The sequence below is a fragment of the Bifidobacterium hominis genome (genome assembly GCF_040095915.1).
Taxonomy (GTDB): Bacteria; Actinomycetota; Actinomycetes; order Actinomycetales; family Bifidobacteriaceae; genus Bifidobacterium; species Bifidobacterium hominis.
Window position 1 is genome coordinate 1 of sequence record NZ_JBBMFR010000004.1, and the last position, 115,343, is coordinate 115,343.

A 115,343-nucleotide genomic window follows, 5' to 3' on the forward strand; every position below is an offset into this window, starting at 1 on the left:
GGAGTTCCGGAGCATGTCCCTCGCGGTCTAGGGCTGTATCCTAATTAACAACGTCCAACAAACGGGGCGCAGTTCAGCCTTGCTTATTGTGTTCACGCTTGGAACGTTGATGATCCAAGCATTCAATCTGGTGTTCCAAAATATTGGCGATTCGTTGGGCATGTCCGCCAGCGCGTCGCTGATCAGCACGCTTCCGGGCATTGTACTCGGCGTCGTCTGCATGCTGTACGGCACGCTGTGCGATTTCATCTCACCTAAGCGTATGACGTTGTTTGGCGTGAGCGCTTTGGTAATCGGCAGTCTGCTCGGTTTCTTTTGTTCGTTCAATTTCTGGATTGTGCTTATCGCTCGCATGATTCAGGTTGCCGGCGCACAGGTCGCCGGTTCAGTGTTCCTTGTGATGACGGTGAAATACCTGAACGATAAGGAGAAGGCCATCTATATCGGCATTTACAATGCGGTCTACTATTTGGCTGCCGCGATCGGCGTGTTCGCAGGTGGTTTCATCGCTTCTTTCGACTGGAAGTATTTGTTCCTCGTTCCGGCCATTTCCATGTTCTTCATTCCGCTGTTGATTAAGAACACGCCGGACATCAGCGCCAAGGGTGAGCGCATCGACGGTTTTGGCATTGCGCTGTTCGCGGTGTTCGCGGGACTCATCGCCATCTACTTCTCGTTCCCGAGCGCGTGGCTGCTGGTAGCCATTGTACTGCTCGGCATCGCCTTTTTCGCTTGGATTCTCAAGGGCAGCAAGCCATTCCTGAGCAGGTCTTTCGTTACCAATAAGGCGTACATGTCAATCCTGCTGCTGCAGTTTGTGTTCTACTTCTTCAACTTCGCTTGCGTGCCGATTTACAACGTTATCGGCGAGCAGTTGTATAACATGCCGTTGACCACGATCTCGCTGTGTCTCACGCTGGTGTATGTGGTCGCCACGATTGTCGGCTGCGTTTCCGGTCCGGCCGTTAACAAGCTTGGCCGTATGAAGACGCTGCTCGTCGCATCGGTGCTTATGGTTGTCGGTTTTGCCGGATCCGCCATTTTCATCGAGAAGGGATTCTGGATTCTTACCGTGCTGGCCTGCGTGTTCATTGCCGGAGTCACCGTGGTGTACACCCCGATTTACGATGCCGCTTCCGACGCGTTGCCTGTTGAGGAGAATGGTCGTGGCGTCGGCATCCTGGATTTGATGATGAATACTTCCGCATCAATCGGCATGGCCGTGTATTCCAGTCTGATCGCCAATCCTTCGCTCGCCAAGAGCGGACTGTTCGGCATTGGCAGTGGAGCCGCCGCGCAAACATCCAATGTGTTCTGGATTATGTGCGCAGCGTCCGTACTTGCCTTGATTCTCGTACTGACGTTCCGCAAGAGCTTCAGCACGAAACGCGCCGAATAGCGGAAGACACTACTGAAACGTCGGTTTCCGGCAGATAGCAGATAGTTCGCGTGGATTGCACTTGCGATTGTTGGATTGAAGTAATTCAGATTCAACAATCGCAAGTGCGTTTTCATTATGCCCGCAAGCGCAAGCCCCCTCTGCACAACTTAAATCCAGAGATGATTCTCGACTTGTACAGACATGCGATCACATTCACGATCGTCAAATCTGAATTTCTTCAGTCCAGAAATCGAGATGCAATTCAGAAAATGACATATTTCGCTTACGTCTCACTTATATATGGCAGATTTCACGTCTCGACATGAGACATCTCGCTTATATATGGCACATCCCCTGCGAAAACAGCCACTTCGGGGGTACGTTTCTGAGGGTTTCGCCACATGTGTCTGCCATATATAAGCGAGATACTCACCCAATCAGCTGCGAAGGAGGATTTCCTCTAGGGCGCTGATCACCGAATCGGGCATGCCGGAGGTGCCGAACAGCTCGTTGCTGAAACGGGGCGCGGTATCGAAGGTGCGCAGAGCCCCGAGCGCACGCACTCCTTGCTCACGAATCGTCTGCATCGCATGCTCTTTGGAAATGTACGGCATTTGCGCATGCAAGAGCACGTCAAGCACGTCCTGTTCGACTGAATTCTCGGCAATCTGCAGTCCGTCTGAAATCGTAACGTTCAAGCATGCAGCAGATGGCACGTCGCGCACAACGACCGACAGACTCAACGTCTGCTGATCGTATGTAATTTCTGCAGTATCGCAAGCTTTACCGTCAATTTCGATACGAACGTTCTGCATGTCTGGCTGCGCAACCCCACGGAACACAACCTCCCAGTTACGCTGTGCCGGAATGGCAACAGCACAGCCTTCCACCGGACTGACGGTGAACTGCGTGGCATTGTCCGTATTCTTCCAGTCGAAGCTCATGCGCGTATCGGCAACATGGGTTTGATCTTCGCCTGACTCCGCAGAGCCGTCGTCTTCCTTGAGTGTGAACGAACCGTTCGCACCGGGGAACACCAGCACCTGCAGGGACTCCGGATTGCCCAGATCATTCACCTTATTACCCTCGCCAAGCTGCTGTAACGGCACGATACCGCCAGCCTTGGCAAACACCGGCATACGGTCGATCGCACGCCACACTTCCAGACGGCGTCCGGACTCCCCTGCCGAAACGTAACGGCGCCCGTCGAAGAAGTCATACCATTCGCCTTGCGGCAGCCAAGCTTCCGTACTACCCAGCTGCGCCGACTCATCATTGTCGGAAACGATGGGTGCAACCAGCAGCTCAGTGCCGAAACGGAATTCGTCCGGCACCTCGTACGCCTGCGGATTGTTCGGATCCGCCCAATACATCGGCTCCACCAATGGCATGCCTTCGAACGCGGCACGATAGTTCATGGTGTATAGGTATGGCAGCATCATGTGACGCAAACGAAGCGAGCTCACCATAGAATCGCGCACTTCCGCGGAAAAATTCCACGGTTCCTTACCCATGAACTGCGAATTGCTGGAATGCAGTCGGTTGATCGGACTGAACGCGCCAAGCTGGTACCAGCGGGCTTCCAAATGTTCGTTGCGGTATCCACACATGTGACCGCCGATATCGTGACTCCACCATCCGTAGCCGATATTCGAAGCGGTAGCAGTGAAATACGGCTGGAATTGCAAGGATTCCCACGTAACAATGGTGTCTCCCGAGAAGCCGACCGGATAGCGGTGCGAGCCCGGTCCCGCATACCGCGAGAAGGTAAGCGCCCAATTCCCGTCACGCCCGGAATCCAGGTAGTGCAAGTGGTTGAGCACCCACAGCGGGTCGAGTCCCGGCTGACGGGTCACACCGCCCTGCTGCCAGTCGAGCCACCAGAAGTCAACGCCTTCGGCTTCCATACGATGATGCATGTCGAAGTAGGCGCTTACGAAATCCGGATTCGTCAGGTCGAATTCCACCGCCTCTTCGGTTGCGGGATCGATGCCGACGCGCTTGGCCACTGCCTCATAATCGTCTTCGAACGCGCGAACGCCATCTCGCGGATGCACGTTCAATGTGGCTTTCAGGCCGCGCTCATGCAGGTCGTGCAAAAACGCCTTATGGTCCGGGAACAGCTGCTTGTTCCACGAATAGCCGGTCCAACCGGAACCGTATTTCGGGTCGATATCGTCCACGCGATGCCAGTCCATGTCGATCACGGATGTGGTGAATGGAATGCCTTCACGCTTGAACCGGTCCATGAGCTGCACGTACTCGTCTTGCGTGTAGCGGTAGTAGCGGCTCCACCAGTTGCCGAGTGTGAAGCGCGGCAGCAGCGGTGTCGGTCCGGCCAGCTTGTAGAAGTCTTGCACCGCTTCGGTGTAGCGGCGGCCGTAGCCGAAGAAGTAGAAGTCGGTTTCCTTGTGATCGCGCGGCATAACCCAAGCCCCCAGCGGATTCGACTTGCCGTTCACTTCGTGGGCTTCCACGATCACGTTCGCGGCGGAATCGTCGAGCACCGCCCATCCGTCTCGCGAAATCACACCATCGTCCAGAGGAATTTCGCCGTTCGCCTCGTCGAGCGTGCGCGCGGTGCCTTTGAGATTATGCTTCGGCTCGTCGCCGTAATACCACGTATTGAACTGGGTGTCGGACATGCCCTTGACGACTACGCTCAAGCCTTCTTTGCTGAACGGCTTGCCATCATACGTAATATGCAATGCGGGAGTGTCAACAATGAGCAATCCATCACGGTGCGTCACCGTGAACTGCGGGTCGGCGCCAAAATCGCGGTTGACCACCATCTGCGTGAGATTGTCTTCGAATTTGCCGGAGTCAGACCATTCGAAGCGGATCAGCGATTCCGTTAGAATGCCGATTCTCCAATGCTCCCCCTGCAGGGTCGATGCTTCGCGCATATTCGGCCGCGCCTTGCGCACATAGTCGGAGAACACCGTACTGGTTGCGTTATCTGATGCGTTGTTTGTCATACCGCTCCTACCTTACTTACCACTGCCAGTCGCAATGCCCGCAATGAACTGCTTCTGGAAAATCATATACACAATGATCACCGGAACAATTGCCAACGAAGTTGCTGCGAACAATCCGCCGTAATCGGTGCCGTATTGGCCGTTGAATGCCTTCAGACCGACAGCGAGCAGCTGCTTTTTTTCGTCGGTAATCATCAAGAATGGCCACAGGTAGTCTTCCCAATTCCACAGGAAGGTGAAGATGGCGAGCGCCGCGATAGTATTGTGGCTCATTGGCAGAATGATGCTATGGAAGATTCTAGTTTCGGATGCGCCATCGAGTTTTGCCGCTTCAATGAGTTCGTCGGAAATTCCCGAGATGGATTGACGGAACAGAAAGATGCCGAATGCGCTGATCATGCCAGGAAGCACGAGCGAGGTGTAGGTGTCTTGCAGACCCCAGTTGGTGAACATTTCGTATTGCGGAATGATGGTCACTGCCCAAGGAATCATCATGGTGCTCATAACGATGCCGAAAAGCAGGTTGCGACCACGGAATCGCATTTTAGAGAACACGTAACCAAGCACCGCACTTGTGTAGATTGCAATACCGGTTTTCAGTACTGCTACGATTAGCGAGTTTGCGAACAATCGCAAGAAATTGAACTTTTCTTGGATGCTCACATAGTTGTCAATCGTGGATGGCTTAGGGAATAATCCTCCGGTCACTTTGACGATTTCGCTATTTGGCGCGAATGATGAAATGAACATCCAAACAAATGGAACAATGGTGATGATGGCGGCGATGAAGAGCAGAATCGTAAGAATGATGCCGCCAATTTTACGTGATTTCATGCCAGTTCCTCCGAATCTCCAGAAACCTTGAACATGATGAGGGTGAGCACACCAGTGAACAGGAAGAGCACAACTGCCTGAGCTGACGCGACGCCGAAGTTGTATTTCTGGAATGCCTGATCAAAGATGAGATAGCTGATGGTGTAGGTTGACGTGCCCGGACCGCCTTCGGTCATGACGAGAATCTGCACGTATGCCTGCAGATAGCTGATCAGTGACGTGATGACAATGAACAAGGTGGTTGATTTAAGCAGCGGCAGGGTGATTTTGAAGAAAATCTGCACTGAGTTGGCACCGTCGATGGCGGCCGCCTCGTACACGTCTCGAGGAAGATTCATGAGACCGGCCAAATATAGAACGGTCGCGTAGCCGAAATCCTTCCAAATGGTCATGATGATGACTGCCGGCATGGCCCATTTGGTGTCGTGCAGCCAGTTGATGTCGAGTCCTGTGATTTTGTCTACCATGCCGAACTGCGGGTCGAACATCCACATCCACACGAAAGAGACTGCCACGAGCGGAGTGATAGTCGGCATGTAGAACAGACCTCGGAGGGTGTCTTTGCATTTGACGAGTTTGGCGCTGAGCAGCAGGGCCAAGCCGAGACCAAGCACAATGCGGAAGAGTGTGGAAACACCTGCGAATACCGCCGTGTTCCCCATGGAAGTCCAGAAGAGTTTGTCAGTGAGGATCTGTTTGAAGTTGTCGAGTCCGACCCAATCATAAGTGCCAATCAGAGGATTCCAGTTATGCAAACTGCCCGCGAAGGCTTTAAAAATTGGGTAGGCCAGGAAAATGGCGAAATAGACCACCAAGAAGGCAACGGCCATGTTGCGTAGGGTGAAAATTCTCGATACCAGAGATTCACCATTTTTGTTTTTCATTGAATCTCGCCTCTCTGTGAGCCGATTCGACCGTTTTGTTACGCAATACAGAATGTCAGATCGAATCGAATAAGAAGATTGAACGTATCTCGTAGATAAAAGGCAGCCGCGGCGCGGAAGAAGAATCGTACCGCGACTGCCCGGATTGGAAAAGGGATTGGATATATCGGTATTACTTATGTTCGTCGAAGTAAGCGTACTTGCTTTCCATTGACGTGAAGTCAGAGCTCTTCATGTCGGTATCCATCTGACCCTGGGCCTCCTTGAGAGCCTTATCGATGGACATGCCGTTCTGGAAGACGTTCTGGAAAGCAGTGGTGCCGCTGGATTCAACGGTGGACGGTGCCGGTCCCGGCCAGATCAGTCGGTCTACGCGCGGCTGGATGGCGGCCATGACCGGCTTGGAGAGAATGTCCTTGTCGTTCTGCAGCGAGGTCTTGGCTGGGAAGGAATTCAGTTCGGATACCGCTTCACGAATATAATCATCGTTGGCAAGCAGGTACTTGATGAAGTCCTGAGCAACGGCCTGCTGCTCCTTGCTCTGGTTCTTGTTGACGCCCGGAGTGGATTCGCCGTTGTAACGGTCGTATGCAAACGGAGTGTCTTTGGAGAAGGTTGGGGTGGCAAACACGCCGTAGTCAATATCTGGATACTTTTCTTTCAGCGTGCCTTCCATGTGGCCCCAAGCGTAGATCATCGCAGACTGGCCGTTACCGAAGCTTTGGGTGTAATCGTTACCGAAGTCAACGGATCCGACCTTGTACTTGTCATACAAATCCTTGAGGAACTGCATGTTTTCTTTGGTCACGTCGTTGTTGTAGTTGGCTTTCTTGCCATCTTCGCTGAAGAGCAGTTCACCCTTCTGATAGTTCAGACCTTGGTAGATGGCGCTGTAGGCGTCGCCGTTGAAGTTGAAGCCGGCCTGCGTCATCTTGCTGCCGTCGGTCTTGGTGAGCTTTTGGGCGACCTGGATGAATTCGTCCCAGGTGGTCGGAATGTCGGCATCGGTGAGGCCCGCTTCGCTCCACAATGTCTTGTTGTAGTAGATGTTGCCGGTGTTAATCACGGAGTCGATATACTTGACTTTACCGTTTTCATCTTCATGTACGGATGCGGTGGAGTAGTCGGATTCCAGAGACTTGGTGTCGATATCGTAATCCGCTGCGTATGGACGAATCAACGCATCGTAAGAGTTGTGGATGTTGAAAACGGCAGGACCGTTTTTGCCTTTCAGAGCCAACGGCAGCTTGGTCCAATAATCATCCCATGAAACATTCACCGTTTTGATGGTGACGTTCGGATACGTCTTCGTGTAGGACTCAATCATCTTGTAGACCGGATCCGTGCCCTTGCTGCCCCAGCTCCAGTACTCGAGCTGGATTGGCTTGCCGTCGTTAACGAGATGGTTAGGGTCGTAGGTGATGTTATTGCCGATAACGTCAAGCCCTTTGTCGGCTTTCGTATCGGTTGTGCCGGAAGCGGTATTGCTGTTCCCGCACGCAGCCAAGCCGACGATGCTCAGGGCCGCCACTGCCGCTGCGATACCTTTGTTGATTTTCATATCTCTCCTTACGTCCTCGTAAGCCTTCATCCGCCCCTTGCGGACAAGCAATATCATACGACAAGGGTTTCATATTGGCAATTCAAGGTTTTTTGAAATGTAACCGGTTTCATTTGAAACCCGTTTCATCTCACCACTGTGAGCGTGCACACATTGTTTTTCATACGGCGTGTCATATCGCAACCCTTTTCATTCATCTTTCAACTTTGCAGCCATGGGGACGGCAACGATGGTAGGCTGAAACAAACAGTGAAAAACTTTCGGAGGCACCATGAAAGCAAGCATCGGAGATGTGGCACTCAAGGCAGGCGTATCGAACGCTACAGTCTCACGCACTTTCGCACACCCTGAACAGGTGTCGGAAGCAACACGGTTGAAAGTGCAGGCCGCAGCCGATGCGTTGAATTTCAGCGTTTCCAGATCGGCAGGAATTCTTAAATCCGGTAGAACCTATCGCATAGCATTATTGGTTGGCAGCGGCATCATCGAATGGTTCACCGCTGAAATCATTGCCGGACTTAACGATGTTCTGCGTGACGCCGGGTACGATCTGGTCATCTACCCCATCGAGGGGTCGGAAGCGCGTGACGCATTCTTCGAGGAACTTCCCGTACGCAGCAATGCGGATGCCGTATTCGTTTCCTCATTTGGCATCAGCCCCGACGAGGTCAAACGTCTCGGAACCGCAAAAATTCCGATTATCGGCATCAATACCACCAGCGAAGGATTCGATGCAACTGTCGGTATCAACGACAAAGAAGGCATCAAACTCATCGTTCGACATCTCGCCAAGCTGGGACATCGTAACCTGCTGTATTTATATGAAAGCTTTTCCTCCACATTGGGATTCAGCTCATTTAACCGTATTTCCGGATTCCAAGAAGCCTGCGATGCAGTTGACGGACTGACCGCCCGCACACTGGCAGTGCAAAAAGGCGACAGCATTCTGGATGCGGCAATTTCCGAAATCATGGCGCAAGACAACCCACCCACCGCATTGTGTTTCCATCAGGACTCACAGGCAATTCCATTGTTCTTCCGCCTTCAACGCAGCGGCCTTTCCGTGCCTGGAGATATTTCCGTAACCGGATTTGACGACAGCACCTTCGCCAAGGAGGCTGAGCTAACCACCGTTCGACAGCGCCCATACGACATGGCCGTCGATGCGGCACAAAAGGCTCTGGCACTAATCGAAGGACAACCCATCGAGGAACCATTCGAGACGTTCCCCGTGCAGCTGCAAGTACGCGGATCAACTGCCAAGCCACGCGCCACCCCTCTGCTGTAGGCTGCAGCGTGCAATCGCGCGAGATCACTTCGCGCAATATCCCACGCCAACCGGTCTATCTGCGTTATGTATGGCAGATTTTGCTTTTCGTACGGAAACATCTCGCTTATATATGGCATGTCGCCTGCGAAAACAGCCACTTCGGGGGTACATTTTTGAGGTTTTCGCCGCATGTGTCTGCCATATGTAAGTGAGATGTCTCCGGTCAGGCCTCCGAATCTGCCATATATAAGCGAAATATGAGCAAAATGCAGGCGAGGCACGCTCCATAACAAAACAACGCATGCAAAGACGAACGAGGCTCAATTATTAATTGCTGATTGGTTTTGCAGTAAATCAATCTTTTCATTAAGTTTTTCTACAGAAGAAAAGGCCACGGTATATTTGGTAAATCCATCTTTTTCCTGAGGATTTCTCCATATGTCTTCTGGGGTAATACCACTTCGTTTAGCGTATTGATTCAGTTTTGCAATCAACGAGACAAAGTTTTCATCGTCAGTATTCAAGGTACGATTTTTATCATTGAATAACTGTCTATAGGGCACATCGAGATGCTGGATGATCTCTCGAGCCACGCCAATATTGGCATCGTCAATACCTTGTTCGTCAAACGCTCGATTAATCATTCTTACGCATAGATTCGATTCGAGTCCGAGTTCCCACAATTCCTTTACTCCATGTAGTCGTTCATCCTTGGTGGCCAGCTCGTCGAACAATTCGGTTCTATCCTTGTCTACAGTTTTGCCGGAATGACTCATCCACTCCTTTGCCGCTTCCAAAAGATAATCGAAATCTGCATCTTGAATATAAACAGACATATCCTCGACTATCTTCTGCAGCACAGGTTCAAGACGAGTATCTTCATCGGCGATGATCCTACATGCCTCATTCGGTCCAAGAAGATTCGGCGATAAGTAAGTAATAAATTTTGCAGATCGCAGCATCCACGTTCGACGTGCTTCCCAACAAATATTAGGAATCATTCCAAAGGCGGTTTCAGTGTCGCCAATAATCGATTTATCATCCAACAATCGCGCATAGACATCGGGCTCACGTTTAAGATCGAATACTCTGGAATCACCCACTTTAATATTGGAAACCTGCTCATCCGAAAGTGGTGATTCGAGCTGCAACGAGCGAACCAGCGATTCCTTTTTCTTCGCATTGCAAACATCAAGAGGCAGGTTCAACAGTTTGACCGCAAGATTTCCCCTGTCAAATTCTGGGTCTTCCTTGGTTGATTCAAAGGAAGAATGCAGCTTTAGCCACTCACCACACGCATCCGCCTCCTCGACATCCCCAACAGACTCCAACACGGTCTGCAGATTCATCGGAGTAAACCAAATCGCATCATTCCGCAGTAACTCATTGACATAAGAAACGCTGATTCGTTTCCGTGTTTCATCGTCAATTCCCGAAGAAAGTCTGTTCTTTAATTCGTCCGACTCAAAATGAAGCATTCGAGCAGTATGTGAATGCTTCTTGATTATTCCGCTAACAACTTGCTCAAGCTCCACCCATTTATCTTCTGATTTGCGAGTGTCAAATATCGAGTGGACGGAGTCGCCCAACACTGCAACAATATCTGAATCGACATCCGAGGCAACAGTCCCATCAACGAAGTCGAGCGCATATTCAGATTCCTTCAGGAAGTCAAGATACTTGTCGACATTCTTAATGACGTATTGGTAGACGGGGGTGGAAATGCTTCTGATCTGGTTCAGAGCGAGCATTTCATGCTTTGCAAACGTGCCTTGCAAATCGTTAATCGCACAAAGAAGATTGCTTCTGGTGAAATCATACCCATCATGTTCAACGAGGAGTCTGCGCAATGGTTCACTCAAACAAGACAGATCTGGAGCGGAGTAGTGAGAGTCAAGCAGCACCTTGTCGAGTTGCTTTGCCACTTCTTCATCTAAAGAATCATCGCTGAATACGGGAATGAATTCCCAATGTTGTTGAATGAAATTATTGAAGGCATCGGAAACTTCGTATTGAACATTTTTATTCAAATGACGCAGTACAACGTCTAGGAAATCACACAAAGTTGTAGTGTCAGCTAACGTAGCAACATCGTCCGCCAAGAACTCCAGTATCTCCGAGCATGTGTCCGCCGCAAGCAGTTCAAGAACTTCAGCTGTTTTGTTTTCCTCATCGCTGAGAAACGCAAGCAAGAAATCCTTTGCCACACCCTTCAAGTTGGATAGATACGAGATAACCATGCGTAGCGTCTTTTTATCTTCATCTGCTTTTGACTTCACCAGGTAGTTGAGAATACTGATATTTAGCATCCACGCTTGTCCGAAGAGAGAATTATCTCGATGTCGCACGCGTTTCAGCACATTCTGTACATCCGCATCGTTGAGATGGAAAGAGAAATCAGATTTGTTCTCGTTAATATTGTGTATTACAAAATTTAGGGCATTCCTCGACATGCCTTCATCTGAATAAATCGTGGAATACAGCTTGTAATCTTGAGCGATCCAACCACCGGCAATCAAACTTGATAGCAACGTACCCTGTTCATGCAGATCGTCTTGGATAAACTGAGACAATGTCTGGCGGTCTGAATCATCGAACATGTCGGGACCCTCGAAATCTATCTCGCAGGCTTTATCATTCAGAAGATATTTCCAATCACCTGTCCTCAGATTTTCAATGCGGTTTTCAATTTTACAGATCCTCTGATTGACAGCATTCAATGTCAGCTGACTAATATCAATTGTCGTGTCAAGGTATTTTTCAAAAGTTTGTTTTGAAGGTGTGATTTCAATCGGACGCCAACCAGATTCGCCATAGAAAGAAGCGGTAATCTTAATTGTAGAATCCTTTCGCTTTGCTGAAAGCTCTTCCCAGGTGTGTGCTTCGCTCAATTTAGAGCCGCTATATCCAGAGATATTAATGTCATCATCATCGACTTTTCCGCCGCTGAGTTCCGCAATCCACGCTTTCGTCCGCTGCGCCAACTGGGAGGCAATTCTATCCGCCTCCATAGAGTCTAAAGCCATTTCCAAATCTTCTTGCGCGCTTTTGCGCCGTTGGGATAGCCTATAAATGCTATCTGTGGAAATGCTCCGTGCAGTCGAATATATTTTGTCGATCTTGCTGTTGCCTTCTCTCATCTTTTCCGCATCCGCAAGGTAACAGTTTTTATAAATCAAAAATGCGAGAAGATGCGCGGCGGATAGTCCAAGAGTATTCTCCTCATCTTTCTTATCATCTAGGTTAACATGCAGTCTTCTGCTGTACATGATGAAATCGTTGCGGATCGTTATCCAAGTACGCTGGTCTGGAATAAAACCGGCGACGTCTTCAAGTAGATCTCCGACTTTGTCTATTCGAGTGATTTCATCGCCTAGAGCGTTTCGTGCCGTTTGGTGGGAATTATTTGAACTGACAAACGGAACTACTGAAATAATAAGATCGAAGAATTTCGCACGAGAGAAAGCTCCTATTCGCCTTTCTTCACTTAATGTTTCTTCCGAGGCCTTGATACATTGATCATCAAACACGGCGTCACTTATTGCATAAATAAAACGGATAGTTCTTCCATCTCGACGAGATCTTTCCCCAGTAATAACTGGATCGTCATTCAGAATCTGATTTAATTCACGTAATGAATCGAAGATTTCAGGGCTTTCAAATCGGTCGAGATCTTCGAAAATCACGGTTTCGATCTTTGATTTTTCGAATAGGTATACAATTTCGTCAAGATACTGGTCAAAGTATGAGTCAACTCCCTGATCCAATTTCAACGAGGCACCACTCACATTAACTTGCCCGATTTTCAGATTGCTTTTTAGAAGATAAGAACAGATCATCCATGACGCCGCGAAAAGAAGCACTAGCAAGACTACATAGCCTAGCAAAAACTTCCCTGATGGACTTATCGCCCATTTATCGATAAACGGCAAAGAAGACAACAATGATTGCCCGAATTTACCTAAATCATCACCGAAAAATGCCCCCAACAACATCGTCAGGAATACACTCGTCATCAAGGAAAACCCTATCTTCTCCCATTTGCCCTTCTCATGAATCCGATGAAATCTAGAGAGCGGGACATCTTTCGGATCGACACCGTACAACAGTTGCTTCACAATCTCCCGCTGAATCCGATTCGTCGGAGTGTCTGTCGAAAAATCATCTGTAGGGCCCTTAGAGCCATGCCTATTTTCATTATTATCAGATCGCCGTTCAGCATTACCGCAACAGGATGCCAGCGGAGCAAGCGAAATGTTCTTTGTGCTACACGGTTTTACCCCTTCAAAGTCTTCGACCACTTTCTCGAGGATGCTGCTCTTTCCCGAACCATACGTTCCAGATATCGCTATATTTCTTAGCTTGCCCTTCTTATCACTTCCTATGGCACTTTTGAGAGCATCGACATATTCACTATGATGTTCCGCCTGATATTCCGGATACAGCGGATTCAGTTCAAGAGCGTCCTGCTGTTCTGAGACATTCTTCACTTCTTGAGAATCCGTCATATCAGTGACACCTCTAACTTCGCACTCCTCCATGACCGACCCCTCTTTCTCCAAACCAGCCTCATTGCTCCGCTCGACATTCCGCGACAAATCATACACCCTGGATTGGCAACGGTGTGTTGGACGGGTCCTTAGAGGACGAGTCCCTGTTCGGTGAATTCCTTCGGACTCCGGTATCCGAGGGCGGAGTGGAGCCGCTGGTCGTCGGACCACCACACGCAGTCGTCGGGGTCATGCCTCGGCTGCTCGATCGTGGTGTAGTGGTTCCGGTACACGAGCTCCTTCTTCAGCAGCCTGTCCGCCGACGCGGACATAGGTAAGATCGCTCGCCAGATGCGCGTGCGGGGCGTAGCCGTCGAACTCGCGGTCCAGCAGGTTCGCGAGCTTCGCCTCGTTGGCCCGTATCACGCCTGCCTTCGTGTGAATACCGGCGCCGCTTGTTCTGAAACGTCCGCCTCCATCTCCAACCGCCGGTCGCGGATGTCTTGGACCCAGCGCCGCAGGGTCGATCGCGCGATGTCGTACTCGGCCCCGATCTCCCGGGATGGCTTGCCGATCTCGCACGACTGCACGATCTGCCGTTTAACGCCCCGTCGTAGTGGCGGGGATGTTTCAGGCCAGCCATCATCGGCCTCCAATCCCACGTCATTCGTCCCTCATTGGACTGTCTAACACATTGTAGCCAATCCACGCACGACGTGATGCACCTCGACGGCATCCACCTGCACCGCGACACGGTTGTGCTCATCGCGGTCTCCGGCGGCCACGTAATCGGATGGCACGTGGCGAGGAGTGAGACGTGCTCGGCCTGGTCGTCGCTGTTGTCTAGGATCGCGCCACCACATCGTCGCGCGTCTCGGACGTCAGAACGGCCGCCGAGTGGATGGCGTCGTACAACCAGTGAGAGCGGAACTTCGCCGGATTCCTCGACCAGAAGAGCCGTTGGGAGGACGACATCATCGCGGACCAGCACATGCGCCTGGCCAAGACCCGCCGGATGGTGCACGGACGGATCAGGGATGGGCAGCCATTCACGTTCCTCGACCCGCCGGACGGGTGCGCGGAGCCGATCCCGTCCTCGAGCAAACTCATCGAGTCGTGGAGCGCGCGCATCCGAGACATGCTGCGCCACCACCGCGGCCTGTCCCTAGCGCGGCGGATCAAGGCGATCTGCTAGTGGTGCCACCAGCGCATTGAGGATCCGGAGACGGACATGCAAGCAAGATTCCTTCACTACGTCCGATCAGAACTAAATATCGAGATCGCCAGCGTCTCCCCGCTTCATTTGTTCTTGAGCTATGTTATCATTTTTCTGATTTAGTCGACAGTATTGTCCCAGCAGCTCGAAAGGACGTCGCATTCTCCAATGTCTCATATGTCGCCACATCTAGTTATCCTTAACTAAGTAAGGAGGAACCATGGAAACCAAGCCTGAAGCTCCCATCGCCAAATCTGAGATGTCTTCGACGGAAGCCGCTGAATTTTTGCATGTGACTCGCCGCAGTGTCGCACGTTTTGCCACGGAAGGGAAACTCGCATCACAAAAAAAAGGTAATAAGCTTTTCTTCAAAAGGAGTGATGTGGAAGATTTTGCTCTCAAGCGCGGAATAATTCAACCGCTTGAGACTGAGCCACAGTCTCGCATACTTACAGTTGCTCAGTTAATCTCGACAGTCAAAGAAGAAGTCGACACTTTAAAAGAGGAAATCAACGCCAAGCAACAGCTTCTGGCGGAGAGAGAAAAATTCCTGTCAGACCTTCAGTACGCAGAACGACGCTAACGGACTGACAAAATAAAACAAGATGCCAACGTCAACGTTCTAAATCATCGCTGGCATCTTCTTTATCGAAAGGAGGAGCAATAATGAAGGATCTGATCGTTATCATGATTCTCACAATTGTGATTATCTCTACCCTTTAAAAGGTAGTATAACACCTATTTTTTCCTTATTTGTAAAAGATAGGTAACAGCATGTGATTCGCATATCCTGATTTTAAGCTTAGTGTCGGATATGCGAATCGCATGCTATGCATAACACAACTAAGGAAAAGTATGCCCATTACAGAGTTAAGCAAGTTCGGAACAAGTCAGTCTTAACCACCAGCACATTTTTTCTCGTTATACTACTGGTAGTCGCTATTGATGCGCAAGGAATATCGCAGCGACCATTCGACGGAAAAACATAGTCCCACTAGAACACAGGCAGACGGGCACACTGATTTCAGCTGGGTAGTGCCCAAAAGCGTGCAAGTCCGTGGTGATCGGACATATGCAAACTCAGACGTGAACCATAAAATTAACAAAACAATCGGTAGTGTTTGTGGTTATAGGTCAGAGTCCTCCAGAAAAATTTGTCCTTTCCGCTTCCGTTTAATGCATCAAATCGGGAGGATGATACAATCTTTCTTCTTACGCAGCTATTTCGACCACAGCACCGCCCACCTGAATTCGTCTGGGACATTCATGACGCATTCGCGTGACCTTCATGTAGTTTTCGCGTCTACACAACCTACCGCAACGCCGCTTTTCCGGACTTGTGCAGACAGCAAAACTGAATGTACTTTTTTATGCGGTTACATGTACTTTTATTCACGATAAAGTTGGGCAGTGTCCAGTTTGCGGAGGTCGTTCTTCTTTACAGAAAGACGACCTTCGTGCTTTATTGAAACCCTCACGAGTAAACAGACACAACACGATGGACTTCTATCACATTCGAAAAACAAATCACGCTTCTCAATTCACGCTTTTACGAGCATCCTCAAGAAATGGAAGGTAAACCTCAGTAAATTGGGAAACAGTCATTATTTTAACCCAACTATAACGAGACTCGGAGGCGCTGATTCCTTTATGCAATTTAAATTCACGAACTGAATCTTGTATATGCATAAGCAAAGGATTTGGTCCAACAGAAACCATACAATCCTTCTGGCGTTGCACCCTTTCATCCCGGACAACGACGATCACGCCAAAATGTCGACCAAGAACTTCGGCACTTATCACCCCATCGCACTCCAGCATATAAGCAGAATCATTCAGTTTTCTTTCTATTTCCTGAGCCGGCTTCTGTTTAATTGTATAAACGCCAGTTTTTTGATCATAAGCAACGATATTACCGTTTTTATATTCAACAAAACAGAAAAAATTATCACTGATATTTGATTTGCTTAGACCGTCACATGATGAGGGCCGTAGTATTTCATGCTGTTCACCGTCAACTGATTCGTTCTGTCCATCACACGATGGAGAAGACGACACAGTATGGTTTTCACGGAATGTCTCCGCATATAAGTCGAAGTTGATTTGCCGTACATCTTTCTCTACAAGCGATTCTCCCCTGCTCACGTCGAAGGACAACCGAGCAATCGTTTCAACGGGATCGCCAAATTCATCTTGCTTATCTGGATCAGTCTCCAAGAACCTATCCATCTGCATCTTCAGGAAAGAAAGACATTCATCTGGCGTCAGCATTTTGCTTCACCCTTTCATATCCTTCTCAGCGACCGCTTTCTGAAGCGTCAAGAATGGACGAGCCATTCTATCAAAAGTATCAGCAATACCTGCATCGTCAAGTTGAACAAATGTCGAAGAGCCATCATCCTGCGACTCAGCAGTGTAAACCGACGTCTGATCCAAATAGTCGAGAATGTACGCATAGTCCACCAAGGCTTGCAAGAAGTACGGGCTGTGCGTAGTAATGAGCATTTTCACATTCAGTGTTTTGGCCGTAAGCACCAATGCGTGCGCGTACGTGACCTGCCATTCAGGATGCAAGTGGATTTCCGGTTCATCCAGAACGAGTATGTCATCATCTGAAACGATTCCATTCTCGATAAGGAAACGGATAATAGCAAATGCTTTCACCCCCATAGAAGCATTGCCGGCCTGAATCGGATTTTTTACTTTCTCGTCAGTATTGATTACCAAGCCAGACGGAGATGGCGCGAGAACAGCGTGAAACGCATTATCGAACACCGACAATACTTCCTGCATTTTTTCTTGCGCGACTACCGACCCAGCCAAATCGTCATATATATCCGACCGAAGATCTTCCATTCGATTAAGCATCGCCTCGATAAGTTCATCTCTGTATTTAGGTCCCCATGACGAGGATGGTCTTCTTCTGTGCGCAACTGAGATGTTATCGATCAGAGAAGGATCATCAAGGATGTAGATATTTCGTCTTTCGTTCGTTGCAGGGAGACTTGAAACGCATCTATTGTCAATGAATTTGACTTCTCTTCTGTTCTGATCATCTGAAAATACGATCTCGGACTCATCACCTGAAGAAGGAAACAGTCCCTTAATCTGTTCCCCAAATTGGGTTTCAAATGTTCTTTGCGTAATTATTTGAGCATTCTGTTCATCCGAGACGCTGAGCAATTCTGCAATACGCTGACGAATGACAATATATTTCTCATCCTCGCCAAAATGCTTAGCGGCAGAGCTAATTGTCTCTAAATCATCCCATCTAAGCCATCTCTCTTGCGAAAGTGATTCTTTTTTGCACTCGCCATCATCTTGTGTAGCAATGTTTAAGAAACCCGCAGAAACGTCCTCTTCGCTCCTTTCCGAACCATATTGAACCTCTTGAACTATTTTTTCGGCAAGCACCCTCATAGTTCGGCTACTCACCGTTTCCTCCAAAAACACACCGGTAGAGGAACGTGAATCTTTTATCGCAATAGGAGCCATCTGAGACATCGCCCGAAAAACGGACCGCACTAGCCTATCGCGCACATTGGAATCATAATTATGGAACGGTGACAGCAGGGAATATAACGCTTTCCCCAAAGTGCTCTTGCCGGTATTATTGGCAGCTGCAATCACTGTTATTCCATCAATGGCAATGTCGGCATGCCGAACCTTACCTATGTTCCGGATTTCAAGTCGCATATTGCCTCCACTTATAATTACACTTTTCTACTCATGATAGTGCACACTTCTGCTACACAAAGACTTCATTTTTATGCCACTCACGACGAATCTAAATCTAATTTCTCCAGTTCTAACTCGTCTACCTCAGAACTACGATTGCTAGAATGCGATAATGTCCAGATTCTTACGTACTTTGAGGATAACGTCCGAATTCTTGCGCACTTTGGGTTTCAGGCCTGACGTGAAAGGTATGGCCCCGCGTCCTGTGCACGATTTCTTCATTCGCCAAAACGAAAAACCGCGATTGGAAACCAGGAGACGGAACCATGCCCGAGAACATCATACGGATCGACCGGCACATGCCCGGGGCCAGGCTTGACCGGCTCGTCACTCAGAAGGTCACCGAGATACTCAACGCGATACCCGACGCTTCAGGCCGACGAGATCGCCAGGACCGTCCATGTACGAGCGTTCCGGCGGATGGAAGGCGTACCGCGCGGGCGTTACGGGCTCGGGCTCACCACCAAAGCCGAGCGGGTCGCCCGTGGAGATGGAGGGGCGGAGGCTCGGGGCGGCCGCCAGGTGCCTGCGCGAGGGCATAGGCGAGGCCACGACCTACCTCCTGCCCGAGTTCCCCGCCGAGCACCGCAGGAGGATCCGCACGAACGACATGATCGAACGGCTCAACCGCGAGATCAGGAGGCGCACGCGCGTGGCCGGCGGCTTCCCCGACGGGAACAGCGCGCTCATGCTCGTCTGCGCGTGCATCAGGTACGCCGCCGCGAACGAATGGTCCAACCGGCGTTACCTCGACATGCCCCGGCTTGGCGGCACGCCGGAGGAAGCGAACTGATCATCGTGCCATGGACGGCCATGACCCAAAGTACGCAATCTTTCGGGCACTACCACGCGGTCCAGGAAGCGTCATCTAGAATGTGAAAACCCGCGCAAGGGGCTTCAGAGACATGGGCTATTTCAGCACGATGATCTACCTGACCTGCGGCAAACACGACCTACGAACCATCATACCTGACAGAATTCACCCACACCAAACAGCGAAAGGCTAGATTATTTATTAGAATTGACGTGCTTCTAATCAGGGATGGACAATGAAACGATTCATGCAAATCTGTGGGCTCCTTTTTGGTTTCTTGTTGTCGTTTATTGTAATCTTCGAAATCTGTATGGCATATGGCTCCTGCCATGGAATGCAAGCGGGAGATGCCGTCGCGCTTTTCCAGTCGACGATCGAAGCTTTTGCATGCTTCGTAGCCATTTTGGGCGCATTCATCGCTTGGGAGGAATACCGTAACGCTCATAGGCCAATTTTACTGGTCCGAATAAAGAAGGAATATCACTACAGTAAGAGTGAGTTTCGTTCTGAATCGATATCTTATGTTTTGGTCAATGAGGGGACCATGCCTGCGCAGGATGTCATAGTTAACATCCATCCAGGTATTCCTTGGCCAATGGCTTCTCATCCAGCTGGAGATCCTCAACAAGAATTACGTGAGCGTAAGGTAACATACTTAAGTCCCAAAGCAGAAGTCACTCTGCTGTTTACGGGTCGCGGTGAGTATGAAGAGATGCTCTCATCAACTCATTGCGGTTCGCAGAGCGTTAGCATTGAGTATTCTCGTCCAGAACATAGAAAAAGGGAAACGGTTAAATTCCATCTCGATCCAACAGATATAGCTTATTTAGCAGCTAATGCTGTGGCGGATCCTCTTTAGATAAAGCGCGTTGTAGCATTCTTGGTGGCACAGTTGCGGCTTTTTTAATTCGTGGTCTAATCGCAATTAGACCACGATTGCCATTGATATGAACTGATTTTTGTTCCGTATTTCCTCTAACTCGATGGGAGATGATGGAACCATGGCAAAAGGCACGAAATACACGCCGGAGTTCAAGGCGAAGGCTGTCAGGCTGTTGGCGGAGTATGGAACGTCGTATTTCGTCGGAGACGAATGTGATCGCCGCGATGGCGAAAGATCTGGGGATCACTCCGGAAACATTGGGGCGCTGACGCAACCAGTCGGACGCGACGGTCGCGGTGGAGTCGAAGCGGTCGGCCGAGGACGCGATGGACGAGTTCATCGGCATGCTCGACGACCACATGGTCCGGTACCGAGACAAGCGCATCAAGATGGAGTCTGACATGAGCATCATGGGCCAACGCCGAAGGCTCGGTCTTACGGCATGATTGGTGGTGATGGAATCAACGACGAGTCTAGCAGAACGGCACCACCCCCGCTGACCACCTTTATTTGATCACATACAGCTTTTCGGACAACGCGGCCGCGGAGGGCTTCTTCGGGTGTATGAAGATGGAATCCGTCTATCCCGAACATTAAGAGGAGCATACCCGCGACGAGGCACCCGCTCTTGTCGACGGGTACACCCACTGGTGCAACCACGAGCGCATCAAGCAATCGCTTGGTTGGATAAGCCCGGTACAATACCGTCAGAGCCAGGGAATGGCTGCGTGATTAACTCCAAGAAAACGTCCGCATCCCCTACCCGGGTTTATGGGCGTTTTTTGCCTATGGCCCACCACATCCAGCGTTGTACGAAAAGGTTCGCGAGGGTCAGCAGCACGAGCGCAAGGGCGGTGGCCGCGAGGCCCGCGAGAAGCTGTGAAAACCACGGTGTGGACGCCACGTCAATGCCGATGACGTGGAAAAGCCCGATCTTCACGATGTTGAGTGTCAATGCGTTCAGCGCGTAATAGACGAGGCTGTAGCGGCCGATATGGGCCAGCATCCGGCATGACCCCACCGCGATGCACAGCCAGATGACGGCGAACGTGCCAAGGAATGCCGCCGCGACCGATACGGTCAGCAGCGCCGGACCATCCGGTACGATTCCGGCCACGGCCGGTACCGCCAACGTCAGGAACACTACGGCTGCGCAAGCTGACGATACGCCCGCTCTCCCGCGCGGAATGGCTTTGAGCCATTCCTTCAGCACGTATCCGACGCACATGTAGCCAGCTGCCTTGACCCCGGCCACAATCTGGAAGGGTAGTGCAGGCCATCCGGTCTGGGACGAGACGAATGTCGACAGGATGACGAACGCCATTCCAATAGCGGCAAGCACGCTCCCGTCATCAGTCAGGCTGGTCAGCCCGTACATCAGGCATTCGCCCACGAAGAATGCCATGAGGAACCACAGTCCGTTACCCATGACGAGCACGTCGAGGAACTGGTGCGCAATACCGTAGTCGTGGCTCGTCTGGAAGGCCGCGCGCATGGATGGTATGAGCAGTATCGCAAACGGTTTCGCGAGGAAGTACAGGGAGAACACGTAATACGGCACCAGCAACGTCTTGGCCTTGCGCGCCAGGAACGCCTTGAACCCGCCCCTCCTACTGAACGTGAGCCCCCCCAGTAGGAAGAACAGGGGCATGTGGAACAGGTATATCGCGTCGATGGGCGCGTCTAATGCGGGCAGCCACACGCTTTCGCCGTCACCGTTCCTGAGGTGGCCGAAACTGACCAGTACGATGCCGACACCCTTGGCCACGTCGATCCACTCGATACGCTTGGAATCACTCATTTCACATCCTGTTCCGCTAAGTTCCTGAATTTCCTGAATGCGCCGAAGCGTACGATGAAGGCCGTGATGTTGGTGCTGGAGAACACCACGCATACCGTCAGCGGTGTGATGTTCCCGGTCAGCCACAGAACCGCGCAGGCCGTAAGATTCACGATTGCGCTGACCATGATCGCCGCGTTCGCCCAAGTCGCCTTCCCGATCGGCGAGAGCGCTGGATAGCCGAACATGAAACTGAAATATCCGAAGAACACGCCGACCATCAGTATCCGCAGGAACTCGCCAGCGCTGGCGTACTGTCCGCCGAGGATTAGCACGCACAACGGCGTTGCCAGCACTTCCACCAGCCCGCACGCGAGGAACCAAAGGATGCCGCCCCGCAACACTATGCGGTAGAACAGCCTGTAGTCCTTCTTGTTGACCATCGACGGGTAGAGTGCGTCGCCGAGCGGCGGAATCATCTGCTCTCCGGCGGACGACAGCTTGGTCGCGCCGGAGTACAGGCCCATCTCCACGGATTCGGGGCTGTAGCGCATGCCAAGGAAGATGGATCCCAATGATCCGTTGATGCTCACGGATATGCGGGATATGAAGAACCAGAAGCTGTCTTTCAACGCTTCCAGCATTTCCCTCATGGTGGTGCCGGTCGCCTTCAAACCGTCGCGTTTGAGCAGGGAGAACGCCCACAGGAGCGCGATGATATCGAATACGATCATCGAGACGGGATAGATGATCAGGGTGTCGTCGCCCCTCACGAACAACAGCGTCGCCACTAAGATTCCGGATTTTGCGGACACCGCGCGGATGGTAATGTCCTTCATGCGTTCGATGCCCCTGAAGTAGGCGTCTGGAAGCAGCGCCTTGGCTATCGAGTCCACGAAGAACAGCAGGATGATCACGAAATGGCCGCGGAGCATGTCCACGAACATCGCGCATGCCAGGAACACGGCCGAGGCTCCGCACGCCAGCAGCAGCTTAGTGTACGTCATCGTCGAGATGGTTCGGGACATTTTTGCCTTGTCGTTGCGATGCACGGAGATGGTCGCGGTGGTCGACAGCTGGAAACCGTACTCCACCACCATCTGGAACACCAGGCAGAACGACGTCGCGAATCCGATCACGCCGAACTTCTCCACGCTGAGCACGCGTGACAGGTACGGCAGGAGTAATAGTCCGATCAGATAGTTTGAAAACGTGAGCGCGTATAGGAACAACGCATTCTTAAAAATACGCGAATGTGATTTGTTATTCGTAGCCTTCATTGTCTTTCGGTTAACTCATCTAGCTAATGTTTTAGATTCGTGCATAAGAAATCAGCAGTTCCTATTTGATGACTGTCGTGATTTGATTTCCTGTATAACGAACAGATGCGCATGTGCGAGTTTCCTCAAGGAAGTTGCCGACCTCAATGTACATGACTGGCACTTCGTTATCAGGGAGATTCAGAAGTTTGCGGGTATCCTTATCTGCTTTTGCCGTGAACATGGTGTTCAGAGGGCAGGAAGCAAGTCCTAAGGATTCAAGCGACAAAAGAAGGGACATACCAAAAAGTCCGCCGTCAGTGAACCCCTCATTCCGTTCATAGGATGTGATGAACGATCGCAGGTCGGAAGTAATGAGAATAAGGGCAGGGGGTGCCGCATATCCTCCCACTCCTCCTTGGATAGTCAAAGCCTTAGTGATGGTTCCAGGGTTTAGGATCAGATGAACTCGAGTTGGTTGTCTGTTGCAGACGGACGGTGTCCTCATAGCCATGTCAATGGCTTGCTCGATGAGATTAGCATCTACTGGCTCATCGGAAAACTCTCGTACCGAATGACGGTGTTCATTAAGTTGAACGTAAGGTAGGAGCGAGTTGTTAGCTTTTGTTGACCGTCGGATGACGATGCTTCCTCCGCGTGATGGATCTGCGGACTTAATATGATTCCATTGCTCGTTGGTGAAAAGACTTTTTTGCCATGAGATATCCTTGCCCGCGCGAATATGGCGTTCCATGTACTCGTGTAGTGCTGACATCGACTCTTGAAATACGGTGTTTTCCTCATAGTTGCTGTCGGCTAGCTCTAAGCTCTTGAGCATGGCTGGAAGTTCGAGAAACACTTTGCGTCCAAAGCCATATCGAAAATCGCTATGGCTGAGTCCTTTTTCTATCTGATGGCTCAGGAACATGATTCGTGTTTCCAACTGTGTGAGATCGGTAGAGGCAACACGGGAGTAGTTTCGGTTATATCGATGTGCCTGAAGAATGGAGTCTTTGTAAAGATGAAGCGTTTGCCGTAGATTTCGTATTGCTGACGCTATAGGACGCGGGACGCACGCGTGAAACACTGCCCTGAGCTTCTCACTCATTTGAATCCTCCAATTAAGTGTGAGTGATGAATAATCATTGTTTGTTTGCGAGTACTGCTTGCTGCATGTTGGCGAGGTATTCGTCGACCCTCGTGCGCTCTGCGTCGAGTATTCGTTCGACCTCGGCGAAGTCCACATGCCGATTAATCACGTCGAAGTCGCCATATCCGTCTACATGGCGCTGCTCGGAGTCCACGAGCTTCAGGAACTCGGAAAGCCTTCCGGAATACTGGCCCGGGTAGATGCAGATTGGCTCGGTTCCCATGTTCATGGAGAATGCGGTCGCGTGAAATGAGTCAGTCAGCACGTATTTCGCGTTGTCTACAAGGGAAACGAAATCGAGGATTTCAGGCACTACGAGGCTTTTACCGTTTCGGAATACTTGGTCCACGCGGGTGCAGAATCGGTAGATAGGCAGGCCTGTTCTGCGTGACAGTTCATCCGCATATCCGTCGAACTCTTTGCTGCGGTTCAGGTTGTAGATAAGGATGTAGTCGCCTTTAACCTGCGGTTTCGTGGCGATGGAACGCCAGAACGATGCCGGCATCGCCAGCGTGGGGTCGACGATTTGCACAGCGTTGTGGTATCCGTACTGATGGTTCAGAATATCAACGCCGCTCTGCTCTCGTACGGAGATCATGTCGAAACGATCAATGTACTTCTTCGACTGGTTGACTTCGTTCTCGTCGAGATGGCTTCGGCCGAAGCTGGACGCATACGCGTACTTGGGTTTTCCGTCAGGGACAAAGTCCAGATAGAAGCATGGAATGACTCCCTTGTTCCATCCGGAATTCCACACTTGGTCACTGCCGGAAACGTACACGTCAGCGAAATCGTTGAAGTTTTTGAAATCCGATTCGCTGAGATACGTCTTTTCCGTGAGGTTCAGATATTCGCTGCGGAAGCCGTCGAACACTTTCTTCCATAGCAAGTAGGTTGGCAGGAACGCCAGGGCCTTTACCGGATTGCTTTTGGCGAAGGATTCGACCAGGCCTTTGCCATACGTATCGGGACGTCGATAGTCTATGAGAACGACGTTGTCGAAATACTGCTTCAGCTTCTCCTGCGTGGCGTATGCCTGAAGCTGTGTGCCGTAGTTGTCGACTTGATGGAGCGTGATCACCGCCGCTGTTGTCATGATTGTTCCTTTCCTGTCGTGTCGGGTGTTCCGGTCGGGCCGGCCACGGTCCTGTTTCGTTTGGCCTCGTAGTAGCGACTCCAGATGGCGCGATAGCACCAGAAGCCGGGAAGCAGGGCGAGAATGCCGAGCTTGTCGCGTTTCGACGCCCTGCGATCGCGCAGCACGGTTGGTGCAACCGAGAGGACCTCCCGCCGCAGTCTTCGGGCGAGGTCCTTGTCTTGATGACCAGTGTTGACCATCTGGGAAAGCGTGGAGAGGCGCACGTACGCCCGCTTCTCAGCTGCGGCCGTTTTAAGGTCGGGATAGTGTTCGCACACCCATGCGGCCATCCGGTCGCCGGCGAGCACGAGGTCCAGCTTGCTGTCCTTCCAGGTGGTGCCGTTCGCGATGGACGTGTAGCGCTGCGTGTAGTGGTATTGGGGTGTCATGTCCACCGCGACCCTGTCGTATTCCTGCGTGATCAGGTATGTAGTGGCGGTGTCCTCATACAAGAGCCCCTCCGGATACCGTATCTGTCTGAACAGGTCGAGCCGGTACAGCTTGTTCCATGCGGTCACGTCCCACAGGCCGTTGCGACACAGGCTCTCAACTGCTTGCGCACGATCGAGCGTCGCGCGCGTGTGGGCGGGGTCCTTGTCGTCCTCGTTGTCCGGCGCGTAGGAGACGAAATGTCCGCACTGCGCCGCGTCCGCGCCGTACGCCTCCAGCGTCTCGAGCATGGACTCGACGTATCCGGGCTCGACCCAGTCATCGGAGTCCACGAACGCTATGTATCGTCCGCGCGAGGGTTCTTCGATTGAGAACACGTGGTCGATTCCCGTGTTACGGGCAGCTGAGAGCCCGCCATTCGTCCTGTGGAGACTGGTGATGCGCGGGTCTTGTTCTGCATATCGGTCGCATATTGCGGGGCAGTCGTCTGTGGACCCGTCGTCGACCAGGACGATGCGTACGTCCTCGTATGTCTGTGCGAGCAGTGAGTCGACGCATCGGGACAGCAGGTCAGCGACGTTGTAGACCGGCACCACGATGTTGACGGGTGATTTATCTTTCATCATGATTCCTCTTTTATCTCTTTTTTCCCAAGGAGAATCGCAATTCCAAAAATAAAAAGACTTACGAAGAATTTTGTATTTCCAAGCTGGAAAATTATGAAAGAGCCTACAATGGTTTGTAATATGAGCAGATAGAACATGAACCATATGTCGTTGGTTCTAGTTCTTTGTTTTTTATATACATATCCTGACATGAAGCCATAAAGCAATGAAAAAAGAACTATTCCAACAATTCGAAAATCGAGATAAAAGAAATAAAACAAGGAGCAGAAAGCATTGTAGGATCCTGTTGGGAATAAGGTTGACGTCCAGGTTTCTTGTGGTAATCCGACATAATAGATTAAATTATCCAAAAACGACGTTTTGGCTCCAAAAAAGCTGGCAACAGACGCAAGAACGTAGAATAGGGGGTAAAATGTCGCCGCGCCAAAAGATTCAAAATTATTTACATCAACAATTGAAGTGTAATATGAAAAAAGACCTACAGGTAATGTAAAATAGGTATATATCGCCTGCAAGAAATTCTGACTTGTCCTAAGTGATGTTAGGACAAATAGCATTACAATTCCTATAATTGTAGCATTTTTTATGATTTTCTTTGTTTTGCTGGAAATAGTTTTTCTATAATAGAAAAAAGCCGCTATCAGTTGTGAAACTATGTATATTATTTGAATACGACCACCACTGGAAATAACATCTGAAAGAGCGCACAAAAAAACAATGAGGTTAAATTTTTTGTGCTGTTTTTTGAAAAGGAAGACGATTGCAATAGGTATGAGCACTGTCATTGCTGGACCACAAAAGTAAGTGACAAACAATCCAACGATTGGATTCGAAAATGCCTGTTCGTCATTGTATCCTAAACGACTGCCACGCACTTCCATGTAGGAAGCGCCGCTTCTGAATGCGTTTAGTGAGTAAAAGAGAGATAGCGCACTACCTACGCAAGCTAGCGCTAATATCATTTCAAGAAATGTAAAGCATAGCTGCTGTTGATTGCCGTCGCTCGTTTGAAGATTTTTTCCGCGCAAGTGGGCATACCGTGTTTGCTTGGTAGTCTGTTTGTTTACAAGTGTCGAAGAAAAGGCACCCAAAGAAAAAGCCACGCTGCCGCAGGTAATATAGCCAATTGTTTTTTCTGAATAACCTGTAAATCCATAGAGTCGCAATGATGCGAGGGTGCATATGAACAGCCATAAAGAGGTGAAAACGATCACAGGACTTGATATATCTTTGTGGGCAGAATAGTCCAAATATATAGTGAAGACTGAAATAATAAAAAACAAAATGAACAAGGATCTTTGATTCCTTTCTGATTTGCCGATATAAATCAGAAGCTCTTCGCGTATTTCCTGCCGGCGAACTTGGCCATGAAGAAGCCCTTGCCCTTTTCCCACCAATCAGTCGGTTCCGGACTGGTAAGGGGCAATTCGGCGACATCCTGTCCGTTTGTTTTGAGCCACACGTCCAGCAGGAGCTCGCTGATCCTGCCAGGATAACGTTTCTCGAATGGGGTGTATGTCGAATCGTCGATCTGGGAGGTCAATTCGTCGATCAGAGGGAAGAGCCACGCGCAGTACGCGTCGAACAGGTCGGCGCGCATGACGAGCATGTTGAACATGTGACCGCCGGTCGAGGCCATGCACCTGTCGAATATGGGAACGTATTCGGGAGCCTTCGACATGAGGATGTCCCTCATAACGTCCAGATGGGATCCATCGAGCGTGTGCGCATAGTGCGAGCGCATCGTCTCGATATAGTAGTTCCGCCTACGGGGTACGACTGCGCCGGTCTTTTTCAGCGCTTCCCTAATCTCCTTGCTGGATGCGATTCGGACGAACCGGTCTTTTCGCAGTCGGTTCGCGAGACTGGGGGACGCAAACAGCCTGCGGTAGTGGACGAGGCCTTTGTAGTCGGCGTCGCAGTTCTTCCACATCCAGTACAGGGCCGTCAGTTCGGAATAGCTTGCGTTGAGGCGCGAGATGTTATCTCCCTCGTCGTCTCCCTGGATGCCGGGCAGCACGTCCGGATGCAGGGCCGTGCCGACGTGGAGCGGCAGGTACGCCGGGTCGTCGGGCGTGCGGTACGGCTTGTGCATTGCGACTGCTATGCGGATCGACTCGCTCAAATCCCACGGACCTCCGTAACGGTCTCGGAAAGCGGAGTACGGACGGCGTTCCCGCCAAAACCGACATAACGGCCGTTATCGGCTCTTTCTGCAATCGATCGACCTGTGGTCGGCATGCGAGTCCCGTCCTTTCCCTCCAAATGAACCCCGAATTGGTGTCTTCAAGCGCAGCGCGAACTGTGCAGGAACTGCCAAACCCCGTTCATTATCTGACAGCACTGATTTTTGCATCCCCCTTAGACACGCCCAGTCCCGCCACATACCTCAGAGATGCTCTTCACGGGTTTCCATGAACACTTTGCTTGTTCGTGACTTGAAGGCCTTGCTCAAAACCTGATTTTGACATCTTTCTTATGGTTTTGAAATAGACAAAGAGCCGATAACGGCCGTTACGTCGGTTTGATTCCGGTTCGGGGACGGTAATCCAGTGCCGATTCGTGTAGCCCAAGTCATGGGGAAAATGCTTGGCGGTGGTGTCGAATCCGTAGTGATGAACTACTATCGCCATATCGACCGCAACAAAGTGCAGTTCGATTTTTTAGTGGATGCCGATTCGACTCGCGTTCCGGAAGAGGAAATCAAAGCGCTGGGCGGCCGCGTTTTCCGCATCCCTCCATACCAGCATCCCCTTCGCTATCGCAAGGAATTGGTCAGGCTTTTCCGTGAGGAACACTGGCCGATCGTGCACAGCCATATCAACACGCTCAGCGTATTCCCATTGTCTGCGGCCAAAAAGGCCGGAGTGCCGGTCCGTATCGCCCACTCACATTCCACGATGGGCAAGGGCGAGTTTGCCAAGAACCTGATGAAGCTCGCGCTACGTCCGCTCTCGAACCTTTACCCTACAGAACGTTTCGCATGCAGTGAGTACGCCGGAAAATGGCTGTTCGGCAGAAACGCCGACTTCACGGTGATTCCCAACGCCATTGAACTGGAGAAGTTCCATTTCGACCCAGTCATTCGCCAGGAAACCCGCAGGGAACTCGGCATAGCCGATGGCATGTTCCTGATTGGCCATGTGGGTCGTTTCATGCCGCAGAAGAATCAGGCTTTCCTTGTCGACGTTCTCGCCGAGCTCCTTCCCCAGAAGCCGGACACGATACTCGCGTTCGTTGGTGACGGTCCAGACAGGCCAGACGTACAGCAGCACGCCCAAGAACTCGGCATTGGTGACCACATTCTGTTCTTGGGACAGCGCACGGACGTCAACCACCTTTACCAGGCGTTCGATGCTTTCTGTCTGCCGAGCCGTTATGAAGGTCTCGGCATGGTCGCCATCGAAGCCCAGGTCGCCGGATGCCCCTGTGTTCTCAGCGATCAGGTTCCGCACGAAGCTGATATTTCCGGAAAAACATCTTTCATAAGCTTGGAAAATAAATCTTCTTGGATTTCAACTGTACTCAGCATTTCCTCGCAAACAGCGAATCGGCAGATCGAAACATCAAATATATGCGCTGAAAAATATGACATTTCAGCTAGCGCGAATCGTCTGACTTTCTTGTACGTAAGCAGTGCGGAAAGCGCGAATGGGTGGGAGGAAACACTGTGAATCCTCATGTTGCTGTAATCACTTCAGGTTATTTGCCAGTGCCTAACGTTCTCGGCGGAGCTGTCGAAGCGCTGGACATGATGATGGTTCAAGAGAATGAGAAAACTCCTAATTTTGATTTCACTGTTTTTTCTTCTTGGGCACCCGGCGTAGATCAGATAACGCGTGAAGGTAATTTCAAGTATACTAATTTCTGCTTTATCAAGACACCATTGCTGGTTCGCGCAGTGGATCACTGCATTTATTGGACAGCCAAGCATGTGCTTCACAAGAAGAAGCTCATGAGCTATCGATATATTGCGCAACGCCTGTGGTATATCAACAAGGTTTCCAAGAAACTCGCACAGCCCACAAAGAATGGCAGTCCGGCTTTCGACAAGGTAATGATCGAAAACCATGCCACGCTGTTCATGACCATGCAGAAGCACGGCAATTCCGAACGATATGCGGGAAAAGTGTATTACCATCTGCATAACGAAGTTCTTAATGATTTCGGCTGCATTAAAGAGATTTCCAAAGTCAAAAAAGTACTTGGAGTTTCCAAATATATTGTTGACACGCTTGACACGTACTTAAAAGAGCATGGTGAGCCTGGTCTGCGCGAAGATCAGAAAGCTGTATGGCGTAATGGCGTCGACACAAGCCGGTTTGGCTCGGAAGAGGCTAATAGCAAGGCGATTGAATTTCGAAAGAAATTCAATATAGCCGAAAATGATATTGTTTTCCTGTTTTCCGGGCGCCTTACTCCGGAAAAAGGCGCCGAAGAACTATTGAAAGCGTTTACTGAAGTAGCGCAAAAAGTTCCCAATGCCAAGCTAGTTGTTGCCGGAGCTTTCTTCTTTGATTCGAATATCGTGAGTCCCTTTGAACAGAAACTTCGTGATCTGGCGTCGAATCCAACTGTAAAGAATCGAATTATCTTTACTGGTTTCGTGAATTATGAGGATATGCCCGCCATTTACGCCATGTCTGATATTTGCGTGCTGCCGTCAATTTGGGACGATCCAGCACCCCTCGCGGTAATCGAAAGTTTGGTTTCTGGTAAGCCGCTCATCACCACTCGTTCCGGAGGCATCCCCGAATACGCCGATGCGCAGTCAGCCATCATCCTTGAACGTAGCGATCAACTTGTTGACCAGCTTGCTAATGCTATGACAAAGATTGCTCAAGGCTCCGACGAACGTGATGCCATGGGCGCACGTAAAACAGCATTACGCTCCGAATTCAATAAAGAAACATACATGGCACAATTAGCCAGTATCCTGAGGTGACTACGTGGGTAAGTACAAGAATCTACTAGTCAATGTCGGCATCTTCGGACTCAGCGCAGTAGCCACTAAACTGATGGCATTCATACTGATGCCGTTATATACCCTGTACCTGTCTACAGAGGAATACGGCATCATGGACATGGCTACCATCATGGTAACCACATTATTCCCTGTACTAACTTTGCTCATCAGCGAAGGCATGCTCCGTTTTACGCTCGATGATAAGTCAAAAGCCGCGTTTTATATTACCGAAACCATGCTGGTTATGTTGGCAAGCTGTGTGCTTTTGGCAATTATTCTGCCAGTATTTGATTTGCCTATTTTTGGTGGGCTAGGTAGATATAAAATTTGGTTCCTGTTGTCCTATGCGGCGTTGTGTTTTCCCTCTGTGATGGGTACTGTCGCTAGGGCCATGGATCAGATGAAACTCATTGCTTACGCCTCAATATTGTCTGCGCTTATTATGGGCGTGCTTGCTTATGTGTTGATTGCCGGAATGAATCTCGGTCTTATGGGGTATTTCTACTCTTATATCGTAGGCAATGGTTCAGCGATCCTGGTATATCTTTTCGCCGGTAAGCAGTATCAGTTTATCGATTTTACAGTATGGCGAAATAACGCGTCTCTTCGTAGGCAGCTTTGGCGCTACTCGCTGCCATTGGCTCCGAATTCATTGTGCAACCAGATTCAGACGACAGTTAGTCGTTTCATTATTACAGGTGTACTGGGTATTTCCGCTTCTGGTTTGTATGCTGCAGCTTCAAAGATTCCTAATTTGCTTAATGTGCTTCAACAGATTGTTCAACAGGCTTGGCAACTTTCCACGTTCCAAGAGTTTAAAAGCTCCGGGCTCAAGCATTTCTATGATGTAATCTGGCGTGTGTATCAAGCCCTGATGTCGGTAGGAAGCGCATTAGTAATCACACTCTCTCCGTTCATCGCTAGGGTGCTTATGCAGCGCCAGTTTTACTCGGCATGGCCTCTTATATCCATTCTTGTGCTTGCCTTTTATCTTAGTGCTATCAACAACTTTCTTGGCACAATTTATCAGGCTTATATGCGTACAAAGCCGTTACTTGTGGCTACAGTTGTGGGAGCTGCAGCATGCCTCGCATTTACCGCTATCCTCGTACATGACTGGGGTATTTCAGCTGCTGCATTCGGCGTGTTTGTCGGTAGCTTGGTGATTTTCGTGGTTCGTGTGATTGATGTGCGTCGTCTGATGGCCATCAATATGAGGCCGATTCCTACGGCCATTACCATGATGCTGCTTACTGTCCAGTCCTTGGTAACCTCGAATCAATGCAGCCATTATCTATTCTGGTCATCGATTTGTCTGCTGCTTATTGCATTCGTGCAATGTTATGAACTTAAGCCTCTTATTACTCTGATATTCACAAGGAGGAAGTACACAGCATGAGTACTAATCCATCTGCCATGCCTGAGAAAACCCGAACTGAAGATCTCCCCTTGATTTCAGTGATTGTTCCTGTGTACAAGGTTGAACGTTATCTTGACCGTTGTATACAGTCAATTGTCGACCAGACGTATCGAAATTTGGAAATCATTCTGGTCGATGATGGCTCTCCGGACGCTTGCCCTGATATGTGTGATGCTTGGGCGGCAAGAGATTGCAGGATCCGTGTCATTCATCAGGAGAACCGAGGGCAAGCAAACGCTAGAAACAATGGCATTGAATCCAGCAGGGGCATACTTATCGGATTCGTCGACTCTGACGATTGGCTGGAACCGACCATGTATGAAGTTTTGCAACGGGCGCTTGAAGAACATGACGCAGACATCTCTATGACCGGCAGCATCATGGAATACTCTGATGGACATCAGGTTTATCTTTGCCAACCTAATGTCCATTTAATAATGAGTACTTCAGAATCTTTCAAATACGTCAATTTGCCGGGATACCAGACGATAGCACCTTGGAGCAAACTCATTAGACGTTCCGTACTCGAAAATATTCGTTTCCCTGAAAGTCAAAGAGTCGGGGAAGATTATCAATTCACTTATGATGTACTTGCTGCCAGCAAGCGAACTACTTACGATTCGACACCGCTATACCATTATCGACAAATAGAGGGCAGTGTATCTAATACACCGTCTGAAGTTACCCCTAGTAGTTACAAAGCTATCAGGAACATGGTGGAGCTGGTACGTCAAAAATTCCCTGAACAGCTTCCTTTCGCGCTATACGGACAGATGAGAAGCATGGTAAGCCTTTATGATCAGGCTCTTGTCACAGGGCACGCCAAAGAACGGCAATGGCGAGATTTCGCGAGAGATACTCGTGCTTTCATCAGGCAAAACATAAAAGCTATTACTGAATCCGTAACGCTCCCTCATGGGCGTCGCTTACAGCTCAAACTCATGGCCATCTCCACAACGCTTTACGGCGTGTTTTTCCTACTTTATAAGCGCATTCATCCGGAACGGAGTAAGTGAAGAATATGAGCATTAAACAACTTGCGATGCGGTTAGTTTATGGACACAAGGCTTCCTCGGAACAATACGTATCATGGCTCCGAAGCCAGGGGATGCACGTGGGGCAACATGTGCATCTATACACGCCATGGTCTATCAGAATCGATACTCAGAGACCTTGGATGATTGAAATCGGCGATAACGTACATATCACCGCAGACTGCTCTATTTTGCAACATGACTATAGCTGGGCAGTAATACAACGCCTTACGGGTGAGGTGCTGGGATCATGCGGAACTGTTCGTATTGGCAATAATGTTTTTGTCGGTCAGAAGTCGTTGATTCTCAAAGGAGCTGAGATCGGAGACAACACCATCATCGGAGCTGGCAGCGTGGTGACAGGCCGTTTGGATGGGAACGCTGTATATGCCGGTGCTCCGGCAAAGAAAATCTCTTCCTTGGAAGCGTATATCGACAAACGCCGCAAACTTCAATTAAATGAAGCCGTGTTATTAGTACGTGAGTACGAGCAGGCATATGGAAAGCGGCCGCCAAAAAAGCTACTTCGGGAATTCTTCTGGCTGTTTGAGCCTAGGAACACTCAGCTGGATGAGGTATTCCAAAAGGTTTTCCAGCTTGATAACAATACCGAACGTTCACAGCAAGCGTTTGTTCAAAGCGAACCTATGTTTAGCAGCTATGAGGCATTCCTCAAATACGTTGAATCAAATTCTTAACAGCCAGCACAGAGAAAGAGGCTTCTATGAAAGACTCAATTACTTCTTACACCATTACCTGCAGCAGACCAACTAATTATGGCGCTGTTCTGCAAACTTACAGCTTGAACACCGCTCTACGCAAGATGGGTGTGGACGCCAAGGTGCTGGATTACAACCCCAAATACTACTACACGTCTACGCGGCCGCTGCCTATTCGCATGCTTCGCGCCATCGTACGCTTCCCTGATTTGGTCAAGGGGCGCAAAGTGTTCGGCAAATTCCTTGAGGACTACATACCTATGAGCGCCAAAACTTACCGTACGCTTGCCGAGATTGAGGCTGACACCCCCCAATCCGACGTCTATATTTGTGGCAGCGACCAAATTTGGAACTGTAAGAACAAGCTTAATGGTAAAGATGATGCGTTCTTCCTGTCATTTGCGCCTGCGGGCGCTCGCAAAGTAGCGTATGCTGCCAGCATTGCCATGCCTGAAATTCCTGACGATCAGAAGGATCGTTATCGTAGACTGATTTCCGATTTCGATGCCGTGTCTGTGCGCGAACCGTCGTCGGTGCCCATGCTTGAAGATCTCGGCATTAGTAATGTTCAATCCGTCATTGACCCAGTATTTCTGCTTGAGAAGGATGATTGGAACGTAATCGCCGATGCCAGCGATTTCACTCCTACTGAAGATTACGTACTGGTGTATGGCTATAACCGCCAGAAAGATGTATACGCTTATGCACGTCGGCTTGCCAAGAAGCTAGGCGTGAAAGTCTATACCATCGGTACTGCCATCGAAGATTACACACTTGATCAGGACCGTTATTTTTGGAATGCTTCCCCTAACACTTTTGTGAACCTGATTCGCAATGCGAAAGCCGTGGTGACAAATTCATTCCATGGCACTGTGTTCTCTATTGTGTACAACAAACCATTCCACTTCTTTACAGTTAAGCAGACCACAAACTCACGCATGCTCGACCTGCTGGATTCGCTGGCGTTAAAAGACAGACATGTTACCAGTGGCGACCTGCTGAGCAACCACATCGACTATACGCAGCCGAATACTCTACTCGCTTCATTACGTAAACAGTCATTAGCTTATTTACACAGCAGCGTATCGGAACCACTAAATCAGCATTAATCAAGAGTCCAAAGGAATGTCATTATGAATTGGAAGAGCACTGTAGAACAGTGGATGCCAAAACCGCTTATCGCTCCTCTCAAGAATCTGCGTCAAAGCATTCATCTATATCAAGATTCGTGGGCACAAGCCAAGCGGTTTAATCGTAGCTACTCTCGCATTATGCCCCATGAACGAGTAAGAATCGAGACACGAGTGATGTTTCTCAGCCATCAAATTGAAAAGGGTCTGAGCCATCACAATTTTCGCTATGGGTTTGGGAAAAAAGTTTTTAACGAGCTTCCGACCCTGCTTACACGTCTGGAACAAGCAGATCTGAATTTCGCTAATAACACTGTGTACAAAGAAAGTCTTGCTGCGCTTCATGAGTACATGCAGCGTCATCTCGATGCGGAGAAAGATATTTCTTGGCAGCAATCGTTATTCACTACAGATCAGTGGCAACGAATTATGAATGCCGAATCAAACGATGGTGGAAGCATATCTATCCGTAAAAGTGACAAGCTCAATAACAAAGATCTTTCCTTTGCTGCGTTAAGTGAAAATAGACATTCAGTTCGTGAATTTGCTGATGAGCCGGTGTCCCTAGACGAACTTAACCAGGCAATTCAGATGTCCATGCGCACTCCATCAGTGTGTAACAGGCAACCCACTAGAGTGCATGTCATTCTCGACAAGGAAGTTATCGCAAAGGCTTTGCACATTCAAGGTGGTGTTAATGGATATCCAGCCCCTCCCGCATTGCTGATGATTACTTCTGACTTGCGCGCGTTTATGACATCTTATGAGCGCAATGAGGGATATACCGACGGTGGCCTGTTCGGAATGTCACTACTATTATCTTTGGAATCTTTGGGAATTGGAGCTTGTCCGCTCAATACCATGTTTACGGCAACTGCAGAAAAGAAAACCCGCAAACTTTTGCATTTGCCTGATAACGAAGTACCCGTCATGTATATCGAAGTTGGACATTTCTTGGACGAAACACGTACCTGTCGGTCCACTCGATTCCAAGGCTCAGATATTACCTCGGTCTTGAAGTAACCACAGACTGATATTCCCGTTCGCGTACTTGCATCTGCGTGATCAGATAGTCGTACAATCAGCAAGGAGTCTTCCATGGATGCACTCTCTGTTTTCGTCACTACATCATTGCTCAAAGCTGGAGCGCAAGTTGCCGGATTGCCATTGACGCTGAATTTGCTACTTACTGCATATGTAATTCTTCGTCATCCAAACCGAACTTTATTGATGATGAAGAGGTTTCGCGGATTGGCCGTGGCTTACGGAGCTCTGTTTGCGTCTGGTCTGCCATACATGTCTCAAGGGCGGATGTCTTTAGACATGTATGGCAATGGTTTATGAAGCGTTAGTCGTATTTGATCAACTGGCTATGCTGTTTGTTCTATGGGATGAATTTTCTTGAACAAAACCCCTTTTGTGAATATAAAACATCAAAATAAGGAAAAGAATGTTTATTTATATAACATCTGTTTTCTGCTGCATACTTTTGATATGTGTTGCAGATAAATTAAATAAAAGAGCAAAGGTTTTACCTTTTGCTATTGTTTTTTTGATTTTATTCACAATATCTGGATTCCGATATGGAGTTGGAACAGATTATTTTTTTACATATGTTCCAACTTATAAACAGATATATAATGGCACACCTCCACCAATGGAGCCAATATTTCTATGGCTTAACAAGCTATGCATTGATTTTGCAGGTAGTTGGTATCAGTCTATATTTATTGTTACAAGCTTTATATTCATAGGTTTAATATATATTGTTATATATAATATGCCATGTTCAAAAGTTCTACTGACTGTTTCTTTTTTGTGTGGTGGGTATTTCTTATACTCATTTAATGTGGTTCGCCAGACAATAGCTACTGCACTATTCTGTTGTGCATTATTGTTTGTGGAAAGAAATATGGATGGCAAAAAACGATTACAGAGTCTTTTTGCAGCTTTTTCCTTGGTTGCGATAGCGGTAGGTTTTCATTATTCCGCTCTAATTTATTTTGTTGTTATCACTCTCCTCTATCTAAAGCTTGACAAAAAAATATATTTGTCCCTTTTTTTCGCTTCGGCTGTTCTCGTACCTACTTTCGTTGCAGTTATTGGCATTTTGCTCAAAGGGACAAAGTATGAGAATTATATATCCGGCTACTGGCCAGATCCCAGCAAAGCATTTTCATTATCATCTTTACTATTTGTAGGTTTCTTCTTTGTTTATTTGTTTACGGAATCTAAAGAGGATGATCATTGGTTTAATATTTTTAGAAATTTACATTTCATAGGATCCATAGCTATTATGATTGGCCTGTTTATACCACTAGGTCAGAGAGTTTCTGCATTGTTTTATTTGCTTAATTTTCTTAGCATACCGTACTATATTGAATACTATATTACAGAAAAAAATAAAATGCTTATAAAGATATTATATTTATCTTTTTGTTTTTTCATGTTCCTGCACACATTGGCAGTTAATGGAAATGGTATTTTACCATACCATTTCGCTATATGATAAGTTAATGCGACCGTTGGTTGCGATGCTTTTAGATTGAGAAGCGGGGAGTTTAATTACAGTATGGGATTTTGCCTCAACGAAGTTTTTGAATAATGCTTGGATAATGATGTATTGTGTTTTGTAAAGAAAAGAAAGTAAATGAGGAGATTATACTATGGCATAAAGTTCTAGGCTGGCTGCACTCGATTCGCTACGCGGCTTCGGCATACTACTAGTTGTTTGGGACACGCATCACATCTGCCGGTCTGGTGTCGTGGTTTTTTCATTCCACATGCCGTTGTTCTTCATCATCTCAGGCATGTTGTTCCACGAAAGACAATTCCTGGACTCGTTTAAGAAGAAGGTTGCAAGACATCTCATACCGTATCTGTTCTTCGGAATAGTGACTTTCGCGTACTGGGCCCTTATCGAAGGGCGCTTTAGGGGGAGGATGCCAGTGGTTCCGCCACGAATGAGTTGACGAACATTTTTCTCGCCCGTGCCGGAATCAGTAATTATCCGCAGAATGCTGTGCTTTGGTTCCTATCTTGTCTGTTTGTCACGGAGATGTTGTTCCTCGGAACCTTTACCCTCGTCAAACCAAAGAGAGCGATTCTGCATGATTGGGCTGTTGCCGCGACGCTTGCCACGGTCAGCTTTCTCTCAATCATGGTCATGCATTCCTTTGGTCTGCCGATTGATCAGCTCCGCCTTCCTTGGGCTCTTGATATCTTCCCCTTCTCCATGCTGTTCTATTGCATTGGCTACTTGTTGAGTCGTTTTCTCATGCCATGCATGCAGAAAGGGGCTGCGGACATTTTCTTGGAGTTAATCACGCAGCCCCTTATCCTTCCACATTTAACAAGACAAACTCATTAAATGGAAAAACAGTTAATGGAATAGCTAAAAGTTTCTACATGATGCATTATTGTGGTAGCATAGCTTTTTTATCAAGGAGGCTCCAAGTGTTATTGAGTGATAGCAAAATCCGTGAGTTGATTAGCAGTGGCGTCTTGACCGAAACGCGAAGCGAAAATCTTGGGCCTGTTTCCTATGACCTTACCACTAGAGCGTTTCACACTAGGGAAAGGCAGAGCCTTGAAAAAGTTACTCTATCTCCGGGTGATTCTACATATGTTTCTACGGTCGAAGTTATCAAGCTACCCGAGAACATAGCCGCGAGAGTGTTGCTGAGGAATTCTCGAATTCGTCAAGGCCTAAGCTTGGATGCGCCTCTTTATTTCCCAGGACATCACACTAGAGTGTTTTTCCGCGTGACAAATATGAGCAGCGACCAAATCACCTTGAGCACGAGCGACGGTATTGCCCAACTTGTTTTTGAAACAGTTGAAGGTAACGTTGAGCACCCTTACAAAGGTATCTTCTCCGACGAACTCGACTACCGGGGTTTGGGTGGATACAAAGACATTTATGCAAATGAAATTGAGATGATTGACAAGAAGACCGATGAGGTTCGGGATATTGAAAAGCATATGTATGCCAACGTCCTGGCACTCATGGCTATTTTTGCAGCTATCTTCACATTGGTAAATGTGAATGTCGTCGCTGCTGGCAAATGCCTCTCCCAAGTTCTTGTACTTAACCTTACTACAGTAGGTAGTTTTGGCGCCCTCGTTGCATTGATTACCGCAGTAGTGAAGCCCAAGGAACGGTGGGCAAGAATCACACCTTGGATTGTGGCCGTCGCGGCTTTCGCAGTAGCAATTCTTGTTGCGATCTTCCTTTAGTGGACATTTCGCTATCAGGTCAAATCTTAGATGATATACAGACCTCGACGTTGAGATGCATGGCGTTCTGAGACTTCCCCGGCATAGAGGCCTAGTTTCCATCAAACTAGGCCTTTATTATGCGGTATAAGCCACGTGTATCTTTGGCTCAGATAAGCAAGAAGGCGCTGTGCCTGCACAATTTAGACTTTGTCCCACTGACGCGAATTGCGCAGATACGGTCTTGGAAATCACTTTTATTTATTAGAATTCACCATTCTTTTGCACCATTCCTCAATGGATGGCTACCGCCGGATAACCGTAGATCGCCATGCCGGCTTTCATTAGCTGCAATACCACGTGCGCTGCCGCAATGACATCCGTATTCTTGCCCATGTCTCGCCTATATATGGTAGATGCGAGCTTGTGCAGTTATGAAGACCACAGTCGGTTCGTTATGAATGCGCAGACGGCAGCAGCAACCAGCAACAGAAGCGATGCGACGGCAAGCGCTTGGGTTGCGGAGCCGGTACGGGGCATGTCCGGCTGCTGCTTGGGCTCGGCGGGCTTGCCAGGTTCGTTCGGCTTGTCTGGCTCTTCTGGCTTGACTATGGATTTGATGTTCACTGTTACATGCGTGCTGATTTCATCATGGCCGGAGGTACGGAATTGCGGGTCCGCTCCCCCATCGGCGGTTTCAGCATTGCGTGTTGCAGTGATGGTGACGGTTTGGCTTACCGCATCAAACGCTTTTCGCTTGGCGACTGCCTGCAGCGCGAGCTCGATCTGCTTATTCAGAGCTTGCAGTTGCTCGGCATCCGCTACGAGACGATAGTCGGAAATACCGTTCAGTTTGGTTCTGGTGAGGTCCAGCAGACTGTCGTTGGTTAGCCTCGGCAAGGTTGAGCCTTGCTCAAGTTCCACCGTGGGGTAAGCGCTTGAAATAGCCAGCTCACTGATATTAAACATGCTATCGTCGCCGTTTGGGATTAGGCCTGCCATGTCGGCCAAGTAGGGTTTGAGATTCTCCGTAGTGGAGAATGAACCGCCCATGAGCACAAGCGTGTCAAGCCCGGCGGGGATTGCGCCATGGTATTCGCCGTCGCGAATACTCACATAGCCGAGGTGTTCGGCATCGTTCAACATGCCGAACAGTGTTGGTGCGGTGAATGTTCCTGCGAAAATACTGGCCTTGGCAGAGGTGCCGTTTGTTTCCGTGAACCGCATGAGCGTGGTATTCGATGTGAAGTTTCCACCTTGAATCTGCAACGCTCCACGGCAGTCGATTGCGGGATTATCTCCGCCGGCAACCGTGCCCGATCCGGTGATGGTGAGCTGCATGTTCGCAGGAACGGTGATTGCCGTAGTATTGCTGGCGTTGAGCGCATGTCCGTTCAATTCGAGCGTGACCCCGCGCACCACTTTCGGTGGGGTGACGGTGACGCTTTCCGTAGTATCGGTAAGCAATGTGACTGTATTGTTCTTCATCGACGTATGGTCAATCGCGTCTTGCACGCTCATATAGGTCGTATTGCCCACTTGAGCGACCGGCTGCAGCTCATCTGCGAACGCCATCACGGGAAACAACAACGTTCCCGATAATGAGATAATCAAGAAAGACGCGATAATCGCCGTCGAAAGCGTTGACAACATATGGATGTGGTGTGATTGCAGGCGTTCGACCGCCTACTTTTCATGCTTATACATGATCGTTCCTTGCATGGAGCGGTGATTAACTATTTCAAACGCACCGAAATGCGTGTAGACCACCCTCAGCTTTGAGGGATAAAGAAAAGCAAAATAATAGTATTACAGCGTTGAAAAATTATCTCACACAATCTACATAAAAAGCAAATCGACTGCCGAAAGAAACTAGACAAATAGTAGAGTAACCAACTCTATATCATTAGTATTGCAATCATGTCGGCAATGCCCCAGAAATTCTTTATACAAGTAAAGAATGATAATAAACAGCAAAAGATACACCACAATTCAAATATTATAGGAAAGTTTTCTTACTGATGCGTCAGTATTGCATGCAAAAAACGACGCGATCCATCCAGGTGATACAAACACCCCATAAACCGCGTCATACCCCACTATTTCCCAGTGCATAACACCTTAGGGCAGAAGGAAAAATAAAAGCTCTGCAAGAGCGAACCCAAAAAGGTTCAGAGCACACTCTAATCGCCTGGAGTCTGCGAGCCAGAGCCAGAATCGATGCCGGAACCAGGCTCAGGAGGTGTACTAGGAGGAGTCGATTCATTGATTGGAGGCTGCGAACCAGAGCCAGAATCGATGCCTGAACTAGGATTATTGCCAGGTGTAATAGGAGTCGAGGGAGTCAATCCGCCGGAAGGCTGCCGCGTGTACTGGTAGTTGTACGAATTACCAGTATTGCTCTGTTGCTGCTGTTGATTCTGCGCAACCAACGCGTTCATGGAAGCATTCACATCATCAGAGGCGGTTTGCAAATCCGTTATCGACTGGTTAATGGCATTAGTATCGGTACTGTTGCCATTGAACAATTCCAAAGCATGATCAATGGCGCTCTGCAACGTCACTCGCGTGGAATCATCCGCCACTTGGTACAGGCTATTGTCAAGCAGTGACTGCGCATTATTGATGGCTGCTTCAAGCTTCTTCAGCGCATCAGCGTTGTCTTGCTTCTCCTTAGCCTTCTGACTGTTCGTAACGGCTGTTGCAGAATCATTCAACGTCTTGGAATGGCTTTGCAACGTAGGCAGTTGCTCGTTCATGGCTTTACTGCGCTGGCGAAGTTCAGCGTTGCTCAAATCAGCACTGCACTCTCCCACCGCCGTAAGGTTCTGCGCATCTTTCACTGCAGACTGCAACGCGGTCAACGTTTTCGCATCCAAAACCTGATCGCTTTTCACATTCTGCAACGCTTTGGCGTTTTTCAACGCCGACTTGTGTTCCTTCACAGCCTTCTCATATGCCTTGGAAGACTTTTTGCACATGCTCAACGCGGTACGGTGCTGTTCGTTCCGTTCAAGCCCCTGATCATACTGCTGGCGCTGCCAAACACCAAATCCAACGCCCGCGGCAACCAACGCCACTATGGCCACAATCGCAACGGTAATAATAATTGTCTTGCGATGTGACTTCTTCGGCGGAACCGGAACAAGCTTCAATGGATCATGCCCATCGTTTTCCATGTCAGACAGGTCATCTGGCATGGGCAGGCTTTCAGGTATGAAGGTAGTAGAAGCAGAGGCAGGAGAATCCACAAAAAGCGGCATAGTGGAATCCACAGAAGAGGCCGACTCTACCGGAGAGGCAAACGAAACAGTTCTCTCGGCAGATTCAACAGACGGTGAAGCATCAGCAGACTGCGTAACATCGAGCGTTGCGGTCGAATAAGACGTCGAATCAGGCTCGCATGACGAGGTGGAATCGTTTTCAGCACCAGAAATATGCTTTCCTGCACTATTCGGAAAATCCTCAACACGAAGGTTTACCGTGGGCGCATCAGATGCCTCGCCACGTTCCACAGCCGACTCAACTTCCGAGAAGGTGATCAGTGGAATATCCCAGAACGTATCCACCACATCATGTTCGGAAGCCGACTGCGCCTTGGGCTGCTGCTTGCCCTGAGAGTCCAAAGAGTTTCCCGACGAAACAAGATGCGACAGATTCGGCACAGTATTGTTGTTGTCACCCATGTTGATTCCTTATTATAGCGTGAGACCGAAGCTTCATGCTCCGGTCTCATGTTCACGCCTCATACACTACTTGCGGCTACTTTTTGTGGCTTTTCTTCCGCGGAGCATCCTCGTAGTAGTAATAGTAGTTCGAATTGGAATGAGTCTTCTTCGGATCGGCATGGTTGAAGATGAAACCAAGCACCGGAACCTTGGCTGTATGCAAGGATTCGGAAATCTCCTTGAGTTCCTTCTTCTCGCACACGCCACGACCGGCCACCAGAACCAGACCCTTAGCCCAACGACCGAACACGGTACCATCGTTGGAAACACTCAACGGAGCGGTATCGATAATAACATAATCGTACTGGGTCAAAGCTTGCTTGACCATCATACGCATGGTGTCTGACCCAAGAAGCACGCCAGCATTCGCCGGGCGTTTACCAGCAGGAAGAATATGCAGATTCGGCTTCCAGTAGTTCTGCACCACATCTTTCGGAGACATCTGGCCAGAAAGCACGTGCGCCAAACCGGCAGAACCTTCAAGACCCAAATGATGAGCAACGGAAGGATGACGCAAATCGGCGTCGACAAGTAGCACGCGAGCACCATCTTCAGCCAAGGCCGCAGCCACGTTGATTGACATGGTGGTCTTGCCTTCAGAAGGCTGCGCACTGGTAATGACCAGCAACTGCCCTTCGCCCGCAACCTTATCGGTCTGCAAGAATTCGATATTAGTGTGTATACGGCGGAATTCCTCAGCGATAGGGCCATTGGGCTGGCTGACGAGCACTGGGCGCTTCTCACCCAGGGAATTATCCTGAGGCACGGAACCCAAGGAAGACGCCCCAACCAAGCTACGCACGTCGGAGGTCTCCTCGACCTTGGTGTTCAGCATGTCTTTCAGCAGTGCGGCGAACACGCCAAGCACCAGACCTGCGACCACACCGACCGCCAGATACAGCGGCTTATTCGGCGAACTTGGGCTTTCAGGCACACGTGCCCTCTGCACGATGGAGATCTTCACCGGAGACTCATCTGCCGCAGAATACAGATCGTTTTGAATCACGTTCTGCATAGACACTGCCACCGCATTGGCAATGTCGGACGCCTGCTGCGCGTCACCGTCTTCCGCGGAAATGTTCACGAACGCGGTGTCCGTAGGATTGGTGACAGTCAGCTGCTCGGCCAGACTCTCCACCGAAGTATCCAGTCCAAGATCTTTGATGACCGGCTCAAGCACGGTTTCGGTGGTTGCCAACGTTGTATACGACGTGATCTGGCCGGCGATGTACGTGCCACCTGTGTACTGCTGGCTAATACCCGCATCATCCCCCTGGGATGCATTGTACGTAGCCATAGCCTGAGCCGTGGCGGTATACTTCGGCGGAACCAAGAAGGTGTACGCAGCCACCCCGGCGAAAACCATCACAAATACGATGGCCGCGGTGACCAGATGCTTGCGAATGATACGCATCAAATCCATCAGCGTGATGCCGTCTTCAGAATCATCTTCAACGGCAACCTGCTGGACGTTAGTGTTCTCTGCGGAAGTCACTGAACCCCTCATCTCCGTATGTTAAAAAACCTTAAGAAATGCTACCCTCCCCCCTAGAAATAGAGTCGATTTTATCAGGCAGCGATCGCTTTTTCACTATTTATCCATACGAATGTGCCATGATAAAAAGCTGGAACACCTAACAGAGGGGGATTAATGTCTCAACATGCGAGCGCTCACGCCGCCCGTTCTCACAAGCTTCGCAATATATTGCTTGTTATTACGGCACTGCTCATCCTACTGGTCATTGCCGGGGGCGCCATCGGTCTGAATTTCTACAAGCAGGCGAAGGAAGTCAAAGCTCACGAGGAGCAGGCGGTCTCGTCTCTTTCGGCCATCACCGACGTCAATACGTTGAAGGATGCGCAGGTGTCGGACCCCTCGATCAAGCAGGCGCGGGCCCATACCGCCGCGGCAAGAGATATTACCAATGGAACACTGTGGAACATGCTGTCGAAGATGCCGGTTGTGGGCGGTGATGTTACCAACGTGCAGGGCATGACGCAGGTGGTGGATGATTTGGTGCAACAAACACTGCCGTCACTCACCGATGTGGTCCAACAGCTTGCGAACGCGCAGATCAGCGGTGAGAATGGCCAGTTGAATCTTCAGCCCATTGTGGATGTGCAAGACGACTTCTCTTCGGTAAGCAAGCAGGTGAAGTCGTTGAATTCGAAGCTCAGCAATCTGCCTGAACCACGTATCGGCATGGTGAAGAAGGCATATTCGCAGAGTCGCAGCCAGTTCACCAAGGTTACGGACATGGTGGAGCAAGTGAACAATGCACTACAGATGCTCCCCTCCTTCTTGGGGCAGAATGGTGCCCGAACGTATCTGCTGGTGGCGCAGACCACTTCCGAACAACGTTCCGGCGGCGGACTGGTAGGCTCCATGGGTACGTTGCAGACCGATCATGGACAAATTCAGGTCGGTGAGTTCCACCACAATGAAGACTTCATTAACGGCAGTAATGGCAATGCTTCGGAACATGCCGTGTTCAAGGGGCCTCTGGGATTCTCCTTCGATATTCGCGATACGTTCGCGGTGCCAGACATCGCCCGCAATGCGGAAATGATGAATGAAGCTTGGCAGCGTTCCCAATATGCTTGCGATGTTGACGGTATCGTATCTATCGATCCTGTGTTCATTCAAAAAATGGTGGAAATCAACGGCAATGTGACGTTGGAAGATGGTACTGTGCTCACCGGCAAAAATACCGCTGAATACATGCTCAACACCATCTATAAGGAAGTTCCTGTATCTCTACAAGACACGTATTTCGAATACATCGCCTCCACCATCATGAACAAGGCTTTCAGCAACATGGACATTGCCAAGATGATGAAGGTGGCTCAAAGCATCGGCGAATTAACGAAGAACCGCCATTTCTACGCATACACGTTCCATGATGATGAAGCCAATTATTTCCAAGGTGCCGGACTCGCCAAGGGCACTCCAGACAGCGAGACCGATCCGGAAGTGGGCATTTACCTCAACGAACAGAATCCGTCGAAGTTGGGATGGTATATCGACCGTAAGACGCAGATTACCAAAACCGGTCAGAATGCCGATGGGTCGAAAACCTACCATGTCACCTACACGTTGACCAATACGCTGACTTCCAGCGAAATGGCCACCTGCACCGGCTATATTCTGGGCGGCGAGCAGGCAGGTGTAACGGGTAAGCCTGTTGCGGCTCCGGGAACGTCTGCGCAACGTATGCTGTTTTACGCACCAAAGGGCGGTTCCATCAGCAAGATCACCTCATCCGGAGACGTACGAGACCAAAGCAATGCTGTGATGGATGATCAAAAACTGGTCACCAATGTGGCTTATATCGCCCCCGGAGAAAGCGTGACTTTCGATCTCGACGTGACCACCTCGCCGAAGGCCGAAAGCGACCTGACCATCGATCAGACACCATCCGGCAAAATGACTAACGAGGTCAACTACCAGTACTGACCGATTCGTGCCGGCGCTGACTGAAGGCACCGGCACGAAATCGTCGACCATGACGGCCACTGCCATCTAAGCCCACATATTGTAAGTATCAGTGGACCGCACAGAACAAATCTGCGAGCGCACAGGCGCTATACCCACGCTGTAATGCTTTTTCATGCTTTTCAGCATGGTTCGCAGAGCATCATTGGTCTGGTTGGCCGCAACACGGAACTTGTCGAACGACTTGCCGTGCGGGTCAGCGATGTCTTTGGGAGTGGGCAGCATCGGACGAATCATAGAAGAGACTTTGATAACGGAAGCAAGGCGCTCCTGGATGGTCAGTCCGCTTACCATGCCGTTTTGCGCACAGTATTGGCACATGTTGGCAAAGTCGTTAAGCAGAAATGTATAACGGACCGCGCCGGGCGCGAGGGCAACGATGTCTTTGCGCTGTTCTTTCTCGAAACAGAGAATCAGATCAGCACTCTCAGCCATAGATCGGGTGAGTCTGCGGGATCGGAATCCGCTTGGTTCAATGTTGACGCTGGTCATAAGTCTGGCACTGGACGGATCCATCTGGCATCGCGGAAGGCCACGCGTGCCGGCGCTAGAAACCTGCACAGTGGTGCCAGCGAGGTAGCGAGTGAGCAAAAGTTCGCCCATAGGTGACCGGCAGATATTGCCTGTACAGACGAACATGATATGCATACCGCACACCCCTTTGTATCTCTACCTAACTAATGAAAACTACAATCCTCAATCTTACCTCAGGTATAGATATTACAATTTGGGGTTTAACCATTTTACCCCTTCGGGGATACCGCAGGAAACACATACACCCCCGACAAAGGAGCGTGCTTCTTGAGTTGCAGGCTTATCGCGGAAGTTCGTTTCCGCCGCCACTTTCCGCCGCTATGCAATGGTTAGGGTGGCAAGCAGTGCGAGATGGTCGGAACCTTGAATCCGCTTGGTTTCCAAATTTCTGGCGTGCACGCCCCTGTCGTAAATAATATGGTCGATTTCAGCGATAGGGAATGCCGAAGGATACGTCATATGCAATCCCTCGCCGGCACTCTCCCCCGCATCCGTAAAGCGATCACCCAACAGATATCTGAAGCTTGCATGATCCCACGTGGAATTAAAATCCCCCATCAGCACATACGATTCCCCATTATCGTAATGCTGTAATTGCGCTATGGAATCCAAACTTTTATTCCATAATCCCTGATTGCTTGGTCGTGGAGAAAACGGATGAACCGACCCAAATCGTACTTTTCTGCTATTGAAATCAACTGTCGCGGCAGGAATACTACTGGATTCAATAGGAATAAGATCTTGTGTTGTTTTCTGCAGAGGATGCGCACTGTACAGTACGTTCACACCGCCATTATCATGCCAAGTGAGTTGCGCGGAAACGGAATACGGAAGATAATCCTCAATTCCAGCATCATGCAACCGATCTAATAATCCTGATGAAACTTCCTGCATTGCAAGAATTTCAACATGCTCGCTTTGGATTGTTTGCACGATTTGCTGCGCATCGGCACAACCTTGCTTCGTATTGAACGTCATGACACGCACTGTTGCAGAAGGTTGTATGGCACGATCATTGGTCGGAACGACATACCCCCAATGCCAAATAATTTGGATGATCACGCACAATACGCTTAACGCGACTAAAAGTTTCCGTTTGCCAACAGTGCGAAAAACTGTTGCAAAAACTGCGATAATTACGGAAAGCAAGCCAAGCCAAGGCATGAGCGCGACGATCAGAGGCACGTAGCGTTTACCATCGAGACTGTTCGGTAGCATGCGCAGAAGCATCGCGAACACGATGACGGCGGATGCGAACCACAGCAACGCCGTAAGCAGTGAAGCGCGCATTTCACGACGCGTCTCACTTCGTTGGACATCGCCAAGTCGAGTCATGCGCACTCCTTTCCCATTCCATATTCCCGTTTCATCTTCATGTTCCGCGCAATCCGCAATCGTATGCAATCACATGTTGCAACCGATAGTCTTACGCATCGTTTTTCACAACATCTCTCACAACATCTCTTCTCGTGAACGCTACCCGCGTTCATCCCCGCATATGTTTCCCGCGCGCATTTAGGGTGACGCTTTCACAAAAGTGCCACTATATGGACACTTTCCGGCATTTGGAATCGTTCTGATACGTTCATCCGATAATCTATAGGTTGCAAAACGATGCTTAACAAAAGAGGCAATCATGAGCGAAGAAGCAATGCGAGAAGAAGTGGCGCAAGCTGTGGAAGTGGCCGCAAACAAGGCCGCCGAAGAGGAAATCAGCAAGCTAGCCGAATTCGAAAACGCCATCGACGAGACGCTCGCCTCCGGATATTTGGACGATACGCTCACCGTCACCGACGCAGACGGCGTGGCGCAAGTGCTGCCGATGCTTGATTCCGAACCAATCTCACACCTGGTGGAAGGCTTGGAAGCCGTAGGCGGGAGCGCCAATGTGTTCGTGCACACCAGCGCAGGCGTGGTGGCCCTCAGCGTAGTGGAATACAAGCCCAACGAAGAAGAGTAGCCGTCGCAGCATGCACGCTCAGGCGGCACGCATGCGGTTGAGGGCGCGCTGCACGGTTTCATGGGTGGAACCGGCACCCTGGCCACGCACGCCGAAGAACACCATCAGCACCATCACAAAGCAAATCGCAGCGCTGATGCGCAACGCCCACTGAATGCCGAACACGTTGGCAGCCGCATACACGGCTTTTTTGCCACCGAGCGCAGCCCAACGCAACGAAGTGAACGTCTCCATCAAAATAACCAACACCGGGGCGCCAATCGCGCCCGCGATCTGACGAACCGTATTCGTCACCGCGGATCCGGCGCTCACCTCTTCCGGTTCCAAACAGTTCAGCGACCATGTGGTGATCGGCATCAACACGAAACCCATGCCGATCTGGCGCACAAACTGCCAAATCGATACCCACCAAATCCACGAGGTCATGGAAATCAAACTCATCATGACCGTGCCGAAACACAAAGTAATCGTGCCGACCAACGCCACCGGGCGTGCGCCGAAACGGTCAAGCACTTTGCCGCCGAAAAACTGCGAAATGCACTGGCCGAGCGCGCCGGGAAGCATCACTAGGCCGCTAATTGCAGCGGAATAGCCGCGGCAATCCTGAATATACAGGGGCATGATCACCATAATCGAACTGAACGCGAAGAACGAAAGCGCGGCCGTGATCGTGCCAACAGTAAAACTACGATTCTTCAACACACTCAAATTCAGCAACGGCGGCTGCGCTTCAGGATTTTCGACCTGCCTGCGAGCGCCATGAATCTGGCGGAACACAAACCAAATAATTCCCGTGATACCAATCAACATTGGCAGCCAAACCATCGGATTTACAAACGAATACGATTCAATATTCGTAAAGCCGAACATTAAGCCGCCAAAGCCGAAAACAGACAGTCCAACGGAGAAAAAGTCAGCCTTCGCGGTTTTATCGTTCTCGCCGAAATTATGCAATCCAAAATAGGCAAGAAGCAGTGAAATCACGCCGATAATGGTCAACGTGAGGAAAATTGAACGCCAACCGTTCAAATCCGTCTGCACGCCGCCAAGCGTCGGACCGATCGCCGGAGCCACGCTCATCGCCATGCCAACCGTGCCCATTGCGAAACCGCGGCGAGACAGCGGATAGATCGAAAACACGGTGATCTGCAGCACCGGCCACATCACACCCGTACCAACCGCCTCAAGCAAACGCCCGATCAGCACCATCAAAAATGTTGGACCAAGCCAGGCGAATACCGAACCGATCGTAAACACGACCATGGAAACAAGCACGATTTCGCGCGTCGAAAAACGCCTCGTAAGGTATGCCGTAAGCGGCACCATCACGCCCATGACCAGCTGGAAAATCGACGTAAGCCACTGGCCGGTCGTAACGGAAATACCAAAATCACTGACAATCGTCGGCAACGCGGCGCTCAGCTGCAATTGCGTGAAATTACCGACGAACGTAATAAATGTAAGAATCGCAATGGAAATAAACGCCGTGCGCGTTAAATGACCGTTCTGATACGATTCCTCTCGAGTAAGCGCTCGGGACATGTTCCGCTTCGCTGACATCAATCACCTTCTCCACATTCAAACGCAAAAAACTATATGACAGCCCATATGACATGGATGCTTGAGGACTGCGAAATTGCGCTTACTGAGTGGATTGTGAGGCAGCATTGCAGCACATGGCAGCATTGCGGCACATGGCAGCATTCCGGTGGCGTTCCTCTGGATATTCGCTTACGAATCCCTGTTTTTGTCATTTCGGGGTAACACTCCCCCATTTAGAGGCATCATGACACGCAAAACGGTAGGCAAGTTTTCGGCGTAGGCAGTGCCGGAGGGTAATGATGACAATTAGAGCCATGTTCCACATCTGCATGGAGTTGTGGGGCATTTTCATATGCCTGATTTGCACAGGCGGAATTCTCATTGCCACACCACAAAAACCAGACGCACTCGCATCAAAATACTTATGCAGATCGCCTGCATGCTTCTTCTTGGAGCCGACGCGCTCAGCTAGTATTTTCTCAACAATCCCGGAGAAACCGCATACTACATGGTGCAACTCGTTAATTTCTCCGTATTCTGCATTAATTATATTTTCATGAGTTTATTCACAACCTATATTTGGTTGACAGTAAGCAACCATAATCATCGCAAACCAGCCGCATTGTATGCCGTCTACGCATTGTCCGTAATTGGAATTCTCCTACTTATCATCACACAATTCACTGGTCTTTTCTACTATTTCGATGACCACAATCGTTACCATCGCGGTAACTACTATCTTCTTTCGCAGGCAATTGCAGTCTTGGGAATCGCATTATGCCTCTTCATGTTGATCTCATATCGCAAGAATCTTGATCGCATTATTTTCCTTTCCATGATGTCGTTCTTCGTACTACCAGTATTGGCGACCATCCACCAAGCACTGGCATACGGTTTTTCATTGCAATGTTTGGCGGCCGTAATCCACACAGAAAACGGGATGTGCATCAGGAACGGCCGGAAAGTGTGAGGAAGACGAGAATCACATTAAGCGCAACAATCAGCGAAACAACTACCATATTGATCGCGAATTTCACCGGACCATCCACATAGTCGCCCATTAATGAGCGATCGTGAGTGTATTTCATCAGCGGAATGATCGCGAACGGAATACCGATCGACAGTATCACCTGCCCTATGATCAGCGCCTCCGTCGGATTCTTCGCAAACCACAGTACAATCAATGCCGGCACAAGCGTCACCACGCGGCACGCCCACATCGGCGCTTTGACCCGCAACAGTCCATGCATAATTTCGGCGCCGGCATACGTGCCGACCGATGTGGAGCTCAGGCTGGAAGCCAGCAGTCCAATCGAGAAAATCGTGCCGATCACAGGGCCCAGAGCGGCGGCGATGGCATGCTGCGCGCCTTCGATCGAATCAGTGCCGGTCACGCCATACAGCGAATTCGCCGCGAGAATCAGCAACGCCAGATTCACCGTGCCGGCCAGAAGCAACGCCCATACCACATCGACCTTGCTGCCATGCAGCAGCGTCTTGATGTCGGGCTTCTTTTGCCCCGCGGAATAATGGTCATTGACGAGTGTGGAATGCAGGTAAATCGCATGCGGCATCACCGTGGCTCCCAGCATCGAGGCGGCCATGAGCACGGTCGCGGACCCCTTGAAACGCGGGATCAAGCCCGCTGCCACCTGCGTGGGATTCGGCGGGTCGATGAAAAGACCCGCGATGAAGCCGAACATGATCACCAACAGCAGCGCGATGATCATCTTCTCGAAAAGACGATGCGTAGGCCCCTTCTGGAAAATCAGCAACACCGTGGAAATCGCGCCGATAATGCAGCCGCCGACGAACAACGGCAGACCGAACAGCAGTTTCAGTGCAATCGCTCCGCCGATCACCTCCGCCAGATCCGTGGCGATGGCGATCACCTCAGCCTGCATGAAGAACATGAACCGACCGGCATCCCCCAGACGTTCGCCCAGAATCTCCGGCAGACTCCGGCCCGTGACGATGCCGAGTTTGGCTGACTGGTATTGGATGAGCACGCTCATGCAGTTGGCCAGAACGAGCACCCATACCAGCAGATAGCCGTATGTGGCTCCGGAAGTAACATTCGCAGCCACGTTGCCTGGGTCCACGTATGCCACAGCCGCCACAAAAGCGGGGCCGAGGATGCCGGCGAGCGCGTGCCCGTAATGCTGGTGAGATTGTGGTTGCGGAGTAGTTATTGCATTCTTTGAATCCATATTGTCCTCCATATACGCGCAATGTTATAACGCGCTTACCTGCATGGAATTGTTACGGCCGTTACGTTTCCCGCTAAACTGGTGTGGAGAACATCGCATATTCGATTCAAGGGGTTGTTTCCATGGCTACTTTCCATACTCCGATGGTTACGCTTTCCGACGGCAATCTGATTCCGCAGATCGGTTTGGGCGTGCTGCGCATCGACGATGAGGGCGTTACTCCCGTAGTTGAGAGCGCGCTGGAAGCCGGCTATCGGCACATCGACGGTGCCGCGGGATACAACAACGAGGCCGGTGTGGGGCGTGCGCTGAAAAACACGGGATTCACGGAGGGAGAGCTGCGCAAAGGCCTGTGGGTCACGACGAAGCTGCGTGATTCCGAGCAAGGGTATGACAGCGCGCGCAAAGCGTTCGACCGGCAGCTGGATCTGCTGCAGCTCGACTACGTGGACATGTATATGCTCCATTGGCCGACTCCGTTCGACTGGCGTTCCGGTGAGACGTGGAAGGCGTTCACTGAGTTTCGTGCGGAAGGACGTGTGCGCACACTGGGCGTGTGCAATTTCATGCCCGAACATCTTGACCGCTTGCATGAGGAAACCGGTGAATATCCGGCCGTCAACCAGATCGAACTGCACCCGACCTGGCAGCAGCGCGAGGTTGTGGAATACTGCAAGGCGCACAGCATTGCAGTGGAAGCGTATTCGCCAATGGCCCGCGGCGCTGATTTGAACGCTGGAAATGGCACGATTGAACGCATCGCAGCTGCACACGGAGTCACCCCGGCACAGGTGATCCTGCGCTGGCATATCGAAAATGGAACGATCATCATCCCCAAGTCGGCACATGCGGAACGACAGAAGCAGAATCTCGATCTGTTCGGTTTCGTACTTACTCCTGAAGAACATGCCGCGATTGACGCGCTTGACGGCCCGACGCGCGCCGGTCATGATCCGATGACGTTCACTTACGCCTGATATTCCCCAATTCCGCGATTTCAGTATGTTGTATGTATTATTTCAATAATTATGGCACGAAAGAATAATCGTAATTCTTATAATTATCGGAATATTAAGCAAGATGTGCGTGATATTCAGCGGGCCGGAAAACGGTTCAAAAAAAGTTGGATTAATGCTGACGGTCCGCTAGAACGCATTCTCATTCTGCTGGTCGTCGTTGCGGTAATCGGCGTCACTATCGGCATGCTTCTGCCGAAAGTCAATCCGACCGTAGGTGAGATTACCGGCGAATACACGGCAACCGGCACTGCCGCGGAAACGTTGGAAAAACTTACGGTTGACGACAATCCCAGCAAAGCCGGATATGATCGCGACGCGTTCGGATTCCGAGAAACCGACGACGACGGCAATGGTTGCGACGTGCGCGAAGATGTGCTCGTCCGCGATTTGACGGACGTGCAATATAAGAACAGCCGCAGCTGCCAGGTTGCATCGGGCACGCTTGATGACCCGTATACCGGTCAGACCATTCAGTTCGTGCGTGGAGTGAAAACGTCTTCGGCGGTGCAGATCGACCATGTGGTCGCGTTGGAGAATGCATGGCAGTCGGGCGCGAACACATGGGATCATACGAAGCTGTACCAATTCGGCAATGACATGTACAATCTGCTGGCCGTGGATGGGCCGGCGAATCAGCAGAAGGGTTCCGCGTCGGCCGCATACTGGCTGCCGACGAACAGCGAATACCGTTGCGATTACGTGGCTCGGCAGATTGGCGTGAAAGACAAGTACGGGCTGACCGTCACCACGCAGGAAAAACGAGCGATGCTTTCCGTACTGCACGGCTGCCCCGCGCAGGCATTGCCGGCAAACTGACGCTAATTCCCGTCCGCACAAGTCCTGTTCTGCGGCTGCGCAAGTCCGGAACTGGCTGTGCAGACGGCAGGTCAGCTACGCGCGGGTGGTGGCACGGGCGATCACGTGCGACTGGGTGGTGATGCAACTCGGCTCGAGCGTGCGTATGCCGTCGATCCGATCGAGGATACGGCTGACCGCAGTCGGCGCGATCCAGTCAAGGCAGGAATCCATGGTGGTCAGCGGAGGCTGGAAATATGCGGCTTCTTCAATGTTGTCGAAGCCGATCACCTGCATCTGTTCAGGCACGGAAATGCCGTTCGCAGCCAAAGTGAACAGCGCACCCAACGCAAGCTGGTCATTGAACGCCACAATACCGTCGAATGGAATCCCGGAATCAATAAGCTGCTGCGTAATGCGAGCGCCGGAACCAATCGTCCAATCCTGCCCGGTGCTCATTACCAGTCGGGAATCGAATGCCGCTCCTCGTGCAGCGCACGCTTCGAGCACGCCGCGGAGTCGTAGTTCCGCATTGCCTTCCACTGCTTCACGCACGGAATCGATATGCTCCGGTTCCGTGCGCGATCCGACCACCGCGAGCCGGGTTGCGCCATGGTCGAACAGGTATTCGGCTGCGAGTCGGGCTTCCTGAATATCGTCGGGGGTAACGTGGTCGGCTTTGCCGTGTGTGGAACGCGCGCCCACGCATACGAGCGGATAGTCCACGTCCAAGTCCGCCGCTTCAAGGTTTTCGACTTCGGAGATCGACAGGATCATGCCGTCCGAGACGGTGGTGTTGAAGTTGCGCAGGAGTGATTGCGCTCCTTGTACGGATCCTTCGGCGTAGGTGGTGACGTATACGGAGTAGCCGTAGCCGCGGGCCGCGTCGATCACGCGATTGGCGAGCTCCGACAGGTATGGGGCGGTCAATGTTGGTACGGCGAGTGTGATGAATCCGGTTTTGCCGCGGTTGAGATTGCGCGCGGATACGTTCACGCGGTATCCGAGTCGGTCGATGACTTCCTGGACTTTTTCTCGCGTGGAGTCGGTCATACGGCCGGAATGGTTGATCACGTTGGATGCGGTTTTGAGTGAAACGCCTGCCTCTTCGGCCACGTCTCGTAGGGTGACGCGTTTTTTGTCCGGCTTCGGCTCCGGCTTTGACTCGCCCATGTTCATCTCCAGGATCGTTCGATATGCCGATGAAAGTTTACCAGTTATAGCAAGCCCGCCACCTGAAGTTTCAGTATGGCGGGCCTGGGTTATGTGAGATTGCATGAGATTGCGTGAGGTCACGCAATCAATCACACGGGATCACGCGCGCTTTACGACGAGCACACCGTTGCGATGCACGGTATAGCTGCCCGACTGCTCCCCTGCTTCCGTTTGGAACAGGTAGACCGGCTCACCGTCGATGCCCTGCAATGCGATTTCTTTCTTGCCTCGCGGAAGGTAGAAATCGAAGGTTGCGTCTGCGGACTTGCGTACGGTGTGCAGCACGTCGGGATTGACCGGATCCGCAGAATCTTCCACGATATTGGCGCTCACGAATTGCGTGAGATCGGCCACGTTGAGATCGCATCCGACGAAATATGCTTCGCCGGAACCGTACGGATTGCGGGTGATTGCGGCGGTGCCGTCGAGCTCCCATTCGTCGGCTTCTTCACCTTCGTAGGTGGCCAGCACTTGCGTGTGTTCACCGTCGACGTTCACGTCGTTTTGCCACAGGCGAGTGACCGCTCCGGAGCTCAAACGAATCTTAGCGGGCTCGCCTTCGGCTTCGGCGCCGAGAATGTTGAATTCTTCGCCGCGAATGCCGAGCATTTCACGCAGTAGGCCATCGCCGGCTCCCGGGTATCCGCCGAGCCAGGTGTGGAAGTTCTCGTCGATCAGTCCGGTTGCGTAGCCGACGACCACACGGCCGCCTGCAGCTGCGAAATCAGCCAAACGCTGCGTGTCTTCGGCGCTGAGCATGATCACAGTCGGCAATACGACGGTCTTGTACGAGCTCCAATCGTATTTCAGGGGCACAATGTCGGCGCGGGTGCCTGCGTTGAGGAACGCGCGGTACCAGTCGCGTACGTCATGCCAATGGTTGAGTTTCATGCTTGGCAGGGTTTCGGAGCGTGTGGCCCATTCAGATTCCGCGCTGAACAGGATTGCCGTGTCGGAGAGTTCCAATTCGGTGCCTTGCACGCCAGCATCGCCGAGGGTTTTCAGCGCTGCGCCCAGTTCGCACACCTGACGGAACAGTTTGGTGTCTTCGCCTGCGTGGGGCACGAGCGCGGAGTGGAAGGATTCGGCACCGAATGCGGAGGCACGCCACTGGAAGAAGTTGATGGCGTCGGCGCCCATGGCCACATGCGCAATGGAGTCACGCACGGTTTCGCCCTTGCGCTTGCGTGCGTTGAGCGGCTTCCACTGCACGGCCGAAGTGGAATGTTCCATCACATACCACGGCTTGCCGAGCGCGAGGGAATCCATCAAAGCGTCGGAGCAGAACAGTTCGTCGATATGCGATTCGCCCTCATGGAAGTAATGGTCGTTCGACACGAAATTGACTTCTTCGGCCCAGTCGGCATAATCCATGCAGCACTGGTCGGTGGAGACCATGAAGTTTGTGGTGAACGGCTTGTCGGGGCAGATTTCGGCGATTGCATCACGTTCAGCCTTGTAGAAGTCGAGCAGCATATCGTTGCCGAAGCGTTCGAAATCAAGCTTTTGACCGGGGTTCACCATGGAATCGGCACCCATGAAGCGCGGGATGAGCACTTCGTGGAATCCGTTCATTTCCTGACCCCAGAAGGTAGTGCCCCACGCCTTGTTGAGGTTTTCGATGGTACCGTATTTGCGTTCGCACCACAGGCGGAAAGCATTGAGCGCGTTGTCGGAGTAATCGTAACGGTTGTTCCAGCCGTATTCGTTGCCCATATGCCATGCGGTGACGTACGGGTTGGTGCCGTAACGTTCGGCCAGTTTGCGGCACAGGGTGAGCGCGTATTCCTTGAACACCGGGCTTGTCGGGCTCCAGGATTGGCGCGATCCCGCGTTGACGGGATGGCCGAATTTGTCTTGCGGCAGCACTTCCGGGTGCTTTTCGTACAGCCACAGCGGCGCGGTGGCGGTTGCGGAGGCCAGGTCAACCGCAATGCCGGCTTTGCCGAGCTTGTCGATGATACGGTCAAGCCAGCCGAAATCCCAACGGTTTTCTTCCGGCTGAATGCGATCCCAGCTGAAAATGGCCACGGCCACGGTATTGACACTGGCCTGTTTCATGAGGCGGACGTCTTCGTCCCACACGTCTTCCGACCACTGGTCGGGATTGTAATCACCGCCGTATGCGATGCCTTTGCCGTTGTCGGTCAGCAGTTCCGGCCATTTGAAGGGCTGGCGACTGGGGTTATCGGAGTTACTGGTATGGCTAGGTTCTTTGGATTTGTTGTTTTCTTTGCTCTCATCATTGAAGGTCCGCACATTCTCACCTTTCCGAACATACTTGATACAACTGTGTATCTATTGACAATACTTTATAATAGATACTTCTGCAATTCTGTCAATTTCGATTGCGCGTCCGATAGCATTCCCATACACGAAAAAGTCAGATCATGGGGCAAAAAACTCAATCAACACAGAATAGAGGGGATGAATATAGCTCAAAATCATCAAAAACATACCCCCATACGCGAAAAAGTCAGATTCTCCGCATTCTTCGCATACGACAGGCCACCTTTCTCCACGGAAGCGGCGTGCTCAATGCAATCGGACGTCCCAACTTGCGTGCACGGATGGCGGCGATATTCATCGCAAACGCAGCACGGTGCGGCTCATCCGACAAATCAAGCTGAGTAACCGAGACGACCGTCCATCCCATGCTTTCCAACTGCCTGCGCTTCCATGCGTCACGACGCCATTGCGTCCGGTCCGTGCGGTGATGGTCGCCGTCATACTCGATGCCGATCAGCAATTCCGGATCGGCCAAATCGAGCGTAATCGCGGCGCCATTATCGAATGAGATTCCCGGAACAGAGTAATTCGATGTGAAACCCCACAATCCGTAAGAATATAAACAAAGCCTCGTCTGCGTCTCTTTAGGTGAATCGCTGCGCGAGTCCATCAACGTAAGCGCGTCGTAACATTTTGCCTTGCATTGAAACGTCTCATGTTCCACGAAATCACGCAACTTCGACTCGGTGGTCCTGCCATGTCGAATCATCGATTCCCCCAATTCCGTCAATCCGTCAACCTGCGTGCCTTTCGCCATCAACGCCCATGTCGTTTCCGCATTCAGGACTCCAATGCCATCAGTCGTATATCGAATATGCCTTGAATCAAGCCCCGACCAGCAATGCACATAAGCATCCGGCGACGAAAGACGACTCAATCGGGGGTCCGAAACGGTGACATGTAGCTTGTCCGAAACAAAATTCGTTTGCGACGGCCGTTCGACCTTCCACATATCGACAGCCGAAATATGGCTGACTGGACCAAGCAACACAGCCTCACGGCACGCCTCCCAAGTGATGGACTGCCTTTCTTCAAGGGATCGAGCCATCAAAGGTTTGTACATCTCATTCATGTTTCGACGGTATTGAAGCACATTCGTAGTTGTCCAGCCGAACCAGGGTTGTGGTCGGAGAATGCAAAAACGCGCGATAAAGGCGTGTCGGCTGTGGATAACCCATGGCAGAATCCATTTGGGTCAATGAATGTGGATATTCCTGTGGATTGATGTGAGTCTATTTCTGAGCAAGTTCCCCATTTTCGGACGGGTTGCGAGCTCATCGGAAAATCCACGCATCAGTTCTGAATGCAAGGCGAATGGCTACCTATGACTTTTGTTGCCCCTCCTACGCGAAAAAGTCGAAAATGGTAAAAAATACGGGACCTTTCACAAACGGGGGTATAAAATCGGCTTAAAGTCGTTTGAACAGTGCCCCCGTATGCGAAAAAGCCAGTTTCCCGCCTGGAAATTCGACTCTTTCGAAATAGACAAGGCAGCCAAGGCATGCCCAGAGGCATCGGAATCCCGAGGATATCTCCGAAGAGGACCAGAGAGTCCCGAATAAACCCAGATAAACCCGAACAACCCGCAAACCACGTATAAAAACGGCGGCTTCCAAAACAATACCCTTGAAAGCCGCCGATCGCTTGGTCAAGCCGCGACATGGACCACAGGCTACGGATTTACAGACCCAAGAACAGCTCGTGAATGCGGGTATCGTCGGTCAGTTCGGGGTGGAACGCCGTAGCGAGAATCTTGCCCTGACGCAAACCGACCACATTGCCGTCGACCGACGTTTCGACCGTGGCCCGCTCGCCAACCTCGGCAACGAACGGTCCGCGAATGAACACCAGAGGGAAATCCTTGAGCACAATAGACTCGGAAGCGGCACTTTCCGGAACGCGCTCCCCCGGCGCAACCGAAATGGCGAAATCGCCAGTAGCGGAACCGAAATCGGCGGTCGCAGCGAACGAACCAAGCTGACGTCCATACGCATTGCGGCGCACGACCGCATCCAACGCGCCAAAATACACGTTCTCGTCGTTATCGAGACGACGAGCGAGCAAAATCATGCCCGCACATGTGCCGAATACCGGCTTTCCAGCGGCAATATGCTCTGCGATCGGCTCAAACAGGCCGGTCGAACGCAACAACTTGCCCTGCGTGGTGCTTTCGCCGCCAGGCAGAATCACGCGGTCGATCGAATCGTCGAAATCCTCGGCGGCACGCAGCAGTTTCCACGGCGCACCAAGCCGATCCAGCATCGCGGCATGCTCGGCGAATGCCCCCTGCACCGCAAGGATGCCGGTCACGCCATGCTGCGCGGAAGCCGCACCTTCGGCAACGTCAGTCGATTCTTCCTTCGAAATGTATTCAACGGCAACAACCATCGGATCTCCTTACCCGAACCATCGCGAATCATGCGAAACGGGCTGCGCGCGGCGCGTCGAACAGACATGCCGACAGCCGCACGCAGCGCACAGCGCACGAAAATACAGCGCAATCACTCGCCGCGGGCGGCCATGATGGTTTCGATCTCGTCTTCGTTGATGCCGACCATGGCCTCGCCGAGGTTCTCGGAAAGGCGGGCGAGCAGGTCGGCGTCCTGCCAATTGGCGGTGGCCTGCACGATGGCAGCGGCACGCTTGGCCGGATCTCCGGACTTGAAGATGCCGGAGCCGACGAACACGCCTTCGGCACCCAGCTCCATCATGAGCGCGGCATCGGCCGGAGTGGCCACGCCACCGGCAGCGAAGTTGACGACCGGCAGACGGCCGTTGTCGTGCACGTACTTGGCGAGATCGTACGGCACGGCCAGCTGCTTGGCGGCCTCGTACACTTCGTCGTCGCGCAAAGAGACGAGCTCGCGGATCTGCTTGTTCATGGTGCGCATGTGGCGCACGGCCTGGATCACATCGCCGGTGCCCGGCTCGCCCTTGGTGCGGATCATGGACGCGCCCTCGGCGATACGGCGCAGCGCCTCGCCCAGGTTCTTAGCACCGCACACGAACGGCACGTCGAACTGATTCTTGTCGATGTGGTACACGTCGTCGGCGGGGCTCAGCACTTCGGATTCATCAATGTAATCGATTTCGATGGCCTGCAGAATGCGCGCTTCGGCAACATGGCCGATACGAACCTTTGCCATGACCGGAATGGACACGGCTTCCTGAATGCCCTTGATCATGGCCGGATCGCTCATGCGGGAAACGCCGCCGGCAGCACGAATATCGGCCGGAATACGCTCAAGCGCCATCACCGCGCACGCGCCCGCATCCTGTGCGATCTTCGCCTGCTCCGGGGTGGTGACGTCCATGATCACGCCACCCTTGAGCATCTGCGCCAGATTCTTGTTCAGTTCGTTCCTGTTGTTGGCCATCGCCAGCCTTTCGTCGAATCGTATTCCACCCTTCTGCAGAGCGGATATCTCTTGACACAGATACTAACGATTTTTCGTTACAAAATCATGTGAACTGAATATTTGCACGTCTCAAAAAGTTGCTTTTCTTAAATTCTGACTATCATTTTCATGATTGTTTCATTTTCTTACGATTTCGATTCCGCCGACGATTCCGCAATTTCGTTCGCTTTTCTTGCCTGATATGCGCCATTCGCTTTCGATTCGCGCGCACGGCTCCTTTCGACCGCACTTTCGATGCACGCTATAAGAAATACGAATGACGCATGATTTTCATACGACCACATTGCGGACGGGGGTACAGATGGATTCGCGTATTGCACACTACATACGCAGTATGCGATCAGCGATGCGCATGGTGGAATCGCGGTGCGACACCAGCACGACGGCGCTCCCCCGCTCGGCAAGATCATTGATCGACCCGAGAATCACCGACTCGTTATAGGCGTCAAGACGGCTCGTCGGCTCGTCGAACAGCACCAAATCGGCGTCACGAAGAAACATGCGGGCCAATCCGATGCGCTGTTTCTCGCCCTCCGAAAGGCTCCCGCCCAACTCGCCGACCTGCGTATCCAAGCCGTTCGGCAGCGCATCGACCAGTTCGAGCGCGGACGCCTTGGCGAGCGCTTCGCGCAATACGGAATCGGGAATGGCAGACGCTGCGGAATCGGCAGAATCGCAGGCAATAGCGAGATTTTCGCGAATCGTTCCGTTGAACAGATACGTCTCCTGCCCCATCATCGTCTGCACGCGCCGACGCCATCCGGCGTCAACCTGCGGCAATGGAACATCCGACAGCGAAATCGTGCCGGAATCCGGATCCCAGTAGCGCATCAGCAGTTTCAACATCGTTGATTTTCCACGCCCGGACGGGCCTTGAATACCGAGAATGCCCTGCCGTGAAACATCGAGTGAAACATGGTCGAGCACCGGTTGCGAGGCGATGCCGGCACCTTGTTCGCCGGAGGATTGCGCTTCCGCGGGGCGTGCCGGACACATGCCAGTCGCATACTCCGACCGCCCGTTTGGCGTGCGTTCGCCGGAAATACGGGCGCCGGATCCATAGCCGAATGTGACATCGCGCATTGTCATGCCCTGATATTCCGGGCGTTCGCTCCCCTGCTCAACCACAGCGGGAGCCTCATCCATCAATGCGAACAGGCGACGTGCCGAAGCAAACGTTTGCGTCAAATTCGCCGGCAGCGCGCTCAATGCAAGCGTCGGACCAAACGAGCTGACAAGCAATACAAAAGCCGCAACCAGCGCAGGGGCGTTCGAATCCGCGGAACCCATCCAAATCAGGCCTTCCGGCATATCGGCGGCAGTGAAAACCACGGTGCACAACGTCATCACAAGGAAAGCTGCAATTGCGGTAAACAGCATCACCAACACCGCGCCCAATCCTGCAAAATCGCCATTCTTCGCACTCAATCGTAAACGTTTGCCCCACAATGAAAGAGTGCGCCGCGTGATGGAAGCGAGCCGGGCATCGCCTTGGCCGAAGCGGATGATTTCGCCGATACCGCGCATATCGTCAAGCATTTCGTCGTCAAGGGCGGCGGATTCCTCGCGGAGTTTCGGACCGACGCCTCGCACCGCCGACGCGAACAACTTTGGCAGTATGACGCCGACGGTGAGGTGCGCGATGACCAACGTCACAGCGAGGGGTGCGCTTAGGGTGAGCAGTGCGAGTGTGTAGACGACGGTGGTCACAACGGCGATGACGATCGGGCTGATGGTGTGTGCGAAGAAGATTTCCAGCAGTTCCACGTCGGTGGTAACCAGCGCGATCAGGTCACCCTTGCCTTTGCCCGCAAGTTTGGCCGGGGTGAGACGCCGCAGAGCCGCGAAGGCTTTCGTGCGAAATAGCGCGAGCAGGCGGAACGCCACATTGTGGTTCATGAACTGTTCGGCATAGCGCATGCCGCCGCGGATCAGCGCGCATACGGCCATGGCTGCGAGCGCCGCGGGAACGCTGAGATTCCAGATGGGCGAGCCGACTGCGGCGAAGGCCGCCGCGATGCCGAACACCGGCAGGAAAGTGGCGGCGAGATGGCCGAGCGTGCCGCAGACGCACGCGACGATCATGTACTTGCGCTGCGGCCCAACCTCTTTGAGCAAACGCGCAATCACCCGCGCCGTCGGCATTGCCTTCGCGTCCGATTCTGCCGAATCGGACATACGAACGCCCGTTTTCGCACCCTGTACGTCCGTTTCTGCAGAATCGGACACTTGGAGACCCATTTCCGCACGCTGCGTGACTGATTCTGCAGAATCGGACGCTTTAAGTGCGTGGGATGCAGAGGTGGAATGGGTTGCGTTATTGCGTAGACCTATGTTTTCTACGGTTTGTTGGGCGCGGAACAGTTTGGCGTATGTTCCGTTGGCACGCATGAGTTCGGCATGTGCGTCCTGCTCCGTCACGCGCCCGCGTTCGAACACCACCACATAATCAGCGTCGGCCGCATTCGCCATGCGATGCGTCACCATGATCACGGTTTTGCCGCGATCGGCAAGCGCACGAATGGTTTGCAGAATCAGGGTTTCGCTTTCCGCATCGACGCTGCTGGTGGCTTCGTCGAAAATGTAGACGGCAGACTCCCGCAGCAATGCGCGAGCGATGGCGATACGCTGTTTTTGGCCTCCGGACAGGTTGCTTGCGCCCTGTTCGATGGCCAGGTCAAGTTCTTGCGATTGTGCACGCACGAATTCGTCGATATGTGCTGCTTCCAGCGCTTGCCACAGTTCGTTTTCGGTGGCATCCGGCTTGGCCATCAGCAGATTGTCGCGCAACGTCCCTGCAAAAAGGTGGCTTTGCGCCGCCACGATGGCGATTTCTCTCGTAAGGGATTCGATGGAAAGATCGGCGATTTGGTACCGTTGCGTCGGGTTATTTCCTGCGTTTCCGGGCCGCAGCCACATACATCCTTCATATCCGGAAAGATTTCCGGCGAGCAGTTCGACGGCGGTAGATTTGCCGGATCCGGACGGACCGACGATGGCGGTCACCTGCCCGCGCCGCGCAGTGAAAGAGACGCCATGCAATGCGACGACCGAACCATCGTCATCTTTCGGCATGCCTGTTTTTCCGGCACCAACCACACCGGATTTTTCCCCGGTTTCCCCGGTTTCCCCGGTTTCCCCGGTTTCCCCGGTTTCCACATCCGCCACAGCCGTATCCGCAGCCACGTCCGCATATCGGAACGACACGTCATCAAAGCACACGTCCACACCGTTATCGGAAGCGCCGAATTCCGGCATTCCCTGCATTCCGTGCGCAGGAATCGGCGTATCAAGCAATGCGAAAATACGCTTGGTTGAAGTCATGCCGTTCATCGCAACATGGAAGAACGACCCCAATTGGCGCAGCGGAATGAAGAAATCCGCGGAAAGAAGCACTATCAGCAGCACGCCGGCAAGCGGCAATGCGGCACCGCTCGCATACTGCCAGATCGCCACGCCCACGCCGGCCGCGGCACCCCCGTATGCGACGACGTCCATGGCGGTGAGCGAGCGCAATTGAATTTGCAGAACATTCATGGTCATTACGCGGAATTGTTCCGCTTGCTCGCTCATTTTCTTGGCGGCATGCGCATCGGCGTCAAAAGTTTTCAGCGTTTCAAGACCTTGTACATTGTCAAGAAACACAGATCCCATGTCGGTGTATTTTCCCCAATATTTTTTGAATACTCGGGCTGCGCGCATTGCGACCATGCCAACAATCAATACAATCAACGGCGCGCATACAAGCAATGTAACAGCCGTCGGCATATTAATCGGCGCAACTATAAAAAATAACGTTACCGGCGCGAGAATCGCATAAAACAGTTGTGGTAGGAATAATTCGAAGAAGCTTTGGATTTGTTCAATGCCTTCACCGGCAGATTGCACCACATCGGCAGTACTGATATGTTGCGAATACGACGGTCCAATCGCAAGCATTTTATTGAATAATTGTTCACGCAAAGCGAGTTTGACACGCTCGGCCGCTTCTGCGCCGAAATAGGCCGCGGCGCGCATCATCAGAAAACGCAGAACCGCACAGACCACAATCGCCAGCACGCATCCGATATACGTTTCCGCACTGAATCCGCCGTAGCCAAGGCCGACGAACATGCGGGAAAGCAGGCCACTATCGCCCATGGAGAACATTGGATCGAACGCCGATTCCACCACGGCAAGCACCGGCGAAAGCATGACCACCACCGTCACCACGAATACGACGTTGGACAGCAGCCCGATCCATTGGCAGAACACTTTCGCCGCAACCAACCTCCCCACGCCGGGAGCGAGGGAAAACAGCCTCTTGTCAAACATAAACACCTTCCGTCCAATGAGCGCGCTCGCGTTGCCAGCTCGCCTACGGCCCAAAGCGCAATCGCCATGCATCCAACGAACGAATCGCAACAGGCCAATACGGGAAAACCGGTGCGTGGCAAACCGTTTTCAGCCTATCCAAGGCAGCTCGCAATCGTCAAGGGCGCATTGCATACAGCGAACCGTCGCAATCGAATTGCCATAATCGACCTCAAATCAGCAACGTTGAAAAGAGAAAGGCTGGATGTTCGCCGTTGAGCAGGCAGCCCTCTGACGCAAGGGGTAAATTGCGTCACTCGTGAGTGTACTCGATAAAAATCGCTCGCACCACCATTTCTTCGCATTTCGCTGATTTTACCGTCGTTTCGGGGATATTCGGGAAGCATGGCAACACCCCCGCAACCGTTACGTCAAACTTTTTTTGAACAGACACAGCGCGACACCCATCGTTTGACTTTTGACGATTTTCAATCGTTTGTCAGTTCATACAAAGTTGCTCAAATATTTCTTGTCGCTTCTCACAATGCAGACTTACGGACCCGTAACTTACCATATACGAGGTGCGCAAGGGGTAGGAAACGCGGACACACGGTTTGTATCGCTCCCGCACGCATCACAAGCAGAAATACGCGGAAATAACGCAAAAACCGCGAGAAAGAGAACGCTTCATGCTCACCGAGTACACCACCCCGGGAACTTCCGTTGAGGTACGCGACGACGAAACCATCTACTCCCTGCTCACCGAACGCATCGAACGCACCGGAGAAAGCACCATCATCGCGGAACGTAAAACCGGTCCGGGCAAATGGGTCGAGGTGACCACCGGCGAATTCCACAATGACGTGATCGCCGCAGCGAAAGGCCTCATCGCATTCGGCATCAACAAGGGCGATGCCGTCACCATTTTCTCCACCACCCGTTACGAATGGGGTGTGCTCGACTTCGCGCTGGCCGCAATCGGCGCGGTGAACGTGCCGATCTACGACACCGATTCCGCGGCGCAGGCCGAACGCATTCTCAACGATTCCAGCGTGAAGCTCGCCATCGCCGATGATCGCGAACGTTTCGACCGCTTGGATTCCGTGATCGACCACTGCCCGAACCTGCAGCACATTCTCATGCTCGACTCCAATGCGATGGGCGCGTTGGAAGGTATGGGCGTGACCGTTTCCGACGAGGAGCTCGAGTCGCGTATCACGTCGGTGAAAGCCGACGACCTGGCCACCATCGTATACACCTCCGGTTCCACGGGGGCTCCGAAGGGCGCCGAACTTTCGCACCGTAATTTTGTGAGTATCACGCGCGCAGGCAGCATCGCATTGCATGAGATAATTCTTGACGATCAGCCGCGTTTGCTGCTGTTCCTGCCGCTTGCGCACTGCTTCGCGCGTTTCATTCAGTATGCGTCGATCGCTTCCGACGATGGCGTGGTCGGCTACCTGCCCGACACGAAGACGCTGCTTCCGGACGTGCGCTCGTTCGAACCAACGTACCTGCTGGGCGTGCCGCGCGTGTTCGAAAAAGTGTATAACGCGGCCTCCCGCAAGGCTGGCATGGGCTGGAAGGGACGCCTGTTCCTCAAGGCAGCCGAAGCTGCACGCGACTGGTCTCGCATGCAACAGGCCGGAGAACGTCCGACCGCCAAGCAGATCGCACAGCATCTTTCATATGAGGCTTCCGTGTATCATGCCGTTCGCGGAGCGTTGGGTCCGAAGATCAGGTTTGTTGCCTGTGGTGGTGCTCCGCTCGACGTGTCACTCGCACACTTCTTCAACGGCATTGGACTGCCGATGATCCAAGGCTACGGCATGACGGAGACCGCAGCACCGTTCGCCGCGAACCGCGTGACAGACAATGTGATCGGCACCGTTGGCCAGCCTGCCCCGGGCTCGTCGATTCGCATTTCCGAAGATGGCGAACTGCAGGTGAAGGGCCCGAACGTGTTCATGGGATACCATAATCTGCCGGAGAAAACCGCTGAAGTGTTCACCGAAGATGGCTGGCTGCGCACCGGCGATTTGGCAACGATCGACGATGAAGGCCGTATTACGATTACCGGACGCAAGAAGGATATTATTATCACCGCCGGCGGCAAGAACGTTTCCCCGATTCCGATGGAGCAGGAGATTGCAAAGTGCCCGATTGTGGAGCATGCGGTGGTTGTCGGCGACAATCGCCCGTTCATCGGTGCGCTGATTACGCTGGATCAGGAAGGATTGGAAGCGTGGCTGCCTTCCGTTGGACTTTCTGCCGACACGCCGCTGGATCGCGTGGCTGCGGCCGCCGCCGTTCACGATGAAATCCAGAAGTATGTCGACAAGGCGAACGCGACGGTTTCCCGCGCTGAATCCGTGCGCAAGTTCGTAGTGCTCGACACCCAGTTCACGCAAAGCAACAAGTGCCTGACTCCGTCACTGAAAGTGGTGCGTCCGGCAGTGAACCGCGTGTTCGCCAACGTGATCGATCAGCAGATCTACAACGGCAAGCGCTGAATCGCATAATGCATAAACGCGTGGGGTGCGAGAGAATATAAACGTTCTCTCGCACCCCACGCTTTTGTTCTGTCTGTACAACTTTCGAGGAATACAAACGAGCGCCGGCGATCGGAATTAATCCGGCCTGCCGGCGCTCATATGGCAGAGATTAGTGATGAATCCAGAATGTCTAACGACACTCCATCAGCCATTGTCAGTAAAGCGACAATCAGTGACGGTTCCGTCAGTGCATAACGCGTGCGGTAACGGTGCGGCAGAAGGCGAAGGCGTACGAAGGTACGTCGAGTCTTCTGCCGTGCCGTTAACGCTCCGTTATGTCAGTGACGGTTGTTGAGACGGTGGTACATTTCGGAGATCTCAAGGTCGCGCTCGAATTCTGCGGCCTTGGTGTTCGCGTCGATGGTGGCGAGTTCGACACCGGCGATGCGGGCAAAGTCTTCCCAAGCCTCGCGGCCGACGGAGGTGGTCATGCAGGTGTGGTGGGATGCGCCGGAACGCAGCCAGCACTCGGCGGAGGTCTTGAGGTCCGGCTGCGGCTTCCATAGGCCACGGGCGCACGGCAGCTGCTTGAGTTCGCCAAGCGGCTCGACCACGTCAACGAGGTTCATGGTCAGGCGGAAGCGTTCGCGCACGTCAGACATGGACACGACGACGGCGTCCTTCTTCGGGGCGACGGTGAAGACCAAGCGCACCGGATCGGCCTTGCCGCCGATGCCGAGCGGGTGGATTTCCAGCTTCGGCTTGGCGATGGTGCCGACGGACGGGGAGACTTCGAGCATGTGGGAGCCCATGATCATCTCGTTGCCCGGGGTGAAGTTGTAGGAGTAGTCCTCCATGAGGGAAGCGCCACCTTCGAGGCCGTAGCCCATCACTGCGCCGATGCGCACGAGCACTGCGGTCTTCCAGTCGCCTTCGGCGGAGAAGCCGAAGCCGTACTCGGACGGGAAGCGCTGAGGGCCAACGCCCGGCAGCTGCGGGAGGGCGCCCAAGTCTTCGAAGTTGTCGACGCCGGCGGTGCAGCCATTGGCGCGCATCATGTTGACCATGGCGGCTTCTTCCTTGGTCGCGATGAACAGGGAATCGTACTTGGCGTCAAGCAGAGCCGGATCAACGTCGTACTTGGCCTTGTAGTCTTCGATGATGCTCTTGACCTGATCGTCCTTGACGGCTTCGTAGGCTGCGACGAGCTCGTTGACGGCCCAAGTGTTGATGGATGCGCCGAACACGCGCTCGGCTTCGGTCTTGTCGCCTTCGGTGACGGCCACGTTGCGCATGTTGTCGCCCCAACGCATGACCTTCATGTTGTTGGAAGCATCCCAGCCGGCGCAGGCGCGTGCCCAAGTGCCGATTTCTTCGGCAACGGCCGGATCGGTGTAGTGGCCAACCACGATCTTGCGGTTGATGCCCAGACGGGTCAGGATGTAACCGAACTCACGGTCGCCGTGTGCGGCCTGGTTCAGGTTCATGAAGTCCATGTCGATGGTTTCCCACGGGATTTCGAAGTGGTGCTGCGTATTGAGCTGCAGCAGCGGCTTGGTGAGCACTTCGAGGCCGCGGATCCACATCTTGGCCGGGGAGAAGGTGTGGCACCAGGTGATCACGCCGATAACGTTCGGGTTGGCGGAAGCTTCGACCATGAAGGCCTTGACGCCGTCGGAGGACTTCAGGGTCGGCTTAAGCACCACCTTGACCGGGATCTTGCCGGTTGCGTTGAGCGCGTCGACGATTTCGCCGGACTGCTCGGCCACCTGACGCAGCGCTTCCTCGCCGTACAGATCCTGGGATCCGACGCCGAACCAGACTTCCTTGCCTTCAAACGGGTTTTCCATTGCCATTTGATTGTTCCTTTACTTCGTTGTTTATGGAGTTTTTAAATTATTATTTCGATTGCGATCGCTGATTTGCAGCTCAGTGTTGTCCGTAGACGTTGGTGTAACGATCGTTCAACTTCGCGATATCCTCATCAGAAATCGGAATGATCTCACCCAACTGACGAGCCGCCCACATCGTATGGGCCACCTCCTCCGTCATCGCCGCCGCCTTCACCGCGGCCTCCGCGTCCTTGCCGACCGTGAACGGACCATGGTTCTGCATCAGCACAGCCGGGGACTTCGGATACTCCTTGAGCGTCTCGACCACGCCCTCGCCGATCGCCTCGGAACCGATCAGACGGAACGGCCCCACCGGAACCGGACCTCCGAACTCGTCGCCCATCATCGTCAGACCGCACGGAATGTTCTGGCCCGTCGCCGCCCACGCCGTCGCGTACGTCGAATGCGTGTGCACCACGCCGTACACGTCCGGCATATGACGGTAGATGTACGCATGCGACGCCGTATCAGACGAAGGGGACTCCGAGCCGTCCACCACGTTGCCGTCCAAGTCGCACACCACCATCGAGCTCGGCGTCAGATACTCGTAACGCAGGCCCGACGGCTTGATCACCATCAGATCCGCGGTGCGCAGGCGCTGCGACACGTTGCCAGCCGTCCACACCACCAGGTTCCACTTGACCAGCTGCTCGTGCAAAGCCGCCACGACCTCGCGCACCTGCTTGACCTCCGCACGCACCTCGGGACCATAATCAGCCAAAGTAGCCATAATCATTTCCTTTCAAATTGAAATAAGTTTTTAAAATATTTATTTACTTGGTTTCCAGCGGAATGCTTTCGATTGCAACATGCTCGATCGGCAGTCCCTTGCGGAAGCGATCGAAGAATTCCTCGAATCCTGCAACGTCGTTTTCGTCCGGATTTTCCGTGGTGGAAGCTGCATCTGCAAATACGCGAGCGTCAAGGAATTCGTCGAGCGGCTGATCGGCGTGCCACAGGTAGTCGGCGAGCACGGCCATGCCCCATGCGCCACCTTCGGCTGCAGTAGACATCACCTTGATCGGCGTATCGAATGCGGCTGCGAGGATCTTCTGGGCAACCTTCGGGGTGGTGAAGATGCCACCGTGACCAACGAGGGAGTCAACGGCAACACCTTCGTCTTTGGTCATCACGTCCATGCCGATCTTCACCGGGGAGAAGGCGCTGAACAGCTGGGCACGCATGAAGTTGCCGAGGCTCATGCGGGCTTCCGGACCGCGTGCGAACAGCGGACGGCCTTCGGGGAGTCCTGCAAGGAATTCGCCGGAGCGGAACGGGTAGTTGATGAGTCCGCCGCAGTTGGAATCGACGTCGTCTGCGATGGCGGCGCGGAACAGCGTGCCATACAGGGTGCCGGCGTCGACCGGAGTGCCGATCGCGGCTGCGAATTGGCCGAACAGGCCAACCCATGCGTTGAGGTCGGACGTGAAGTTGTTGGCGTGGCTCATGCCTGCAAGATCGCCAGCCGGAGTGGTGACGAGGTCGACTTCCGGATGCAGGCGTTCCAGCTTGTGTTCGAGCACGACCATGGCGAAGATGGAGGTGCCGGCGGAAACGTTACCGGTGCGCACACGCACGGAGTTGGTGGCCACCATGCCGGTGCCCGCGTCACCCTCCGGCGGGGCGAAGGTAATGCCCGGCTGCAGCGTGCCGGTCGGGTCGAGCAGCTTGGCGCCCTCCTCGGTCAGCGTTCCAGCAGGAGTGCCGGCGACCAGCGGCTCCGGCAGCAGGTCGACGAGTTTCCACGGCTGGGCTGCGACTTCCGGAATCGCGTTGAACTTCTCGATGAATTCGGTTTCGTAGGTGTGCGTGGTCGGGTCGATCGGGAACATACCGGATGCGTCGCCAACGCCGAGCACCTTCTTGCCGGTGAGCTTCCAGTGCACGTAGCCGGCGAGGGTGGTGAAGAAATCGACCTTGCCAATGTGCTCTTCGTCGTTGAGCACGGCCTGGTACAGGTGTGCGATGGACCAGCGTTCCGGAATGTTGTACTGGAACAGTTCGGAAAGCTTCTCGTGCGCTTCGGAAGTGTTGGTGTTCTGCCAAGTACGGAACGGCACCAGCAGTTCGCCGTTCTTATCGAAGGCGAGATAGCCATGCATCATGGCGGAGAAGCCGATGCGTCCCACGCGGGTGAGCTTTTCGCCGTAGGCGTTTTCGACATCTTCGGCGAGCGCCGCGTATGCGGTCTGCAGCCCGGTCCAGATTTCTTCCTGCGAATAGCTCCACAGGCCGTCTTCCAAGTGGCTGGCCCAGCCGTAGTCGCCGGCTGCGATGGTGGTGTACGTGTCGTCGATGAGCACGGCCTTGATTCGGGTGGAGCCGAATTCGATGCCCAGACTCGTCTTGCCAGCGCGGATTTTCTCGGCGGTCAGCGCGATGCGATCGTCAAGTCCCTGCTCTTGCGCCATAGTTTCAAACTCCTTGCATCCGAGCGCCTCACAACCACATTGTCGACGGAATGTTAGCGCTCACTGTTAACGCTCACTATTCTAAACAGAAAATGGCGACTATACAAGTTCGACGTGTCACGCAATCGTCAACGTGCTACCAGCAGATCGTCAGCCGATTTTCTTGATATACCGGCATTGCGAAATCCGGCAATCGCAGCACATGCGGCAAAAAGAGATACGAGAATCGCAAGAAATACAAAAATCGCAGGAAATATTCAGCGACGGCTGGCGGTGCCCAAAGATGTACGCCCGATCACCTTTGCGGAAATCAGACCAACGCCATGCTGCGACGAGGCGAACGAATTCTCATCGCCCTCCCCCAGCAAAAACAGCGTCTCACGCATAGCGGCAATGCCGAGCTGTTCAAAATCCGGACGAACCGTAGTCAGCGGCGGGTACATGTTGTCCATGGCGGGCATGTCGTCGAAGCCGACCAAGCTCACATCCTGCGGAATACGCATGCCATGCTCGTGCAGCGCGCGAGCCACGCCAACAGCCTGGCTGTCGTTCGCACACACCATGCATGTCGGCAGATTTCCGCCGGTTCGACCGATATTTTCAAGAATATGGTTCATCTTGCCGTACGCTTCGGTCGATTCCCAGGTTTCGCATTGCACGGTGACGGAACTCACCGTATTGGCCGCGCACAGCTTATTCCACGCCATCAAACGCGTGGCGGCGTCACGCCATTCCTTCGGACCTGCGAAATAAAGCACGGAACGATGCCCATACTCAACCACCAAATGCATCACGTCGGCCATGGCAGCCCACTGGTCCACGCCCACAACGGACACGCGGCGACGGTCAGCGGGCTTCATCAGGCGCAAACCGTCTTGCACACTGACATTGCCATGCGTGGAGGTAACGATCACGCGCGGCTGCGTAATCTGCGCACGGCAGGCGGCAGAGAACATAACATCCGTCGGTGTGAGGAAAATAAACGCGTCCACGTTCATCTCATCGAACGTCGAGCACAATTCGTCGAATTCCGTCTGCGAGCAGAGCGCTTCGTGCACCATGCTCACCGACATGAACAGGCCATGCTGCCTCGCCATCGCCTCAATCGAGGAAATCGCGGAGATCGGGCCATAAAAACGCTGCCCACCCGCAATCAAACCGATAGTGCGGGATCGATGCGAGGCGAGCGCACGCGCGGAATTGCTGGGGCGGTAGCCGAGCGCATCGATGGCCTTCTGCACTTTTTCGCGGGTCGCGTCAGACACGTCGGGGGAATGGTTGATCACGCGCGACACCGTTTGATGGCTGACGCCAGCCATTTTCGCCACTTCGAACATCGAGGGGCGTTTGTTCGCCGCATTGCGCTTGCCTGCCATGCTCCGTCGCCTTCCGCACACTACCGTTGTTACTTTCGACTATTCTACACGCAACCCCGGTTAGCGCTAACAGCGGCTATTTTGCAGCCATTTGCGCGAGTCGCGCGGCGAAATTCGGCCAGTCGGTACGCATGGCGGTCAACAGTTTACGATTGGGGACTTCCTCAATCGGCACCCATTCGATTTCCATGCTTTCGTCGTCGTTGGCCTTCGGCTCTACGCGGTGCCCCGGCTTTTCGAAAGCGAACACGGTGGTGTAGGCCCACGGGCCGTGGTCCTCGCAATACGAGCCGACCACGTCGATATCTTCCGGCGTGATGTTGGCTTCCTCGTACGATTCGCGCAACGCGCCCTCAATCGGGCTTTCACCGTCGGCGGTGGCACCTCCTGGAATGCCCCATGTACCACCTTCCGCGCTCCACACCGCGCGATGCTGCATGACAACGTGCGTCACTTCGCCGGTCTGTTCGCTTCGGCGGGCCAGCAGCACGCCGGACGCGCCATTGGTGCCCCAATGCTTGCGGCCGCAATCGCAATCAATCCAACCATCACCCGGCTGATGCACGTTTTCCTTGGGAGGAAGCGGTTTTGCGGCACCGGTTCGCGAATCGTGTTCAACGTTCGGTTCTTGATCGGCTCGCGTCACATTCCACAGATCGGTCCATTCCACGCCAAGCTCGGCGGCCAAACGGCGCGCCAGCGGAAGACTCAAGCCGATAATGCCGTGCGGATCGCCTTCAATGGAGTCGATGAACGCTCCACCGAAGCCCTCAAGCGTGAAGGAACCAGCCACTTCCAGCGGTTCTCCGGTGGCAATGTACCGTTCGATATCGGTGTCGGAATACTCGCAGAAATGCAGCGTGGCCCTGCTCGCGCCTCGCGCGATATGCCCGGTGGCGAAGTCGATCAGGCAATGGCCCGTCCACAATTCACCGGTGGCACCACGCATGGCACGCAGTCGTTCCCGAGCCACCTCAGCGCTATGCGGCTTGCCGTAACATTCGCCGTCAAGCAGGAACATGGAATCGCAGCCAAGAATCAGCGGACCGACTTTCGCACGGGTCAGGCTCGGCTTGCCATCAACGAAATCAGCAATCGATTCGGTGATCGTAGGAATGGTGACTCCCGAAAAATCGCGGGTCTTCATATCGGAAGCAGACTGCACTTCGTCCGCACGCAACGTAACACGATGATGTTCTAAAGATGCGGAATCTCCAGTATTTTCAGCATTATCCGAATGTTCGGAAGATTCGGCAACGGCTTTCAGCGGAAATCCGACCACACGATCGCCGTGCGCCGCCGCAGCGGTGGCGGCAACGTTCCGATACGCCTGATGTACGGCTTCGGCTTTGGCCGTAGCGAGAATCATCACCCGCTGTTCCACGCTCAGATCGCTTACGGCAACGCCCATGGCGGCCGCCTCACGTTCGAGCGCCGCCGGCTCGTCCACGTTCGATACGCGAATCGTGGGGCAAATGCCCGCCGAGAAAAGCACGTCACGACGAGGCTTGGATTTGGAAGCGAGAATCAGCGGAATGGAGTTGTTCATGCGCGTTCCACCTGCACACCCTTGGTGTCGACGCCCAAATGCAGCACACGCCAATGACCGGAAGCGAGCTCTTCGGAAGCAAGCTGTTCCAGCTGTTCGTGGGCGTCGCCATGATGCAGCACAAGCACGCATGGGCCGGCGCCGGAAACCATGGAAGCGAAACCATGGGAACGCAGCTTTTCGATCAGCGTCCACGACGGTTCCATCAAAGGAGCGCGATACGGCTGATGCAGACGATCCTGCGTGGCGGCGAACAGCAACGCGTTGACGTCCTGACGCTGACCAGTCGCCAGCATCGCAGGATTCATGGCGGCCGGCAGCAGGCTCACGCGAGACACATTGTGCACGGCATCCTTGAACGCCAGCTGGCCCGGCAGCGCCTGGCGTGCCTTTTCGGTGGACAGCTCATAATCCGGCACGAACACGGCGGCGGTCAGATCGTCGGCAACGCGATAGTTGATGGTATGGAAGCCCTTATGCAGCGGTTCGCCGCCCGGAATCGGCACGGAACCGACACCTTCGGGGGTTTCCATGTCCCAAGACATGGTGAGCCCGCCGTACACGGCCGGAGCCACGTTGTCCGGATGGCCTTCGATGGCCGCAGCAAGCTCAAACACGGCATCACGGTTGAGTTCGTCGTCCTGCGCGAAGGCGGCCGCGGCTGCGATGCCCGCCACAATGGCCTCTGCGGAAGAGCCCATGCCTCGTGCCTGAGGAATGTTGTTGTGAGCCTGAAGAATGAAGCCCACACGGCCCAGACCAAAGGTCTGGCATGCGCGGCGGAACGTGGAAACCACCAAGTGGGTTTCGTCACGCGGGAGAGTATCGGCGCCTTCGCCTTCGATCATCACCTGAGCCGCAGTGTTCACCGGATCGGCGCTCAGCGTGAATTCAAGTTCGTCGTGGTAGTCCAGAGCAAGTCCGACCGTATCAAAGCCAGAACCAAGATTGGCGCTGGTAGCCGGAACACGCACACGCACTTTACGAGTAACTGGAGTCATATCTCGTCGTCCTTCGTCACATCTTCTTTACAAGTCAAGCACCGTATACCCGAAAGGGTACAAGAGTCAAATTCAAGCCCATAATCAACAGACAATTTAGTAGACAATCGGCACGCAATTGTCCAACGCAGCAGCCGGAATATGAACGAAAAGACGGCCGCCCAATCGCAACGATTTGAGCAGCCGTCTCATGACTGTTAGTTGAGCACGCGGAGGATGGAAGGCTCGCCAACCACGCAGTCGAGTGCGCACACGTCTTTCACGGTTTCACGCAGGGTAAGCTCGTCAGTCATGTGCGTGACAAGGCGCAGCTGCTGCAGTTCGCCGTCGTAACCCGGATCCTTCAGCGTGGGCTTGAGATCCTGGTTCACACCATTGATAGACACGCCATGCTCGGCGAACTTGGCCGCGATGGCCGCAAGCACGCCCGGATTGTCGTGAATCACGAAACGCACCGCGAACTCGGCCTTGGAAGCCTCGATCGGAGCCTTCTTTAGATCCTTATACAACGGAATGGTCGGGCCAGTGCATCCCTGTGCGATGTGACGCGCCTCGGTCACCACATCGCCAACCACTGCAGAAGCGGTCGGAGCGCCGCCAGCGCCACGACCATAGAACATCAGATCGTCGGCCGCTTCGGCCTTCACAAACACCGCGTTAAAGGAACCATGCACGGAAGCCAGCGGATGCTCGTTGGAAATCAGCGCCGGATACACGCGGGCAGACACACCGGCCTCGCCATTCTCCACCACGGCCAGCAGCTTGATGACCTTGTTTTCGGCGGTTGCGGCAGCAATATCGTCGGCGGTGATCTTGGTGATGCCCTCAACGGACACATCGTCAATGGTCACGTTGGTGTGAAAACCGAGCGTGGCCATGATGGCCGCCTTGTTGGCCGCATCGTAGCCTTCGATGTCCCCGGTCGGATCCGCTTCGGCGTATCCCCTGGCCTGAGCGTCCTTCAGCACGTCGTCGAAATCAAGACCCTTGGTGGTCATTTCGTCGAGAATGTAGTTCGTGGTGCCGTTGACGATGCCGAGCATGCTTGTCACCTTGTCTCCGACGAGGGATTCACGCAGTGGCTTGAGGAATGGAATAGCACCGCCCACGGAAGCCTCGAAGTAGATATCGACGCCCTTGGCTTCGGCGGCGGCATAGATTTCTGGACCATACTTGGCCAACAGCGCCTTGTTGGCGGTAACCACGGAAGCGCCGGATTCGATGGCCGCAAGCACGAACTTGCGGGCCACGCCGGTTCCGCCAATCAGTTCGACCACAATGTCGGCATTGGTGGCCACGCTCATGGTGTCGGTGGTCACCACGGACTTGTCGATCCACGGGAACGGGTCGGTTTCCGACGGATCAAGGCAGGCGACGCCGGTCAGTTCGATCGGTCGACCGATGCGTGCGGCAAGCTCATCCTTCTGCTCCACCAGCAGGCGTGCGGTCTGAGAGCCGACCGTGCCCGCGCCCAACAATCCAACGCGAATCGGCGCAACATCTTCCTGTGCCAAGGCATCCTCCCTTGTGTGAAGTATTGGAGTAACCCTGCCTATTGTACGGTCCCGATATGACGTAAGACCGCGAAATCATACGAAAATGGACGGTTTCCGAGCTTTGCCCCGAAAACCGTCCATGCTGCATCCATGCTGCGTCCGCAATTTGAGACGAATCGCCATGAACAATACGAAACACGAGCGAAACGCCACGAATCGCTATTCGCTCACGTCCCAATCGAGCAGATCGTCGACCGTCTGACGGCGAATCATCACATGCGCATCTTGCTCGGATACGGCAACAACCGCAGGAATCAGCGCCTGATTGTAGTTGCTGGCCATTGTGCGACCGTATGCACCCGTAACAGGCACCGCAAGCACGTCGCCACGCTGAATGTCGGCAGGAAGACGCACCTCGTTGACGATGATATCGCCCGATTCGCAGTGCATGCCGACCACACGGCACAACTTGGTTTCGCTGGAACCCTCACGATTGGCGATTTTCGCAGTGTAATCCGATCCGTACAATGCCGGACGAATATTGTCGCTCATACCGCCGTCGACAGACACGTACACGCGTTCCGTAACCGGATTGCCAGCCTTGTCTTTCGCGGTTCCGGCAAGCTGAACCGGCTTGACCGTGCCTACGCGATACAAGGTGACACCGGTCGGAGCGACCGTCCAACGGCCAGGCTCGAACGAAATGACCGGAGCGGGCATGCCAAGCGCACGGTTCACGGTGGTGACCGCATCGGCAAGGCGGGCAAGTTCCGTATCGAGATCCATGGAATCCTCGCCATCGGTGTAGGCCACGGAATAGCCGCCGCCCAAGTCAACCTCCGGCAGTGTGTATGCGTCGGTGGCGTAGAAGGTCTTGCGCAGCAGCATCATGCGCTTCGCGGCCTGGATAAAGGCGTCCGCATCGTGAATGTTCGATCCGATATGCGAATGCACGCCGACCAGTTCGAGCACGTCCTGATGGCGGTAGATCTCCTTCAATACGGCGAGCGCGGGGCCATCAGCCACCATGGTCATGGCTTCGGCGAGTTGGCGGTCGCCTTCGGAAACCTTCTCGTGGCTCATGTCATACGGGTATTTGATGTCGTACTGCAGCTGGCGTTCTGCGCTTTCGCTTTCGCCTAGGCGTGCGTTCGACCCTGCGGGGGTCACGTCAGCCAAATCGTCGAGCACGTTCAGCTTGCTCGCATCGGCACCGGCCGGCAGCAAGGCGACACCGAACTTCTGGTCCTCATGCGCGGTAGACACGAACTCGTGACCGCCCGCATGAATGCCGGACGTAACACGCAACATCACGCGAGCGCGCTTGCCGAGACGCTTGGCGATTTCGGCGATACGGGCCGGCTCGTTCGGCTCGTCCACCACGATTTTGGCGAAGCCTTCGGTAATGGCGAGTTCGATTTCCGCATCGGACTTGTTGTTGCCGTGCAGCACGAGCCGCCTTCCGGGAACGCCCGCGGCAAGCGCGATACGCATCTCGCCCATGGTGCAGGTGTCGATCAGCATGCCGGATTCGGTGACGATGCGGCAGATTTCCTTGGAAAGCAGTGCTTTCCCGGCGAAGCTGACGTGGGTTACGGTGTTGTTGAACGCATTTGCCGCGGATTTGACGAATTTAGTGGCACGGGCTCGCACGTCATCGGTGTCGATAACGTAGAGCGGCGAACCGAATTCGTTCAGCAGGCTTTCGGCAGTGCGGCCATGGAACGTAATTTCACCTTGCTCGTTCACGTCGGAGCCGGCCGGCCAGATGGGGGTGACTGCCATGGCGATCACATCCTGTCTGGGGCTGCGACGCCAAGCAGGTCAAGGCCTTCGGCGATAACCGTCTTGACTGCGTCATTGAGCTTCAAACGTGCAGCCGCACGAGCCGGTTCCGGAGCCTTGGCGATGCGCAGGGCTTCGGCCTGTTCGCCGCGAGCTTCCGGATCGGTGAGCTCCATAGGCACCACGCGTTCCACGTTGTACCACTTGTGGTAGGTGGCTGCAAGATCTTCCAAGTAGTGGGCCACACGATGCGGGGCGCGCAGGTCGCCGGCTTCGCGCAGCAGGGCCGGCCACTGGGCGAGCGCGGCAAGCACTTCGCCGTCGGCGGCGGTGTCGAGCAGACTCACGTCGGCACCCTCGTAGGTGATGTTTGCGGCGGCTGCGTTGCGGTCCACATTGCAGGAGCGGGCGTGCGCGTACTGCACGTAGTACACCGGATTCTCGTTGGAATGCGAAGCGAGCAGGTTCAGGTCGATATCGACCGGGGAATTGTAGTCGGTGCGTGCCAACGAATAACGAGAAGCATCCACGCCGATAGCGTCGGTCAGATCGTCGATGGTCACCACATTGCCGGCGCGCTTCGACATGCGCACTGCCTTGCCGTCCTTCAGCACATTGACGAGCTGGCCGATAAGAATCTGCATGTTTTCGCCAGGTTCGTCGCCGAATGCGGCGCACATGGCCATCATGCGGCCGATATAGCCGTGATGGTCGGCACCCAGCATGTAAATGGCGATGTCCGCCGGATCGTTGTCACGATGGCGCTTGTTGCGATAGTAAGCAATATCAGCTGCGAAATACGCGTAGTTGCCGTCGGACTTGATGATCACACGATCCTTGTCGTCACCATGCTTGGTGGATTCGAACCAGGTTGCGCCATCCTTTTCGTAAATGTCGCCGCGTTCACGCAGATCGGCGATCGCCTTGTCGACTTCGCCATCGGAATACAGGCTGTTCTCATGGAACCACACGTCGAAGTTCACACGGAAATCCTTCATGGATTTGCGGATTTCGTCGAACATCATCGGCACTGCACGCTTGCGGAATTCCTCACGCTGTTCGGAATCGCCCTCACCCAACGGATTGCCATCGTTGTCAACGCCACCGTCGACGCGCGGCAGATCGAGAATCGCAACACCGTCGGCATTTGCCTCATCGATGACGCGACGCGCGATCTCATCGATATAAGCACCCTTATAGCCGTCGATCGGGGTTTCCTCACCGTGGGCGGCCGCGACCAGCGACTTGGCGAAGCGGTTGATCTGCTCGCCGTGATCGTTGAAATAGTATTCGCGCACCACCTTGGCACCGTTCGCCTCAAGCACGCGGGCCATGGAATCTCCGACCGCGGCCCAACGGGTGCCGCCGATATGGATCGGACCGGTCGGATTGGCGGACACGAATTCAAGATTCAGGGTCTTGCCGGAAAGATGGTCGTTCTTGCCGTAGTTCGCTCCCTCGCCAAGCACAGTGTCAACCACGGCTGCGGCGGACGCGGAATCAAGCACAATGTTGATGAAGCCGGGGCCGGCCACTTCCACGGACTTGATGCCATCGGCATTGGCGAGTTCCGCAGCGAACAGTTCGGCGAAATCGTGAGGCTTCATGCCGGCCTTCTTAGCCAACTGCATGGCCGCGTTCGACGCCCAATCGCCGTGCGCACGGTCCTTCGGACGCATGACGGCGAATTTGGCCTGCGGAGGGATGAGATCGGTGGTCAGGGTGCCTGCCTTGCCTTCGTTCACAAGGTTGTTGGCAATATTGAAAATCAGTTCACTAAGCGCTTCTGGACTCATTCCTCCAAGTCTACCGATTATGCAGACAGAATCAGCCTTGCGTATCGCCCCGCGTAGCATCCTGCAGTTCGCCATGCTTCCTGCGCCAAGCCACCGAAGCGTAATAGCCGATATAGCAGATCGCAACGAACGGAATCATATACAGCAATGTGGAGCGCTGCGACGGATCGCAAATCACCAAAACCAACGCGCCAATGCACATCACAATCGCAGCGATCGGCACAAACGGAAAACCGGGGGCACGATACTTCAAATCGTCAACCGAATGGCCTTGAGCAAGCCACTGCTTGCGGAAACGCAAGTGGCAGACGGAAACCGACGCCCACACCACCAGCGTGGCCAAGCCGGAAACCGCAACCAACGCCAAATACACCGTCGAGGCGGCAACCACGGAAGACAGCAACGCCAACAGCGATCCGGCCATACTGAAGAGCACCGCGAACACGGGCACACCATGGAAATTCGTCTTGCCGAGCGCGCGCGGAATCATACCCTCCTGCGCAAGCGACCAAACCATACGCGAGCACACATACAAGCCGGAATTCGCAGCGGACAGCACCGCCGTCAACACCACGAAATTCATCACATCGCCGGCAAACGGCATGCCGATCGACTGGAACACGAGCACAAACGGACTCGCGTCGACACCCGACTGATGCCACGGAATCAGCGCGGACATCACCGCGATCGAGCCGATGAAGAAAATCGCAAGACGCAACACCGTGGTATGCACGGCCTTCGGAATCGCCTGCGCCGGATCCTTCGTCTCCCCCGCCGCAACACCAACGACCTCAGTGCCGGAAAACGCGAACACCACCGTCAGCAGCGTCGAGAAAATCGGCAGCACACCATTCGGGAGCCAGCCATCATCATAGAAATTCTCAAACAGCGGAGCATGATCGTAACCGGCAATTGGAATCGCACCAAACATGGCAAGCAAGCCGACCACAATGAACACGATAATCGCGAACACCTTAATGGACGCAAACCAGAATTCCGATTCGCCATACAGCCTCACCGACAGAATATTGAGCATGAACACCACCGCAATGAAGGCGGCGGACCAAATCCACGCGGGCGAATCAGGAAACCAACGTTGCATCAGCAGACCGGCTGCCGTGAATTCCGAAGCGAGCGCCACCGCCCAATTCAGCCAATACAGCACGGCGATGGTGAACGCGGTGCCGGGACCGATGAAACGCTTCGCATACAGGTGGAAGCTGCCCGCATACGGCATGGCCACCGACAGTTCGCCGAGGCTGAGCATCACAAAATACACAAGCATGGATCCGATGCCATACGCGATGATCGCGCCAAGAGGGCCGGCTTGGTGAATCGTGTAGCCGGAGCTGAGGAACAAGCCCGTACCGATCACGCCACCCAGCGAAATCATGGTCAGATGGCGGGTTTCCATCTTGCGTTCAAGACCGCCCTGCTCGGCTTCAGCGGATTCAGCGGCGTCAGTGCCTGCAGTAGATGCGTTGACTTGCGATTCGGCCATGCGCGACTGCTCCTTCATATTTGGCTGGGCGCGTTCTTGCGTTTGCATGCGTTTGCATGCGTTTGCACAATACCCAAACGCATTACTATACGGAAATCGGTGGAAACATGTTGCCTGCTGTTCACTTTTGCGGCAATCATGAGGTTGCATAAACAAAACAGGCTCGCATGCAGCGTAAGAAACCGCATACGAGCCTGAAAAGGAATTCCCTGGAGATTTGCAATCAGCGCACTGAAATCAGAGCACAGCGATGGCGTCGATCTCGACGAGAGCGCCCTTCGGAATGTTGTTGCCGCCGAACGCGACGCGGGCCGGCTTCACGGAACCGATGAAGGCCTGCGCGTACACGTCGTCGATCTCATGGAAGTCTTCGACGTTCTTCATGTAGATGGTGGCACGGCAGACGTGCTCGATGCCTGTGCCTGCTGCGTCAAGAATGTGCTTGATGTTCTTCAGCGCCTGGGATGCCTGCTCGCCGGCAGTTTCGCCAGCCAGTTCGCCGGTGGCCGGGTCGATGCCTAGCTGGCCGGAGACGAACACGAAACCGTTGGCTTTCACAGCCTGGCTGTAAGCGCCCAGAGCCGCCGGGGCTTCAGAAGTCGCAACCTCTTCCATCTTCTCGCTCATAATGTTTCTCCTCTGAAGAATGTGTTATTGCATCTTGCTTGCGTTCAGGCCGCGGCAAACCACGACAACGCAATCTCAAACAATCACTGTACCCATGGAATCGACGCGCATTGTCCCATGTTCCAAATACCGGCTCAGCGCCCCGGCCCTTCACATGTCTTTGTGGTGGGCTTGATGGGGATCGAACCCACGACCTTCTGTTCAGATCTAGGATAGATTGGTTTGGACGACTTGGATTGGTTAGGTCTGGAATCGTTGGAAAATCAACGTTTTCAGACCGCGTGTTTCTTGATTGGCTTTGCTCGTGACAGCGTATCCGAGAGATTATTGTGTCTGAATCGTGTCTGGAGAGGCGCTGCTCGTAACGCAACAAACGACTCTCCAACGAGCGATTATGCTACGCCCATACCCAACCAAACTGGATCGGCAACGTTCAAATCATCAGCAACGCAATACGCATCTTCTTCTCAAGATAAGAAATAATACAGCAAATAATTATATGTATCTTATGACGCTTCGACTTATACTTTGAACTAATTTTTTTGATATTCCGAACTGCACTTTTGATACCAACTAGTGGCATGAATATGAAGACTAAGACGAACGAATACGTTAACACTTGCAATATCCACATTTCTTGACTGTTTTGTCCGCCTTTATATCTTCGGCACGGTTCTTGCAAACGACATCGCTCTTATTCGAGTTCACTTTCCAGTCCTTAGGTTTATTCTTGCCGCGCTGTCTCTTGCACTTTGACCTAGCCATGTCTCTTTCTCCCTTAATTGTTTACCCACATCTATTTGGATTAGAAACTCCAAACCGACGTTTTGAACGGGATGGCCGTGGGTTTAAGCGCCGGTGTACCGTTGGCGGCCCGTCGCGCCCATGCAAGGCTCTTGTCGTTTTTCAACTGGTTGCAGCAACGATGCGTCTTCTGCAGATTCCTCAAGTCCGTCGCGCTGCCGCCTCGACTGACGGGAATGATCTCGTCCACTTCCACGCTCATCGGATCCGGCTATTTGACCGTGTCGTCTATGGGTTTACCGCAGATGCCGCACGGCGTTTGTTGTGCGAGCACTCGTTGGCGTGCAAGATTGCGGGCCTGACGGTTGAAGTGTCAAGGATCCCGGCAGTTCCGTCCATGAGGCATGTTGGTTGGGTTGGGCGATTGCCGCCCATTCGTCGGGCTGGTAGGTCACAATGTGACCATCAGAGAACAATGAGTGAAACAGGACACAGAATGACAGCGTCACTCAACGAAAGGGGGCGATTATGGACGAGAAGACTGACGAGTTTGTTGTTGAAGATGAATTGATTGATGATACACATGTTGTAATGGTTCACCGTTGCTAATACATTTTCATTCGTCAAAAAACGATTGTGGGGTACTATTCATTCGTGGATGGCACCCCACATTAGTGAGGGCAAGAAATGTATATAGCGTTTAGACCAGATATAGAAGTAACTTATACAAATGGGAGGTTACTTTTAGCCAACGAAGCACGAACCGTGAGTGTTCAAAACGTCTCTGAACGAGATATGGAGTTCATTAATCAGCTTAAAATAGGCTTGGATACTCAGGAATATGAGTCGTATCTGCAGTCGCATAAAAGAATCGCTAGCATTGTAAAGATTTTCGAAGATAGGCAGCTTCTTTATATTCGTCGAAATGAAGTCTTGTCCCAAGACGATAGAACACTCGGGTATTGGGCCGCGAAGGGGCTAGATCCTCAAGAGGCATCGGAAAAGATCTCCAATTCTAAAGTGCTGATACTAGGAATGGGTGGTACTGGATCAGTTATTTTTCAACATGTACTAGCTGCTGGTATCAAGAACATCACAATTGTGGACGATGATTGCGTTGAGCAGTCGAATCTGAACCGACAGTTCATATACAAGAACAGTGATATTGGAAAAACCAAAGTTAATGCAGCACAGTGTTATGCTACTACGTACTTTGGTGCTAGTACACATGTTAGAGGATTGCAAAAAAGTATCACTAATAAAGAGGACTTAGATAGAATTATCGAGCAAGAAGGAAAATTTGATCTGGCTGCTATCTGTATTGATCGACCGACAGGTGTAATAAGCAGTATCTGCGAACAGGCCTTGATAAGTCAGGGTATTCCATGCATTTTCGGTGGTGTTGGCATACGAAAAGGGTTCTTTGGTCCCGTGCGGACGGAATTGTCGAATACAAGTCGAGAAATTTACGAGCATCAGCGTGGTATCTCATATTCATTTGGACCGACTAATACTATAGTAGCAGCATTTATGGCACAAGAAATATTAGAATATTTGGCTGGCGTACCCCAGAGTAAAGCAACATTTAATCTAAATTTTGAACGATATTCGTTGGTAAAGAAAAATAATGAAGGACAAGAATAAGAGAATCTCTGTGGATGTAATTCCAAAGCGCTTATTCGCCAACAGTGAAGACTGGACGGGGATTTATGTTTCAAGATCTGCCGTTCTTCCGCTATTACGCGAAAAGACCGTTGGAACCCAAGCTGGCGTTATTGAAAAGACAGAACGTCTAAATTCGAATTCATGGTTAATTAGACTAAATCGTTCTATTTCTAATCGTTACGAGATTAATTCGAGCACAATTCTGAGTTCTTGGCGTAGGCTTGCAAAAGCGCATTCTGGTATGGGCTCTTTGTTGCGTGTCATGCGCAAAGCTCAGGCTATAGATCCACTGTCAATGAGAGTAGAAATGGCTGAGAGCATGGACGATATACAGTCCTATTTCGCACATCCTTTACTTGGCGTACCTATTGAAGAACAAGAACCGTTGGTTAGCCCCGCCACGCTAACTATGCGAGGCACCAGCGGTTCAGAAGTAACGTTTTGTAAATATGATAACTTTTACACGGCAGCAAATGAATATGAAAAAGGCAATCTAGATGCTTTAACAGGCGTCGGTGTTCCCACTACATACTGGAGTGAATTTACAAACACAGTTAATAACTGTATGTTTGACACAACGTTGCATGTTGCTATCGCTGTTCCCTCAGAGTATTACAGTCTTGCTGATAGAATCATGAACTTACCTTTTTCGCAACTTGAGGAACAAACCAAAGGCCAGTTCAGCGCAACAAGCTATCCGTCGCAAGAGATTAGAAACAACTTCGAAAAAGAATTCACCATCACATATCCTGATTTTCCACCCAATAAAGAGATTTGTGCTTGGCTATCAAAACAATTAGCAGAAAAATACGATATCCAGTTACGTTGTAAAGAGATATCGTACACCGATTATCTCAATAATGAAATGCAGGATGAACGTGTCCTAAGATTCATGATTGAGACTGATCCCTGGGCTGGCCCTGAGAGTATCCTATCGCTTACTTTTCCTCGTTCAAATGACAATTTGAATACAACTAATCCAAGTCATTCAAAGATGGAAACACAATCCAGTTTCAATGTCGAACGTGCACATGTAGAAGGTGTGGTACGCATAGGGCGGTTACGAGGATTAAAAATTACCCATTTAATTCATGTGGGCGAAACGCGCACAGGGTGGATTGGCTGGGATGACGATTTATTTTATTTATGAGTGAGAGAAGATAAAGAATATGAAATATTTAGAGGAAAATAAAAAGTATTGGAATGCAAACACGGAAAAATATGTAAGTTCCCACCCTGAATTTGCGAATGCAAAACTTTTTCCATCATGGGGGATATGGTATAGGAGCGAGACAGAGCTCAAATTGCTTGAAGAAATTCGCCCTGATTCCAAGCTTTTAGATATCGGTTGTGGCGTCGGTCATAATTTAGTCGGCTGGGCCGAACGTGGCATGGATTGCTATGGAATTGATCTTTCGCAAAGAATGATTGATATCGCTCGACAGCATGGTAGGTGTCAATATCAATGTGCACCCGTAGAAAGCATGCCGTTCCCCGATAATTTCTTCGATATAGCATACTGTAACCATGGTGCATTTGACTTCTCTTTGCCTGCCCCAGCATTACGTGAAGTCAATCGAACTTTGAAGATACATGGATATCTAGTAATTTGCACGTATTCCGAACTAGCACAACTCTGCTACTCAAGAGTAAATGGGCGGATGGAAAAACAACTCTCAAATAAATTCAAAAACATAAGATTAGAGAAAAACAGCAAGAGCCCTTTGGTAGTGTCTTTGAGCCACAGTGCATGGATTGACACTTTCCAGCAGTCCGGCTTTCGAGTAATCCGTTTGGTGGAGCTAACCGCAAATGAAAAAGACCAAGAATTTTTCCATGAAAGCCCAGATATAGACTGGGCATCTCAATGGCCAGCAGAAGATATATGGAAAGTTGAAAAAATAAATGAACTGTAAAGTAAATCAAAAAGGAGCATAATGCGTAATCAAAATACTCACATGTTACGTGCGTGGTTGAAGCAAATTTTTATTTCTCGTCCGTTTGCTCGGATTATTTCGGGGCAGCTGATTTCGGCTGCGGGCAGTAATGCGACCGCGGTGGTGATTCCTCTGATCGCGGTGATCACCTTGCAGGCGTCCTCGTTTGAAGTGGGTGTGCTGAATGCTGCGCAGTCAATCGCTGCAGCAATATTAGGCATTCATATCGGACGTTGGTGCGACCAGATTGGCCCCGATAAAACTATGCTTGCCTCGAATCTGATCGGCGTGGCATCGACCGGTCTGCTGTGCGCGGGTGTGTTTACCGGCTTCATTTCGCTCCCCGCCCTGATTGTGCTTATGTTGGCGGTGGGCATCGCGCAGCTTGGTTTTGATATTGCTCGCACGGGCTATACGGTGGCGCTGGTACCGAAAGAACAACTGCCTCATGCAAACTCACTGATCGAGGGCGCAAGTGCTGTTGGTGAGGGCATTGGCCCGAGTTTTGGCGGCTGGTTGTTTTCTTCCATCGGTGCGGCGTTTGCCCTGCTGTTTGACTGCGCAACGTACGTGTGTAGTTCGCTGCTCGTGCTGCTCAATGTGCGTGAGTATCGGCAGACATTTGCACAGTTTGACGCGCAGGAACGTGCGGCAGCAGACGAGGACAGTGGCGAAGGTGATAACGAGAGCCTTACTGAGGACATCAAGTCGTCTAAACAGGGTTTGCGGTTCGTGTGGAAGAATGGCGTGATTCGTTCGATCGCCTGTTCCGCTGGCCAGTTTAATTTCTTTACTGCCGCTTTTTTCACCGTTTACTACGTGTTCGTGGTGCGTGAACTGCATATGAGCGCACTGACAGTGGGTTTTGCTGAAACCTGTAGTGGCATTGCCGGGATCGCTAGTGCTGCTGTAGCCAGTCCATTGATGAAACACGTAGCTGCTGGACCATTGTTCTTGGCTACGATGCTTGGTCCTACGCTTGCCGCCCTGCTGATACCGTTGGCTGGCTTTCTGCTCGGCAATCCGCCGCTGGTAGTGCTGGTGGTGTGTGTCGCACAGTTTGCGTGGAGTTTTACGATTACGATTAACCTGATTGTAAGCGAGTCGATTAAGCAGGTGGTCACTCCCGAGCATATGCTTGGACAGGTCAGCTCGGTAGAACGGGTGATCGCGTTAGCGGCTGAGCCTATTGGTGCGCTTGCAGGTGGCGCTGTTGCAGGACTATTAGGTAATGGCTTCGCGCTATACCTGTGCGTTGTCGGGCTTGCTACTTCGATTCTTTGGGCGCTCGGCAAGCACGGCATTCTCTCCTTTGCACAACCACAAGAATGGGGAGAATAAGCAAAATTCATACATTAGAAATATCGTCGCCCGGTTTGGGTGATGCGGTGTCCTTTGGCGTTTTTTGAGGGAGCAGTTCTACTGTTTGAACGGTATGCAAGATGAGCTTACAATCCCCTCTGTCGCGTGTTGGCGGGTGCCGTGATGCCTGTTACGCAAGCGGTTTCTGTTATCTTGTAGTGAGGCTTGGCGAGCTTCACGGCACCCGGATGAATTGAATAGACCTCGCCGGCGAAAGGAGGAAAGCCCGGCGGGTGGGAGGGAAGTCTTTACGATTGCCTTGGTGTTCCTTGCATTGAACGGCGACACTATCATCTTCTCCGCGTTGCAGTTTTCCTGCAAGTGAAAGACGACAACGACGCTGCCAGTGGATAGCATTGCAGATATGGATATTGGAACGATCATTTCCAAGGGGAAAGAACTTGTCGGATTATCATGGAAAACCATCATTCTATGCCTAGGTGCTGTATGCGGATGGTTAATCGTAGGTGGCTGCATTGAGAAAGTCGCCCCTCTTCAGTTTTTAGATCTTTCTTTACGCTGGCTTGAACTCCCTAATATTGATGTTGTTTCAATTGAAAAATATATTCTGAATAGAGCAGCGGCATTCCAAATACTAGCGATAATACTTGCTCTTATGGTCGCAGTTTTTGCATATTTTGAAAATATGGTAGGAGATCTTTTAACGGGGACATATGGAGCTGTAGCAAATATAAGTTTATTATTAATAATTATTCTCGATATTTCATGGTTATTTTGGTTGTGCTTCGTCGTGTTAACGATCGAAATGTGGATTTTGGCCTATATGAAGATAGGCGACGATAACTATAAAATCCTAGGAGTTTTCGCATTTTCGATACTCTTAATATCCACACTCTTATACCCACTATTGCTACTAGCAAGAATACTGTTCCCATCTCCAAATTCTGCGGGTAACAAATAGTCGAACCACCTGTTACTTGCGGAATTACTACATTAAGGACTTTTATTCTTCTTTGTATCAAGGGTAACGGGAGCCGCAGAAGGGAACGCACTTAGAACGCAGACATACGAATGTCCATATAGCTGTGCGCTACTTGAGCTACCTGAGATCGTTTATCCGTTCATATGGCAGTGCCCGTTAATTGACGGGCACTGGTTATGCGGCTTGTGCCAGCGGTACGGTTCCGCCAACCGGGGCAGCGGGAGTAAGTGCTTTGTCACGTGCACACCCCGCGGCCTGAGCGACTTCGCCAAGCCGCTCAGGCCAAAGCGCCGCATATGCGTCTAGGGTCATCGCCGCCGCGGCATGACCAAGTTGTTTCTGCAGGGTCTTTACGTCAACGCCGTTTGCGATTGCTATCGACGCGTAGGTATGACGCAACGAATGCGGGGTGATGCCATTATCTTCCATGCCTGCATTCCGAACTGCTCGATTGAAGACTCAATTGCGCCATGTACGCACGTACAATGGGCCGCCGTGCTTACCTCGGAACACGTAATCGCTCTCCGAAAGACCCGCCACGTATTGTCGCAACGCATCCCGAAGGAATACGGGCATGGCAATTGTTCGAGACGTCCCGTTCTTCGGCAGTCCCAATGTGGCGTTGCCGTTTTTGTCATCTGTCCATGTTCTGCGGATCCTTGCGCGGCAATGGGCGAGGTCAAGATCCCGAACCGTCAGTGCCATCGCCTCGCCAATACGGACGCCGATATATGCGAGGAAACGGACGAGCAACGCGTGTGTGTTCGTCGTGTCGTCCGGCCATGTCTCGATTCCCTTAATCACTTTGGGGTGTTTGCCGTAACGTCCCGCCTGTGTGGCGAGTTGTTCGACTTCGGGAATGGTCAGGACACCATATCGTCCTATTTGACCCTCTTGGGCGTGATTACTTTGTCGATAACGTTTTCAGCAAGATAGTCGTGTTTGACTACAAAGTCCAAGACGCTGCACATGACGACTCTGACGATGTTCTTGATGCTTGATGGCGGCAGAGGTTTTGGCTTGCGCATCACGCCATGCTTGTCCAGCGGAAGTTCGGTCTTGTAGTTCCCGGCCACGAGATCATTGACCCAGCTTTGCACGTCTTTGACGGTGATGCCCGAAAGCAGTACGTCGCCCCACTGCGGATAGACATACACCCGCGTGTCCCGCGTATACCGACCCAGCGTAACATCCTTGATATCAACTTTGGATTGGGGCCATTCCTCCGCAACCACTCGGAAAAGATGATGCCCAGCATTGGGATCGCGGTAGCGTCCCGCTCGGATATCGTCCTCCATCGCGGCCTTGAAGCTTTCCGCATCGGACAGTTTCTCGAAATACCTGCTTTTCTGGATGTTCTTGCCGTCGCTGTCGGCGACGTACCAGCGAACGCGCCAACGCTTGCCCGTGCCGTATATGCTGGTGCGCCATTTCTCCGGTACGCGAGCCTTTGCCAGATCCTTGGTGTTGGCGAGTGAGCGTTTTGCCGCACTGCTTGGCACTGCGCCATCTTCGGCGGTTCGTAGCCAGCGGTCATCGATGATCACGCGTGCCATTGTTTGTCATCTCCTTTCGTGGTTCGTAGTTAGTTTGTTGGTTCAGTAGCTGATGACGATTCGGAATCGCCATGGTTCGTTTTCGAGGATCTCCTGCATCGTCATGATGACGTTGAACGTGACGTGCAGTTCGTTGGCGATCCTGTACGGGCTGGCTCCGTAGATCCGTTCGGCCCGCGCGTAGTCGTTAGGTCGATGAGGCGCAACGCCGTCTCCCACCGGATCCCGCACGGAGTGGAGTTCTCCAACCTTGCCTTTTATCGTATGAACGGACAGGTGCAACGCATCGGATCCGATGACCCGATGTTTGGCAACCCCTATGAAATCTCTTTGGATGCAGCGTACGGCGATAATTTGGTCGCCCAAGCCGGACACCTGCTTCATTTCGTGACGGCCGACAGTCATGGCGCGGAGAATTTGGAGCGTCTGTTCGCGGCTTCGCTGCTACAACCGCATCTGCACCTGTTTTGGGTGATTTATGGCGGTGGCGGTAACGGTAAGGGCATACTGCTGGGTTCCCTCCGCCAGACTTCTCCCTGACTGAGTTCTGCCGTGAACGCGACCGCGTTGTTGGGCGGAGGAAATGGGCGCAACCCGTTTTCCATAACCGTGCGACCTTGGCGATCGCGTCCAACACTGCAATCCATCGAAGCGTTGAACCGTCGTCGGGTATTCGTGCGGATGTGTGACGGAAGGCAGGAAAACGAGTTTGCGGAACTGCAAGGCCGGAATCCGTCTTCCCGCAAGCACCATTCGCTCATGGATCCGCAGGGGCAGACTCCAACCCGAGCCGGACGGCACCCTGCAACTCAGTGCGCTTGCCCCCTCTCCGGCAACGTGCGAAAATCGGAATGAAATAGCAAAAAGTCCGCCTCCACATCAGGAAGCGGACTTACTTGTGGGCCCGAAGAGATTCGAACTCTCGACCTTTCGCTCCGGAGGCGAACGCTCTATCCAGCTGAGCTACGGACCCAAACAATCTGTTTAGTGTAGCACTTCAACCAACCAAATCGTCGGTCGACCACACATGCCGATTTCTGACCGATAAACCTGGACACCGAAGGTAATCCATCATCGTGTCTAATCGTGTCTGGCTCAGATTTCACCAGAATTCAATTATCCGTACTCGCCAAGCAGGAGTAGGGCTGGGAACACATGCCAGCAGATATGCTACCGGAACCTTCTGTTCCGGAGACAGACGCTCTATCCACTGAGCTACAAACCCGTGCGTCAACCTACTTTACACTGCCTTGAGATGAAAGCGACACTTTTTACGGAAAAATGATCTTTGAATCTTAATCATCATGTTGGCAAAGTAAGCATGAATGGGTTTTCGGCAACATACCCAACTACGAAGGGGAGGTGACGGGTGTAGAACGGGGAATGAAGAGTATTACGTCATAATTTGCGGCACAATAACGTCATTTACCGCGTATTTTCCACTAGACTGAGAATATGGTTGAGGATTCAGGCAAAAATATAGGCGATTTCGAATACATGCGCCGTTTTTTCTGCCGTGCTTTGCCAACGCAGTTGGATGACAGCGACAGTCCGACATTAATCGTGCAAAGTTATTACGTTCATCAGGATAATTACGCGTTGCGCGTACGATTGAAAACAAAGTCCGTTCGCATCGCCATGACTCCGGACCTCGACCCGATGGCCGTGCTCGAAAAGTATCGCGACGAATTCCAGCTTGGATCAGTCACCGTGAAGGGGCCGTCCGTAGGAGGCACGCGCTATGAGGCGAGCCGAGACTTGGATTCGCGCATCGCAGGAGAGCTCATCAAACGCGGCGGACACGTAACCATCAAAAACCGTTTCACCGACTGGATCGACGAAGATGGCTGGAACATCGACGTATTCGGCGGCACCAACGCTCCCCTGATCATTGCGGAAGCGGAACGTATCGGACCCGTCACCAATCTGGTGATCCCGAAATTCTGCACCACCGAAATCACCGACCAATCGCGGTTCAGCAATGAAGGACTTGCAGCGAATCCATATTCACGATGGAAATCCGAATTCGAAGCCGAACTGGAAGCGGACGGACCGCAATTCCTTGACTATTTCGGCACCAATCGTATGGAATAAGTCTTTTTTTTAAAAAACAACCGTAGGCCGTAAAGAACGATTTGGTTGTCAGCCTACGGTTGAACGGTACCCAAAACGGTATCTAAGTCAATAAACGTATCAGTACATAAGCGTGGCGAGGCGACGGCGGGCGCGCTTCAACCGCTCGTCGGTCGGCTCGGGAATCGTGAAATATTCCAGCAGACGCTTGCGCACCGGTTCAATATCAGCCTTGTGACCGGCCGCAACGAAATCCAGCAAACGGTCGAACGCATCCTGAATCTGACCGCCGATCATATCAATGTCAGCAACGGCAAGCTGCGCTTCAACATCATCAGGGTTGTCGGCAGCGGCGGCACGTACCTCACGCACGTTCGCATTGGCGGAACGGGCCAACAGCAACGCCTTCGCACGCTCGCGGGCTGCGCGGGCATCGTTCGGATCGGCTTCAAGCACCTTCTCGTACGCGGCTGCGGCACCAGCGTAATCGCCCTGCTGTGCCAGCATATACGCCTCCTGATGCTCCGGAGGCACCTCCTGAGCGCCGGCGGCGGAATTCGCCGCATCGGAATCCGGATCGCCCGAATACGGCGCGGAACCGGTCACTCCAGCCTGCTGGGCGGCAGCAACCAGATTCGGAATCGCCGCGTCCACGATCTGCTGCATTTCCTCGGCAGACGGCAAGCCCTGCAGAATCGGCATCGGGCGGCCGTTGATCAACGCGAACAACGCGGGAGCACCCTGCACTTGGAACGCTTGCGCGATTGACGGATTCGACGCGATATCAATACGAGACAGCTGAATCTGGCCGTTTAACTGGTTCACGGCATCGCCCAACTGGCGTGCCATGTCGAACAGGCGATCATCGGTCGGCACCCACAGCAACAGCAGAATCGGGAACGTGGCCGACGTCTGCACCATGGCCTGGAACGTGTTCTCCGTGGTGTCGATCACGTAACCCCCAGCGGCCGGAGCGCCTCCAGCCTGCCCCGGTTCGGCCTTCACCTGATGCTTCAACGCTTCAAGATCGACGGCCCCCGCCAAGGAAACTCCCGGATTAAACGGCCTTTGACCTGCCATGCTTGCCTCCTAAATATCAACAATCAACAACATTAAGCGCCCAGCGCAACACGCATCGCAAACGTTCGCCCCAAGCTTACGCGCAATCGCGCAATCGCGACGATTACAGCGCCTCAACCCTGACCGGCTGGCGTTCGGAACCGACTGAGGTAATCTTCTCGCCGGAATTTGCCGGAGGCACGTACAGCGCGATCACATTCACATACGTGGTTTTCATGGTGCTGGTGGCTTGACCGTTGCCAAACAGCGCTTTTTCCGCATCGGAAGCGGGCTGCGATTCACGTCCGGCACCAGCGGAACGCGTCCATTCGGAATTGATCTGCGCCACTACCAAGTCGCCACCATCCGCGGAACGCATGACGCTGATGGCACCGTCAACCGGCGTGAACACCTGCTGCTGCGATCCCTCGTTCAGCTCCATGGCCTTCTGCACCTGTTCGGTCAGATCGGCAAGCTTCGTACGCAAATCATCGTCGGCGAACTGCTGCGCATACTGGCTGGCCGCACCATTCTGCAACACGTCGGCATATGCAGCGACCGCATCCTTCGGGGTCATGACCAGACCGGTGTCTTTTTCCGTACCCTGCTCGCTGCCGGTCTTGGAAATCTCGAAACTCGGCATCTTCACGCCCGAAAACAGTCGCGCCACACCCCACAGCTTGTAGTTTTGGCGTGCGGAATCCTGACGGAACACCAGCAGACGCTTGGATTGCTGGTCGTCCGTGGTGGAAGTAATGGAAAACACCGAACGTGGCCATCCACTATCTGTGGAGATCACAGCCTGCGCCAGACCGGTTGGAATCGTGGTCTTGCGGTCAAGATTGCCCGTGACCTGCGCCACATGAAGTTCGCTTGTGCGAATCTCAAGTTCCGGCCCCTCCAAAATCGAGCCGAGGGCGTCGATATTGCGGTCGTTATTGCACTGGTCAAGCGTTGTGAGAATATCCGTACGGATGGTTTTCTCCTGCTTGGCGGTCAGATTCGGCGCATCCTGACGTTGCGTGGTTTTCGGCTGCGGCAGCTGCCCCTCGCATCCGCACATGCCAACGACCATTCCCAATGCGAGCACGGCCGCCGCGATTGCGTTGAAACGCTTCTTCATCACTTGGCCTCCTCGTTGTCAGGTTCGTCGGACTTGTCGTTGTCGGATTCGTCGTTTTCGGATGTTTCGTTGGATCCGACCGACTCGGCCGTTACGGCCATTTCGTCAACTTCGTTAGGCACGTTGATTTCATCGGATACCGCGAATTCTACAGATCCCGAGGCCGCTGCGGCCGCACTGCTTTCCTCTTGTGCGAGACGTGCGAAATATGCGGCAAGCTCGTCTGGCGAGATCACGGAAGTCTGTTCGAAATCGTCGTTTTCGTCAACGCCACCAGTGGCAGCATTCTGCTGGTCGGCAACCAAATTTCGAGCGGAAGGATCGACAATCGTAGGTTGCGCCGTCTCGTTCTGCGTGTTTTCCGAAACGGTCGCACGATGGCTCGCATGGCGACGACGCGTACGCTTCGACCCGCTCTTTTCACTACGGGCGGCACTCGCTTCGGCGTTCTTCACCCATGCGGCAACCTCATCATCGTCTCCCTGCGTGGAACCGATGCCATCAACCATGGCAAACGCGCGCTTATTGCGACGCTTATGCGGAGGCATGGCGAACACGGAAGCCGAAAGTACCGCAAGTATTGCCAGCAATCCGCCGGAAAGATAGAACGGCATGGCGAAATTCAGCAGCGAACGACGGGTCCAGTCAAGCACGACCGAGCCTCCCTTGCGATCGCCGTAATCGATGATCGCAACGGAATCCTCGGCATTATTCGTATTAGCACCCTTGATCTGCATGTCAACGGAACCGGCATTGCATTTGACTGTGCGCCACATGTCGGAATCTTGGAACGCGACCTGGCCTTCGGAATTATCGGCGGTGCCCTGAGCCGTGGCCTTCAGCGTGGACAGGGTGGACCAGTCCGACAATCCGGTAACGCGCGTGTATTTGGATCCCGCAATCCAACCGGCAATATCGCGGGCGGAACCGATGGCGATGCACACGTTCGCGGATTTGTCGCGGGACTTCGCCGAAATGTTGACGTGATCGTCAACCAACTGCAACACATTCGGATCAGTGACCACATACTGCGATCCCGTAACCGCAGCGGACGCCGTGACCTGCGTCGAAGGCTTCCAAATCGTCGCGTTCAAGACGCCAAGTACGATGCAAGCAACGGCAAGCAATCCGAAAATAGGAGTGACAATGCCACGCATGATCTTAGCGTGTCGCGTAGGACCCGCCTTGGACTGCGGTTTTTCCTGTTCATCCTGCAATAAAGTCATAGCACTCTCCATTCTACATTGCCCCTCTGCAAAAGCCTGAAAAAACTATGAAAATCAATGATTGACGCTAAGGTTGAGCCTATGCGCAAATCTACTCTTTTCAAAGCCGTCGCAGCCGCTTGCACAACGATCATGTGCCTGGGTTTCGCGGCATGCGGAAGCTCCGACACGAAGTCTGATACCTCCTCCGATTCATCTTCCTCTTCCTCCAAATCCTCGTCGAAAATGAACCAGATCGCCGGAGTGACCGCCACAGGCAAGCCCGGAGAGAAGCCGACCGTCTCCTTCAAAACCCCTATGACGGTGGAAGACAACAGTTACGTCGTACTGCAGAAAGGCAATGGCGACCAGATCGAAGAGGGCGACCGCATATGCACGCAAGGCATCGCCATCAACGTCAAAGATGGTTCCGAATTGGCGAGCACATGGGAGAAAAACACCCCCGATTGCTCTACTGTGGTCACCTCCAACACCAGTCAGATGACTGAGAGTTATTACAACATTTTCAAGGATCAGAAGATTAATGCCACGCTTGCGTTCGGCGTGAACGATTCGAATTCCGCTGGCACATCGTATTTGATGGTGCTCACGATCGTGTCGAAGTCGAAGGATCTGACGAAGGCCACAGGCACGAAGGTGCTTGACGTACCTGCCGATCTGCCGAAGGTCACGCTTGCGAAGGATGGCAAGCCGTCGATCGACATGAATGGTTATAAAGGTTCCGACACATTGGTTTCGCAGGATTTGATCAAGGGCAAGGGTGCCGAGGTCAAGGATACGCAAACCGTGGTCGCTCACTATACCGGCTGGCTGCTTGACGGCACGCAGTTCGATTCCTCGTGGGATCGCGGCACTTCGTCGAGCTTCTCGCTTGACGAAGTGATCGCCGGTTGGAAGCAGGGCCTGGCAGGCCACACCGTTGGCTCGCAGGTGCTGCTGGTAGTGCCGCCGGACCTCGGCTACGGAAACAAGGATTCCGGTAAGATTCCGGCGAACTCCACGCTGGTCTTCGTGGTCGACATTCTCGCCGCCTACTAAAACACCACGTTTCGTGGGCCAAAGCCTTGCCCACGAGGAGCGAATGCGGCAATGCATGTGTGGCAAGGCGTACCGCGGAAAGGCGTGCAAAAGTACGTCGACCGAGGTACCGCCTTGCGCGGCCTTCGCAACAAGTTGCTCACTTCGTCTACGGGCAGTCCTCCGGATTGTCCGTTATACGGCTCAGCGCGACGACACTCCGTTGCCGCTCGCTAGGCTTGCATCTAAAAGAGTCTTAAGGAGTCGTCTTCAGTGCCCTTCATTTCGTCATAGTCGAGGATCAGACAGTCGAAGCCGCGGTCTTGGGCGAGCACGCGGGCTTGCGGGGTGATGGTCTGCGCGGCGAAAATACCACGTACGGGGGCTAGCAGAGGATCGCGGTTGAGCAGTTCGCAGTAGCGGGTGAGTTGCTCAACGCCGTCGATACCACCGTTTCTCTTGATTTCGATGGCAACATGCTTGCCACTGGCGTCAATAGCCATGATGTCGACCGGCCCAATGGCAGTCGGATATTCACGGCGCACGAGCGTCGCCCCCTCACCGATGCGTTCGATCTGTTCAGCCAAGTATTTTTGCAGATGGTCTTCGACGCCATCTTTGATCAGTCCTGGATCTTCGCCCAAATCGTACGTTTCATCGGAATAAATATGCTGTAAGGTCACTTCGAGCACGTCATTGGATTTGTCTGCCGAAGCACGGATGACTTTCTGCGGCACTTCCGTTTCGGCATCGTCATCGGCATGATCCGGAGTGATGTCTTTGATGGTGCAGGGCGCCGCCATCCAATTAAGCGGCTTGTACGATCCGAGTTCGGAAAAAATCAGCAGACTGTTGTCGGCTTTGATGAGCAGCACTCGCTTGGCGAGCGGCAAGGACGCATTCAAACGTCCGGAATATTCGGCAGAGCAATCAGCAACAATAATTCGCACGAGGCACTACCCTACCATGATTGCCGTAAGCCCCGAATCTGTGATAAATGCAATCTTTTTTGATCAATACCGTTTTTGAAAAGAAAAACGGCCTGTCTGCCGCAACTGCATCAATCGCAATCATATGCGATTGCTGCAATCACAACAGACAGACCGTCAGAAGTATGCTACCGAGTGCTACTCGGCCATCTTGACGTCACGTCCACGCTCAACCGCAACGGTGAGCTTGTTCGAATCGAAGGAGATGAAACCGTCGGTCACTTCGAAGGAGCGACGGCTGCCATCCGGATCCACCACAACGATGGTTCCTTCCTTGATTACGGTCAATACAGGCTCGTGGTTGGGCAGGATGCCCATTCCGCCTTCAGAAGCCGGAATAGTGACGGACTTCGCCGTACCGTGCCACACAGGGTGGTCGGCGGCGACGATGTTCACCTGCATTGTCAATCCGGCCATCACGCACCGTATTCCTTCTGCATGTCGTGCCACTTCTTCTCGAGATCGTCGATGCCGCCGATACCGGAGAATGCCTGCTCCGGAACGTCGTCATACACACCGTCGCAAATACGGGTGAAGGCTTCGATGGTCTCGTCGGCCGGCACGTAGGAGCCCGGACGACCAGTGAACTTTTCAGCGACGTAGAAGTTCTGGCCGAGGAACTGCTCGATCTTGCGGGCACGGTTCACAGTGGTCTTGTCTTCTTCGCCGAGTTCGTCGATACCAATCAGGGCGATGATGTCCTGCAGCTCCTTGTTACGCTGCAGAATCGCCTTGACGCGGTTCGCGCAATCGTAGTGAGCCTGGCCCACGTAACGCGGATCAAGGATTCGCGAGGTGGAGCTCAACGGATCCACTGCCGGGTAGATACCCTTGGAAGCGATGTCACGGGAAAGCTCGGTGGTTGCATCCAGGTGGGCGAAGGTCGTTGCAGGAGCCGGGTCGGTGTAATCATCGGCCGGCACGTAGATGGCCTGCAGCGAGGTGATGGAGTGGCCGCGGGTCGAAGTGATTCGCTCCTGCAGGGCACCCATTTCGTCAGCCAGGTTCGGCTGGTAACCCACTGCGGACGGCATACGGCCGAGCAGGGTGGACACCTCAGAACCAGCTTGGGTGAAACGGAAGATGTTATCGATGAACAGCAGCACATCCTGGTTCTGCACGTCACGGAAGTACTCTGCCATGGTCAGTGCGGTCAGCGGCACGCGCAGACGGGTACCCGGCTGCTCATCCATCTGGCCGAAGACCAGTGCGGTCTTCTCAAGAACGCCAGCCTCGTCCATTTCGCCAATCAGATCGTTACCCTCACGGGTACGCTCGCCGACGCCTGCGAACACGGACACACCGCCGTGGTTCTGGGCGACTCGCTGGATCATTTCCTGAATAAGCACGGTCTTGCCGACGCCTGCGCCACCGAACAGACCAATCTTGCCGCCCTGCACGTACGGGGTCAGCAAATCGATGACCTTAATACCGGTTTCGAACATCTGGGTCTTGGATTCCAGCTGATCGAATGCCGGCGGATTGCGGTGGATAGGCCAACGCTCGGTAACCGTGATGGTCTCGTCATCCTTCTTGTTGAGGATGTTGCCGGACACGTCGAACACGTGGCCCTTGGTCACATCGCCAACAGGAACGGAGATCGGACCGCCGGTGTCAAGCACGGTGGCGCCACGAACGAGGCCGTCAGTCGGCTTCAGGGCCACGGTACGCACGGTGGAGTCGCCGAGGTGCTGTTCGACCTCAAGCGTAATCTTCTTCGTGGTTTCGCCCTCTTCGTTGGCGGTGTTGGTCAGCTCAACGGTAAGTGCGTTGTAAATGTCGGGCAGGTGGCCCACCGGGAATTCGACGTCGATAACCGAACCCTGGATACGCGTGACGCGTCCAGCGGTCGGCTCTGCAGCCGTCTCGGGAGCCGCTGTGGTCTGATTCTCAGCCATATGCGTTCCTACTCTTCCTTCTTATTCAGCGCGTCGGCGCTGCCGATGATTTCGGTAAGTTCCTGGGTAATCGAAGCCTGTCGCGAAGCGTTGAGCTTGCGGGTCAGGTCGTCGATCAGGCTGCGGGCATTGTCTGTAGCCGTATGCATGGCGTTCTGTCGGCTTGCAGTCTCGGATGCCGCCGCTGTGAGCAGGCATTCATGAATACGGGACTGGATGTACTTCGGCAGAATCGCGTCAAGCACTTCGTCGACGCTCGGCTCGAACGCATAAAGCGGGGTCGCGGCATCGGCATCGGATTCGGGCACAGGGCCGGAGTCCTGCTGTTCCGGAAGTACGAGTTCAACGGGCAGCATACGCAGCACGCGCACCTTCTGAACAACCATATTCACGAATTCGGTGAACACGATGTAGAGTTCGGAAACTCCACCTTCGCTCGCCGGCTTCATGTAGGCGTCCATCAGGGCCTTCGAGATGGACTCTGCGACTTCCACGCCGGGCTGGTCGGTATCGCCTTCCCAAGTACCGGCAACATCACGATTGCGGTACTTGTAGTACGTCACACCGCGACGACCATACACATACAGTTCCGGCTGCTTGCCTGCCGCATCGAGGCGGGCCAGCAGCGATTCCGTTTCGCGGATGATCGAGGAGGTGTACGGCCCTGCCATACCACGATCCGAAGTGAGGGCGAGGACAGCCACACGAGGGTTGTCCTCGTCCTTTTTCACGATCGGATGGTCAATATGGGTATGGGCCACCAGCGCTTGCACGGCGTCGAAAATCGCATCGGTATACGGCTTCGCGTTCAAGGCGACGTCACGTGCCTTGGCGATGTGCGAAGACGCGATCATCTCCTGCGCGTTGAAGATTTTCTCCAACGACGCGGTGGAGGCGATCCTAGATTTCAATGCGAGTTGCGAGCCCATGGATCACTTCTCTCCTGCGACGATCTTTTCCTGCTCGACCGGAGTGGCGTTCTTGACGTCAGGCTTCTTCTCGACCAGCGGCTTGCCCGCGCTGGTCACGAAGGTCTCACGGAACGCTTCCACAGCCTTGTCGAGGGCGGCCTCGGTGTCGGCGGTGAAGTCTTCGGTCTCGCGGATGGTCTTGAGAATATCGGTGTTGTGGTCCAAGTAGTCCAGCATGGCCTTCTCGAACGGCAGCACGTCGTTCAGCGGCAGGTCATCCATCTTGCCATGGGTGCCGGCCCACACGGAGACGACTTCCTGTTCCATGGAATACGGGGAGAACTGCGGCTGCTTGAGCAGCTCGGTCAAGTGGGAGCCACGGTTCAGCTGGGCCTTCGAAGCCGCATCCAAGTCGGACGCGAACATGGCAAAGGATTCCAGAGAACGGTACTGGGCCAAGGAGATCTTCAACGTGCCGGAGACCTTCTTCAACGCCTTGGTCTGTGCCGCGCCACCGACTCGGGACACGGAGATGCCGACGTCGACAGCCGGACGCTGGTTCGCGTTGAACAGGTCGGACTGCAGGAAGATCTGACCGTCGGTGATGGAGATCACGTTGGTCGGAATGTATGCGGACACGTCGTTTGCCTTGGTTTCGACGATCGGCAGGCCGGTCATCGAACCGCCGCCGAGGTCATCGGAAACCTTGGCGCAGCGTTCGAGCAGACGGGAGTGCAGGTAGAACACATCGCCCGGGTATGCCTCACGTCCCGGCGGGCGGCGCAGCAGCAGGGAGATCGAACGGTAAGCCTCAGCCTGCTTCGACAGATCGTCGAAGACGATGAGCACGTGCTTGCCGTTGTACATCCAGTGCTGTCCGATGGCGGAACCGGTGTACGGTGCGATGTACTTGAAGCCTGCGGAATCGGAAGCCGGTGAGGCCACGATAGTGGTGTACTCCATGGCGCCGGATTCTTCGAGGGACTGCTTCACCGATGCGATGGTGGAGCCCTTCTGACCGATGGCCACGTAGATGCAGCGCACCTGCTTCTTCGGGTCGCCGGATTCCCAGTTACGCTTCTGGTTGATGATCGTATCGATTGCGATAGCGGTCTTACCGGTCTGGCGGTCGCCAATGATGAGCTGGCGCTGGCCACGGCCGATAGGCGTCATTGCGTCGATGGCCTTCAGACCGGTGGACATTGGCTCGTCAACCGGATGACGATGCATAACGTCAGGTGCCTGGGCCTCGAGAATACGACGGCCTTCGGTCTTGATCTCGCCAAGACCATCAATCGGGTTGCCTAGCGGGTCCACGACGCGGCCAAGGTAGCCGTCGCCGACGGGCACGGAGAGCACTTCGCCGGTACGACGCACTTCCTGGCCTTCCTCGATACCTGCGAAGTCGCCGAGGATAACCACACCGATCTCGCGGGCGTCAAGGTTGAACGCCAGGCCAAGCGTGCCGTCTTCGAAGGTCAGCAGCTCATTGGCCATGCAACCAGGCAGTCCCGTCACGTGCGCAATGCCGTCACCAGCAGTCGCGACATAACCGACTTCCTGGGTCGGGGTATCCGACGGCTTGTACGACTCGACGAACTCATCGAGCGCCTTGCGTATCGTGGTGGGATCAATGGTAAGTTCTGCCATGATCACTCCTTATTGTTGTTTATAAATTCAGTCAAGTCTTGTTTCAGGCTTGTTCACCGTGCGGCGAACCGTTAGGCGGTTGCCTTCACCGTGCGCTGAAGATGCTGCAGCTGTGCGACCACCGTGTTGTCGGTGACCTCGTCGCCCACCTGGATACGCATGCCACCCATGACGGTCGGATCGACCACAGAGTTGATGTGCACCGAATGGCCGGTCTTCACCGTATAGATGGCGACGAGCTTTTCCACCTGCTCCTTGCTCAACGGCGTTGCCGTGGTAACAGTGACCATCGATTCGCCCATATGACGGGAGAACTTGTTGATCAGCCACTGAATGGTCTGCAGGTAGCGGCGATTGCGCAGATTGCAGGTCGCGTGCTCGGCCAGACGCTTGGTCACCTTGGTGAAATCCGCATCACCAATCAGGCTGTACAGCAGCTTGACACGGGCTTCACTGGGAACGGTTGCGTCATACAGCTTGGTGCGCACGACCGGAAGGTTGAGCAGTGCGGAATGCAACTCGGCAAGCTCGACGGAGACCTGCAAAGTTGTATTGGTGTGGTCCGCGTAGTACATCATGCCGTCAACGCCGAAATCCTCGACGGCATTGGCGATATCAGACACGCGGCTCCAACGGCGGGACACCAGATCGGACATGATCTCCATCACCAGTGGATGGGCCTGATCCCCGATCAGGGTCTTGACTACCGCAACCTTGTCTTCGACTGGGCGCGACGGGTCGGTGAGGGCACGTTCAAGCTGGATGTTGTGGTCAAGCGCGCTGGTGATCGTGAACAGCTCGTTCCCGATACGCCATGCGTCCTCACCGCTGTTACGCAGCTTGGGGGCCAGCGAGTCACGCGAAACGCGATCTGCGATACGCGATGCTTCTCCTCGCATTGGTCACCTCCCTTTCTTGAAGGTTTCGATCACTTCTTGTCGCTGTCCATGTCGGCGATCATCTGGTCGATCATCGACGACTGCACATCGTTATTCTCGAGCTTGCTACCCAGGATCTTGCCGGCCAGTGCCGTTGCCAGCACGCCAACTTCACCCTTGAGGCTCACCAGAGCCTGCTGCTGCTGCGATTCGATGGAACGCTGAGCGGTAGCGGTGATCTGCGCCGCATCGCTTTCGGCACGGGTACGTGCGTCCGCGATGATGTGCGATGCCTCCGTACGTGCGTCGTCACGGATCTTGGATGCCTCGACGCGCGCCTTGCTCAGCTGAGCCTCGTACTTCGCCTTGGCTTCATCGGCATCCTTCTGGGCCTGTTCGGCCTTGGCGATGCCACCTTCGATCTTGGCAGCGCGCTCATCGAACACGGCCTGGAACTTCGGCAGGAAGAACTTGTAGAAGAACACGGCGACGATGATCAGAATGACCAACGACCAGAAAATGTCGTAGCTTTTCGGAAGGAACAATTCCATTTCGCTAGCTGCGGTCACCATAGTGTCTTCCTCCTTTCATGTTCGTTTGCGTCTTCGGTGTTACCTTGAATCAAGTCTTACTTGATGAAGGCGAGCACGAAGCCGAGCAGTGCCAGCACCTCGACGAATGCCAGGCCCAGGAACATGAGGGTCTGCAGACGGCTGCCGAGCTCAGGCTGGCGAGCGGTGCCTTCGATGGTCTTGCCGATCAGGATGCCCAGACCGATGCCAGGGCCGATGGCTGCGAGGCCGTAGCCAACGACGTTCAGGTTGCCGGCAACCTCAGCGAGGGTAACGATATCCATGATTGTTTCCTTTCTGGTTATTGCTTGACAAGAAGCAACAATTAAAAAGCCGGCGGTCAGTCGATCTCCGGATAGCTCATATTGATGTATGCGGTGGTCAGGATGGCGAAGATGTAAGCCTGCAGGCAGGCGACCAGCGCCTCGAACAGGAACATGAACATGCCAGCTGCGAAAGTGATGACGCCGAACGGCATGAACACCTTGTTCACCACATCAATGAGGAAGTACTGCGTGGCCGAAAGGCACAGCGCAAGAATCAAGTGGCCCGAAACCATGTTGGCGAACAGTCGGATCGTCAACGAGAACGGACGGATAATCAGCAGCTCAAGCAGCTGAATCGGGGACAGCAGAATGTAGATCGGGGCCGGAACGCCCTTCGGGAAGATCTCATCTCTCAGGAAGTGGCCGAGGCCCTTTTCACGAATGCCTGCAATCCAGTATTGGCAGAAGCACCACATGGCGAATACCAGCGGCAGCGTAATCGTTGCGCTTGCCGCGATATTGAAGCCTGGGATGATGCCACACAGATTGAAGACCAGCAACGTGCAGAACACGGTGGTGATCATCGGCACGTAACGCTTGCCGCGCAGCTCGCCCATCACCTGATAGACGATGTTGTCGCGGACGAATTCGATCAACCATTCGACTGCTCCCTGCCAACGGCTGGGGATGAGCTTTGCACGGCTTGCCGTAATTCCGAGAACCAGCAGCATGATGACGGTCGCAAGAATGCGAACGAGGATGATGCGGTTAATGGCGAACGGCGTGCCCTGAAAAACGAACGGATCGGGAAGGAAGTCATCGATACTGGGCATCTCGGGACCATCAGCGATGGTCAGCATGCCCTTCCCCAATGCACCAATCATTCACGCCTCCTGCTCTTGTGTCAGCTGTTAGTTTAGCCCAACAACCGAGTCGAATGTGACGTTCTGGTTACTTAACCAAAGCGTACTTCGAAGTATGCATCGACGCGACCGGAGTCCCGTGCGACGCATTCGACTCCGAATGGCTGGATAGGATTATTAGCCCGTGTCTAGACAACGTCCACACACTTGGAGTTTTCCTTACGGCCATTTAGTTTTTCCGGCGTTTCGCTTCAAGCTGGACTAACTAGACACGGCTCTGTGATTCGTCGGATAGTCGACGTTATCCAGCATACCGCATGTTTTCAGTAAAACGTTTCACCATATCTATCGAGTGTCGGAGATCTTTTAGACCAATTCAGCCAACACCGATAAATCACAGACGAATGCGATTGATACAAACAAAAAAGATGCACACAATCACGCGATTCGTATCACGCGGATTATCCGCATCTTCAGCACATCGACGGCTTCCGCAATGTTACGGAAGGGACCTTGGATTCAGTCGTGGATCACGCCGTAGCCGTCGCGCACGAACGGCGCGAACGCATCGACACGCGGCGAACCCGGCTGATGGCGAATCGAACGATCCGTGCCAAGACGCTTCTGCGCACGAAGCTGCGGAACCTCGCTCAAATCGTATGGCGTGGTCTGATACACCCAATTCAGCCAATTACGCCACAACAGATTCGCGTGGGCACGCCACGCGAACACCGGCTCAAGCTGTGGATCGTCATGCGGGAAGTAGTTTTCGGGGAACGGCACGTTCGTCATCCCCTTCTTCATATCGCGCTCATACTCCTCGGCCAAGGTGTACTTGCCGTACTCCCAGTGTCCAAGCGCGAACACCTCCGAAAAATCGCGGGTGGCGATCAGACCAGGACCGGATTTCGGACCCCACGTAAGCACCTGCAATTCGGGATTGCGGGCGACATCACCCTCGCTCACCCCTGCAAGGCGAGAATGCGGCTGCAGGCAGATCTCGTCGAAACCGTTCGTCAGGAAGCAGTATTCATCCTGCAAATACTGCGGAAACACACCGAAAATCTTCTCCGGAAGATTCTCTTTGCGCACGTTATAGCGGTAATTGAGCGCACCCATCGCACCCCAGCACAAATACATGGTGGAAAACACATGCGTGGAAGCCCAGTCGAGAATCTTTTTGAACTCATCCCAATAATCGACCTGCTCGAAATCAAGATGCTCGACGGGAGCACCCGTCACCACGAAGCCGTCGTAATAGTTGTCTTGGAACGCGTCGAGGGTTTCGTAAAACTTCACTAAATGGTCGGCGCTCACATGCGTACCCTTATGCGTGGAGGTCTTCATGAAATCGATCTCCACCTGCAGCGGACTCTTCGAAATCAGGCGCAGCAGCTGAGTTTCCGTCTCAACCTTCTTCGGCATGAGATTCAGGATCACCAACTTAAGCGGGCGCACACGCTGACGCTCCGCTTCGGGCTTTTCGAGCGCGAAAATACGCTCGGAGTCGAGAATGTCTCTGGCCGGAAGGCCGCTGGGAATCTTGATAGGCATGCTTCTATTATGGTGCGGAGTCGGATATGGCGCACTCCTCTGCGCCGGCGATCGGTCGAAACGGGTATAGGAAAAATGGATAACGCGCTATTCGTGGCGCTGTTTTACACGGCCAAACGAGCGCGACACGCCGATTTGACATATTTGGAAGTAATCGTAAAATTAATAGAGCTGTCTTAAAGACAAGCCGACGCGGGGTGGAGCAGCTCGGTAGCTCGCTGGGCTCATAACCCAGAGGTCCATGGTTCAAATCCATGCCCCGCTACCAACGAAAGCTAGGAATTGCAACAATTCCTAGCTTTTTTGTTTTCCGTCAAATCTCACCAAAACCAATTTCTGGACAAAATCTGGACAAAATCCGACAAAAACCGGGTATATCAGCCGAGTTCATCAATCGCATGTGCCGAAAGTATGGCGAAAATGCGCCGGATCCGCCAATCGCATGTGCCGAAAGCGAAGATTGCCGCTCAAGGCTGAAAATCCAACGTTCTCCAAGGTTGCACGCGCTACGTTGACCTCGCCAACCACATATCACCAGATATAAGGAGAACAAGGCAATGCATTATATGAATCAAGCGAACGCGCACAACGCGACGCAGGACACCACAATGCAAGACAGCGCAACGCACGATACGGCAACAAAGGCAACGCAGGACACCGCGCCACTGAAAGGCATCACCGTGATTGACTGGACGCAGGTGCAGTCCGGCCCGTCGTGCACCCAGATGCTCGCATGGATGGGCGCCGACGTCATCAAGGTGGAGAAGGTGCAGGGCGGAGATCCGACACGTAATGAAATGAACGACGTGGATGGCTCGTACTCCCTGTACTTCCTTCAGCTCAATGCCAACAAGAAATCCATCACGCTGAACATGAAAGATCCGGAAGGCAAGAAAATCCTCGCCGAACTCCTGAAGAAAGCCGACGTGTTCGTAGAGAATATCGGCCCGGGAGACGTGGAAAAGCTTGGTTTCGGATGGAATGACGTACATGCGATCAATCCGCGTCTGATCATGGCGTCGCTGAAGGGCTTCAACAAGGGCAGCCGGTTCGAGCATGTCAAGGCGTTCGAGCCGGTCGCGCAGTCCGCGGGCGGTGCCGCTTCCACCACCGGCTGGTATGACGGCGAGCGCAATGTGCCCACGCAGTCCGGCGCCGCATTGGGCGATTCCAACAGCGGAATGCATCTGCTGATCGCCATTCTTTCGGCGCTGTTGCAGCGCGAGCATACCGGTGAGGGTTGCTATGTGTACCAGTCGATGCAGAATGCGGTACTGAACTTGTGCCGTGTCAAGCTGCGCGACCAGTTGATTCTCGACCGTTTGGGCAAGCTTTCCTACTACGACTGCTACCCGAATTATGAGTGGGGCAAGCAAGGCAAAGCCATTCCGCGCGCAGCGAATGCGGAGGGTGGTTTGGTGCTTGGCTGGTGCTACCGCGCGAAAGGCTGGGAGCATGACCCGAACGCTTACGTATATATAGTGGTTCAACAGTCCAAGAAGGGCTTCGAGAATTTCTGCCATGCGATGGGATTCGAGGATTGGCTGACCGACCCGCGTTTCAATACCGCCAATGCGCGTGACGAGCATAAAACCGAGGTGTACCAGCGTGTTGAGGCGTACACCATGCAGTTCGACAAGTACACGCTGACCAAGGAATTAGGTGCGAAGGGCGTGCCGGTCGGCCCGGTGTTGGATTGGTATGAGTTGGAGAACGATCCTGATTTGAATGGGGATGGCACGATTGTGACCATTGACCAGCAGGATGCGCGCGGCGATTTCAAGACGATCGGCATGCCGTTTACGATGAGTAATTTCGTGCCGGATTACCAGCGTGCGCCGAAGCTGGGCGAGCATAACCGTGAGATTCTGCATGCGTTGGGATATGACGACGATCAGATCGCTTCGCTGCGTGATTCCGGTGTGATCGGCGGCAACGATGGTGTGCAGGCTGATTTGAAGTAACGCAAGTTAGCGCGCACTGGCGCACGAATAAGGGCGGATCACAAGATTCGCCCTTATTTGTTATGCGTCACATCCATTGCAGTCCACGCCCCGCACTTCCGCACACAATCACATGTCTTACGTCTTACGGTTTACCGTCACAAAAAGCGCATGCAGTAACGGAACGTTGGAATTTCAACGTTCCGTTACTATATGCGCTTCGTGAGCTACAGTGAGGATACTGAATCAGCCCACGCAGAAGGGGACGAGCCAGATCCACAGCAGACAGGTGGCCGCGAATGCCACCGTGGCGACGGCCGTGGTCGAGGCGCCTTCTTTTACATAAATGTTGTAACGGCTGGAAATAATGATGCCTGAGAACGCCGGCGGCAACGCGACCGCCATCACCAGCATCGAAATCTTGTTCATGTCACCGCCCATGCCACACAACAGCGCCACGCCAAGGAACACTGCAGGCGTCAGAATCAGGCGGAAGAACGTGTTCCAGATGGTTTCCCAACCGAGCGAGAATTTCACCGTGGAAAGCGCGAGGCCCGCGGAAAGCACGGCCACACCGGAATTCGCTTTGGCGATCAGATCGAAGGTCGGCGCCACCTGGCTTGGCACATGAATGCCCACCAACACTAGGAAAATGGCCAATAACGACGCCCAGCAGATCGGTTGCTTCAGTGCGTCGAGCAACGCCTGCAGATTGCCGTTGCGGTTCTTTCCTGTATTCGACGTGCCATGCACCATAAGTTCGGCGGTTTTGTCGGTTGCGGCATCTCGCGCCGGGTCAAGCGTGATATCGCCTTTTGCATTGACCTTTGCATTGACCGCGTTTTCGGCCTGCACGCTAAGCTTCGCTCGGTCTTTGGCCTGGCCGAGGTTGATCAGATACATGCCGATCGGAATGGTCACCACGTTGACCACGATGGAAATAATGGCTATGACGAGATTCGTGCTGACGGTGTTGCCGTAAATCGGATCAAGCACAGCGAATCCAAGGAAACCAATCGTCGGAGATCCTGCGATCAGAGCACAGACGGACGCCTCCTGAATGCTGTGGTGGAACAGCAACCGGCACAGGTAATAGCTCACCATAAACATGACGATGACGCCGATGAAACTGATGGCGGTCAATGTTGCGTCTTTCGCAAGCATTGCACGGGTCGATTTGATGATGGACACAAATAACGCCGCAGGAAGCGCGATATTCAACACAAGTTTATTAAGTCCCTGCCGCTGATCGTCATCAAAATAACTGAATTTTCCACAAATATACCCTAATGCCATAATGACAATAATTGGCACGATGTCGTCAACAAGTATGTTTATCACTGTCGTTCTTTCTTTATATTTTTTTCCATCTGCAATCTTCTGCAATATTGTTTGATTGCTGATATTCCGGATATTGCAGATACGTTGATCGGATCATTGGTTTTCAGGCAGAAAAAGTGGGCGCACGCATTCCACCGTTCGCACGCCCACATGTCATACCGACAGCCGATGCGCTACATGCGAGCGCCGGTCGCGTAGTCGTACATGGTGACTTCGGAATCAACGAGGGCTCCGACCACCGGCTTCGGATTCAACGCTCCGATATTGCCGGATTCCTTGCCCGCATACTGCGCGATCTGCACATGCACGAAGCTTGGCTTGCCTGATTCGACCGCCTCGCCGACCATGCGTTCGACTTCTTCCGGAGTGGTGGCGTAGTAACCTTTACCCCCGAACGCTTCGAGGACCTTCTCGTAATGCGCGTTGTAGGTAAGCGTCAGCGGCGACGGATCACCGTCCGCTCCAAGGTTTTCGAAGTCGCCGCGGTAGATACCGCCGTTGTTGAGCACCACGAAGGTGATGGGCAGCTGGTAGCGGCAGGCCACCTCCACTTCCATACCATCGAAGCCGAATGCGGAATCGCCGCCGATGTACAGCACTTTCTTGCCAGTGGAAAGCGCCGCGCCAATCGCATAGCCGGTGCCGCAGCCCATCACACCCCACGTGCCGCAGTCCAAACGATGGCGCGGTTCGAGCATGTCGATGATGTTGCGGCAATCATCGAGCGAATTGGCTCCCTCATTGGTGAGAATGAGATCTTCATGGTGTTTGTTGTACACCTTTTTGATGGCTCTCAAGGCGTTGAAATGGCTCATGGGCAGCTGATCGGATTGTTCGCGGGTTTCAAATTTCGCCACGTTTTTCGCGCTGGCTTCCTTCAGCACGTTCAGCCAGGTTTCGTCAGCTTTGAACGGGTATTCTTCCAGAGATCCGTTGAGCAGCGTCATGGCGGAACGAATATCCCCCACGATTGGTACGTCGATACTGCGCGTGTTTTCGATTTCTTCCGGATTGATGTCGATTTGGATGAATTTCACATGTTCGTTCCACGTTTTGCCCTGGCCGAACGACAGCATCCAGTTGAGTCGCGCGCCGACCAGCAATACCACGTCGGCGTTGCGTAGCGCGGTGGAACGGCAGCTTGCCGTGCTGTGTGGGTCGGTATCGGGCACTACGCCTTTGGCCATGGACATTGGCTGGAATGGAATATCCGTTTTCTTGACGAATTCGCGGATTTCCTCTTCGGCGCGGGCGATTGCGGCGCCTTTGCCGATCACCATGAGCGGACGTTCGGCCTGCTGCAGCAATGCGAGCGCCGCGTCGATGGATTCGCGTGCCGGCACCATGGCAGGGGCCGGGTCGGTTGCCGTCCACATCAGGCGGTCGGCTTCGCTTTGGCTCAGGGTCTGTGCCACGGTGTCATCGGGGAAATCGATGTACACCGCGCCTGGGCGTCCTGAAGAGGCGATATGCATGGCACGGGCCACCGCGAGCGGAATATCTTCGATGCGGTCGATGCGCAGCGAAGCCTTGCAGAACTGCTTGGCGTAGTTCATCTGGTCGAGGCCTTCGTATTCGCCTTCCTCAAGGTCGACCACATGGCGGGTTGAGGAGCCGCCGATCATGATGACCGGATAGCCGTTCACCGTGGCTTCCAGCAGTGCCGGTAGACCGTTGAGGAATCCAGGAGCAGATACCGTCAACGTGACAGCCGGCCGACCGGTGATGAATCCGTCGGCCGCGGCCGCGTTCACAGCGTCTTCCTCATGGCGCATGCCCACGAATCGCATACCCATGCCCTGCGCGATGCGCGCGAAATCGGTGACGGGAATGCCGACCACGCCATACATGTTTCGTATGCCGTTGGCCATCAGCACCCGCGCCAGATAATGCGGCGCATCGGTGACCTTCCGATCATCGGCTCCCTGCCGTTCGGCATCCGCACGCATGCTCGCGACCATCGTTTCATCTTCATGTTCTTCTGTCATCGCAACCTCCATTCGTATCGACGACGCCATGATTGTAGATACGTGAAAATGGGAGTTCGTCAGCAGAAAAATCTGTTCGTCTGCGGCTTAATTTCAACGTTTTCAGCATGATATAGCCGTATTCTCACGCACATGCGGAATATATTGCAGCTGAAATATCGCAACTCTCATCGAGAAGCCTCACCTCCGCGAGACGACATCATCGCCGCATATCATCGTCGCCGTACCGCATACAGCATGAACGCCCCGCAGCACATCACGGCAGCCGCCAAACCCAACACCAGCCCCATCGGACTTCCTGTCTGCGGCATTTCCTGATCGGGGGCATAAAGGTTATCGACATTGAACGTCAGCAGGCTATCCTCACGTTCCACCACATCGTTCAGCACCATCATTTTCTGCGCGGTGACGGCCTCATCCAATCCCACGGACTGGTATCCGACCTTGATATTGACCTCGCCGGCGCCCGTTGCATGCCAATACACGGTGGTTCCCTCCGGTTCGGCCCAGCCGACTGCCGTGGGCTCATCATCTTCGTCGAACACGGCCGGGCCTTCGATCGTCGCCGTGAATATGCCCTCGACCGGCTGGCCACTCGCATCCAGCAACTGCACGAACAGGCTTCCGGACCGCAATCCCTGCCGATCATCACGCGTCACCCTCGAAGAAACCGGCAGCTTGTTCGCGGCCTCCTCCCAAAGCTCGTTGACCTTGCTTTCCAGCCCGTCCATTACTGAGAAGAGGTATTGCTCATGCCTGGCCCACACCTTTTGGTCATCATAGTTGCGGTGCACCAGCACGCCGATCGCCGCATACGTAAGCACCGGCTCCCCGTCATATTGATATTCGGACAGCAGCCATGCGAGGCGCCGCGCCGCTTCCGTATTTTCCACGGTGGTGGTTTCAGTCACCCTATAGTCTGTCACGCTTTCGATTTGCCGGCAATAATAGAATTTGCCCGATTTCGATTCCGCGTTCACCCCGATCACATACGGTTTTCCATCAAGAAAATATTCGTAATGCTTGCCGTTCGCACGTAGCAGCTGTTCGGCGGCCAGCGCTGCCGGGCATGTCATCGTCACGATGATGGCGCAGACCGCCAATACCGCGGCCTGAATCGCAAGCATACGTCGCTTCATCGCATTCATTGCATCGTCCTTTCGATATGCACGTCGTTGTTGCCGTGATTCAACAGACTTGCATACTTGCGATTACCACATGGTCTTTTTCAAGGGTTGTGGTCGGAGGACGTTCTTTTTGCCGTTTTGTGGACAACTTCGCTTATCAGCAAACGTAACTTATCCACAAAAAACGTTTTACCAATCGTAGGTAAACAAGTTATCCACAAAGGGTGGAAAATCGCTGGTCGGAAGATAGTTCACCCAAATCCACCTTTTCTCCTCTATAATCGGCGGTATGGCAGAAGAAGATAAGAGCGCAGAACCGCGCACCACAACCAAACAATCAACCGTCAAGA

Annotated in this window: 89 protein-coding genes, 2 tRNA genes and 7 pseudogenes (1 of these 98 running past the window's edge); 37 read left to right on the top strand and 61 right to left on the bottom strand. The window is 53.0% G+C overall.

What is annotated here, in order from left to right; genetic code table 11:
• The first annotated feature begins 88 nt into the window (after positions 1–88).
• The gene (locus WMO36_RS03905) at positions 89–1,399 is read left to right on the top strand and encodes an MFS transporter (protein WP_349076889.1); all 1,311 of its coding nucleotides are present in this window, start codon (positions 89–91) and stop codon (positions 1,397–1,399) included.
• A gap of 419 nt (positions 1,400–1,818) precedes the next feature.
• On the opposite strand, the gene WMO36_RS03910 is transcribed toward WMO36_RS03905, so the two are convergent.
• The 4 genes from WMO36_RS03910 to WMO36_RS03925 all read right to left on the bottom strand — a co-directional run bounded on the left by WMO36_RS03910 (position 1,819) and on the right by WMO36_RS03925 (position 7,638).
• Positions 1,819–4,359: a glycoside hydrolase family 31 protein gene (locus tag WMO36_RS03910; protein ID WP_349076892.1), complete on the bottom strand. Its 2,541-nt coding sequence runs from the start codon at positions 4,357–4,359 to the stop codon at positions 1,819–1,821.
• A 12-nt stretch (positions 4,360–4,371) separates the two neighbouring features.
• Entirely contained in the window at positions 4,372–5,193 is an 822-nt protein-coding gene (locus WMO36_RS03915) for a carbohydrate ABC transporter permease (RefSeq protein ID WP_099571724.1), read from the bottom strand.
• Complete coding sequence (locus WMO36_RS03920) at positions 5,190–6,077, bottom strand: carbohydrate ABC transporter permease (protein ID WP_033501658.1); 888 nt, start codon at positions 6,075–6,077, stop codon at positions 5,190–5,192. The genes WMO36_RS03915 and WMO36_RS03920 overlap by 4 nt, the downstream gene beginning before the upstream one ends.
• Positions 6,078–6,249: 172 nt before the next feature.
• Positions 6,250–7,638 carry an extracellular solute-binding protein gene (locus tag WMO36_RS03925; protein WP_180753743.1) on the bottom strand — a complete coding sequence of 463 codons (1,389 nt, stop codon included), beginning with the start codon at positions 7,636–7,638 and terminating at the stop codon, positions 6,250–6,252.
• Positions 7,639–7,909: 271 nt separating this feature from the next.
• On the opposite strand from WMO36_RS03925, the gene WMO36_RS03930 reads away from it, so the two are divergent.
• On the top strand, positions 7,910–8,926 hold the full coding sequence (locus tag WMO36_RS03930) for a LacI family DNA-binding transcriptional regulator (RefSeq protein WP_250779170.1): 1,017 nt from the start codon (positions 7,910–7,912) through the stop codon (positions 8,924–8,926).
• Between the two features lie 302 nt (positions 8,927–9,228).
• Here WMO36_RS03930 and WMO36_RS03935 read toward each other — a convergent pair whose 3' ends face one another.
• Both WMO36_RS03935 and WMO36_RS03940 read right to left on the bottom strand, forming a co-directional pair.
• Positions 9,229–13,416, bottom strand: a complete 4,188-nt coding sequence (locus WMO36_RS03935) for a YobI family P-loop NTPase (protein WP_349076897.1) — start codon at positions 13,414–13,416, stop codon at positions 9,229–9,231.
• Positions 13,417–13,547: 131 nt separating this feature from the next.
• Positions 13,548–13,691, bottom strand: coding sequence for a hypothetical protein (locus WMO36_RS03940; RefSeq protein WP_302147046.1), 144 nt, complete (start codon positions 13,689–13,691; stop codon positions 13,548–13,550).
• 417 nt (positions 13,692–14,108) lie between these two features.
• Here WMO36_RS03940 and WMO36_RS03950 point away from each other — a divergent pair.
• A pseudogene (locus tag WMO36_RS03950) lies at positions 14,109–14,590 on the top strand (transposase family protein); the annotation flags it as partial.
• Positions 14,591–14,834: 244 nt separating this feature from the next.
• Positions 14,835–15,197 (top strand): helix-turn-helix domain-containing protein, encoded by a 363-nt coding sequence (locus WMO36_RS03955; RefSeq protein ID WP_065435006.1) that lies wholly within the window; start codon positions 14,835–14,837, stop codon positions 15,195–15,197.
• Between the two features lie 953 nt (positions 15,198–16,150).
• Here the strand turns inward: WMO36_RS03955 and WMO36_RS03960 are convergent.
• Together WMO36_RS03960 and WMO36_RS03965 are read right to left on the bottom strand one after the other, a co-directional pair.
• The gene (locus tag WMO36_RS03960; RefSeq protein ID WP_080789686.1) at positions 16,151–16,885 is read right to left on the bottom strand and encodes a hypothetical protein; all 735 of its coding nucleotides are present in this window, start codon (positions 16,883–16,885) and stop codon (positions 16,151–16,153) included.
• Positions 16,886–16,891: 6 nt separating this feature from the next.
• Positions 16,892–18,310, bottom strand: a complete 1,419-nt coding sequence (locus tag WMO36_RS03965; RefSeq protein WP_302147052.1) for an AAA family ATPase — start codon at positions 18,308–18,310, stop codon at positions 16,892–16,894.
• A gap of 526 nt (positions 18,311–18,836) precedes the next feature.
• Between WMO36_RS03965 and WMO36_RS03970 the strand changes: the two are divergent.
• The 5 genes and pseudogenes from WMO36_RS03970 to WMO36_RS03990 all read left to right on the top strand — a co-directional run.
• Positions 18,837–19,145 (top strand): annotated as a pseudogene (locus WMO36_RS03970) (transposase); the annotation flags it as partial.
• Positions 19,146–19,401: 256 nt separating this feature from the next.
• Entirely contained in the window at positions 19,402–20,025 is a 624-nt protein-coding gene (locus WMO36_RS03975) for a DUF8453 domain-containing protein (RefSeq protein ID WP_302147054.1), read from the top strand.
• A gap of 142 nt (positions 20,026–20,167) precedes the next feature.
• Positions 20,168–20,384: pseudogene (locus WMO36_RS03980) on the top strand (transposase); the annotation flags it as partial.
• Positions 20,376–20,495 carry an integrase gene (locus WMO36_RS03985; protein WP_302147180.1) on the top strand — a complete coding sequence of 40 codons (120 nt, stop codon included), beginning with the start codon at positions 20,376–20,378 and terminating at the stop codon, positions 20,493–20,495. The pseudogene WMO36_RS03980 and the gene WMO36_RS03985, both read left to right, overlap by 9 nt.
• Before the next feature lie 172 nt (positions 20,496–20,667).
• Positions 20,668–20,781: pseudogene (locus WMO36_RS03990) on the top strand (IS3 family transposase); the annotation flags it as partial.
• Positions 20,782–20,818: 37 nt separating this feature from the next.
• Here the strand turns inward: WMO36_RS03990 and WMO36_RS03995 are convergent.
• From WMO36_RS03995 to WMO36_RS04025, 7 genes are all read right to left on the bottom strand, one after another.
• Positions 20,819–21,850 (bottom strand): acyltransferase family protein, encoded by a 1,032-nt coding sequence (locus tag WMO36_RS03995; protein ID WP_302694704.1) that lies wholly within the window; start codon positions 21,848–21,850, stop codon positions 20,819–20,821.
• Positions 21,847–23,109: an oligosaccharide flippase family protein gene (locus WMO36_RS04000; protein ID WP_349076904.1), complete on the bottom strand. Its 1,263-nt coding sequence runs from the start codon at positions 23,107–23,109 to the stop codon at positions 21,847–21,849. Before WMO36_RS04000 ends, WMO36_RS03995 begins: the two co-directional genes overlap by 4 nt.
• A gap of 61 nt (positions 23,110–23,170) precedes the next feature.
• Positions 23,171–24,016, bottom strand: coding sequence for a nitroreductase family protein (locus WMO36_RS04005; protein WP_302147059.1), 846 nt, complete (start codon positions 24,014–24,016; stop codon positions 23,171–23,173).
• Positions 24,017–24,230: 214 nt separating this feature from the next.
• Positions 24,231–25,334, bottom strand: a complete 1,104-nt coding sequence (locus tag WMO36_RS04010) for a polysaccharide pyruvyl transferase family protein (protein WP_302694701.1) — start codon at positions 25,332–25,334, stop codon at positions 24,231–24,233.
• Complete coding sequence (locus WMO36_RS04015; protein ID WP_302694700.1) at positions 25,331–26,392, bottom strand: glycosyltransferase family 2 protein; 1,062 nt, start codon at positions 26,390–26,392, stop codon at positions 25,331–25,333. Before WMO36_RS04015 ends, WMO36_RS04010 begins: the two co-directional genes overlap by 4 nt.
• Complete coding sequence (locus tag WMO36_RS04020; RefSeq protein WP_302694699.1) at positions 26,389–27,786, bottom strand: O-antigen polymerase; 1,398 nt, start codon at positions 27,784–27,786, stop codon at positions 26,389–26,391. The genes WMO36_RS04015 and WMO36_RS04020 overlap by 4 nt, the downstream gene beginning before the upstream one ends.
• Positions 27,720–28,517 carry a DUF4422 domain-containing protein gene (locus WMO36_RS04025; RefSeq protein WP_302694698.1) on the bottom strand — a complete coding sequence of 266 codons (798 nt, stop codon included), beginning with the start codon at positions 28,515–28,517 and terminating at the stop codon, positions 27,720–27,722. The genes WMO36_RS04020 and WMO36_RS04025 overlap by 67 nt, the downstream gene beginning before the upstream one ends.
• A gap of 427 nt (positions 28,518–28,944) precedes the next feature.
• Between WMO36_RS04025 and WMO36_RS04030 the strand changes: the two genes are divergently transcribed.
• From WMO36_RS04030 to WMO36_RS04080, 12 genes are all read left to right on the top strand, one after another.
• The gene (locus WMO36_RS04030) at positions 28,945–30,066 is read left to right on the top strand and encodes a glycosyltransferase family 1 protein (protein ID WP_302147064.1); all 1,122 of its coding nucleotides are present in this window, start codon (positions 28,945–28,947) and stop codon (positions 30,064–30,066) included.
• On the top strand, positions 30,063–31,337 hold the full coding sequence (locus tag WMO36_RS04035; protein ID WP_302147065.1) for a glycosyltransferase family 4 protein: 1,275 nt from the start codon (positions 30,063–30,065) through the stop codon (positions 31,335–31,337). Before WMO36_RS04030 ends, WMO36_RS04035 begins: the two co-directional genes overlap by 4 nt.
• Positions 31,338–31,341: 4 nt before the next feature.
• Entirely contained in the window at positions 31,342–32,757 is a 1,416-nt protein-coding gene (locus WMO36_RS04040) for a lipopolysaccharide biosynthesis protein (RefSeq protein WP_195939207.1), read from the top strand.
• Positions 32,754–33,794 carry a glycosyltransferase family 2 protein gene (locus tag WMO36_RS04045; protein WP_302147090.1) on the top strand — a complete coding sequence of 347 codons (1,041 nt, stop codon included), beginning with the start codon at positions 32,754–32,756 and terminating at the stop codon, positions 33,792–33,794. Before WMO36_RS04040 ends, WMO36_RS04045 begins: the two co-directional genes overlap by 4 nt.
• Positions 33,795–33,955: 161 nt before the next feature.
• A complete protein-coding gene (locus WMO36_RS04050; protein WP_302147092.1) occupies positions 33,956–34,510 on the top strand; it encodes an acyltransferase in 555 nt (184 codons plus the stop codon).
• A gap of 26 nt (positions 34,511–34,536) precedes the next feature.
• Entirely contained in the window at positions 34,537–35,640 is a 1,104-nt protein-coding gene (locus WMO36_RS04055; protein ID WP_302147094.1) for a polysaccharide pyruvyl transferase family protein, read from the top strand.
• Between the two features lie 24 nt (positions 35,641–35,664).
• Positions 35,665–36,684 carry a nitroreductase family protein gene (locus WMO36_RS04060; RefSeq protein ID WP_302147095.1) on the top strand — a complete coding sequence of 340 codons (1,020 nt, stop codon included), beginning with the start codon at positions 35,665–35,667 and terminating at the stop codon, positions 36,682–36,684.
• A 75-nt stretch (positions 36,685–36,759) separates the two neighbouring features.
• The gene (locus WMO36_RS04065; RefSeq protein ID WP_033524336.1) at positions 36,760–37,005 is read left to right on the top strand and encodes a hypothetical protein; all 246 of its coding nucleotides are present in this window, start codon (positions 36,760–36,762) and stop codon (positions 37,003–37,005) included.
• Positions 37,006–37,111: 106 nt separating this feature from the next.
• Positions 37,112–38,170 carry an EpsG family protein gene (locus tag WMO36_RS04070; RefSeq protein WP_302147097.1) on the top strand — a complete coding sequence of 353 codons (1,059 nt, stop codon included), beginning with the start codon at positions 37,112–37,114 and terminating at the stop codon, positions 38,168–38,170.
• A gap of 175 nt (positions 38,171–38,345) precedes the next feature.
• Positions 38,346–38,633 (top strand): acyltransferase family protein, encoded by a 288-nt coding sequence (locus WMO36_RS08330; protein WP_353962950.1) that lies wholly within the window; start codon positions 38,346–38,348, stop codon positions 38,631–38,633.
• Positions 38,630–39,031 carry a hypothetical protein gene (locus WMO36_RS04075; RefSeq protein ID WP_302147098.1) on the top strand — a complete coding sequence of 134 codons (402 nt, stop codon included), beginning with the start codon at positions 38,630–38,632 and terminating at the stop codon, positions 39,029–39,031. The genes WMO36_RS08330 and WMO36_RS04075 overlap by 4 nt, the downstream gene beginning before the upstream one ends.
• A 92-nt stretch (positions 39,032–39,123) precedes the next feature.
• The gene (locus tag WMO36_RS04080) at positions 39,124–39,900 is read left to right on the top strand and encodes a dCTP deaminase (RefSeq protein ID WP_349076910.1); all 777 of its coding nucleotides are present in this window, start codon (positions 39,124–39,126) and stop codon (positions 39,898–39,900) included.
• Between the two features lie 411 nt (positions 39,901–40,311).
• On the opposite strand, the gene WMO36_RS04085 is transcribed toward WMO36_RS04080, so the two are convergent.
• The 3 genes from WMO36_RS04085 to WMO36_RS04095 all read right to left on the bottom strand — a co-directional run bounded on the left by WMO36_RS04085 (position 40,312) and on the right by WMO36_RS04095 (position 45,039).
• The gene (locus WMO36_RS04085; RefSeq protein WP_302147101.1) at positions 40,312–41,454 is read right to left on the bottom strand and encodes a hypothetical protein; all 1,143 of its coding nucleotides are present in this window, start codon (positions 41,452–41,454) and stop codon (positions 40,312–40,314) included.
• Between the two features lie 608 nt (positions 41,455–42,062).
• Positions 42,063–43,565 (bottom strand): BAR domain-containing protein, encoded by a 1,503-nt coding sequence (locus WMO36_RS04090; protein WP_302147102.1) that lies wholly within the window; start codon positions 43,563–43,565, stop codon positions 42,063–42,065.
• Between the two features lie 76 nt (positions 43,566–43,641).
• Positions 43,642–45,039, bottom strand: a complete 1,398-nt coding sequence (locus WMO36_RS04095) for a tyrosine-protein kinase domain-containing protein (RefSeq protein ID WP_302147183.1) — start codon at positions 45,037–45,039, stop codon at positions 43,642–43,644.
• A gap of 219 nt (positions 45,040–45,258) precedes the next feature.
• Between WMO36_RS04095 and WMO36_RS04100 the strand changes: the two genes are divergently transcribed.
• Positions 45,259–47,064 carry a DUF4012 domain-containing protein gene (locus WMO36_RS04100; protein WP_349076912.1) on the top strand — a complete coding sequence of 602 codons (1,806 nt, stop codon included), beginning with the start codon at positions 45,259–45,261 and terminating at the stop codon, positions 47,062–47,064.
• Positions 47,065–47,130: 66 nt separating this feature from the next.
• Here WMO36_RS04100 and WMO36_RS04105 read toward each other — a convergent pair whose 3' ends face one another.
• Together WMO36_RS04105 and WMO36_RS04110 are read right to left on the bottom strand one after the other, a co-directional pair.
• Positions 47,131–47,751, bottom strand: a complete 621-nt coding sequence (locus WMO36_RS04105; protein ID WP_099571753.1) for an arsenate reductase/protein-tyrosine-phosphatase family protein — start codon at positions 47,749–47,751, stop codon at positions 47,131–47,133.
• A gap of 204 nt (positions 47,752–47,955) precedes the next feature.
• Positions 47,956–48,972: an endonuclease/exonuclease/phosphatase family protein gene (locus WMO36_RS04110; RefSeq protein WP_302147105.1), complete on the bottom strand. Its 1,017-nt coding sequence runs from the start codon at positions 48,970–48,972 to the stop codon at positions 47,956–47,958.
• 301 nt (positions 48,973–49,273) lie between these two features.
• Between WMO36_RS04110 and WMO36_RS04115 the strand changes: the two genes are divergently transcribed.
• A complete protein-coding gene (locus WMO36_RS04115; RefSeq protein ID WP_226586973.1) occupies positions 49,274–49,597 on the top strand; it encodes a hypothetical protein in 324 nt (107 codons plus the stop codon).
• A gap of 18 nt (positions 49,598–49,615) precedes the next feature.
• Here WMO36_RS04115 and WMO36_RS04120 read toward each other — a convergent pair whose 3' ends face one another.
• Together WMO36_RS04120 and WMO36_RS04125 are read right to left on the bottom strand one after the other, a co-directional pair.
• Positions 49,616–51,157 (bottom strand): MDR family MFS transporter, encoded by a 1,542-nt coding sequence (locus WMO36_RS04120; RefSeq protein WP_099571756.1) that lies wholly within the window; start codon positions 51,155–51,157, stop codon positions 49,616–49,618.
• 929 nt (positions 51,158–52,086) lie between these two features.
• Positions 52,087–53,349 (bottom strand): Nramp family divalent metal transporter, encoded by a 1,263-nt coding sequence (locus WMO36_RS04125; protein WP_349076915.1) that lies wholly within the window; start codon positions 53,347–53,349, stop codon positions 52,087–52,089.
• A gap of 122 nt (positions 53,350–53,471) precedes the next feature.
• On the opposite strand from WMO36_RS04125, the gene WMO36_RS04130 reads away from it, so the two are divergent.
• Together WMO36_RS04130 and WMO36_RS04135 are read left to right on the top strand one after the other, a co-directional pair.
• Positions 53,472–54,326, top strand: coding sequence for an aldo/keto reductase (locus tag WMO36_RS04130; protein WP_349076917.1), 855 nt, complete (start codon positions 53,472–53,474; stop codon positions 54,324–54,326).
• Between the two features lie 51 nt (positions 54,327–54,377).
• Positions 54,378–55,184, top strand: a complete 807-nt coding sequence (locus WMO36_RS04135; protein WP_349076919.1) for an HNH endonuclease family protein — start codon at positions 54,378–54,380, stop codon at positions 55,182–55,184.
• 75 nt (positions 55,185–55,259) lie between these two features.
• Here the strand turns inward: WMO36_RS04135 and WMO36_RS04140 are convergent, their stop codons facing one another.
• The 6 genes from WMO36_RS04140 to WMO36_RS04165 form a co-directional block, all read right to left on the bottom strand.
• The gene (locus WMO36_RS04140; RefSeq protein ID WP_349076921.1) at positions 55,260–56,336 is read right to left on the bottom strand and encodes a LacI family DNA-binding transcriptional regulator; all 1,077 of its coding nucleotides are present in this window, start codon (positions 56,334–56,336) and stop codon (positions 55,260–55,262) included.
• 141 nt (positions 56,337–56,477) lie between these two features.
• Positions 56,478–58,532 (bottom strand): beta-galactosidase, encoded by a 2,055-nt coding sequence (locus WMO36_RS04145; protein WP_349076987.1) that lies wholly within the window; start codon positions 58,530–58,532, stop codon positions 56,478–56,480.
• 322 nt (positions 58,533–58,854) lie between these two features.
• Positions 58,855–59,715, bottom strand: a complete 861-nt coding sequence (locus WMO36_RS04150; protein ID WP_229067278.1) for a putative endonuclease domain-containing protein — start codon at positions 59,713–59,715, stop codon at positions 58,855–58,857.
• Positions 59,716–60,347: 632 nt separating this feature from the next.
• Positions 60,348–61,055, bottom strand: a complete 708-nt coding sequence (gene pdxT / locus WMO36_RS04155; RefSeq protein WP_302694683.1) for a pyridoxal 5'-phosphate synthase glutaminase subunit PdxT — start codon at positions 61,053–61,055, stop codon at positions 60,348–60,350.
• Between the two features lie 113 nt (positions 61,056–61,168).
• The gene (gene pdxS, locus WMO36_RS04160) at positions 61,169–62,044 is read right to left on the bottom strand and encodes a pyridoxal 5'-phosphate synthase lyase subunit PdxS (RefSeq protein WP_004223372.1); all 876 of its coding nucleotides are present in this window, start codon (positions 62,042–62,044) and stop codon (positions 61,169–61,171) included.
• Positions 62,045–62,407: 363 nt separating this feature from the next.
• Positions 62,408–66,400, bottom strand: a complete 3,993-nt coding sequence (locus WMO36_RS04165) for a thiol reductant ABC exporter subunit CydD/CydC (protein WP_349076924.1) — start codon at positions 66,398–66,400, stop codon at positions 62,408–62,410.
• A 668-nt stretch (positions 66,401–67,068) separates the two neighbouring features.
• On the opposite strand from WMO36_RS04165, the gene WMO36_RS04170 reads away from it, so the two are divergent.
• Complete coding sequence (locus WMO36_RS04170; protein WP_349076926.1) at positions 67,069–68,892, top strand: AMP-dependent synthetase/ligase; 1,824 nt, start codon at positions 67,069–67,071, stop codon at positions 68,890–68,892.
• A gap of 320 nt (positions 68,893–69,212) precedes the next feature.
• Here the strand turns inward: WMO36_RS04170 and araA are convergent, their stop codons facing one another.
• The 13 genes and pseudogenes from araA to WMO36_RS04230 form a co-directional block, all read right to left on the bottom strand.
• Positions 69,213–70,730 carry an L-arabinose isomerase gene (gene araA, locus WMO36_RS04175; RefSeq protein ID WP_349076928.1) on the bottom strand — a complete coding sequence of 506 codons (1,518 nt, stop codon included), beginning with the start codon at positions 70,728–70,730 and terminating at the stop codon, positions 69,213–69,215.
• Positions 70,731–70,803: 73 nt separating this feature from the next.
• Positions 70,804–71,496, bottom strand: a complete 693-nt coding sequence (locus WMO36_RS04180; RefSeq protein ID WP_144165322.1) for an L-ribulose-5-phosphate 4-epimerase — start codon at positions 71,494–71,496, stop codon at positions 70,804–70,806.
• A 43-nt stretch (positions 71,497–71,539) separates the two neighbouring features.
• Entirely contained in the window at positions 71,540–73,177 is a 1,638-nt protein-coding gene (locus WMO36_RS04185) for a xylulokinase (RefSeq protein WP_294447417.1), read from the bottom strand.
• A 257-nt stretch (positions 73,178–73,434) separates the two neighbouring features.
• Positions 73,435–74,553 (bottom strand): LacI family DNA-binding transcriptional regulator, encoded by a 1,119-nt coding sequence (locus WMO36_RS04190; protein ID WP_144171231.1) that lies wholly within the window; start codon positions 74,551–74,553, stop codon positions 73,435–73,437.
• A gap of 76 nt (positions 74,554–74,629) precedes the next feature.
• Positions 74,630–75,700 (bottom strand): annotated as a pseudogene (locus WMO36_RS04195) (Maf family protein); the annotation flags it as partial.
• A gap of 110 nt (positions 75,701–75,810) precedes the next feature.
• Positions 75,811–76,102: pseudogene (locus WMO36_RS08355) on the bottom strand (Maf family protein); the annotation flags it as partial.
• Complete coding sequence (gene thrB, locus WMO36_RS04200; RefSeq protein WP_117502336.1) at positions 76,099–77,103, bottom strand: homoserine kinase; 1,005 nt, start codon at positions 77,101–77,103, stop codon at positions 76,099–76,101. The pseudogene WMO36_RS08355 and the gene thrB, both read right to left, overlap by 4 nt.
• A 197-nt stretch (positions 77,104–77,300) precedes the next feature.
• Positions 77,301–78,617, bottom strand: a complete 1,317-nt coding sequence (locus WMO36_RS04205; protein WP_349076932.1) for a homoserine dehydrogenase — start codon at positions 78,615–78,617, stop codon at positions 77,301–77,303.
• A gap of 201 nt (positions 78,618–78,818) precedes the next feature.
• Complete coding sequence (locus tag WMO36_RS04210; protein WP_349076934.1) at positions 78,819–80,384, bottom strand: diaminopimelate decarboxylase family protein; 1,566 nt, start codon at positions 80,382–80,384, stop codon at positions 78,819–78,821.
• A gap of 5 nt (positions 80,385–80,389) precedes the next feature.
• The gene (gene argS, locus WMO36_RS04215) at positions 80,390–82,180 is read right to left on the bottom strand and encodes an arginine--tRNA ligase (RefSeq protein ID WP_163236794.1); all 1,791 of its coding nucleotides are present in this window, start codon (positions 82,178–82,180) and stop codon (positions 80,390–80,392) included.
• 31 nt (positions 82,181–82,211) lie between these two features.
• On the bottom strand, positions 82,212–83,594 hold the full coding sequence (locus WMO36_RS04220) for an amino acid permease (protein ID WP_163236850.1): 1,383 nt from the start codon (positions 83,592–83,594) through the stop codon (positions 82,212–82,214).
• 324 nt (positions 83,595–83,918) lie between these two features.
• The gene (locus WMO36_RS04225; RefSeq protein ID WP_099571774.1) at positions 83,919–84,308 is read right to left on the bottom strand and encodes a Rid family detoxifying hydrolase; all 390 of its coding nucleotides are present in this window, start codon (positions 84,306–84,308) and stop codon (positions 83,919–83,921) included.
• Between the two features lie 805 nt (positions 84,309–85,113).
• Complete coding sequence (locus WMO36_RS04230; protein ID WP_228429001.1) at positions 85,114–85,314, bottom strand: HNH endonuclease; 201 nt, start codon at positions 85,312–85,314, stop codon at positions 85,114–85,116.
• Positions 85,315–85,817: 503 nt separating this feature from the next.
• Between WMO36_RS04230 and WMO36_RS04235 the strand changes: the two genes are divergently transcribed.
• From WMO36_RS04235 to WMO36_RS04255, 5 genes are all read left to right on the top strand, one after another.
• Positions 85,818–86,696 carry a ThiF family adenylyltransferase gene (locus WMO36_RS04235; RefSeq protein WP_304313847.1) on the top strand — a complete coding sequence of 293 codons (879 nt, stop codon included), beginning with the start codon at positions 85,818–85,820 and terminating at the stop codon, positions 86,694–86,696.
• A complete protein-coding gene (locus WMO36_RS04240; RefSeq protein ID WP_278668997.1) occupies positions 86,680–87,867 on the top strand; it encodes a hypothetical protein in 1,188 nt (395 codons plus the stop codon). Before WMO36_RS04235 ends, WMO36_RS04240 begins: the two co-directional genes overlap by 17 nt.
• A 19-nt stretch (positions 87,868–87,886) precedes the next feature.
• Entirely contained in the window at positions 87,887–88,633 is a 747-nt protein-coding gene (locus tag WMO36_RS04245) for a class I SAM-dependent methyltransferase (RefSeq protein WP_349076938.1), read from the top strand.
• 21 nt (positions 88,634–88,654) lie between these two features.
• The gene (locus WMO36_RS04250) at positions 88,655–89,995 is read left to right on the top strand and encodes an MFS transporter (protein ID WP_307975593.1); all 1,341 of its coding nucleotides are present in this window, start codon (positions 88,655–88,657) and stop codon (positions 89,993–89,995) included.
• A 385-nt stretch (positions 89,996–90,380) separates the two neighbouring features.
• On the top strand, positions 90,381–90,938 hold the full coding sequence (locus WMO36_RS04255; RefSeq protein WP_349076940.1) for a hypothetical protein: 558 nt from the start codon (positions 90,381–90,383) through the stop codon (positions 90,936–90,938).
• A gap of 195 nt (positions 90,939–91,133) precedes the next feature.
• On the opposite strand, the pseudogene WMO36_RS04260 reads toward WMO36_RS04255, so the two are convergent.
• The 3 genes and pseudogenes from WMO36_RS04260 to WMO36_RS04270 all read right to left on the bottom strand — a co-directional run bounded on the left by WMO36_RS04260 (position 91,134) and on the right by WMO36_RS04270 (position 92,746).
• A pseudogene (locus tag WMO36_RS04260) lies at positions 91,134–91,664 on the bottom strand (tyrosine-type recombinase/integrase).
• Between the two features lie 176 nt (positions 91,665–91,840).
• Entirely contained in the window at positions 91,841–92,515 is a 675-nt protein-coding gene (locus WMO36_RS04265) for a hypothetical protein (protein ID WP_349076942.1), read from the bottom strand.
• 42 nt (positions 92,516–92,557) lie between these two features.
• Positions 92,558–92,746, bottom strand: a complete 189-nt coding sequence (locus WMO36_RS04270) for a hypothetical protein (protein ID WP_303826165.1) — start codon at positions 92,744–92,746, stop codon at positions 92,558–92,560.
• Between the two features lie 33 nt (positions 92,747–92,779).
• Between WMO36_RS04270 and WMO36_RS04275 the strand changes: the two genes are divergently transcribed.
• Positions 92,780–93,055 carry a hypothetical protein gene (locus tag WMO36_RS04275; RefSeq protein WP_349076944.1) on the top strand — a complete coding sequence of 92 codons (276 nt, stop codon included), beginning with the start codon at positions 92,780–92,782 and terminating at the stop codon, positions 93,053–93,055.
• 359 nt (positions 93,056–93,414) lie between these two features.
• Here the strand turns inward: WMO36_RS04275 and WMO36_RS04280 are convergent.
• Positions 93,415–93,488: transfer RNA gene (locus tag WMO36_RS04280), tRNA-Arg, on the bottom strand.
• A gap of 482 nt (positions 93,489–93,970) precedes the next feature.
• Here WMO36_RS04280 and WMO36_RS04285 point away from each other — a divergent pair.
• A complete protein-coding gene (locus WMO36_RS04285) occupies positions 93,971–94,609 on the top strand; it encodes a CYTH domain-containing protein (protein WP_349076945.1) in 639 nt (212 codons plus the stop codon).
• Positions 94,610–94,708: 99 nt separating this feature from the next.
• Here WMO36_RS04285 and WMO36_RS04290 read toward each other — a convergent pair whose 3' ends face one another.
• The 3 genes from WMO36_RS04290 to WMO36_RS04300 all read right to left on the bottom strand — a co-directional run bounded on the left by WMO36_RS04290 (position 94,709) and on the right by WMO36_RS04300 (position 97,996).
• Positions 94,709–95,668 (bottom strand): tetratricopeptide repeat protein, encoded by a 960-nt coding sequence (locus WMO36_RS04290; RefSeq protein WP_099571776.1) that lies wholly within the window; start codon positions 95,666–95,668, stop codon positions 94,709–94,711.
• Positions 95,669–95,771: 103 nt separating this feature from the next.
• A complete protein-coding gene (locus WMO36_RS04295; protein WP_099595050.1) occupies positions 95,772–96,770 on the bottom strand; it encodes a DUF8094 domain-containing protein in 999 nt (332 codons plus the stop codon).
• Positions 96,770–97,996 carry a hypothetical protein gene (locus tag WMO36_RS04300; protein ID WP_349076948.1) on the bottom strand — a complete coding sequence of 409 codons (1,227 nt, stop codon included), beginning with the start codon at positions 97,994–97,996 and terminating at the stop codon, positions 96,770–96,772. The genes WMO36_RS04295 and WMO36_RS04300 overlap by 1 nt, the downstream gene beginning before the upstream one ends.
• Before the next feature lie 81 nt (positions 97,997–98,077).
• Here WMO36_RS04300 and WMO36_RS04305 point away from each other — a divergent pair, with 81 nt between their 5' ends.
• Positions 98,078–99,034, top strand: a complete 957-nt coding sequence (locus WMO36_RS04305; protein WP_180753750.1) for an FKBP-type peptidyl-prolyl cis-trans isomerase — start codon at positions 98,078–98,080, stop codon at positions 99,032–99,034.
• A gap of 224 nt (positions 99,035–99,258) precedes the next feature.
• Here WMO36_RS04305 and nucS read toward each other — a convergent pair whose 3' ends face one another.
• The 10 genes from nucS to WMO36_RS04355 form a co-directional block, all read right to left on the bottom strand.
• The gene (gene nucS / locus WMO36_RS04310) at positions 99,259–99,963 is read right to left on the bottom strand and encodes an endonuclease NucS (protein ID WP_099571780.1); all 705 of its coding nucleotides are present in this window, start codon (positions 99,961–99,963) and stop codon (positions 99,259–99,261) included.
• Positions 99,964–100,140: 177 nt separating this feature from the next.
• Positions 100,141–100,419, bottom strand: coding sequence for a F0F1 ATP synthase subunit epsilon (locus WMO36_RS04315; protein WP_034879774.1), 279 nt, complete (start codon positions 100,417–100,419; stop codon positions 100,141–100,143).
• A complete protein-coding gene (gene atpD, locus WMO36_RS04320; protein WP_039199253.1) occupies positions 100,419–101,900 on the bottom strand; it encodes a F0F1 ATP synthase subunit beta in 1,482 nt (493 codons plus the stop codon). The genes WMO36_RS04315 and atpD overlap by 1 nt, the downstream gene beginning before the upstream one ends.
• A gap of 8 nt (positions 101,901–101,908) precedes the next feature.
• The gene (locus tag WMO36_RS04325; protein ID WP_004223300.1) at positions 101,909–102,829 is read right to left on the bottom strand and encodes a F0F1 ATP synthase subunit gamma; all 921 of its coding nucleotides are present in this window, start codon (positions 102,827–102,829) and stop codon (positions 101,909–101,911) included.
• Between the two features lie 3 nt (positions 102,830–102,832).
• On the bottom strand, positions 102,833–104,461 hold the full coding sequence (atpA, locus tag WMO36_RS04330; protein WP_099571781.1) for a F0F1 ATP synthase subunit alpha: 1,629 nt from the start codon (positions 104,459–104,461) through the stop codon (positions 102,833–102,835).
• A 71-nt stretch (positions 104,462–104,532) separates the two neighbouring features.
• Complete coding sequence (locus WMO36_RS04335; protein WP_337509110.1) at positions 104,533–105,360, bottom strand: F0F1 ATP synthase subunit delta; 828 nt, start codon at positions 105,358–105,360, stop codon at positions 104,533–104,535.
• Between the two features lie 29 nt (positions 105,361–105,389).
• Positions 105,390–105,911, bottom strand: a complete 522-nt coding sequence (locus WMO36_RS04340; protein WP_099571783.1) for a F0F1 ATP synthase subunit B — start codon at positions 105,909–105,911, stop codon at positions 105,390–105,392.
• A gap of 56 nt (positions 105,912–105,967) precedes the next feature.
• A complete protein-coding gene (gene atpE / locus WMO36_RS04345; RefSeq protein ID WP_003809874.1) occupies positions 105,968–106,195 on the bottom strand; it encodes an ATP synthase F0 subunit C in 228 nt (75 codons plus the stop codon).
• Between the two features lie 56 nt (positions 106,196–106,251).
• On the bottom strand, positions 106,252–107,061 hold the full coding sequence (atpB, locus tag WMO36_RS04350; protein WP_144165300.1) for a F0F1 ATP synthase subunit A: 810 nt from the start codon (positions 107,059–107,061) through the stop codon (positions 106,252–106,254).
• Between the two features lie 498 nt (positions 107,062–107,559).
• Positions 107,560–108,594, bottom strand: a complete 1,035-nt coding sequence (locus WMO36_RS04355; protein ID WP_099571785.1) for a homoserine O-succinyltransferase — start codon at positions 108,592–108,594, stop codon at positions 107,560–107,562.
• A gap of 191 nt (positions 108,595–108,785) precedes the next feature.
• Here WMO36_RS04355 and WMO36_RS04360 point away from each other — a divergent pair.
• Together WMO36_RS04360 and frc are read left to right on the top strand one after the other, a co-directional pair.
• Positions 108,786–108,862, top strand: a tRNA-Met gene (locus WMO36_RS04360).
• 340 nt (positions 108,863–109,202) lie between these two features.
• Complete coding sequence (gene frc, locus WMO36_RS04365) at positions 109,203–110,558, top strand: formyl-CoA transferase (RefSeq protein ID WP_118233695.1); 1,356 nt, start codon at positions 109,203–109,205, stop codon at positions 110,556–110,558.
• Positions 110,559–110,783: 225 nt separating this feature from the next.
• On the opposite strand, the gene WMO36_RS04370 is transcribed toward frc, so the two are convergent.
• From WMO36_RS04370 to WMO36_RS04380, 3 genes are all read right to left on the bottom strand, one after another.
• Entirely contained in the window at positions 110,784–111,878 is a 1,095-nt protein-coding gene (locus tag WMO36_RS04370) for an AEC family transporter (protein WP_099571949.1), read from the bottom strand.
• 173 nt (positions 111,879–112,051) lie between these two features.
• On the bottom strand, positions 112,052–113,827 hold the full coding sequence (gene oxc, locus WMO36_RS04375) for an oxalyl-CoA decarboxylase (RefSeq protein ID WP_099571996.1): 1,776 nt from the start codon (positions 113,825–113,827) through the stop codon (positions 112,052–112,054).
• 251 nt (positions 113,828–114,078) lie between these two features.
• Positions 114,079–115,005 (bottom strand): hypothetical protein, encoded by a 927-nt coding sequence (locus tag WMO36_RS04380; protein ID WP_349076952.1) that lies wholly within the window; start codon positions 115,003–115,005, stop codon positions 114,079–114,081.
• A 277-nt stretch (positions 115,006–115,282) separates the two neighbouring features.
• Between WMO36_RS04380 and WMO36_RS04385 the strand changes: the two genes are divergently transcribed.
• Positions 115,283–115,343, top strand: the beginning of a protein-coding gene (locus WMO36_RS04385) for a maltotransferase domain-containing protein (protein ID WP_099571951.1). The gene runs 2,207 nt beyond the window's last position; 61 of the gene's 2,268 nt are visible here — the first part of the coding sequence; the start codon lies at positions 115,283–115,285; its stop codon lies off the right edge, out of view.

Bases quoted from the DNA above. Each gene is read 5' to 3' on its own strand.
- WMO36_RS03910 (WP_349076892.1), bottom strand. From the start codon at position 4,359: ATGACAAACAACGCATCAGATAACGCAACCAGTACGGTGTTCTCCGAC.
- WMO36_RS03915 (WP_099571724.1), bottom strand. From the start codon at position 5,193: ATGAAATCACGTAAAATTGGCGGCATCATTCTTACGATTCTGCTCTTC.
- WMO36_RS03920 (WP_033501658.1), bottom strand. From the start codon at position 6,077: ATGAAAAACAAAAATGGTGAATCTCTGGTATCGAGAATTTTCACCCTA.
- WMO36_RS03925 (WP_180753743.1), bottom strand. From the start codon at position 7,638: ATGAAAATCAACAAAGGTATCGCAGCGGCAGTGGCGGCCCTGAGCATC.
- WMO36_RS03930 (WP_250779170.1), top strand. From the start codon at position 7,910: ATGAAAGCAAGCATCGGAGATGTGGCACTCAAGGCAGGCGTATCGAAC.
- WMO36_RS03935 (WP_349076897.1), bottom strand. From the start codon at position 13,416: ATGACGGATTCTCAAGAAGTGAAGAATGTCTCAGAACAGCAGGACGCT.
- WMO36_RS03955 (WP_065435006.1), top strand. From the start codon at position 14,835: ATGGAAACCAAGCCTGAAGCTCCCATCGCCAAATCTGAGATGTCTTCG.
- WMO36_RS03960 (WP_080789686.1), bottom strand. From the start codon at position 16,885: ATGCTGACGCCAGATGAATGTCTTTCTTTCCTGAAGATGCAGATGGAT.
- WMO36_RS03965 (WP_302147052.1), bottom strand. From the start codon at position 18,310: ATGCGACTTGAAATCCGGAACATAGGTAAGGTTCGGCATGCCGACATT.
- WMO36_RS03975 (WP_302147054.1), top strand. From the start codon at position 19,402: ATGAAACGATTCATGCAAATCTGTGGGCTCCTTTTTGGTTTCTTGTTG.
- WMO36_RS03985 (WP_302147180.1), top strand. From the start codon at position 20,376: ATGGACGAGTTCATCGGCATGCTCGACGACCACATGGTCCGGTACCGA.
- WMO36_RS03995 (WP_302694704.1), bottom strand. From the start codon at position 21,850: ATGAGTGATTCCAAGCGTATCGAGTGGATCGACGTGGCCAAGGGTGTC.
- WMO36_RS04000 (WP_349076904.1), bottom strand. From the start codon at position 23,109: ATGAAGGCTACGAATAACAAATCACATTCGCGTATTTTTAAGAATGCG.
- WMO36_RS04005 (WP_302147059.1), bottom strand. From the start codon at position 24,016: ATGTTCCTGAGCCATCAGATAGAAAAAGGACTCAGCCATAGCGATTTT.
- WMO36_RS04010 (WP_302694701.1), bottom strand. From the start codon at position 25,334: ATGACAACAGCGGCGGTGATCACGCTCCATCAAGTCGACAACTACGGC.
- WMO36_RS04015 (WP_302694700.1), bottom strand. From the start codon at position 26,392: ATGATGAAAGATAAATCACCCGTCAACATCGTGGTGCCGGTCTACAAC.
- WMO36_RS04045 (WP_302147090.1), top strand. From the start codon at position 32,754: ATGAGTACTAATCCATCTGCCATGCCTGAGAAAACCCGAACTGAAGAT.
- WMO36_RS04050 (WP_302147092.1), top strand. From the start codon at position 33,956: ATGATTGAAATCGGCGATAACGTACATATCACCGCAGACTGCTCTATT.
- WMO36_RS04055 (WP_302147094.1), top strand. From the start codon at position 34,537: ATGAAAGACTCAATTACTTCTTACACCATTACCTGCAGCAGACCAACT.
- WMO36_RS04060 (WP_302147095.1), top strand. From the start codon at position 35,665: ATGAATTGGAAGAGCACTGTAGAACAGTGGATGCCAAAACCGCTTATC.
- WMO36_RS04065 (WP_033524336.1), top strand. From the start codon at position 36,760: ATGGATGCACTCTCTGTTTTCGTCACTACATCATTGCTCAAAGCTGGA.
- WMO36_RS04070 (WP_302147097.1), top strand. From the start codon at position 37,112: ATGTTTATTTATATAACATCTGTTTTCTGCTGCATACTTTTGATATGT.
- WMO36_RS04085 (WP_302147101.1), bottom strand. From the start codon at position 41,454: ATGGCGTTCGCAGATGAGCTGCAGCCGGTCGCTCAAGTGGGCAATACG.
- WMO36_RS04090 (WP_302147102.1), bottom strand. From the start codon at position 43,565: ATGGGTGACAACAACAATACTGTGCCGAATCTGTCGCATCTTGTTTCG.
- WMO36_RS04100 (WP_349076912.1), top strand. From the start codon at position 45,259: ATGTCTCAACATGCGAGCGCTCACGCCGCCCGTTCTCACAAGCTTCGC.
- WMO36_RS04105 (WP_099571753.1), bottom strand. From the start codon at position 47,751: ATGCATATCATGTTCGTCTGTACAGGCAATATCTGCCGGTCACCTATG.
- WMO36_RS04110 (WP_302147105.1), bottom strand. From the start codon at position 48,972: ATGACTCGACTTGGCGATGTCCAACGAAGTGAGACGCGTCGTGAAATG.
- WMO36_RS04115 (WP_226586973.1), top strand. From the start codon at position 49,274: ATGAGCGAAGAAGCAATGCGAGAAGAAGTGGCGCAAGCTGTGGAAGTG.
- WMO36_RS04120 (WP_099571756.1), bottom strand. From the start codon at position 51,157: ATGTCAGCGAAGCGGAACATGTCCCGAGCGCTTACTCGAGAGGAATCG.
- WMO36_RS04125 (WP_349076915.1), bottom strand. From the start codon at position 53,349: ATGGATTCAAAGAATGCAATAACTACTCCGCAACCACAATCTCACCAG.
- WMO36_RS04130 (WP_349076917.1), top strand. From the start codon at position 53,472: ATGGCTACTTTCCATACTCCGATGGTTACGCTTTCCGACGGCAATCTG.
- WMO36_RS04135 (WP_349076919.1), top strand. From the start codon at position 54,378: ATGGCACGAAAGAATAATCGTAATTCTTATAATTATCGGAATATTAAG.
- WMO36_RS04140 (WP_349076921.1), bottom strand. From the start codon at position 56,336: ATGGGCGAGTCAAAGCCGGAGCCGAAGCCGGACAAAAAACGCGTCACC.
- WMO36_RS04150 (WP_229067278.1), bottom strand. From the start codon at position 59,715: ATGGCTCGATCCCTTGAAGAAAGGCAGTCCATCACTTGGGAGGCGTGC.
- pdxT (WP_302694683.1), bottom strand. From the start codon at position 61,055: ATGGTTGTTGCCGTTGAATACATTTCGAAGGAAGAATCGACTGACGTT.
- pdxS (WP_004223372.1), bottom strand. From the start codon at position 62,044: ATGGCCAACAACAGGAACGAACTGAACAAGAATCTGGCGCAGATGCTC.
- WMO36_RS04165 (WP_349076924.1), bottom strand. From the start codon at position 66,400: ATGTTTGACAAGAGGCTGTTTTCCCTCGCTCCCGGCGTGGGGAGGTTG.
- WMO36_RS04170 (WP_349076926.1), top strand. From the start codon at position 67,069: ATGCTCACCGAGTACACCACCCCGGGAACTTCCGTTGAGGTACGCGAC.
- araA (WP_349076928.1), bottom strand. From the start codon at position 70,730: ATGGCAATGGAAAACCCGTTTGAAGGCAAGGAAGTCTGGTTCGGCGTC.
- WMO36_RS04180 (WP_144165322.1), bottom strand. From the start codon at position 71,496: ATGGCTACTTTGGCTGATTATGGTCCCGAGGTGCGTGCGGAGGTCAAG.
- WMO36_RS04185 (WP_294447417.1), bottom strand. From the start codon at position 73,177: ATGGCGCAAGAGCAGGGACTTGACGATCGCATCGCGCTGACCGCCGAG.
- WMO36_RS04190 (WP_144171231.1), bottom strand. From the start codon at position 74,553: ATGGCAGGCAAGCGCAATGCGGCGAACAAACGCCCCTCGATGTTCGAA.
- thrB (WP_117502336.1), bottom strand. From the start codon at position 77,103: ATGACTCCAGTTACTCGTAAAGTGCGTGTGCGTGTTCCGGCTACCAGC.
- WMO36_RS04210 (WP_349076934.1), bottom strand. From the start codon at position 80,384: ATGGCAGTCACCCCCATCTGGCCGGCCGGCTCCGACGTGAACGAGCAA.
- argS (WP_163236794.1), bottom strand. From the start codon at position 82,180: ATGAGTCCAGAAGCGCTTAGTGAACTGATTTTCAATATTGCCAACAAC.
- WMO36_RS04220 (WP_163236850.1), bottom strand. From the start codon at position 83,594: ATGGAAACCCGCCATCTGACCATGATTTCGCTGGGTGGCGTGATCGGT.
- WMO36_RS04225 (WP_099571774.1), bottom strand. From the start codon at position 84,308: ATGAGCGAGAAGATGGAAGAGGTTGCGACTTCTGAAGCCCCGGCGGCT.
- WMO36_RS04230 (WP_228429001.1), bottom strand. From the start codon at position 85,314: ATGAGCGTGGAAGTGGACGAGATCATTCCCGTCAGTCGAGGCGGCAGC.
- WMO36_RS04240 (WP_278668997.1), top strand. From the start codon at position 86,680: ATGAAGGACAAGAATAAGAGAATCTCTGTGGATGTAATTCCAAAGCGC.
- WMO36_RS04245 (WP_349076938.1), top strand. From the start codon at position 87,887: ATGAAATATTTAGAGGAAAATAAAAAGTATTGGAATGCAAACACGGAA.
- WMO36_RS04250 (WP_307975593.1), top strand. From the start codon at position 88,655: ATGCGTAATCAAAATACTCACATGTTACGTGCGTGGTTGAAGCAAATT.
- WMO36_RS04255 (WP_349076940.1), top strand. From the start codon at position 90,381: ATGGATATTGGAACGATCATTTCCAAGGGGAAAGAACTTGTCGGATTA.
- WMO36_RS04265 (WP_349076942.1), bottom strand. From the start codon at position 92,515: ATGGCACGCGTGATCATCGATGACCGCTGGCTACGAACCGCCGAAGAT.
- WMO36_RS04275 (WP_349076944.1), top strand. From the start codon at position 92,780: ATGAACGGACAGGTGCAACGCATCGGATCCGATGACCCGATGTTTGGC.
- WMO36_RS04285 (WP_349076945.1), top strand. From the start codon at position 93,971: ATGGTTGAGGATTCAGGCAAAAATATAGGCGATTTCGAATACATGCGC.
- WMO36_RS04290 (WP_099571776.1), bottom strand. From the start codon at position 95,668: ATGGCAGGTCAAAGGCCGTTTAATCCGGGAGTTTCCTTGGCGGGGGCC.
- WMO36_RS04295 (WP_099595050.1), bottom strand. From the start codon at position 96,770: ATGAAGAAGCGTTTCAACGCAATCGCGGCGGCCGTGCTCGCATTGGGA.
- WMO36_RS04300 (WP_349076948.1), bottom strand. From the start codon at position 97,996: ATGACTTTATTGCAGGATGAACAGGAAAAACCGCAGTCCAAGGCGGGT.
- WMO36_RS04305 (WP_180753750.1), top strand. From the start codon at position 98,078: ATGCGCAAATCTACTCTTTTCAAAGCCGTCGCAGCCGCTTGCACAACG.
- WMO36_RS04315 (WP_034879774.1), bottom strand. From the start codon at position 100,419: ATGGCCGGATTGACAATGCAGGTGAACATCGTCGCCGCCGACCACCCT.
- atpD (WP_039199253.1), bottom strand. From the start codon at position 101,900: ATGGCTGAGAATCAGACCACAGCGGCTCCCGAGACGGCTGCAGAGCCG.
- WMO36_RS04325 (WP_004223300.1), bottom strand. From the start codon at position 102,829: ATGGGCTCGCAACTCGCATTGAAATCTAGGATCGCCTCCACCGCGTCG.
- atpA (WP_099571781.1), bottom strand. From the start codon at position 104,461: ATGGCAGAACTTACCATTGATCCCACCACGATACGCAAGGCGCTCGAT.
- WMO36_RS04335 (WP_337509110.1), bottom strand. From the start codon at position 105,360: ATGCGAGGAGAAGCATCGCGTATCGCAGATCGCGTTTCGCGTGACTCG.
- WMO36_RS04340 (WP_099571783.1), bottom strand. From the start codon at position 105,911: ATGGTGACCGCAGCTAGCGAAATGGAATTGTTCCTTCCGAAAAGCTAC.
- atpE (WP_003809874.1), bottom strand. From the start codon at position 106,195: ATGGATATCGTTACCCTCGCTGAGGTTGCCGGCAACCTGAACGTCGTT.
- atpB (WP_144165300.1), bottom strand. From the start codon at position 107,061: ATGATTGGTGCATTGGGGAAGGGCATGCTGACCATCGCTGATGGTCCC.
- WMO36_RS04355 (WP_099571785.1), bottom strand. From the start codon at position 108,594: ATGCCTATCAAGATTCCCAGCGGCCTTCCGGCCAGAGACATTCTCGAC.
- frc (WP_118233695.1), top strand. From the start codon at position 109,203: ATGCAAGACAGCGCAACGCACGATACGGCAACAAAGGCAACGCAGGAC.
- oxc (WP_099571996.1), bottom strand. From the start codon at position 113,827: ATGCGTGCGGATGCCGAACGGCAGGGAGCCGATGATCGGAAGGTCACC.
- WMO36_RS04380 (WP_349076952.1), bottom strand. From the start codon at position 115,005: ATGAAGCGACGTATGCTTGCGATTCAGGCCGCGGTATTGGCGGTCTGC.